General features: G+C 54.8%; 122 protein-coding genes, 1 tRNA gene, 2 pseudogenes and 1 other annotated feature (2 of these 126 running past the window's edge). Of the genes and pseudogenes, 77 read left to right on the top strand and 48 right to left on the bottom strand.

The features are described 5' to 3' along the window. The 4 genes in view from ACGS9J_RS06065 to ACGS9J_RS06080 are tightly spaced (at most 25 nt apart) and all read left to right on the top strand, a layout consistent with a single transcriptional unit that may run on beyond the window. A protein-coding gene (locus tag ACGS9J_RS06065) for a hypothetical protein (RefSeq protein WP_442230111.1) crosses the window boundary here: on the top strand, positions 1-134 show its 3' portion. It extends 52 nt beyond the left edge of the window; the window shows 134 of its 186 coding nt (coding positions 53-186); its start codon lies beyond the left edge, outside the window; the stop codon is at positions 132-134. Beyond that, positions 131-853 carry a metal ABC transporter ATP-binding protein gene (locus ACGS9J_RS06070; protein ID WP_442230112.1) on the top strand — a complete coding sequence of 241 codons (723 nt, stop codon included), beginning with the start codon at positions 131-133 and terminating at the stop codon, positions 851-853. The genes ACGS9J_RS06065 and ACGS9J_RS06070 overlap by 4 nt, the downstream gene beginning before the upstream one ends. Beyond that, the gene (locus tag ACGS9J_RS06075; protein WP_442230113.1) at positions 843-1697 is read left to right on the top strand and encodes a metal ABC transporter permease; all 855 of its coding nucleotides are present in this window, start codon (positions 843-845) and stop codon (positions 1695-1697) included. Before ACGS9J_RS06070 ends, ACGS9J_RS06075 begins: the two co-directional genes overlap by 11 nt. A 25-nt stretch (positions 1698-1722) precedes the next feature. Next, complete coding sequence (locus tag ACGS9J_RS06080) at positions 1723-2601, top strand: metal ABC transporter solute-binding protein, Zn/Mn family (protein ID WP_442230114.1); 879 nt, start codon at positions 1723-1725, stop codon at positions 2599-2601. Positions 2602-2713: 112 nt separating this feature from the next. Here ACGS9J_RS06080 and ykgO read toward each other — a convergent pair whose 3' ends face one another. The 4 genes from ykgO to sdeX form a co-directional block, all read right to left on the bottom strand. Next, a complete protein-coding gene (gene ykgO / locus ACGS9J_RS06085; protein WP_012005563.1) occupies positions 2714-2854 on the bottom strand; it encodes a type B 50S ribosomal protein L36 in 141 nt (46 codons plus the stop codon). Positions 2855-2866: 12 nt separating this feature from the next. Continuing rightward, a complete protein-coding gene (locus ACGS9J_RS06090) occupies positions 2867-3121 on the bottom strand; it encodes a type B 50S ribosomal protein L31 (RefSeq protein ID WP_020825521.1) in 255 nt (84 codons plus the stop codon). Between the two features lie 326 nt (positions 3122-3447). Further along, the gene (sdeY, locus tag ACGS9J_RS06095; RefSeq protein ID WP_442230115.1) at positions 3448-6594 is read right to left on the bottom strand and encodes a multidrug efflux RND transporter permease subunit SdeY; all 3147 of its coding nucleotides are present in this window, start codon (positions 6592-6594) and stop codon (positions 3448-3450) included. Positions 6595-6611: 17 nt separating this feature from the next. Next, on the bottom strand, positions 6612-7799 hold the full coding sequence (gene sdeX / locus ACGS9J_RS06100; protein ID WP_442230116.1) for a multidrug efflux RND transporter periplasmic adaptor subunit SdeX: 1188 nt from the start codon (positions 7797-7799) through the stop codon (positions 6612-6614). 142 nt (positions 7800-7941) lie between these two features. Between sdeX and acrR the strand changes: the two genes are divergently transcribed. From acrR to mscK, 3 genes are all read left to right on the top strand, one after another. Then, positions 7942-8631 (top strand): multidrug efflux transporter transcriptional repressor AcrR, encoded by a 690-nt coding sequence (gene acrR, locus ACGS9J_RS06105; protein ID WP_442230117.1) that lies wholly within the window; start codon positions 7942-7944, stop codon positions 8629-8631. Positions 8632-8642: 11 nt separating this feature from the next. Further along, positions 8643-8996, top strand: coding sequence for a DsrE/DsrF/TusD sulfur relay family protein (locus ACGS9J_RS06110; protein ID WP_442230118.1), 354 nt, complete (start codon positions 8643-8645; stop codon positions 8994-8996). A gap of 101 nt (positions 8997-9097) precedes the next feature. Beyond that, complete coding sequence (gene mscK / locus ACGS9J_RS06115; RefSeq protein WP_442230119.1) at positions 9098-12490, top strand: mechanosensitive channel MscK; 3393 nt, start codon at positions 9098-9100, stop codon at positions 12488-12490. 39 nt (positions 12491-12529) lie between these two features. On the opposite strand, the gene rsmS is transcribed toward mscK, so the two are convergent. After that, entirely contained in the window at positions 12530-12709 is a 180-nt protein-coding gene (gene rsmS, locus ACGS9J_RS06120) for a pleiotropic regulatory protein RsmS (protein ID WP_020825528.1), read from the bottom strand. 104 nt (positions 12710-12813) lie between these two features. Beyond that, the gene (priC, locus tag ACGS9J_RS06125; RefSeq protein ID WP_442230120.1) at positions 12814-13350 is read right to left on the bottom strand and encodes a primosomal replication protein PriC; all 537 of its coding nucleotides are present in this window, start codon (positions 13348-13350) and stop codon (positions 12814-12816) included. Between the two features lie 150 nt (positions 13351-13500). Between priC and ACGS9J_RS06130 the strand changes: the two genes are divergently transcribed. The 19 genes from ACGS9J_RS06130 to ACGS9J_RS06220 all read left to right on the top strand — a co-directional run bounded on the left by ACGS9J_RS06130 (position 13501) and on the right by ACGS9J_RS06220 (position 34129). Further along, positions 13501-13881 (top strand): DUF454 family protein, encoded by a 381-nt coding sequence (locus ACGS9J_RS06130; protein WP_442230121.1) that lies wholly within the window; start codon positions 13501-13503, stop codon positions 13879-13881. 148 nt (positions 13882-14029) lie between these two features. Beyond that, positions 14030-14581 carry an adenine phosphoribosyltransferase gene (gene apt, locus ACGS9J_RS06135; protein WP_044548731.1) on the top strand — a complete coding sequence of 184 codons (552 nt, stop codon included), beginning with the start codon at positions 14030-14032 and terminating at the stop codon, positions 14579-14581. An 83-nt stretch (positions 14582-14664) separates the two neighbouring features. Next, positions 14665-16617 carry a DNA polymerase III subunit gamma/tau gene (gene dnaX, locus ACGS9J_RS06140; RefSeq protein ID WP_442230122.1) on the top strand — a complete coding sequence of 651 codons (1953 nt, stop codon included), beginning with the start codon at positions 14665-14667 and terminating at the stop codon, positions 16615-16617. After that, positions 15950-16014, top strand: a sequence feature (DnaX frameshifting element). Its footprint overlaps the gene before it by 65 nt. Positions 16618-16658: 41 nt before the next feature. Next, positions 16659-16988: a YbaB/EbfC family nucleoid-associated protein gene (locus tag ACGS9J_RS06145; RefSeq protein WP_012005575.1), complete on the top strand. Its 330-nt coding sequence runs from the start codon at positions 16659-16661 to the stop codon at positions 16986-16988. Then, entirely contained in the window at positions 16988-17593 is a 606-nt protein-coding gene (gene recR, locus ACGS9J_RS06150) for a recombination mediator RecR (protein ID WP_061806810.1), read from the top strand. The genes ACGS9J_RS06145 and recR overlap by 1 nt, the downstream gene beginning before the upstream one ends. A gap of 138 nt (positions 17594-17731) precedes the next feature. Beyond that, positions 17732-19597, top strand: a complete 1866-nt coding sequence (gene htpG, locus ACGS9J_RS06155) for a molecular chaperone HtpG (protein ID WP_442230123.1) — start codon at positions 17732-17734, stop codon at positions 19595-19597. Between the two features lie 203 nt (positions 19598-19800). Further along, complete coding sequence (adk, locus tag ACGS9J_RS06160; RefSeq protein ID WP_442230124.1) at positions 19801-20445, top strand: adenylate kinase; 645 nt, start codon at positions 19801-19803, stop codon at positions 20443-20445. A gap of 167 nt (positions 20446-20612) precedes the next feature. After that, complete coding sequence (locus tag ACGS9J_RS06165) at positions 20613-21746, top strand: sugar diacid recognition domain-containing protein (protein ID WP_442230125.1); 1134 nt, start codon at positions 20613-20615, stop codon at positions 21744-21746. A 118-nt stretch (positions 21747-21864) separates the two neighbouring features. Then, the gene (locus ACGS9J_RS06170; protein ID WP_442230126.1) at positions 21865-23130 is read left to right on the top strand and encodes a GntP family permease; all 1266 of its coding nucleotides are present in this window, start codon (positions 21865-21867) and stop codon (positions 23128-23130) included. A gap of 9 nt (positions 23131-23139) precedes the next feature. Then, the gene (locus tag ACGS9J_RS06175) at positions 23140-24288 is read left to right on the top strand and encodes a glycerate kinase (protein WP_442230127.1); all 1149 of its coding nucleotides are present in this window, start codon (positions 23140-23142) and stop codon (positions 24286-24288) included. Positions 24289-24434: 146 nt separating this feature from the next. Continuing rightward, positions 24435-25397: a ferrochelatase gene (gene hemH, locus ACGS9J_RS06180; protein ID WP_442230128.1), complete on the top strand. Its 963-nt coding sequence runs from the start codon at positions 24435-24437 to the stop codon at positions 25395-25397. 90 nt (positions 25398-25487) lie between these two features. Then, positions 25488-26792 (top strand): inosine/guanosine kinase, encoded by a 1305-nt coding sequence (locus tag ACGS9J_RS06185; RefSeq protein ID WP_182821823.1) that lies wholly within the window; start codon positions 25488-25490, stop codon positions 26790-26792. 300 nt (positions 26793-27092) lie between these two features. Then, positions 27093-27725 (top strand): tyrosine-type DNA invertase, encoded by a 633-nt coding sequence (locus ACGS9J_RS06190; protein WP_442230129.1) that lies wholly within the window; start codon positions 27093-27095, stop codon positions 27723-27725. Between the two features lie 420 nt (positions 27726-28145). Next, positions 28146-28697 (top strand): fimbrial protein, encoded by a 552-nt coding sequence (locus ACGS9J_RS06195; protein ID WP_442230130.1) that lies wholly within the window; start codon positions 28146-28148, stop codon positions 28695-28697. A 50-nt stretch (positions 28698-28747) separates the two neighbouring features. Next, entirely contained in the window at positions 28748-29422 is a 675-nt protein-coding gene (locus ACGS9J_RS06200; RefSeq protein WP_442230131.1) for a fimbrial biogenesis chaperone, read from the top strand. Positions 29423-29503: 81 nt separating this feature from the next. Next, positions 29504-32029 carry a fimbria/pilus outer membrane usher protein gene (locus tag ACGS9J_RS06205; RefSeq protein WP_442230309.1) on the top strand — a complete coding sequence of 842 codons (2526 nt, stop codon included), beginning with the start codon at positions 29504-29506 and terminating at the stop codon, positions 32027-32029. A gap of 98 nt (positions 32030-32127) precedes the next feature. Continuing rightward, on the top strand, positions 32128-33048 hold the full coding sequence (locus ACGS9J_RS06210) for a fimbrial protein (RefSeq protein ID WP_442230132.1): 921 nt from the start codon (positions 32128-32130) through the stop codon (positions 33046-33048). A 41-nt stretch (positions 33049-33089) separates the two neighbouring features. Next, entirely contained in the window at positions 33090-33605 is a 516-nt protein-coding gene (locus tag ACGS9J_RS06215) for a fimbrial protein (protein ID WP_442230133.1), read from the top strand. A gap of 23 nt (positions 33606-33628) precedes the next feature. Further along, on the top strand, positions 33629-34129 hold the full coding sequence (locus ACGS9J_RS06220; protein WP_442230134.1) for a fimbrial protein: 501 nt from the start codon (positions 33629-33631) through the stop codon (positions 34127-34129). Positions 34130-34247: 118 nt separating this feature from the next. Here the strand turns inward: ACGS9J_RS06220 and ybaL are convergent, their stop codons facing one another. Together ybaL and ACGS9J_RS06230 are read right to left on the bottom strand one after the other, a co-directional pair. After that, positions 34248-35939 carry a YbaL family putative K(+) efflux transporter gene (gene ybaL, locus ACGS9J_RS06225; protein WP_442230135.1) on the bottom strand — a complete coding sequence of 564 codons (1692 nt, stop codon included), beginning with the start codon at positions 35937-35939 and terminating at the stop codon, positions 34248-34250. Positions 35940-36183: 244 nt separating this feature from the next. Further along, on the bottom strand, positions 36184-37404 hold the full coding sequence (locus ACGS9J_RS06230; protein WP_442230136.1) for an MFS transporter: 1221 nt from the start codon (positions 37402-37404) through the stop codon (positions 36184-36186). A 180-nt stretch (positions 37405-37584) separates the two neighbouring features. On the opposite strand from ACGS9J_RS06230, the gene ushA reads away from it, so the two are divergent. After that, positions 37585-39237 carry a bifunctional UDP-sugar hydrolase/5'-nucleotidase UshA gene (ushA, locus tag ACGS9J_RS06235; protein WP_442230137.1) on the top strand — a complete coding sequence of 551 codons (1653 nt, stop codon included), beginning with the start codon at positions 37585-37587 and terminating at the stop codon, positions 39235-39237. A gap of 34 nt (positions 39238-39271) precedes the next feature. On the opposite strand, the gene ybaK is transcribed toward ushA, so the two are convergent. The 3 genes from ybaK to copA form a co-directional block, all read right to left on the bottom strand. After that, entirely contained in the window at positions 39272-39751 is a 480-nt protein-coding gene (gene ybaK / locus ACGS9J_RS06240; RefSeq protein ID WP_442230138.1) for a Cys-tRNA(Pro)/Cys-tRNA(Cys) deacylase YbaK, read from the bottom strand. Between the two features lie 225 nt (positions 39752-39976). After that, complete coding sequence (locus tag ACGS9J_RS06245) at positions 39977-40780, bottom strand: TraB/GumN family protein (RefSeq protein ID WP_442230139.1); 804 nt, start codon at positions 40778-40780, stop codon at positions 39977-39979. A gap of 154 nt (positions 40781-40934) precedes the next feature. Further along, positions 40935-43655: a copper-exporting P-type ATPase CopA gene (gene copA / locus ACGS9J_RS06250; RefSeq protein WP_442230140.1), complete on the bottom strand. Its 2721-nt coding sequence runs from the start codon at positions 43653-43655 to the stop codon at positions 40935-40937. Between the two features lie 107 nt (positions 43656-43762). Here copA and cueR point away from each other — a divergent pair, with 107 nt between their 5' ends. Next, positions 43763-44164: a Cu(I)-responsive transcriptional regulator gene (gene cueR / locus ACGS9J_RS06255; RefSeq protein ID WP_442230141.1), complete on the top strand. Its 402-nt coding sequence runs from the start codon at positions 43763-43765 to the stop codon at positions 44162-44164. Here the strand turns inward: cueR and ACGS9J_RS06260 are convergent. Both ACGS9J_RS06260 and ACGS9J_RS06265 read right to left on the bottom strand, forming a co-directional pair. Continuing rightward, positions 44161-44622, bottom strand: coding sequence for an NfeD family protein (locus ACGS9J_RS06260; RefSeq protein WP_128864436.1), 462 nt, complete (start codon positions 44620-44622; stop codon positions 44161-44163). The genes cueR and ACGS9J_RS06260 overlap by 4 nt on opposite strands. A 2-nt stretch (positions 44623-44624) precedes the next feature. Further along, positions 44625-45530: an SPFH domain-containing protein gene (locus ACGS9J_RS06265; RefSeq protein ID WP_442230142.1), complete on the bottom strand. Its 906-nt coding sequence runs from the start codon at positions 45528-45530 to the stop codon at positions 44625-44627. A 242-nt stretch (positions 45531-45772) separates the two neighbouring features. Between ACGS9J_RS06265 and cfa the strand changes: the two genes are divergently transcribed. Beyond that, positions 45773-46924: a cyclopropane fatty acyl phospholipid synthase gene (gene cfa / locus ACGS9J_RS06270; protein ID WP_442230143.1), complete on the top strand. Its 1152-nt coding sequence runs from the start codon at positions 45773-45775 to the stop codon at positions 46922-46924. Positions 46925-47003: 79 nt separating this feature from the next. On the opposite strand, the gene ACGS9J_RS06275 is transcribed toward cfa, so the two are convergent. The 3 genes from ACGS9J_RS06275 to tesA form a co-directional block, all read right to left on the bottom strand. Then, positions 47004-47858: a co-chaperone YbbN gene (locus ACGS9J_RS06275; protein WP_442230144.1), complete on the bottom strand. Its 855-nt coding sequence runs from the start codon at positions 47856-47858 to the stop codon at positions 47004-47006. Between the two features lie 79 nt (positions 47859-47937). Further along, positions 47938-48714 carry an SDR family oxidoreductase gene (locus ACGS9J_RS06280; RefSeq protein WP_442230145.1) on the bottom strand — a complete coding sequence of 259 codons (777 nt, stop codon included), beginning with the start codon at positions 48712-48714 and terminating at the stop codon, positions 47938-47940. A gap of 25 nt (positions 48715-48739) precedes the next feature. Continuing rightward, the gene (tesA, locus tag ACGS9J_RS06285; protein WP_442230310.1) at positions 48740-49378 is read right to left on the bottom strand and encodes a multifunctional acyl-CoA thioesterase I/protease I/lysophospholipase L1; all 639 of its coding nucleotides are present in this window, start codon (positions 49376-49378) and stop codon (positions 48740-48742) included. Here tesA and ybbA point away from each other — a divergent pair. The 4 genes from ybbA (at position 49349) to galE (ending at position 55370) form a co-directional block, all read left to right on the top strand. Then, positions 49349-50035 (top strand): putative ABC transporter ATP-binding protein YbbA, encoded by a 687-nt coding sequence (ybbA, locus tag ACGS9J_RS06290; RefSeq protein WP_442230146.1) that lies wholly within the window; start codon positions 49349-49351, stop codon positions 50033-50035. The two genes, tesA and ybbA, sit on opposite strands and share 30 nt — an antisense overlap. Then, the gene (gene ybbP, locus ACGS9J_RS06295) at positions 50032-52464 is read left to right on the top strand and encodes a putative ABC transporter permease subunit YbbP (protein ID WP_442230147.1); all 2433 of its coding nucleotides are present in this window, start codon (positions 50032-50034) and stop codon (positions 52462-52464) included. Before ybbA ends, ybbP begins: the two co-directional genes overlap by 4 nt. A 413-nt stretch (positions 52465-52877) precedes the next feature. Next, positions 52878-54284 (top strand): sugar porter family MFS transporter, encoded by a 1407-nt coding sequence (locus ACGS9J_RS06300; protein ID WP_442230148.1) that lies wholly within the window; start codon positions 52878-52880, stop codon positions 54282-54284. A 69-nt stretch (positions 54285-54353) separates the two neighbouring features. Continuing rightward, positions 54354-55370, top strand: a complete 1017-nt coding sequence (galE, locus tag ACGS9J_RS06305) for a UDP-glucose 4-epimerase GalE (RefSeq protein WP_442230149.1) — start codon at positions 54354-54356, stop codon at positions 55368-55370. A gap of 72 nt (positions 55371-55442) precedes the next feature. Here the strand turns inward: galE and purK are convergent, their stop codons facing one another. The 4 genes from purK to ppiB form a co-directional block, all read right to left on the bottom strand. Next, a complete protein-coding gene (gene purK / locus ACGS9J_RS06310; protein WP_442230150.1) occupies positions 55443-56510 on the bottom strand; it encodes a 5-(carboxyamino)imidazole ribonucleotide synthase in 1068 nt (355 codons plus the stop codon). Next, on the bottom strand, positions 56507-57031 hold the full coding sequence (gene purE / locus ACGS9J_RS06315; RefSeq protein WP_044548770.1) for a 5-(carboxyamino)imidazole ribonucleotide mutase: 525 nt from the start codon (positions 57029-57031) through the stop codon (positions 56507-56509). The genes purK and purE overlap by 4 nt, the downstream gene beginning before the upstream one ends. A 141-nt stretch (positions 57032-57172) precedes the next feature. After that, positions 57173-57919: a UDP-2,3-diacylglucosamine diphosphatase gene (lpxH, locus tag ACGS9J_RS06320; RefSeq protein WP_442230151.1), complete on the bottom strand. Its 747-nt coding sequence runs from the start codon at positions 57917-57919 to the stop codon at positions 57173-57175. 10 nt (positions 57920-57929) lie between these two features. Beyond that, positions 57930-58424, bottom strand: a complete 495-nt coding sequence (gene ppiB / locus ACGS9J_RS06325) for a peptidylprolyl isomerase B (protein WP_442230152.1) — start codon at positions 58422-58424, stop codon at positions 57930-57932. 309 nt (positions 58425-58733) lie between these two features. Here ppiB and cysS point away from each other — a divergent pair, with 309 nt between their 5' ends. Further along, a complete protein-coding gene (cysS, locus tag ACGS9J_RS06330; RefSeq protein WP_442230153.1) occupies positions 58734-60119 on the top strand; it encodes a cysteine--tRNA ligase in 1386 nt (461 codons plus the stop codon). A gap of 68 nt (positions 60120-60187) precedes the next feature. Here cysS and ybcJ read toward each other — a convergent pair whose 3' ends face one another. Both ybcJ and folD read right to left on the bottom strand, forming a co-directional pair. Then, positions 60188-60400, bottom strand: a complete 213-nt coding sequence (gene ybcJ / locus ACGS9J_RS06335; RefSeq protein WP_012005606.1) for a ribosome-associated protein YbcJ — start codon at positions 60398-60400, stop codon at positions 60188-60190. A gap of 10 nt (positions 60401-60410) precedes the next feature. Beyond that, on the bottom strand, positions 60411-61277 hold the full coding sequence (folD, locus tag ACGS9J_RS06340; protein WP_442230154.1) for a bifunctional methylenetetrahydrofolate dehydrogenase/methenyltetrahydrofolate cyclohydrolase FolD: 867 nt from the start codon (positions 61275-61277) through the stop codon (positions 60411-60413). 35 nt (positions 61278-61312) lie between these two features. Between folD and ACGS9J_RS06345 the strand changes: the two genes are divergently transcribed. The 3 genes from ACGS9J_RS06345 (at position 61313) to ACGS9J_RS06355 (ending at position 62211) form a co-directional block, all read left to right on the top strand. After that, complete coding sequence (locus tag ACGS9J_RS06345; protein ID WP_442230155.1) at positions 61313-61696, top strand: hypothetical protein; 384 nt, start codon at positions 61313-61315, stop codon at positions 61694-61696. After that, complete coding sequence (locus ACGS9J_RS06350) at positions 61693-61989, top strand: hypothetical protein (protein WP_442230156.1); 297 nt, start codon at positions 61693-61695, stop codon at positions 61987-61989. The genes ACGS9J_RS06345 and ACGS9J_RS06350 overlap by 4 nt, the downstream gene beginning before the upstream one ends. A 145-nt stretch (positions 61990-62134) precedes the next feature. Then, positions 62135-62211 (top strand) — tRNA-Arg (locus ACGS9J_RS06355). A gap of 24 nt (positions 62212-62235) precedes the next feature. Here ACGS9J_RS06355 and ACGS9J_RS06360 read toward each other — a convergent pair. From ACGS9J_RS06360 to ACGS9J_RS06450, 19 genes and pseudogenes are all read right to left on the bottom strand, one after another. Then, the gene (locus tag ACGS9J_RS06360; RefSeq protein ID WP_442230157.1) at positions 62236-63357 is read right to left on the bottom strand and encodes an integrase; all 1122 of its coding nucleotides are present in this window, start codon (positions 63355-63357) and stop codon (positions 62236-62238) included. A 92-nt stretch (positions 63358-63449) separates the two neighbouring features. Further along, a pseudogene (locus ACGS9J_RS06365) lies at positions 63450-63584 on the bottom strand (helix-turn-helix domain-containing protein); the annotation flags it as partial. 157 nt (positions 63585-63741) lie between these two features. Further along, on the bottom strand, positions 63742-64404 hold the full coding sequence (locus ACGS9J_RS06370; protein WP_442230158.1) for an MT-A70 family methyltransferase: 663 nt from the start codon (positions 64402-64404) through the stop codon (positions 63742-63744). Positions 64405-64406: 2 nt separating this feature from the next. Then, positions 64407-64589: an ANR family transcriptional regulator gene (locus ACGS9J_RS06375; RefSeq protein ID WP_442230159.1), complete on the bottom strand. Its 183-nt coding sequence runs from the start codon at positions 64587-64589 to the stop codon at positions 64407-64409. Between the two features lie 15 nt (positions 64590-64604). Next, positions 64605-64982 (bottom strand): hypothetical protein, encoded by a 378-nt coding sequence (locus ACGS9J_RS06380; protein WP_442230160.1) that lies wholly within the window; start codon positions 64980-64982, stop codon positions 64605-64607. 1 nt (position 64983) lies between these two features. Next, positions 64984-65193 carry a ParE family toxin-like protein gene (locus tag ACGS9J_RS06385; RefSeq protein ID WP_442230161.1) on the bottom strand — a complete coding sequence of 70 codons (210 nt, stop codon included), beginning with the start codon at positions 65191-65193 and terminating at the stop codon, positions 64984-64986. Between the two features lie 19 nt (positions 65194-65212). Then, positions 65213-65431, bottom strand: coding sequence for a hypothetical protein (locus ACGS9J_RS06390; RefSeq protein WP_438934795.1), 219 nt, complete (start codon positions 65429-65431; stop codon positions 65213-65215). Then, entirely contained in the window at positions 65409-66134 is a 726-nt protein-coding gene (locus ACGS9J_RS06395) for a DUF551 domain-containing protein (RefSeq protein WP_442230162.1), read from the bottom strand. The genes ACGS9J_RS06390 and ACGS9J_RS06395 overlap by 23 nt, the downstream gene beginning before the upstream one ends. Then, positions 66131-66400, bottom strand: a complete 270-nt coding sequence (locus ACGS9J_RS06400; RefSeq protein ID WP_442230163.1) for a hypothetical protein — start codon at positions 66398-66400, stop codon at positions 66131-66133. The genes ACGS9J_RS06395 and ACGS9J_RS06400 overlap by 4 nt, the downstream gene beginning before the upstream one ends. Continuing rightward, positions 66397-66918, bottom strand: coding sequence for a hypothetical protein (locus ACGS9J_RS06405; protein WP_442230164.1), 522 nt, complete (start codon positions 66916-66918; stop codon positions 66397-66399). Before ACGS9J_RS06405 ends, ACGS9J_RS06400 begins: the two co-directional genes overlap by 4 nt. Beyond that, positions 66908-67243: a hypothetical protein gene (locus ACGS9J_RS06410; protein ID WP_442230165.1), complete on the bottom strand. Its 336-nt coding sequence runs from the start codon at positions 67241-67243 to the stop codon at positions 66908-66910. Before ACGS9J_RS06410 ends, ACGS9J_RS06405 begins: the two co-directional genes overlap by 11 nt. Continuing rightward, positions 67240-67527: a hypothetical protein gene (locus tag ACGS9J_RS06415; RefSeq protein WP_442230166.1), complete on the bottom strand. Its 288-nt coding sequence runs from the start codon at positions 67525-67527 to the stop codon at positions 67240-67242. The genes ACGS9J_RS06410 and ACGS9J_RS06415 overlap by 4 nt, the downstream gene beginning before the upstream one ends. Then, on the bottom strand, positions 67520-68263 hold the full coding sequence (locus tag ACGS9J_RS06420; protein ID WP_442230167.1) for a Dcm methylase: 744 nt from the start codon (positions 68261-68263) through the stop codon (positions 67520-67522). The genes ACGS9J_RS06415 and ACGS9J_RS06420 overlap by 8 nt, the downstream gene beginning before the upstream one ends. Further along, positions 68260-69006, bottom strand: a complete 747-nt coding sequence (locus ACGS9J_RS06425) for a hypothetical protein (RefSeq protein WP_442230168.1) — start codon at positions 69004-69006, stop codon at positions 68260-68262. Before ACGS9J_RS06425 ends, ACGS9J_RS06420 begins: the two co-directional genes overlap by 4 nt. Beyond that, a complete protein-coding gene (locus ACGS9J_RS06430; RefSeq protein WP_442230169.1) occupies positions 68990-69832 on the bottom strand; it encodes a ParB/RepB/Spo0J family partition protein in 843 nt (280 codons plus the stop codon). Before ACGS9J_RS06430 ends, ACGS9J_RS06425 begins: the two co-directional genes overlap by 17 nt. A gap of 3 nt (positions 69833-69835) precedes the next feature. Further along, positions 69836-70072 (bottom strand): hypothetical protein, encoded by a 237-nt coding sequence (locus tag ACGS9J_RS06435; protein WP_421412615.1) that lies wholly within the window; start codon positions 70070-70072, stop codon positions 69836-69838. Positions 70073-70211: 139 nt separating this feature from the next. Further along, a complete protein-coding gene (locus ACGS9J_RS06440) occupies positions 70212-70424 on the bottom strand; it encodes a hypothetical protein (RefSeq protein ID WP_442230170.1) in 213 nt (70 codons plus the stop codon). Between the two features lie 405 nt (positions 70425-70829). Continuing rightward, positions 70830-71111 carry a hypothetical protein gene (locus ACGS9J_RS06445; RefSeq protein WP_442230171.1) on the bottom strand — a complete coding sequence of 94 codons (282 nt, stop codon included), beginning with the start codon at positions 71109-71111 and terminating at the stop codon, positions 70830-70832. Between the two features lie 397 nt (positions 71112-71508). Then, a complete protein-coding gene (locus tag ACGS9J_RS06450) occupies positions 71509-72249 on the bottom strand; it encodes an XRE family transcriptional regulator (RefSeq protein WP_442230172.1) in 741 nt (246 codons plus the stop codon). 98 nt (positions 72250-72347) lie between these two features. On the opposite strand from ACGS9J_RS06450, the gene ACGS9J_RS06455 reads away from it, so the two are divergent. The 38 genes and pseudogenes from ACGS9J_RS06455 to ACGS9J_RS06640 all read left to right on the top strand — a co-directional run bounded on the left by ACGS9J_RS06455 (position 72348) and on the right by ACGS9J_RS06640 (position 100074). Continuing rightward, positions 72348-72596, top strand: coding sequence for a helix-turn-helix domain-containing protein (locus ACGS9J_RS06455; protein WP_442230173.1), 249 nt, complete (start codon positions 72348-72350; stop codon positions 72594-72596). 17 nt (positions 72597-72613) lie between these two features. Beyond that, a complete protein-coding gene (locus tag ACGS9J_RS06460; RefSeq protein WP_278432079.1) occupies positions 72614-72928 on the top strand; it encodes a hypothetical protein in 315 nt (104 codons plus the stop codon). A 297-nt stretch (positions 72929-73225) separates the two neighbouring features. Continuing rightward, complete coding sequence (locus ACGS9J_RS06465; protein WP_420030055.1) at positions 73226-73936, top strand: phage antirepressor KilAC domain-containing protein; 711 nt, start codon at positions 73226-73228, stop codon at positions 73934-73936. Between the two features lie 3 nt (positions 73937-73939). Further along, positions 73940-74143 (top strand): DUF4222 domain-containing protein, encoded by a 204-nt coding sequence (locus ACGS9J_RS06470; protein WP_261130918.1) that lies wholly within the window; start codon positions 73940-73942, stop codon positions 74141-74143. Next, positions 74140-75207 carry a hypothetical protein gene (locus ACGS9J_RS06475; RefSeq protein ID WP_442230174.1) on the top strand — a complete coding sequence of 356 codons (1068 nt, stop codon included), beginning with the start codon at positions 74140-74142 and terminating at the stop codon, positions 75205-75207. Before ACGS9J_RS06470 ends, ACGS9J_RS06475 begins: the two co-directional genes overlap by 4 nt. After that, positions 75207-76181, top strand: coding sequence for a DUF968 domain-containing protein (locus ACGS9J_RS06480; protein WP_442230175.1), 975 nt, complete (start codon positions 75207-75209; stop codon positions 76179-76181). The genes ACGS9J_RS06475 and ACGS9J_RS06480 overlap by 1 nt, the downstream gene beginning before the upstream one ends. A 35-nt stretch (positions 76182-76216) precedes the next feature. After that, the gene (locus ACGS9J_RS06485; protein ID WP_442230176.1) at positions 76217-76534 is read left to right on the top strand and encodes a RusA family crossover junction endodeoxyribonuclease; all 318 of its coding nucleotides are present in this window, start codon (positions 76217-76219) and stop codon (positions 76532-76534) included. Continuing rightward, positions 76531-77226, top strand: a complete 696-nt coding sequence (locus ACGS9J_RS06490) for an antitermination protein Q (protein WP_442230177.1) — start codon at positions 76531-76533, stop codon at positions 77224-77226. The genes ACGS9J_RS06485 and ACGS9J_RS06490 overlap by 4 nt, the downstream gene beginning before the upstream one ends. 272 nt (positions 77227-77498) lie before the next feature. Next, positions 77499-77762 carry a phage holin gene (locus ACGS9J_RS06495; protein ID WP_442230178.1) on the top strand — a complete coding sequence of 88 codons (264 nt, stop codon included), beginning with the start codon at positions 77499-77501 and terminating at the stop codon, positions 77760-77762. An 8-nt stretch (positions 77763-77770) separates the two neighbouring features. Then, positions 77771-78292 (top strand): lysozyme, encoded by a 522-nt coding sequence (locus tag ACGS9J_RS06500; RefSeq protein WP_442230311.1) that lies wholly within the window; start codon positions 77771-77773, stop codon positions 78290-78292. After that, the gene (locus ACGS9J_RS06505) at positions 78289-78810 is read left to right on the top strand and encodes a hypothetical protein (protein ID WP_442230179.1); all 522 of its coding nucleotides are present in this window, start codon (positions 78289-78291) and stop codon (positions 78808-78810) included. Before ACGS9J_RS06500 ends, ACGS9J_RS06505 begins: the two co-directional genes overlap by 4 nt. 117 nt (positions 78811-78927) lie before the next feature. Beyond that, positions 78928-79211 (top strand): annotated as a pseudogene (locus tag ACGS9J_RS06510) (Acb2/Tad1 domain-containing protein). 73 nt (positions 79212-79284) lie between these two features. Then, positions 79285-79701, top strand: coding sequence for a hypothetical protein (locus tag ACGS9J_RS06515; RefSeq protein ID WP_442230180.1), 417 nt, complete (start codon positions 79285-79287; stop codon positions 79699-79701). A 19-nt stretch (positions 79702-79720) separates the two neighbouring features. Next, positions 79721-80365 carry a hypothetical protein gene (locus ACGS9J_RS06520; protein WP_442230181.1) on the top strand — a complete coding sequence of 215 codons (645 nt, stop codon included), beginning with the start codon at positions 79721-79723 and terminating at the stop codon, positions 80363-80365. Positions 80366-80389: 24 nt separating this feature from the next. Next, positions 80390-80635 (top strand): hypothetical protein, encoded by a 246-nt coding sequence (locus ACGS9J_RS06525; protein WP_442230182.1) that lies wholly within the window; start codon positions 80390-80392, stop codon positions 80633-80635. Positions 80636-80983: 348 nt separating this feature from the next. Next, complete coding sequence (locus tag ACGS9J_RS06530) at positions 80984-81583, top strand: RNA polymerase subunit sigma-70 (RefSeq protein ID WP_442230183.1); 600 nt, start codon at positions 80984-80986, stop codon at positions 81581-81583. Continuing rightward, positions 81555-83534 carry a phage terminase large subunit family protein gene (locus ACGS9J_RS06535; RefSeq protein WP_442230184.1) on the top strand — a complete coding sequence of 660 codons (1980 nt, stop codon included), beginning with the start codon at positions 81555-81557 and terminating at the stop codon, positions 83532-83534. The genes ACGS9J_RS06530 and ACGS9J_RS06535 overlap by 29 nt, the downstream gene beginning before the upstream one ends. An 8-nt stretch (positions 83535-83542) precedes the next feature. Continuing rightward, positions 83543-83806, top strand: coding sequence for a gpW family head-tail joining protein (gene gpW / locus ACGS9J_RS06540; RefSeq protein ID WP_207977164.1), 264 nt, complete (start codon positions 83543-83545; stop codon positions 83804-83806). After that, entirely contained in the window at positions 83806-85452 is a 1647-nt protein-coding gene (locus tag ACGS9J_RS06545; protein ID WP_442230185.1) for a phage portal protein, read from the top strand. The genes gpW and ACGS9J_RS06545 overlap by 1 nt, the downstream gene beginning before the upstream one ends. Next, on the top strand, positions 85449-86309 hold the full coding sequence (locus tag ACGS9J_RS06550) for a S49 family peptidase (protein ID WP_442230186.1): 861 nt from the start codon (positions 85449-85451) through the stop codon (positions 86307-86309). Before ACGS9J_RS06545 ends, ACGS9J_RS06550 begins: the two co-directional genes overlap by 4 nt. Before the next feature lie 3 nt (positions 86310-86312). Beyond that, positions 86313-86906: a hypothetical protein gene (locus ACGS9J_RS06555; RefSeq protein ID WP_442230187.1), complete on the top strand. Its 594-nt coding sequence runs from the start codon at positions 86313-86315 to the stop codon at positions 86904-86906. Next, on the top strand, positions 86906-87307 hold the full coding sequence (locus ACGS9J_RS06560) for a head decoration protein (protein ID WP_442230188.1): 402 nt from the start codon (positions 86906-86908) through the stop codon (positions 87305-87307). The genes ACGS9J_RS06555 and ACGS9J_RS06560 overlap by 1 nt, the downstream gene beginning before the upstream one ends. 101 nt (positions 87308-87408) lie before the next feature. Continuing rightward, positions 87409-88458 carry a major capsid protein gene (locus ACGS9J_RS06565; RefSeq protein ID WP_442230189.1) on the top strand — a complete coding sequence of 350 codons (1050 nt, stop codon included), beginning with the start codon at positions 87409-87411 and terminating at the stop codon, positions 88456-88458. Position 88459: 1 nt separating this feature from the next. Next, on the top strand, positions 88460-88852 hold the full coding sequence (locus tag ACGS9J_RS06570) for a hypothetical protein (protein ID WP_442230190.1): 393 nt from the start codon (positions 88460-88462) through the stop codon (positions 88850-88852). Continuing rightward, a complete protein-coding gene (locus ACGS9J_RS06575) occupies positions 88852-89199 on the top strand; it encodes a head-tail joining protein (protein ID WP_442230191.1) in 348 nt (115 codons plus the stop codon). Before ACGS9J_RS06570 ends, ACGS9J_RS06575 begins: the two co-directional genes overlap by 1 nt. Next, on the top strand, positions 89196-89738 hold the full coding sequence (locus ACGS9J_RS06580) for an ATP-binding protein (protein WP_442230192.1): 543 nt from the start codon (positions 89196-89198) through the stop codon (positions 89736-89738). Before ACGS9J_RS06575 ends, ACGS9J_RS06580 begins: the two co-directional genes overlap by 4 nt. A 4-nt stretch (positions 89739-89742) precedes the next feature. Next, positions 89743-89937, top strand: coding sequence for a DUF2635 domain-containing protein (locus ACGS9J_RS06585; protein WP_442230193.1), 195 nt, complete (start codon positions 89743-89745; stop codon positions 89935-89937). Continuing rightward, entirely contained in the window at positions 89934-91439 is a 1506-nt protein-coding gene (locus ACGS9J_RS06590; protein WP_442230194.1) for a phage tail sheath subtilisin-like domain-containing protein, read from the top strand. Before ACGS9J_RS06585 ends, ACGS9J_RS06590 begins: the two co-directional genes overlap by 4 nt. Before the next feature lie 9 nt (positions 91440-91448). Then, a complete protein-coding gene (locus tag ACGS9J_RS06595) occupies positions 91449-91817 on the top strand; it encodes a phage tail tube protein (protein WP_062790459.1) in 369 nt (122 codons plus the stop codon). A 1-nt stretch (position 91818) separates the two neighbouring features. Next, a complete protein-coding gene (locus ACGS9J_RS06600; protein WP_442230195.1) occupies positions 91819-92109 on the top strand; it encodes a phage tail assembly protein in 291 nt (96 codons plus the stop codon). Between the two features lie 121 nt (positions 92110-92230). Then, entirely contained in the window at positions 92231-94141 is a 1911-nt protein-coding gene (locus ACGS9J_RS06605) for a hypothetical protein (RefSeq protein ID WP_442230196.1), read from the top strand. 36 nt (positions 94142-94177) lie between these two features. Next, on the top strand, positions 94178-95581 hold the full coding sequence (locus ACGS9J_RS06610) for a DNA circularization protein (protein ID WP_442230197.1): 1404 nt from the start codon (positions 94178-94180) through the stop codon (positions 95579-95581). Further along, complete coding sequence (locus tag ACGS9J_RS06615) at positions 95578-96651, top strand: phage baseplate assembly protein (protein WP_442230198.1); 1074 nt, start codon at positions 95578-95580, stop codon at positions 96649-96651. The genes ACGS9J_RS06610 and ACGS9J_RS06615 overlap by 4 nt, the downstream gene beginning before the upstream one ends. After that, positions 96648-97238, top strand: coding sequence for a phage baseplate assembly protein domain-containing protein (locus tag ACGS9J_RS06620; RefSeq protein ID WP_442230199.1), 591 nt, complete (start codon positions 96648-96650; stop codon positions 97236-97238). The genes ACGS9J_RS06615 and ACGS9J_RS06620 overlap by 4 nt, the downstream gene beginning before the upstream one ends. After that, positions 97235-97672, top strand: coding sequence for a phage GP46 family protein (locus ACGS9J_RS06625; protein ID WP_442230200.1), 438 nt, complete (start codon positions 97235-97237; stop codon positions 97670-97672). Before ACGS9J_RS06620 ends, ACGS9J_RS06625 begins: the two co-directional genes overlap by 4 nt. Before the next feature lie 3 nt (positions 97673-97675). Next, positions 97676-98824 carry a baseplate J/gp47 family protein gene (locus tag ACGS9J_RS06630; protein ID WP_442230201.1) on the top strand — a complete coding sequence of 383 codons (1149 nt, stop codon included), beginning with the start codon at positions 97676-97678 and terminating at the stop codon, positions 98822-98824. Next, the gene (locus ACGS9J_RS06635) at positions 98821-99495 is read left to right on the top strand and encodes a YmfQ family protein (RefSeq protein ID WP_442230202.1); all 675 of its coding nucleotides are present in this window, start codon (positions 98821-98823) and stop codon (positions 99493-99495) included. Before ACGS9J_RS06630 ends, ACGS9J_RS06635 begins: the two co-directional genes overlap by 4 nt. Positions 99496-99543: 48 nt before the next feature. Beyond that, on the top strand, positions 99544-100074 hold the full coding sequence (locus ACGS9J_RS06640; protein ID WP_442230203.1) for a gp53-like domain-containing protein: 531 nt from the start codon (positions 99544-99546) through the stop codon (positions 100072-100074). A 23-nt stretch (positions 100075-100097) separates the two neighbouring features. On the opposite strand, the gene ACGS9J_RS06645 is transcribed toward ACGS9J_RS06640, so the two are convergent. The 3 genes from ACGS9J_RS06645 to ACGS9J_RS06655 are packed head-to-tail and all read right to left on the bottom strand — an operon-like array spanning position 100098 to position 101651. Further along, complete coding sequence (locus ACGS9J_RS06645; protein ID WP_442230204.1) at positions 100098-101183, bottom strand: acyltransferase family protein; 1086 nt, start codon at positions 101181-101183, stop codon at positions 100098-100100. After that, entirely contained in the window at positions 101180-101443 is a 264-nt protein-coding gene (locus ACGS9J_RS06650; protein ID WP_442230205.1) for a helix-turn-helix domain-containing protein, read from the bottom strand. The genes ACGS9J_RS06645 and ACGS9J_RS06650 overlap by 4 nt, the downstream gene beginning before the upstream one ends. 37 nt (positions 101444-101480) lie before the next feature. After that, the gene (locus ACGS9J_RS06655; RefSeq protein ID WP_165283071.1) at positions 101481-101651 is read right to left on the bottom strand and encodes a hypothetical protein; all 171 of its coding nucleotides are present in this window, start codon (positions 101649-101651) and stop codon (positions 101481-101483) included. A 123-nt stretch (positions 101652-101774) separates the two neighbouring features. Between ACGS9J_RS06655 and ACGS9J_RS06660 the strand changes: the two genes are divergently transcribed. Both ACGS9J_RS06660 and ACGS9J_RS06665 read left to right on the top strand, forming a co-directional pair. Continuing rightward, positions 101775-104846 carry a hypothetical protein gene (locus ACGS9J_RS06660; RefSeq protein ID WP_442230206.1) on the top strand — a complete coding sequence of 1024 codons (3072 nt, stop codon included), beginning with the start codon at positions 101775-101777 and terminating at the stop codon, positions 104844-104846. Between the two features lie 10 nt (positions 104847-104856). Continuing rightward, positions 104857-105585, top strand: a complete 729-nt coding sequence (locus ACGS9J_RS06665) for a LamG-like jellyroll fold domain-containing protein (protein ID WP_442230207.1) — start codon at positions 104857-104859, stop codon at positions 105583-105585. 917 nt (positions 105586-106502) lie between these two features. Here ACGS9J_RS06665 and ACGS9J_RS06670 read toward each other — a convergent pair. From ACGS9J_RS06670 to ACGS9J_RS06685, 4 genes are all read right to left on the bottom strand, one after another. After that, positions 106503-107642 carry a hypothetical protein gene (locus ACGS9J_RS06670; RefSeq protein WP_442230208.1) on the bottom strand — a complete coding sequence of 380 codons (1140 nt, stop codon included), beginning with the start codon at positions 107640-107642 and terminating at the stop codon, positions 106503-106505. 251 nt (positions 107643-107893) lie between these two features. Continuing rightward, entirely contained in the window at positions 107894-108790 is an 897-nt protein-coding gene (locus ACGS9J_RS06675) for a PhzF family phenazine biosynthesis protein (RefSeq protein ID WP_442230209.1), read from the bottom strand. Between the two features lie 356 nt (positions 108791-109146). After that, on the bottom strand, positions 109147-109947 hold the full coding sequence (locus ACGS9J_RS06680; protein ID WP_442230210.1) for a helix-turn-helix domain-containing protein: 801 nt from the start codon (positions 109945-109947) through the stop codon (positions 109147-109149). 395 nt (positions 109948-110342) lie between these two features. After that, a protein-coding gene (locus ACGS9J_RS06685) for a c-type cytochrome (protein WP_442230312.1) crosses the window boundary here: on the bottom strand, positions 110343-111062 show its 3' portion. It continues 543 nt past the right edge of the window; the window shows 720 of its 1263 coding nt (coding positions 544-1263); its start codon lies off the right edge, out of view; the stop codon is at positions 110343-110345.

Genomic DNA, 111062 nt, shown 5'->3' on the forward strand with positions numbered 1-111062 from the left:
CCACAACACAAGATGGCGCTGCGCCGTCATTGAGTTCATTGTTCACCGCTTCAGCAGGGCTGCGTTGCGGTATTGCCGCTTTGCTGCTGGCCTTGCTTTGGCTGGGGATCCACTGGGCGGTAGCCCTGCCATGATAACCCTGCAAAAAGCCGTAGTCGGCTATGGCGGCGCACCGTTGTTTCCCCCGCTTAGCGGGCATTTCGCCGTGGGATCGCTGACCGCCGTAGTCGGCGTTAACGGTGCCGGTAAATCCACGCTGCTGAAAATATTGGCCGGGCTCTTGCCGCTGCAGGAAGGGAGTCTGCGTTTTAGCGGCAATAAATTACCGCGTATGGCTTATTTACCCCAGCAGGCGGAGTTGGATCGTCAGTTCCCGATCGTGGTGAGCGATTTGGTGGCTATGGGAAGCTGGCCATTGAGCGGCATGTTCGGTGGGCTGAATAAACGCGCTGCGCGACAGATTGCCGAGGCACTGGATACGGTGAATATGGCCTCGATGGCACGCAGCCCCGTCGGCGAACTTTCCGGGGGGCAACTCCAGCGAGTCTTGTTCGCCCGGTTGTTGGTACAGCAGGCGCCGCTTATTTTGCTGGATGAACCTTTCACCGGCATCGACAGCGCCACCATTCAGTTGTTGTTGCAGGTGATCGGTCGTTTGCATCAACAAAAAAAGACGGTGATTGCGGTGCTGCACGATATGTCGATGGTGGCGAATCATTTTCCCCAGGCGTTATTGCTGACCCCGGAGTGTTGCCACTGGGGCGCTGCCGATTGCGTGTTGGAACACATTCCCGCGTTGAATATTGCCAGTGCGCCGCTGTGTAGCAGAGGAGGGCGTAGCGATGTTGCTTGAGGCATTGATCGATCCTTTTGCTTCCTTCGGTTTTATGCGGCGTGCACTGGTGGCCTGTTTTGCCTTGTCGATCAGCGCCGCGCCGTTGGGCGTTTTTCTGTTGTTGCGGCGTATGAGCCTGGTTGGCGATGCGCTGTCTCATGCGGTACTGCCTGGTGCCGCAATAGGGTATTTGATTTCCGGCATGTCGCTGGTGGCGATGGGCGTGGGCGGTTTTATCGCCGGGCTTGCCGTGGCTATGCTCTCAGGCTTGGTCAGCCGCCGAACGCCGCTGAAAGAGGATGCCAGTTTCGCCGGTTTCTATCTGGGTTCGCTGGCATTGGGGGTCACGCTGGTTTCGCTGCGCGGCTCCAGTGTCGATTTGCTGCATGTGTTGTTCGGCTCGATCCTCGCGGTGGATACCCATGCCATTTTTATGGTCGGGGCGATAGCCAGCTTTTCGCTGTTGGCGCTGGCGGCGCTGTACCGCGCTCTGGTGATTGAATCCTTCGACGCGACTTTTTTACGCGTTAGCGCACCGCGCTGGCTGGCACTGATCCACGGGCTGTTCCTGGCGCTGGTGGTGATCAATTTGGTCGCAGGTTTCCAGATCCTCGGCACCTTGATGTCGGTGGGGCTAATGATGCTGCCCGCCGCCAGCGCGCGTTTTTGGGCGAGCAATCTGCCACATACACTGGCAGTGGCAATGGGGATTGGCATGCTTTCGAGCCTGATCGGCCTGGAATGGTCGTATTACGCATCATTGCCTGCCGGCCCGGCGATTGTGCTCAGTGCCAGCGTGATCTTTTTTGGATCGATTCTGTTTGGGACGCGCGGGGGGATCTACTCCCTCGCGCGCCGTTGAGAAGTGCCATGTGCAAGGAGAAAGTATGAAACGTTTACCTATTACGCTGGCGGTCGCTGCTCTGCTGTCCAGCCCGTTGGCGATGGCAAAGACCGTGGATGCCGTCGCCAGTTTTTCTATTCTGGGCGATATCGTCAAGCAGGTGGGGGGAGAGCACGTCAAGGTCACCACGCTGGTGGGCCCGGACGGCGATCCGCACAGCTTTGAGCCTTCGCCGAAGGACAGCAAGGTGCTGTCGCAGGCTGAGGTGGTGTTCGTGAGTGGTCTGGGGCTGGAAGGCTGGATCGACCGGCTGGTGAGCGCCTCGGGTTATAAGGGGCAGGTCATCACCGCATCGCAAGGGATCAGTTCACGCCAGATGGAAGACGACGGTAAAGAGATCACCGATCCTCACGCCTGGAACAGCATGAAGAATGGCGTGCAGTACGCCACCAACGTGATGAATGCGCTGATAGCGGCCGATCCTGAAGACGCCAACTATTTCCGCCAGCGCGGCGCGGAGTACATCCAACAGCTGCAGAAGCTGGATTTATGGGCCAAAACGCAGTTTGCCGCCGTCCCGCAGCAAAAGCGTAAAGTACTGACCAGCCACGATGCTTTTGGTTACTTTGGGCAAGAATATGGCGTCACCTTCCTTGCCCCGGTCGGTTTCTCTACCGAAGCAGAAGCCAGCGCCAGCGACGTGGCCGGTTTGATCAAGCAGATCAAACAGGAAAAGGTGACGGCGTACTTTATTGAAAATCAGACCGACCCGCGGCTGGTGAAGCAGATTGCTGCGGCAACCGGGGCAAAAGCCGGTGGTGAGCTGTACCCAGAGGCGTTATCTCAGCCACAGGGGCCGGCTGCGAATTACGTGCAGGCATTCAAGCACAATGTCGATACCTTGCTGAGCAGTATGAAATAAACCTCCAGCGGCCCCGTTATGCTGCGGGGCTGCTGAGGGCACTTTCGCTTTCTCCATAAAAAAAGCCCCGTTGAGCAGCAACGGGGCTTTACGACAGAGGGCACTACGGAAGTTAACGCTTTTTCTTACGTCCCTGTACCGCTTTAAAACGCGGGTTGGTTTTACAGATCACATAGATACGGCCCTTGCGGCGCACCACTTTGCAATCCGGATGGCGATTTTTCGCCGAACGCAATGAACTCAAAACCTGCATGTTGATTCCCTGTTACTTCTTGCCAAGAAAGCGGCCGAAACGCTGCTGGAAACGGGCAGTGCTGCCCTCTTTAGAGAACTCTTTCTGCTTGCCGGTGTAATACGGATGCGAAGCGGAAGAGACGTCGATAGTGACATACGGCCAGTTTTCACCGTCCAACTCGATGGTGCGGTCGGTGTTGATGGTCGAACCCACTTTAAAGTAGGCATTGGCACTCAGGTCGTGGAACACCACGGTACGATAATTGGGATGGATACCTGCTTTCATGATGCACTCCAATGTAATGTTATACTATAACAATAATTATGCGCCGCACGGCAAAGTGGATCAAGCACAAAATGCATCCGCAGGTGAATTAATGAGAGTGATTTGCATTAAGCAGATGAAGCAAAAGAAAAAGGCCGCATAAGCGGCCTCAGAGTGCTGACAAAATCCTGTGTAGTTAAAAGTCCCGATCCAGGAACTAATAAAAACAAAGGATTATATCTTCTGATTTACCCCAAACATCCGAAAATCCCATTTTTCGGGTGTTTGTCATCAGAAAAAGGCCGCATAAGCGGCCTTTTGTTCAGGAGGAAAACAGCACTGAGTTATCAGTGATGCTCGACCGGATGGCTGTGCTCCAGGTCTTCAGACTTCTTGCCGAAGCGGCGGCGAACCACCACGAAGAACACCGGAACAAAGAACAGGGCCAGCACGGTGGCGGTAATCATCCCGCCCATAACGCCGGTACCTACTGCGTTCTGTGCGCCGGAGCCTGCACCGTTACTGATAACCAACGGCAGTACCCCGAGGATGAAGGCCAGTGAGGTCATCAGGATTGGACGCAGACGCATACGTACCGCATCGAGCGTCGCTTCGATCAGACCCTTGCCTTCTTTCTCCATCAGATCCTTGGCGAATTCCACTATCAGGATGGCGTTCTTCGCCGACAGACCTATGGTGGTCAACAGGCCCACCTGGAAGTAAACGTCGTTGTTCATGCCGCGCATGGTCGCTGCCAGCAGGGCACCGATGACGCCCAGCGGCAGTACCAGCATGACCGAGAACGGAATCGACCAGCTTTCATACAACGCCGCCAGACACAAGAACACCACCAGAATCGAAATGGCGTACAGGGCAGGTGCCTGGTTGCCGGACAGACGTTCCTGGTAGGACATGCCGGTCCAGTCGTAACCAATGCCGTTCGGCAGTTTGGACGCCAGTTCTTCCATCATGTTCATTGCCTCACCGGTACTCTTGCCCGGTGCCGCTTGCCCCAGAATTTCCATGGATGGCAGGCCGTTATAACGTTCCAGACGTGGTGAACCGTATTCCCATTTCGCCGTAGAGAAGGCGGAGAATGGCACCATCTGGCCGGTGTCGCCACGGACAAACCACTTATTGATATCTTCCGGCAGCATACGGAATGGCGCATCAGCCTGCACATAAACCTTCTTCACACGACCGCGGTCGATGAAGTCGTTTACGTAGGTCCCACCCAGTGCGGTTGTCAGCGTACTGTTGATGGTGGTGATGCTCACGCCCAACGCCTTGGCTTTCTCCTGATCGATGATCAGTTTGAACTGTGGGGTATCTTCCAGGCCGTTAGGGCGCATACCCACCAACAGGTCCGGATGCTTGGCAGCCATGCCCAACAACTCGTTACGCGCTTCGGTCAGTTTTTCGTGGCCTAAACCACCCTGATCGATCAGCTCAAAGTCGAAGCCTGTCGCGGTGCCGAGTTCGATAATTGCCGGCAGGTTGAACGGGAACACCAGGCCTTCTTTAATCTGCGAGAACGCACCCATGGCGCGGCCAGCAATAGCAGGCACTTTATTCTGCTCACCGGAACGCTCGGACCAGTCTTTCAGGCTGACGAATGACAGACCGTTGTTCTGGCCGTTACCGTTGAAGCCGAAGCCTGCGACGGTAAACACCGAGACCACGTTGTCCTTTTCCTTGGTCATGAAGTAGTCGGTGACTTCTTCCAGCACTTTAGCGGTACGCGCTTCAGTCGCCCCCGCTGGCAGCTGAACCATGGTTAACAGGATGCCCTGATCTTCTTCCGGCAGGAACGAGGACGGCAGGCGCAGGAACAGCAGGCCCATGCCAACAACGATCAGCAGGTAGATCACCAGATAACGCCCGGTGCTGCGCAGAATGTTGGCTACGCTGTCGGTGTAGTGGTTGGTGCTCTTTTCGAACATGCGGTTAAACCAGCCGAAGAAGCCTGTTTTAATCCCATGATCGCCTTTCGGGACCGGTTTGAGCATGGTGGCGCACAATGCCGGCGTCAGGATCATCGCCACCAGAACCGACAGGGCCATCGCGGAGACGATGGTGATCGAGAACTGGCGATAGATGGCACCGGTTGAACCGCCGAAGAATGCCATAGGTACGAATACCGCTGACAGCACCATGGCGATACCGACCAATGCACCCTGGATTTGGCCCATCGATTTACGGGTGGCTTCTTTCGGCGACAGTCCCTCTTCGGACATGACACGCTCGACGTTTTCCACCACCACGATGGCGTCATCCACCAACAAGCCTATCGCCAGCACCATCCCGAACATCGTTAGGGTGTTGATCGAGAAGCCGAACGCCGCCAGTATCGCAAAGGTCCCCAGCAATACCACCGGTACCGCGATAGTAGGAATCAACGTCGCACGGAAGTTCTGCAGGAACAGATACATAACCAGGAACACCAGCAAGATCGCTTCCATCAGCGTTTTTACTACTTCGTTGATGGAGATTTTAACGAACGGAGTGGTGTCGTATGGGTAAACCACTTTCATCCCCTGCGGGAAGAAGGGTTCCATTTTGGTCAGTGCATCTTTTACGCCTTTGGCAGTATTCAGGGCGTTAGCGCCGGTGGCAAGTTTGATCCCCAAACCTGCGGCCGGTTTACCGTTGTAACGAGCGGTTACTGCGTAGCTTTCTGCACCGCGTTCAATGTGCGCCACATCTCTCAGACGAACCTGAGAACCATCACTGTTCACCTTCAGCAGAATTTTACCGAACTCTTCAGGAGAGGTCAGACGAGTCTGCGCGATGATCGAGGCGTTCAACTGTTGCCCCGGCACCGGTGGCATACCGCCCAACTGCCCTGCGGCGATCTGGTTGTTTTGCTCGGTAATGGATGAGGTGACATCCGTGGTCGTTAGCTGGAAATTATTCAGTTTGTTCGGATCCAGCCAGATACGCATCGCGTACTGGGCACCGAACAGCTGCACTTCACCCACGCCGGATGAACGGCTGATAGGATCCTTGATGTTGGAGGCCACGTAGTCCGCAATGTCATCCTGGGTCATGTTCGGATCGTCAGAAACGAAGCCGGCCACCATCAGGAAGCTGCTGCTGGATTTTTCTACTTTCAGACCCTGCTGCTGCACTTCTTGCGGCAGTAACGGGGTGGCCAGAGACAGTTTGTTCTGGACCTGAACCTGCGCGATGTCAGGGTCGGTACCGGAATCAAACGTCAATGTAATGGTGACGCTACCAGAGGAATCGCTGGTGGAAGACATGTACATCAGATTATCGATACCGTTCATGTTCTGTTCGATAATCTGAGTGACGGTATCTTGCACCGTTTTTGCATCCGCGCCTGGATAGTTAGCGGAAATACTGACCGCTGGTGGTGCAATAGTTGGATACTGCGCAATTGGCAGTTTCATTATTGACAACACACCCGCCAACATGATGATGATGGCGATTACCCAGGCGAAAATAGGGCGATCTATAAAGAACTTAGCCATGTCTTACCGGCTCCTTTTTATGACTTCTGCGCTTCAGACTGCGGCTGCTTTTGCGCCTGAGTGTCAACTTCTTGCACTTTTACCTGAGCGCCCGGACGGACTTTCATCAAGCCGGTGACAATCACGCGGTCGCCGGCTTTCAAACCGTCGGTAACCAGCCATTTGTCGCCGATAGCCTGATCCGCCTTCAGCGTACGCAATTCAACCTTGTCGTCAGCGCCCACCACCAGTGCGGTAGCATCGCCACGCGGGTTACGCGTCACACCCTGCTGTGGCACCAGCAATGCGTCGCTGCGCACGCCTTCGTCCAGACGGGCGCGAACGAACATGCCCGGCAACAGCGTATCGTTCGGGTTAGGGAACACGGCACGAATGGTGATGGAACCGGTGGTTTCATCAACGGTAACGTCAGAGAATTCCAGCGTCCCTTCCTGAGCGTATTGCGCGCCGTTTTCCAGCAGCAGTTTCACTTTGGCTTTGCCGTTCTCTTGTTTCAGCGCACCGCTTGCCAGTTCTTGCTTCAGACGCAGGAAATCGTTGCTCGACTGAGTGACGTCGACGTACATCGGATCAAGCTGTTGCACGGTGGACAGAGCAGTGGTTTGGCCGTTAGTGACCAGCGCGCCTTCGGTCACGGCAGATTTGCCGATGCGGCCGGAGATTGGCGAGGTGACTTTGGTGTAAGCCAGGTTGATGCGTGCGGTTTCCACGGCGGCTTTCGAGGCCACCACTGCGGCTTCTGCCTGCTGCAGGTTGGAGACTGCGGTATCGTAATCCTGCTTACTGATGTAGCTGGTACCCAGCAATGGTTTATAACGGTTTACCGTCACGCGCGCGATCGATGCGCTGGCCTGAGATTTGGCCAGATCGCCTTTGGCGCTGTCGTAGCTTGCCTGATAGGTGGCTGGATCAATCTGATACAGGGAAGAGCCTGCTTTGATATCACTACCTTCAACAAAGTTGCGTTTCAGGATAATACCACTGACCTGAGGGCGAACTTCGGCGATACGATACGCAGCGGTACGACCAGGAAGATCGGTAGTGATGTTGAGAGGTTCGGCCTTCAATGTCACTACACCCACTTCGGGAGCCGGTGCCTGGGCGCCTTGTTGTTGGGTTTCTTTATCGTTACATCCTGTTAGCACTAAGCTGCCTGAAAGCATCAGAACTGCCGCCAGAGGCGTTAACCCTCTGTTTTTGTTCATAGAAAAACCTCAAGTGTCCGATTTCAAAATGATCAATGGATCACAAGCTTTAAAACCCATTGCTGCGTTAATTGTAAGTGCGTGCTATGGTACATACATACACGAATGTATGTAAATCTTACTCCCCCGAAAAAACAACGCCATGGCACGAAAAACCAAACAGCAAGCGCAAGAGACTCGACAGCATATTCTTGACGCTGCGGTGCGAGAATTCTCTGAACGTGGCGTTTCTGCAACGTCCCTGACAGATATCGCCACCGCTGCTGGGGTTACGCGTGGTGCAATTTATTGGCACTTCAAGAATAAGGTAGACCTGTTTAACGAAGTTTGGGAATTATCAGAGTCGAAAATAGGCGATCTCGAACTAGAGTATCAGGCAAAGTACCCAGAGAATCCACTGCGTATTTTACGCGAAATTCTAATTTATATTCTGACAGCTACGGTAGATGATGCCCGCAGACGCGCCTTGATGGAGATTGTGTTCCATAAGTGTGAATTTGTCGGTGAGATGCTGCCGTTGCAGGAAGCGCGTAAAGTGCTGTACCTGGAAGGGTACGAACGCATTGAGTCCGTGCTGCGCAACAGCATACGTCACGGTCAGCTCCCCGCCGATTTACACACCCGCCGCGCGTCGATCATCCTGCGTGCCTACATTACCGGCCTGATGGAAAACTGGCTGTTTATGCCGGAAAGCTTTGATCTGAAAGCCGAGGCGGCGGTGTTGATCGATTCATTTATCGAAATGGCCCAATTCAGCCCGACCTTGCGGATAAAGCCGGAAGAGCGGGGACTGGCGGCGCAGCCGTTCAGCAAAGATTGCCATCCTCTGTAAGGAGAAACACCATGTCATCCGTTGTCTTGATCGCCAATGGCGCCGCTTATGGTCACGAATCGCTGTTTAACGCACTGCGTTTGGCGATTGCGTTGAAAGAGCAACAAACAGACCTCGAGCTGAAACTGTTTTTGATGTCCGATGCGGTGGTCGCGGGTATTGCCGGGCAGCAGCCGCATGAGGGCTACCATTTACAACAAATGCTGGAAATCCTCACCGCTCAACAGGTACCGGTAAAATTGTGCAAAACCTGCGCCGATGCGCGCGGTGTCAGCCGATTGCCGCTGGCGGATGGGGTGGAGATCGGCACGCTGGTGGAGTTGGCACAGTGGACGCTGGCGGCAGAGAAAGTCCTGACTTTCTAAAGTCCGCGACATTTGTACATCACCCGCAACGCTTTTCTTATTCTTAGGCTCTCTGCGATCGTGATAATCTTCAGGCTTCTTTATTGATTCGAAGCCAAATCATGCATCGCAGGTTAGCCAAACGTCTTTTTCTGCCGCTATTCTCGTTCTTCGGTGTGGAGTCCTCCCGCGCCCTGGCCCTGTTTTTGCTGATCGCGGCTTGCGCGGTCTGCCAACCTGCAGCCTATGCGACACTCAACGGCGATTTACCGTCACGCAGTGAAATCCAAAGCCAGCTTGATGCGCTGAATAAGCAAAAGACGCTGACGCCGGTCAATAAACTGACGCAGCAAGACCTCTCCCGTACCCTCGAGCTGCTGGATGCCATCGAACGCACCAAACAGGATGGCGCACAGCTCAAACAGCAGCTGCAGTTGGCACCGGGCAAACTGCGCCAGGTGACCGAGGATCTGGATGCTCTCAAAACGCCGGTCGACAGCGCGGCCGCTAGGGCCGAACTGCTGCCGCTTTCGCTGCGCCAATTGGAAACCCGACTCTACCAAACGCTCGATGACCTGCAGACGGCACAGGAGAACCTGTCCACCTATAACAGCCAGCTGGTTTCTCTGCAGACTCAACCTGAGCGGGTGCAGAGCAGCATGTATACCGCCTCCCAGCGGCTGCAGGAGATCCGCAACCAAATCAACGATCAGACGCCGGGGCAAAACGCCTTGCGCGACAGCCAGTTGGTGATGCTGGCAACCGAACAGACGCTGCTCAATGCGCAGATCGATCTGCAACGCAAAAGTCTGGAAGCCAACACCACCCTGCAAGATCTGCTGCAGAAGCAGCGCGATTACACGACCGGACATATCGATGCGCTCGACCACAACGTGCAATTGCTGCAGGAAGTGGTCAACAGCAAGCGCCTGACGCTGTCGGAAAAAACCGCCAAAGAGGCGCAGAACCCGGAAGACGCCACGGACATTCAGCACGATCAGTTGGTCAGCAAAGAGCTGGATGTCAACCGCCAACTCAGCCAGCGGTTGATCGCCGCTACCGAAGAAAGCAACGTGCTGTTCCAGCAGAATATTCGGGTGAAGAACTGGCTGGATCGCGGTCTGCAGGCGGAGCGTAATCTGAAAGAGCAGATCCAGGTGCTGAAAGGCAGCCTGGTGCTGTCGCGCATTTTGTATCAGCAGCAACAAAGCCTGCCGCAGGGGACGCTGGTGGCGGATATGGGCACGCGCATTGCCGATCTGCGCCTGGAACAGTTTGATATCAACCAACAGCGCGACGACCTGTTCAAGGGCGACGATTACATCAATAAACTGGTCGCCGACAGTAAAGAAAAAGCCAGTGCCGACGTGCTGGATGCCCTGAACGAAATCGTCGATATGCGGCGCGAACTGTTGGATCAGTTGAACAAACAGCTCAGTAATCAGCTGGCGCAGTCGATCAGCCTGCAGATCAACCAACAGCAGCTAACCAGCGTTAACAGCTCACTGCGCGATACCCTGACCCAGCAGATTTTCTGGGTAAACAGCAATAAACCGGTCGATCTGGCGTGGCTGAAAGCCTTGCCGGGCGCGGTGAGAGATCAACTGGCCGCGCTCGACTTCAAATTAGACCTCGGCAAAATGCTGCAGGGCGGGCTGAATTCACTGATTATGCTGATCCCGCTGTTGCTGTTGCTTGGCCTGTTGCGCTGGCGCTACAGGCTGATCGACAACCATTTGCAGAAACTGGCCAATGATGTGGGGCAGTTAAAGCGTGACAGCCAAATGCACACGCCAAAGGCGATTCTGCTGACCTTGCTGAAGGTGGTGCCCGGTTCGGCGCTGCTGCTCGGTGCCGGTTTCTGGTGTTATCGCGCGGAAATCGGCCTCAGTGACTTTCTCTGGGCGCTGTCGCAACAGCTGGCGCTGTTCTGGCTGATTTTCGGTTTCACCTACCGCACGCTGGCGCCAGGTGGCATTTGCGAGCGGCATTTCAACTTCACCGCAGAGCTTTGCGCCCATTACCGTCGCCAGACGATGCGTCTGGGGTTGGCACTGTTGCCGCTGATCTTCTGGTCGGTGTTGGGCGAGAAAGCGCCGCTGCGGCTGGTGGAAGACGTCATTGGCCAGGTCGTGGTGATGCTGACTTTGGCACTGCTGGCGGTGCTGGTGTTCCCGCTGTGTCGCGACAGTTGGCGTGAAAAAGGCTCGCACGCGGTACGGCTGATCATCGTCACCGCCATTGCCGCTACGCCGCTGATCCTGCTTGGGCTGATGTTCGCTGGTTATTTCTACACCACGCTGCGCCTGGCCGGCCGCTGGATCGACAGCCTGTATCTGTTCTTCCTGTGGAACATCGTATATCTGACCGCCATTCGCGGTCTGAGCGTTGCGGCGCGCCGTCTGGCCTACCGCCGCGCGATAGCTCGTCGTCAGAGCCTGGCGAAAGAGAAAGAGGGGGCCGAAGGGGTTGAACCGGTAGAGGAGCCGCCTTTGGCGCTCGATCAGATCAACCAGCAGTCGCTGCGCCTGACCACCATGGTACTGTTTATCATCTTCGCCAGCGCCCTGTATGGCATTTGGTCAGATCTGGTGACGGTGATTTCGTACCTGGACAGCATCACGCTGTGGCATTACACCACCACCATCGCCGGCAGCAGCGTGGCGCAGGCGGTGACGTTGGGCAACATGATGGTGGCGATAGCGGCGGTGATCGTCGCCTATGTGATGACGCGCAACTTGCCCGGTTTGCTGGAGGTGGTGGTGCTGTCGCGGCTGCAACTGCGGCAGGGGGCCTCTTATGCCGTCACCACCATACTGACTTACCTGATTACCACCGTGGGCGCGATAACCGCGCTGGGCTCGCTGGGTGTCTCCTGGGATAAACTGCAATGGCTGGCGGCCGGTTTGACCGTCGGGCTGGGCTTCGGTCTGCAGGAGATCTTCGCCAACTTTGTCTCTGGCCTGATCATCCTGTTCGAACGGCCGATTCGTATCGGCGATACCATCACTATTGGCACCTTCTCCGGCTCGGTCAGCAAAATCCGCATTCGCGCCACCACCATCACCGACTTTGATCGCAAAGAGGTGATCATTCCGAACAAGGCGTTTGTGACCGAACGGCTGATCAACTGGTCGCTGTCAGACACCATCACCCGCGTGTTGATCAAGGTAGGCGTGGCCTACGGCTCCGATCTGGACAAGGTGAAAGCGGTATTGTTGAAGGCGGCGCATGATAACCCGCGGGTGATGACCGATCCGGAACCGCAGGTGTTCTTCCTTAATTTCGGCGCCAGCACGCTGGATCACGAACTGCGCCTTTACGTGCGCGAATTACGTGACCGCAGCTATACCGTCGACGAACTGAATCGCTCGATTGAACGCCTGTGCCGCGAGAACGACATCAATATTGCCTTCAACCAGCTTGAGGTGTATTTGCACAATCAGCAGGGTAACGAGGTGCAGGAAGTCAAACGGACGCTATCGCCGGATGAAGGTGGCCCGTTGGCAGGATAGTGGCGAGGAAGTCAGGGTTCAGCGCAGGCTGAACCCTTTTTACTGCCCGACAGGCAGGTAAGGGGAGGTGACGCCGTTGCGCTGCAGCTTTTCCTGGTAGTCCCGTTTGACAATATCCAGCGCCGCCAGCGCGGTGGCTGGATCGATCTCATTGCATTCCAGCAGGTAAATCAGGTCGACCGCCAGTTGCAATTCTGGTGAGGCATTTTCTAGAGACATAAAATCCACGTTTTAATTGAGATGAATGAGTACTGCTGCTTCGGCTGAGTATAGTGAACAAGATCCATGGAGGGGAATAATCATTAAAATATTGTGATAAATCTTCAAAAACCGTTTTCTTTCCGTTCAATACTGCGCTCAATACGCGCCAGCGCCTGACGGCAACGCATCAATCGGCCTTCCAGCGCCGCCAGTTCGTGTTGCAGTTTTTGCTGCGCCGCCAGCGTGGTCTGTCTGCCCAGCAGGCTTTCCCGATCCTGAATCATCGAAATGATCCGGCGCTCATAATCCTGATGCTCGGCCAGCTTATGATACAAATCGACCGCAGTCGCTTCTTTGGGCTGATTTTTACGGCGTAATGCCTGGGTTGCCAGCTCACGCTGCAGCGCGGTGATCTGCGCCACCAATTTCTCGGCCAGAAAGGCCACCTGAGTGGTGCGGCTGTCGTTGGCCGCGGTCTGCAACTGGGCGAAGTTCTTTTGCACTTCGGTCAGATAATCGCGCAACCGAGTGCCGCGGTTAGAGAATAGCGCAGCGTCAAAGCGCGCCTGAGGGATCGGCGCATCGCCGCGCGGGGTGATTTCACCGGCTAATACCGTGATCTGTTGTTCTAACGCTTGTAAAAGACGCTGAGTGCTCACGTCGGCTCCATTATTATGCTTGTGGGCTCAGCTTGCCCGCGATCACGCCGTGAAACAAGCACCGCGCGCATATTCCCCCGGTTGCGACTGGTGGCGCAGGGGAAGCCGATGATAAAGTAACGCCAGACAGATTGATGGACAAGGACTCGCATGACGCGTTGGTTATTGATTATCCTCGGCTGGTTGGCGGTGGTGCTGGCGACGCTGGGCGTGGTATTGCCGTTGCTGCCGACCACGCCGTTTCTGCTGTTGGCCGCCTGGTGCTTTGCCCGTTCGTCGCCCCGATTCCACAACTGGCTGCTGTACCGTTCCTGGTTCGGGCCCTATCTGCGTCATTGGCAGCAGCACCGCGCATTGCCGCCAGGAGCGAAATGGAAGGCGGTCCTGGTGATGGTGCTGACATTCGCGGTTTCGCTGTGGCTGGTGAAAATCTGGTGGGTGCGTGCCGTGCTGTTATTGATGCTGGCTATTTTGCTGACCTTTATGTGGCGTCTGCCGGTTGTTGACCTGTCGCAACAAAAACAGCGCTGATCGTGCGCCGCCGGTTGCATTTGTCCGCCAGTTTGCATAGATTTGGGCGTTTTCGTGCTCGGGCTGCTTCCCATTCCCTGTTTATGTCGGGATCGGGTTACAGGCGATCCGTGCGCAAGTCATCAGGCAGTTTTATCAGGCAATAATTATGACCGCTACTGCACAGCAGCTTCAGTTTATTAAAGACAGTATCAAAACCATTCCGGATTACCCTAAGCCGGGCATACTGTTCCGTGACGTCACCAGCCTGCTGGAAAATCCGCTGGCCTATGCCGCCAGCATCGAATTGCTGGTTGAGCGCTTCCGCGAAGCGGGCGTGACCAAAGTGGTTGGCACCGAAGCGCGCGGTTTCCTGTTTGGTGCCCCGGTGGCGCTGGCGCTGGGCGTGGGCTTTGTTCCCGTGCGTAAACCGGGCAAGCTGCCACGCGCGACGCTCAGTGAAAGTTATGAGCTGGAATACGGCACTGACCAACTGGAAATCCACACCGATGCTATCAGTGCCGGTGATAAAGTGCTGGTGGTGGACGATCTGCTGGCGACCGGCGGTACTATCGAAGCGACCGCAAAACTGATCCGCCGTTTGGGCGGTGAAGTTAAAGACGCCGCTTTCATTATTAACCTGCCGGATCTCGGCGGCGAAGCGCGTTTAAACTCTCTGGGTATTGAATGCTACAGCCTGGTCAACTTCGCCGGCCACTGATCTGCATTACCACAACGGCCTCGCGGATCGCCGCGGGGCTGTGTTAGCATGACCCTCCAGATTACTCGACTTTTCCGGTATTAATGAGCTATCAGGTTCTTGCCCGTAAGTGGCGCCCTCAAACGTTTGCAGATGTTGTCGGACAGGAACACGTCCTGACTGCGCTGGCTAACGGCCTCTCGCTGGGGCGGATTCATCACGCCTATCTGTTCTCGGGCACGCGCGGCGTGGGTAAAACCACCATTGCGCGCCTGCTGGCCAAAGGCCTGAACTGTGAAACCGGCATCACCGCCACGCCGTGCGGTCAATGCGATAACTGCCGCGAGATTGAGCAGGGCCGCTTTGTTGATCTGATCGAGATCGACGCCGCGTCCAGAACCAAGGTGGAAGATACCCGCGATCTGCTGGATAACGTCCAGTACGCCCCCGCCCGTGGCCGCTTCAAGGTTTACCTGATTGACGAAGTGCACATGCTCTCGCGCCACAGCTTCAATGCGCTGTTGAAAACGCTGGAAGAGCCGCCTTCTCACGTCAAATTCTTGCTGGCGACCACCGATCCGCAAAAGCTGCCGGTCACTATTCTGTCACGTTGTCTGCAATTTCACCTCAAGGCGCTGGATGTCGATCAGATCCGCAACCAGTTGGAAACGGTCCTGCAGGCAGAACAAATCACCAGCGATCAGCGTGCACTGCAGCTGATAGCGCGTGCCGCCGACGGCAGCATGCGTGACGCGCTAAGCCTCACCGACCAGGCCATCGCCATGGGCCAGGGGCAGGTGACCACCACCACCGTCAGCCAAATGCTCGGCACGCTCGACGACGAACAGCCGCTGGCGATCCTCGAAGCTCTGGTGAGCGCCGATGGCGAAAAGGTGATGGCGCAGGTCGCGCAGGCCGCTTCGCGCGGTGTCGACTGGGAAAATCTGCTGGTTGAGACGCTGGCCTTGCTGCACCGGATCGCAATGGTGCAACTGCTGCCGTCGGTACTGGACAATCATTACGCCGCCATTGAACAGCGGCTGCGTGAGTTGGCGCGCACCTTGCCGCCGACTGACGTACAGCTTTATTACCAAACGCTGTTGGTTGGCCGCAAAGAGCTGGCCTTTGCGCCAGATCGCCGCATGGGGGTTGAAATGACCCTGCTGCGCGCACTGGCGTTTCACCCGAAAGCGCTGATCCCGGAGCCAGTGGCGATGGTGCAAACCGCGCCTGCGCAGATGGCGCAGCCACAGGCACAACCGGCTCAGCCGCCGCAATTTCAGGACGCGCCGCCGCCGTTAGGGCAGGTCGCTCCACAGAATAATCAGCAAGCGAATTTACCGGATGCCACCGCGCAATTATTAAAGGCGCGCACCCAGCTGTTGCGGCAGCAGGGAGCATCCACACCAAAAAAGAGTGAACCGGCGGCGCCTGGAAAAGCGCGGCCGGCAAACTCAGCACTGGAGCGGTTGGCTTCCGTGACTGAGCGCAGCCAGCAGCGCCAGGCGGAAAAACTGATCCACGAAAAACCGGCCAAACCGGAAGCTTATCGCTGGCGTGCTCTGACCGAGCCGGAAGCCGAGCCGGAACCGCTGGCGACGCCAAAAGCATTGCGTACTGCGCTCGAACATGAGAAAACGCCCGAACTGTCGGCCAAGCTGGTGGTGGAGTCGCTGGAGCGCGATGCCTGGGCGGCGGAAATCGACCAGCTGAAAATTCCAAAACTGGTGCAGCAGCTGGCGTTAAACGCGGTTAAAGAAGTGCTGGAACCCAATAAAATTTGTCTCCATCTGCGGTCGTCGCAGCGCCATCTGAACTCGCCTTCGGCGCAGAAGGTGCTGACCGATGCGCTCAGCGAGCTGTACGGCAGCCCGGTTGAGTTGACCGTGGTGGAAGACGATAATCCGGCGGAGCGGACTCCGCTGGAGTGGCGCCAAGCCATTTATGAAGAAAAACTGGCGCAGGCGCGCCAGTCGATCGTTGCGGATACCAATATTCAGACGTTGCGCCGGTTCTTCGACGCAGATCTGGATGAAGAAAGTATTCGCCCCATTTAAACGCTGCGTAAAGTGCGCAGCCCTAGCGACGAGAGACGACTATGTTTGGTAAAGGCGGTCTGGGCAACCTGATGAAGCAAGCCCAGCAAATGCAAGAAAAAATGCAGCAGATGCAGGAAGAAGTCGCCAAATTGGAAGTGACTGGCGAATCCGGCGCCGGCCTGGTGAAAGTCACCATCAACGGCGCGCACAACTGCCGTCGTGTGGAGATCGACCCAAGCCTGATGGAAGACGACAAGGATATGCTGGAAGATCTGATCGCCGCTGCGATTAACGACGCTGCGCGCCGTATCGACGAAACCCAGAAAGAGAAGATGGCTTCCGTGTCCAACGGCATGCAACTGCCGCCTGGCTTTAAGATGCCGTTCTAATGCAAACCAGCCCGCTCCTTGAAACATTGATGGAGGCGTTGCGCTGCCTGCCGGGCGTTGGCCCGAAGTCGGCGCAGCGTATGGCGTTCCAGCTGTTGCAGCGCGATCGCAGCGGTGGAATGCGCTTGGCGCAGGCGCTGACCCGTGCCATGTCGGAAATCGGCCACTGTGCCGATTGCCGTACGTTCACCGAGCAGGACATCTGCACCATCTGCGCCAATCCGCGCCGTCAACAAAACGGCCAGATCTGCGTGGTGGAAAGCCCGGCTGATATTCACGCCATCGAGCAGACCGGTCAGTTTGCCGGCCGCTACTTTGTGCTGATGGGCCACCTGTCGCCGATGGACGGCATTGGGCCTGGCGATATCGGTCTGGATCGGCTGGAGCAACGGCTGGAAAAAGAAAGCATCACCGAAGTGATCCTGGCCACCAACCCGACGGTAGAAGGTGAGGCAACCGCCAACTACATCGCCGAGATGTGTGGTCAGTATGGCGTAGTTGCCAGCCGCATTGCCCACGGCGTGCCGGTGGGCGGCGAACTGGAAATGGTCGACGGCACCACGCTGTCGCATTCCCTGGCCGGTCGTCACGTCATCAAGTTCTGATGCATAGCGGGGCCATCGCGGCCCCGTTAGTTTCCTGCAAAAATTTCCCCTCAGCCGCTTGAAAAACAACGCCCTGACCCCCACTTGATCCTCATTGTCCGATTTTGGTCGTTAGTGTATTTGAGGTAATCAATGAGTATGAAAGGTCAAGAAACCCGCGGTTTCCAGTCTGAAGTAAAACAGCTGCTTCATTTGATGATTCATTCGCTGTACTCCAATAAAGAAATTTTCCTGCGCGAGCTGATCTCCAACGCCTCGGATGCTGCCGACAAGCTGCGTTTCCGCGCGCTGTCGACGCCAGAGCTGTATGAAGGGGATGGCGAACTGCGTGTGCGTCTTTCCTTCGATAAAGAGCAGCGTACGCTGACCATTGCCGACAACGGCATTGGCATGAGCCGTGAGGAAGTGATTGAAAACCTGGGCACCATTGCCAAATCGGGCACCAAAGCCTTCCTGGAGTCCATCGGTTCCGATCAGGCTAAAGACAGCCAACTGATTGGTCAGTTCGGCGTGGGCTTCTATTCCGCGTTCATCGTGGCGGATAAAGTCACCGTGCGCACTCGTGCCGCGGGCGCGCCGGCCGATCAAGGCGTGTTCTGGGAATCTGTCGGCGAAGGCGATTACACCATTGCCGACGTCAGCAAAGAAGATCGCGGTACCGAAATTACCCTGCATCTGCGCGAAGGCGAAGATGAGTATCTCGACGCCTGGCGCCTGCGTTCCGTGATCGGCAAATATTCCGACCACATTGCGTTGCCGGTTGAGATTGAAAGCAAAAACGAAGAAGACGGCACTGTCACCTGGGAAAAGATCAACAAGGCGCAGGCCCTGTGGACCCGCAGCAAGGCTGACGTGACCGACGAAGAGTACAAAGAGTTCTACAAGCACATCGCGCACGACTTTACCGATCCGCTGAGCTGGAGCCACAACCGGGTGGAAGGCAAGCAGGAGTACACCAGCCTGCTGTATATCCCGGCCCAGGCGCCATGGGACATGTGGAACCGCGATCACAAACACGGCCTGAAGCTGTACGTGCAGCGCGTGTTCATCATGGACGACGCCGAGCAGTTCATGCCGAACTACCTGCGTTTCGTGCGTGGCCTGATAGATTCCAACGATCTGCCGCTGAACGTCTCGCGTGAGATCCTGCAAGACAGCCGTGTGACGCAGAACCTGCGCGGTGCGCTGACCAAGCGCGTGCTGCAGATGCTGGAAAAACTGGCTAAAGACGATGCGGAAGGCTACCAGAAGTTCTGGCAGCAGTTCGGCCTGGTGTTGAAAGAAGGCCCGGCAGAAGATGGCGGCAACAAAGAAGCCATCGCCAAGCTGCTGCGCTTTGCGTCGACCCAGAATGACAGTTCGGCGCAAACCGTCTCGCTGGAAGAGTACGTGAGCCGCATGGCGGAAGGGCAAGAGAAGATTTATTACATCACGGCCGACAGTTATGCCGCCGCCAAGAGCAGCCCGCACCTGGAGCTGTTCCGCAAGAAAGGCATCGAAGTGCTGCTGCTTTCCGACCGCATCGACGAATGGATGATGAGCTACCTGACCGAGTTCGACGGCAAGCCGTTCCAATCCGTCAGCAAGGCGGACGACGCGCTGGACAAACTGGCGGATGAAACCGAAGAGCAGAAGGCTGCCGAGAAGCAACTGGAGCCTTTCGTTGACCGCGTGAAAACCCTGCTGGGCGATCGTGTGAAGGACGTGCGTCTGACGCACCGCCTGACCGATACGCCGGCTATCGTTATCACCGATGCCGACGAAATGAGCACCCAGATGGCAAAACTGTTTGCCGCTGCGGGCCAGGAAGCGCCGGCCGTGAAATACATTTTCGAATTGAATCCGGAGCATGCGTTGGTCAAACGCGCATCCGATGTGGGCGATAACGAACAATTCGCCGAGTGGATTGACCTGTTATTGGATCAGGCGCTGCTGGCTGAACGCGGTACGCTGGAGGATCCAAATCAGTTTATCCGTCGCATGAATAAACTGTTGTCCGCATAATTCCGAGTATATACGCCCTTAATCCCCGGATTAGGGGCGTATTTTTTTGTTTTTTCTGCCGATTTTCCGCGTTTTATGCTCTACTTTCTCCCCGTGGTCCCGCAATCGATTTCCTCGCGTACCTTGAGCCGGCCCCCCCTGAAATGGTATGGTTGAGCGTTTTCGCAATTTTATAAAAACTACATAGCAAGGGGATTTACGCAATGCGTATCATTCTGCTGGGCGCTCCGGGCGCTGGTAAAGGTACTCAGGCTCAATTCATCATGGAGAAATACGGTATTCCGCAAATCTCTACGGGTGATATGTTGCGCGCAGCCGTGAAGGCCGGCAGTGAACTGGGCAAGCAGGCGAAAGAAATCATGGACGCCGGCAAGCTGGTGACCGATGAGCTGGTAATTGCACTGGTTAAAGAACGCATCACCCAGGAAGATTGCCGTAAAGGTTTTCTGCTGGACGGTTTCCCGCGCACCATTCCACAGGCTGATGCGATGAAAGAAGCCGGCATCAACGTGGATTACGTGCTGGAATTTGACGTGCCGGACGAGCTGATCATCGATCGCATCGTTGGCCGTCGTGTACATGCGCCATCTGGCCGCGTGTACCACGTTAAATTCAATCCGCCGAAGGTGGAAGGCAAAGACGACGCGACCGGTGAAGAACTGACGACTCGTAAAGACGATCAGGAAGAAACCGTGCGTAAACGTCTGGTGGAATACCATCAGATGACGGCACCGCTGATTTCCTACTACAGCAAAGAAGCTGCGGCCGGCAACACCCAATACCGTAAAATCGACGGCACCCGTAAAGTGACCGAAGTGAGCGCTGAACTGGCGACCATCCTCGGCTGATCGGTTTTTCATTGCTGTGCATAGCGTCAGGCCTTATCCGCCTGGCGTTTTTTTTGCCATTTTTCCGCCGAATTGTGATCGCCGTGGCTTGTTGCGCCAGAGCCCTTTAATCCCCTGCGATAAATGGCGTATAACTGCCCCCAACGCAACCCTCGGGGATCCTCCGCATGCTCGGACCAACCAATTTGCTGGCAGAATCGACCGCACGCCAGATTGTGCAACGGGCGATGAGCATCATCAGCCATTCTGTCAACGTGATGGACAACAACGGCGTCATCATTGCCTCCGGTAATCCCTCACGCCTGTTCCAGCGCCATGAAGGTGCGGTGCTGGCGCTGACGGAGAATCGGGTGGTGGAAATCGATGCGGTGACCGCCGCGCACCTGAAAGGCGTGCGCCCCGGCATCAACCTGCCGTTCAGTTTTCATAGCCGGCAAGTGGGGGTGATCGGCATTTCCGGTGAGCCTGCGCAGGTACGTGCCTATGCCGAACTGGTGAAAATGGCGGCCGAAATGATGGTAGAGCAGGCGGCGTTACTGGATCAAAACCAGTGGGAAAAACGCTACCGCGAGGAGTTGGCGAACCAGTTGCTGCAACCGCAGCCGGCATCGGGATCGCTGGAGGCGATGGCCGCCTATCTGGGACTGGACCTGCAACAGCCGCGTATTGTGTGGATCGTGGAATTGCAGGATACCCAGCCACACCTGCTGCGTGAACTGCTGACGGAGCTGGAGCACACCCAGCGCGAAGCGCTGATCGCCATCACCGGTTTCAACGAAATGATCTTGCTGCGTCCCGCCAGTCTGGTGCAGGGGGCGTGGAGTTTGAAACAGGAGCGCAAGCAGGCGCAGCAGCTGCAAAGTCAGCTTCAGTCGCGCTTCAATCTGCGGCTGATTATCGGCGGGTTCTTTGACGGCGAGGCCGGGTTACACCGCTCAAATCTGACGGCGCGTGCCACGCAGGCGATGGCGCAACGGTTGAAACTGCGCCACAAAACGCTGTTCTATCAAGATCACCCGTTGCCGTCATTGTTGTGCGATCTGGGGGAGGATTGGCGCGCGCAGGAGCTTTCTCGTCCCTGGCAGATCTTGAGTGATCACGATGACAAAGGGGTATTACGCAGCACCCTGCGGCACTATTTTTCGCGGAATTGTGATCAGACGCAGACCGCCACCGAGCTTCATATCCACGTCAATACGCTGCGTTACCGCCTGCAGCGAATTGAGGCCATTACCGGATTAAAAATCAATCAGTTAACTGACGCCTTGCAGCTGTATATCGGCATGCTGATGCACGACTGAGTTGTGTAAAACCACAACTTTTCGGCGCACAGACGCGCGGGTTTTTGTGGCTTTCCCTCACGCTAATCACCGACGCTCAGGATATGTTCTCCCCACACCAACAACGGGGAAAATAATAATGACAACGGTATCCACGCTGGGCGCGCTGGTGGCATTGGTCGTCGCTATCGTCCTGATTTTACGTAAGGTCCCGCCCGCTTACGGCATGATAGCCGGTGCGCTGGCGGGCGGGTTATGCGGCGGCGCCGATCTGGTGCAGACCGTGACGCTGATGATTACCGGCGCCCAGGGCATTACCAACGCGGTGATGCGCATTTTGGCGGCGGGGGTGCTGGCCGGAGTGTTGATCGAATCCGGTGCGGCGCACACCATTGCCGAAACCATCGTCCGCAAAGTTGGGGAAACCCGTGCGCTACTGGCGCTGGCGGTAGCTACACTGATCCTGACGGCGGTCGGTGTATTTATCGATGTGGCGGTGATCACCGTGGCGCCAATTGCCCTCTCCATCGCCCAGAAAGCCGGGATCTCGCGCGCGGCGATCCTGCTGGCGATGATCGGCGGCGGCAAGGCCGGTAACGTGATGTCGCCAAACCCTAACACCATTGCGGCGGCCGACAACTTCCACGTACCGCTGACCTCGGTGATGATGGCCGGCATCGTACCTGGCCTGTGCGGGCTGGTCGTGGCCTATTTGCTGGCCCGCCGGTTGAGCGACAAGGGCGACAAGGTGATGGCCGAGGAACTGACGCAGCAAGCCGAAGGTGACCGTCCGGGCTTTGCTGCGGCGATCAGCGCACCCTTGGTCGCCATTGTTCTGCTGTCGCTGAGGCCGATCGCAGGTATCGCCATCGATCCGCTGATAGCGCTGCCGGTGGGCGGGCTGGCGGGGGCGTTGCTGATGGGCCGCATCCGCCAGTGCAATCAGTTTATGGTTTCCGGCCTGGCCCGTATGGCACCGGTGGCGATTATGCTGCTCGGTACCGGCACGTTGGCGGGCATTATCGCCAACTCGGCGCTGAAGGACGTGCTCATTAACGGGCTGACCCACACCGGCATGCCGGCCTGGCTGCTGGCACCGCTCTCTGGGGCGCTGATGTCGATGGCGACCGCGTCGACGACCGCCGGCACTGCCGTGGCATCTGGCGTCTTCAGCAGTACCTTGCTGGAGCTGGGCGTCAGCGGTCTGGCGGGGGCGGCGATGATCCATGCCGGTGCGACGGTGCTGGATCACCTGCCACACGGCAGCTTCTTCCACGCCACCGGCGGCAGCGTCAATATGGCCGTGCACCAACGGTTGAAGCTGCTGCCTTATGAAACACTGATCGGCTTTACCATCGCGGCCGTCTCGGCGCTGATGTTTGGCGTATTTAATCTGGCGGGATAAGGAAGAGTGATGAAAACGCTGAAAAAAGTGGTGATTGCCCCGGATTCGTTTAAAGAGAGCCTGAGTGCGCTGGCGGTGGCTGAGGCCATCGAGCGCGGCTTTCGCCAGATTTTCCCGCAGGTGCAGTATGTAAAGTTGCCGATGGCGGACGGCGGCGAAGGCACGGTGGATTCGATGGTGGCGGCCACCGGCGGGGAAATCGTCAGGGTCGAGGTCACTGGGCCGCTGGGCCAGCCGGTGCAGGCCTTCTACGGTTTACTGGGGGAGGGAGACACCGCCGTGATTGAGATGGCGGCGGCTTCCGGGCTGCATCTGGCGCCAAAGGGGCAGCGAGATCCGCGCATGACCACCAGTTACGGCACCGGTGAGCTGATCCTGGCGGCGCTGGAACGCGGCGTTAAGGCGATTATTCTTGGCATCGGCGGCAGTGCCACCAACGACGGCGGTGCCGGCATGATGCAGGCGCTGGGGGCGAAGCTGCTGGATGACAAGCAGCAACCCCTCTCGCCGGGCGGGGCAGCGCTGGCGCAGTTGGCGCGCATTGATCTTTCCGGGGTGGACCCGCGTCTGCAGCAGGTGAGCGTCACGGCCGCCTGCGACGTGGATAATCCTTTGTGTGGCGCTAACGGGGCCTCGGCGGTGTTTGGCCCGCAGAAGGGCGCTACGCCGGAGATGGTCACGCAACTGGATGCGGCGTTGCGCCATTACGGCACGTTGCTGGAGCAGGCCACCGGTCGTGAGGTGATCAACGCGCCGGGAGCCGGTGCGGCGGGCGGCATGGGGGCCGCACTGCTCGGCATGCTTAACGCCCGGCTGCGGCCGGGAATTGAGATAGTGATTGAAACCTTACGGCTGGAAGACGCGTTACGCGATGCCGATCTGGTGATCACCGGAGAAGGGCGGCTGGATAGCCAGTCCATCCACGGCAAAACGCCGATTGGCGTGGCGCGGGTGGCCAAGCGTTATGGCTTGCCGGTGATCGGTATTGCCGGCAGCCTGGCGAAAGATTACCAGGTGGTGCACCAGCATGGCATTGACGCCGCCTTTTCGGTGCTTGACCGCGTCGTCTCGCTGGAAGAGGCGCTGGCGGAGGCTGCTGATAATCTGGAGGTCACGGCGCGCAACGTGGCAGCAGTTTGGCGGTTGGCGCAGCGCTAAAATCAATCCCCTTCATGATGGGCAATGCCTGTTGCTGATATCGGTTCCGGCGAGGCGCTTTTCCGTTACAATAGGCGCCATTAATCGAGGTTAACCCCCTGACCCAGAACGGGGGGTTAGCTTGCAAGGAATCAAGGGGAACTGAGATGAAGCAAGAGAAACACGGGGTATTGCTGGTGAACCTGGGCACGCCGGATGCTCCGACCTCGTCGGCGGTAAAACGCTATCTGAAGGAATTCCTCAGTGATGACCGCGTAGTGGATACCGCACCTTTGATCTGGTGGCCGATCCTCAACGGGGCGATCCTGCCGATCCGTTCGCCACGGGTTGCCAAGCTGTATCAATCGGTATGGATGGACGAAGGTTCGCCACTGCTGGTCTACAGCCGCCGTCAGCAGCGCGCCTTGGCTGCACGTATGCCGAACACGCCGATAGAATTGGGCATGAGCTACGGCTCCCCGAGCCTGGGGGAAGCGATAGACAAACTGTTGGCGCAGGGCGTGACCAATCTGGTGGTGCTGCCGTTGTACCCGCAATATTCTTGTTCAACCAGTGCTGCGGTCTGGGACGGAGTGGCCCGCATATTGAAAGGCTACCGTCGCCTGCCGTCGATCAGCTTTATCCGCGACTATGCCGAACACCCGGCCTACATTGCCGCATTGCGTCAAAGCGTTGAGCGTTCGTTCGCTGAGCATGGTCAACCGGATCGGCTGGTGTTGTCATTCCACGGCATTCCGAAGCGTTATGCGCGCCTGGGCGACGATTACCCGCAGCGTTGCGAAGATACATTACGTGCCCTGACCGCCACCTTGCCGCTGGCACCGGACCGGGTCATGATGACCTACCAGTCGCGCTTTGGCCGTGAGCCGTGGCTGACGCCTTATACCGATGAAACCCTCAAAGGGTTGCCGGCGCAGGGCATCAAGCATATTCAACTGATCTGCCCCGGCTTCTCGGCGGATTGCCTGGAAACGCTGGAAGAAATCAAAGAACAGAACCGCGAGATTTTCCTCGGGGCCGGTGGCGAGAAGTTCGAGTATATTTCAGCGCTGAACGATGAGCCGGCGCACATTGATATGATGCAGCAACTGGTGGCGCAGCGCTTCTGATCCCAGAGTGCAAAAGAGTGACAGTCATCATCAATCGGGCAGGAATGTGCTAACATTCTCTGCCTGTTAACTGCCACTGCCGCCAATTAAATGAAATTTCCTGGTAAACGTAAGTCCAAACACTATTTTCCGGTGAACGCCCGCGATCCGCTCTTGCAGCAGGCTCAGCCTGAAAATGAAATCAGCACCTCCTATGTCGTCGGTATCGACCAAACGCTGGTGGATATCGAAGCCAAAGTGGATGACGCCTTCGTCCAGCGCTATGGCCTGAGTCTGGGGCACTCCCTGGTGATTGAGGATGACGTCGCCGAGGCGCTGTATCAGGAACTGATCGACAATAATCTGATCACTCACCAATTTGCCGGCGGCACCATCGGCAATACTCTGCACAATTATTCGGTGCTGGCGGATGACCGCTCGGTCCTGCTCGGCGTGATGTGCAGCAATATCAAGATTGGCAGCTACGCCTATCGCTATCTGTGCAACACCTCCAGCCGAACCGACCTCAACCACCTGCAGGCGGTTGATGGCGCTATTGGCCGCTGCTTCACGCTGATCGGCGAAAGCGGTGAACGTACCTTCGCCATCAGCCCTGGGCAGATGAACCAACTGCGGCCGGAAAGCGTGAAGGAAGAGGTGATTGCCGGTGCTTCGGCGCTGGTGCTGACGTCATACCTGGTGCGCTGCAAGGAAGGGGAGCCGATGCCGGCGGCCACCATGCAGGCCATCGAATTTGCCAAAAAGCACGATGTGCCGGTGGTTCTGACCCTGGGCACCAAGTACGTGATCGCCGACAACCCGCAATGGTGGCGCGACTTCCTGAAACAACACGTGTCTATTCTGGCGATGAACGAAGATGAAGCGCTGGAACTGACCGGATTGAGCGATCCCTTGACCGCTTCTGACATGGCCCTCGAATGGGTGGATCTGGTGTTGTGCACCGCCGGGCCAAACGGCCTGTATATGGCGGGTTATACCGAAGAGTCCAACAAGCGGGAAACTCAGCATCCGCTGTTGCCGGGGCATATTGCCGAATTTAACCGCTATGAGTTCAGCCGCGCCATGCGCCGCGAAAGCTGTGAGAACCCGTTCCGCATCTATTCGCATATTGCACCCTACATGGGTGGGCCGGAGAAAATCATGAACACCAACGGCGCCGGTGATGGTGCGCTGTCGGCGCTGCTACATGATATCGCCGCCAACGGTTATCACCGCAATAACGTGCCTAACTCCAGCAAGCACGTCCGCAGCTACCTGACCTACTCCTCGCTGGCGCAGGTGTGTAAATACGCCAACCGCGTCAGCTATCAGGTGCTGAACCAACATTCACCGCGCCTGACGCGCGGCCTGCCGGAGCGGGAAGACAGTCTGGAAGAGTCTTACTGGGAACGGTAAAAAGCAAAAGTGTTGTTTAATGGCAGGGGCGCTGCATGCTGCGCCCAATAGCAAAATCAAGGAATTAGATCGGGTCGAACCTGTTCGACCCCTGGCGCTTTAGCCCTTTCGCGCGGTTGTCAGCCGCCTGAGGTTTACCCTAAACCGCAACCTCGCAATCCCCAGTCACACCTGTTTACGCCCGCAATCTGTCGCTTCCGTTTACCCAACCTGCACTATACTCCCTGCGCGTCATCTGGTATTAACATCCGACGCCCGGGCCTGGCCTCTTGCCGACCCCGGTCTTTTCGAGGAAAAAGCATGCAAAAAAACCACGCCCACCGTAAGCACCTGACCCGCAACGAGGTCACCCGCCTGTTGCAACAGGCCGCCGTCGGCCGCGCACCCGAACGGGACAGTTGCCTGATTTGGATGGGCTTCATCCACGGCTGTCGCGTCAGTGAACTCAACGGCCTGCGCATCAACGACCTGGACATGGAGAGCGGCAGCCTCTACATGAACCGCCTTAAAAACGGCCTCTCCACCATCCACCCGCTGGAAGCCACCGAGAAAGCCCTGCTGGCCCGCTGGCTGGAAAAACGCCAGTCCTGCCGCAACCTGGAAGATGAAGAGTGGCTGTTTCTGTCGCAGAAGGGCTACCGGCTGTCACGCCAGCGCATTTACCGCATGTTGAAAGCCTACGGCAAACAGGCCGGGCTGACGGTCGCCGCCCACCCGCACATGCTGCGTCATGCCTGCGGCTATGCCCTGGCCGATAACGGCGCCGACACGCGGGTAATTCAGGATTATCTGGGGCACCGCAATATTCAGCATACCGTGCTGTACACCGCCGCCAATGCGGGACGTTTTAAACATTTGTGGCAGGAGAAAAAAGAGCCGGTCAGGGACGCGGAAAACGCGCCAGAAAACGAGGATAAAAATGTAACTTTTTGAACCAAACTGACACATAAGCTAATTATCCCCCGAAAAAAAGTCAATACCCGCCTGTCTTTCATTTTAATCCCACCCGCAACTATTAAAATATCAATTGGTTACACGAATATTTGCCGTTCACCCCTTTTCTCCCCTGTATGTCCCGATAACACATAAAGCGACCTCGCTGCCTCTCATTTTCCTCAACGGACAAATAAAAACTGGTCATTCACACCAAATAAACACCGTCCATGGTGTTTTCCTCTGTTTCTGTCATTCCATCGCGTCGTGAGTAGCATGAAATACGAAATGTCACACTTTGGTTCAAAATGTCTCCTTATCTTCCCGGGAAAACCGGCGAGCCAGACGACAAAAAAGGAAACCCTATCAACGGGTTAATGGAAATTTGTGCTGAGTCACAGGCATTAAGGAATTATGCTCATGAAAAAAACATTACTGGCCACCACCCTGGCCGCCACGGCCTTCCTGTCCACCTCCGCGGCCTTCGCCGCTGACGGCGTCATCAACTTCACCGGCTCCATCACCGACACCGCCTGTGTGGTCGACATCGGTGGCGCGGCCCTGACGGTGCCGCTGGGTAAAATCAGCACCAGCGCCTTCGGCGGCGCCGGCACCACCGCCCCGGCCACCAAGTTTACCCTGCTGGTCAAATCCTGCCCGGCGGCCGCCACCGCCGCCGTCAACTTCGACGGCAACCCGGTCGGCGGCGATGACAAGGTGCTGGCGTTAACCGAGGCCGGCGGAGCCGGTGTGGCCACCGGGGTTGGCGTGCAAATCGCCGACAAGGCCGGCAACCCGGTGCCGATGCGTGGCCTGTCCGGCAACTATGACCTGAAGCAGGGCGACAAGACGGACGCCACCAAAGACATCGTCAACAAGCTGGACTTCACCGCCCGCTATATCGCCACCGCGGCCAGCGTGGGGGCCGGTACGGCCAACGCCACCGCCAACTTCACCATCATCTACAACTGATTTTTCCCACCCCGGACGGCGCAGGCCGTCCTTTTTTCGGAGACCGCACCATGAAATACGGGTTTGCCGCGCTGTGCAGCGGCGTGATGATGTTCAGCAGCCTGGCGCAGGCCGGCGTGGTGGTCGGTGCCACCCGGCTGGTGTACGACGGCGACAAGAAAGAATCCTCACTCAGCGTCAACAACCCGGATGCGCTGCCTTACCTCATCCAGTCCTGGGTCGAGCCGCAGGACGGCCACACCGAAAAAGCCCCCTTCATCCTCACCCCGCCGCTGTTTCGGCTGGAGGCGGGTCGCCAGAACGTGCTGCGCGTGGTGCGGGTCGGGGGTGACCTGCCGGCAGACCGCGAAGCGATGTACTGGCTCAACGTCAAGGCCATTCCCTCGGCGGAGCGACGCGACAACACCCTGCAGATTGCGGTCAAGACCCGCATCAAACTGATTTACCGCCCGGCCGGCCTGAAGGGGCTGCCCGAGGACGTGGCCGGCTCACTGACCTGGCGTCGTCAGGGCACGCAGCTGACGGTCAGCAACCCGACGCCGTTCTACATGAATTTCCAGAACGTCACCCTGAACGGCCAGGAGGTGAAAAACGCCACCTATGTCGCCCCGCACGGCACCGCCAGCTTCAGCCTGCCGGCCACGACGGGCACCGCGGTCAGCTGGCGGGTCATCAATGACTTTGGCGGCGCCGGGGCGCTGCAACAGGGCCGGCTGCAGGAGTAAGCCGCCGGCATATCCTCACCCACAGGGCGCGTAACCGCCCGACAACAAGGACGTGACGTGAGAAGACAACCACAGACACAGATACGGACGGCCCGCAGACCGGTGCTCCCCAGCCGGCTGGCGTGGCTGATAGCCCTGGCCCTGACCGGCACGCTGCCGGTGCAGGCGCGGGATTACTTCAACCCGGCGTTGCTGGAGCTGGACGGCCCGCAGCAGGGCGTCGGCAGCCTGGCGACCTTTGAAGAGAACGGCAGCCAGCTGCCGGGGGACTACCAGGTCGATATCCTGATTAACGACCGCCAGGTCGACAGCCGGATGCTGCGCTTTACCGCCGGGGCCGACGGCCAGGGGCTGCAACCCTGCCTGAGCGTGGCCGACCTGGCCGGGTACGGCGTGCGGGTGGCGCAGTTTCCGGCGCTCGGCACCCCGGACGCGGCCTGCGCCGACCTCACCGCCATTCCCCAGGCCGGGGCCCGCCTGCTGTTCGACAGCCAGCAACTGCTGCTGAGCATTCCCCAGGCGGCGCTGGACCGCCAGCCGCGCGGCTATGTCCCGCCGGCACAGTGGGACGAGGGCATCACCGCCCTGATACTCAACTACAGCCTGAGCGGCGACAACAGCACCGCCGACAACGGCGGGCGCGGGGCCGGCAACAGCGACAGCCAGTACGCCAACCTGCGCCCCGGCCTGAATGCCGGCCCCTGGCGGCTGCGCAACTACACCACCTGGCGTCGCAGCAGCGACGGCCAGGACCGGTGGGACACGGTCTACACCTACGCCCAGCGCGACCTGATTGGCCTGCGCAGCCAGCTGACGCTGGGCGACAGCAGCGCCCCGGCGGAGGTGTTTGATGCGGTGCCGTTTCGCGGCCTGCAGCTGGCGTCCGATGACGAGATGCTGCCCGACAGCCTGCGCGGGTACGCCCCGGTGGTGCGCGGTATCGCCCGCACCCAGGCCGAGGTGGTGGTGCGTCAGAACGGCTATGAAATCTACCGCGCCTTTGTCGCCCCGGGGGCCTTTGTCATCAGCGACATGTACCCCACCGGCGGCAGCGGCGACCTGCAGGTGACCGTCAAAGAGGCCGACGGCAGCGAACAGCACCTGGTGGTGCCCTTCGCCTCCCTGCCGGTGCTGCAGCGCGAAGGCCGGCTGAAATACAGCCTGACCGGCGGGCAATACCGCAGTTACGACCGCAACGTCGACAAGAGCTGGCTGATGCAGGGCACGGCGATTTACGGCCTGCCGTGGAACACCACGCTGTATGGCGGGATGCAGGCGGCACAACACTATCAGTCGGCGGCACTGGGGGTCGGCAACAACCTCGGTGACTGGGGCGCGCTCTCGCTGGACGTGACCCAGTCGCGCAGCCAACCCAAAGACCGGGCAAGCGCCACCGGCCAGTCGTGGCGGGCCCGCTACAGCAAGAACCTGGTGCAGACCGGCACCAATTTCGCCATCGCCGGCTACCGCTACTCGACCGCCGGGTTTTATTCCCTGACCGAGGTGCTGGACGGCTGGCGCACCGCCGACGCGCCCTTGTGGCTGAACGAGCGGCGGCGCAACCGGGCCGAGCTGAGCATGAACCAGCAACTGGGGCCAAGCGCCGGCACGCTGTCGTTCAGTGCGGTGCGCGAAGACTACTGGAACAGCGACCGCAGCCTGGCGTCGCTGGGGCTGGGCTACAGCAACAGCTGGCGCGGCATCAGCTACGGCGTCAACTGGAGCTACAACCGCAACACCCAGGGGGCGACCCGCAGCAATGACCAGCAGATTGCCCTGAACATCAATGTGCCGCTCAACCTGTGGGATACCAACAGCGCCTGGGTCAACTACAGCCTGAACAACACCCAAGGTGGCGCGACCAGCCACAACCTGGGGCTGAGCGGCGTGGCGCTGCGGGACAACAGCCTGAACTGGGGCGTGCAGCAGACCTACGCCACCCGCGGGCAGGGTTACGGCGGCAACGCCAACCTCAATTATCGCGGCACCTACGGCGAGGTGGCCACCGGCTATGCGTATGACCGCAACACCCGGCGGCTGAATTACGGGCTGAACGGCAGCGTGGTGGCGCACCGCAACGGCGTCACCTTCGGCCAGCCGCTGGGCGAGACCGCGGTCCTGGTGGCCGCCCCGGGTGCCGCAGGGGCCAGCATCGCCAACCAGACCGGGGTGCGTACCGACTGGCGCGGCTACGCGCTGGTGCCGTACCTGTCGCCGTACCGGCGCAGCGAAGTGGCGCTGAACGCCGGCACGCTGGCGGACGACGTGGACCTGCCGCAGAGCAGCCAGCGGGTGACACCGACGCGTGGGGCGATTGTGCGGGCCGACTTCCGGCCGCGGATTGGCGCACGCATGCTGATGACGCTGACCCAGGCCAACGGGCAGCCGGTGCCGTTCGGGGCCACGGTGAGCGACGCCGACCCGCAGGCGATGCAGGGCAGCATTGTCGGCGACGGCGGCCAGGTGTACCTGAGCGGGGTGGCCCAACGCGGCAGCCTGCGGGTGAAATGGGGCAACGGCCGTGGCGGCCGCTGCCGGGTCAATTATCAATTACCGGGCACCCCGCCGCCGGGCGGCGTGGTGCAGATGAATGGGGTGTGTCAGTGAAAGAGCAAATGAAAGCGTTAGCGGAGAAAAACGAGGCAAGCCCAAAAAAGCGGCCAGTTCCGCCCCTGTTACTCCTCTGCATACTGGGGCTGGGGGCAATGTACAGCACCCAGGTGATAGCCTGCTACCCGTATAATGACTGGCTGAACAAGCAACAAACCGTCAGTTTTGGCGATGTGATTATTCAACGAGACACGCCTTTAGGCACCGTGCTCGCCAGTAAGTTGGTGACCATCAATAATTCATATGAAACTATAGCGAATGATTGTGTAGGGTCATTCGTATCACTCAACTACACCAATGGCTGGAGTCCGATCAATGGCATTGCCGCCACCAATGTTGCGGGTATCGGAGTCCGGGTTACTTTTCGGCAAACGCCGTCCCTCACTGACTATGTATATATCGCCAACCAAAGAGGTAACCCTAATATTAAGGGTTCTTGGTACATGGAGCAGGCCGTTTGGCTGGTTGAATTAATTAAAACCGGGCCAGTATCATCCGGTGATTTAGCCACCGGAACCTGGGCGAGCGTGAGCGTAATCCCCACCGTCGAGGCCCCCTGGGTTACCACCAACCTGGTAGCAACAGGAACCAATAATATCACCGCCATCGCTTGCAGCCTCAGCAGCACCAGCATCAACGTCCCGCTGGGCGACGTTCTTGACATCAAATTCACCGGTATCGGTACCACCGTCGGCGACAAAGGCTTTGATGTCGGCCTGACCTGCGATAAAGAGGCCAAAATCAACGTCGCCCTGGCCGGTACCCAGAACACCGAAACCAGCGAAACCAGCGTGCTGGCCCTGACCAACACCGGGCAGACCGGCACCGCCAGCGGCCTGGGCGTACAGCTGCTGTACGGCGGCACTCCACTGAAAATCAATAACAACATCCTGCTGAAAACCTCCCCCGGCGGTCAGGAAACCTTGCCGTTCACCGCCCGCTATTACCAGACCAAGACGTCGGTGACGCCCGGCAAGGCCAACAGCAGCGCCACCCTGAATATTACCTATCAGTAATGATGCGTTTATCGCATGAACCCCAATCCAAGGAGAGGAAAATGTACAAAATCAGCAGTAACGCCCTGTTCTGGCTGGGATTGACCGGCCTGTTTATCTCCCCGCTGACACAGGCCGATTCAGTGGCGGTGAATATCAGCGGCAACGTCGTTGCCAGCTCCTGTACCGTTAAAGGCAGTAACCCACTCAACGTGGTGTTACCGGACATTGATATGCTCAAGTTATCAAAAAATGGGGACAGCAGCCCCTTTGTGAATTTTGATCTGGAGCTGGAAGGTTGCTCGGCCGGTATCGCCAAGGTCACTGCCAGCTATGGCGGTACAGCTTCCCCCCTGTCGCCAAACAGTTTTGCCAATACCGGCACCGCCACGCAGGTGGTCCTTTACATGCTGGATGGCACAGATATCGAGATTAAACCCAACGCCACCCGGCAAGTGGCCGTCGACAGCCTGACCCACACTGCCAAATTTTCCCAAAAGGTGCAGATTTACGCAAAAGGCGCGGCAACGCCCGGTACTGTCAGCGGCAATATCATCGTGTCCTTCACCTACCAATGATCCCGTTTCAAGGAGCTATCAGGATGAAAACCTGCATTATCGCGCTGGCTGTTTTCAGCGTCGTCTGGGGGCAACCGGTGTGGGCCGCCGCGGTGACCATCAGCGGCAGAGTCACCGCCACGCCCTGCACGGTGGATGCCAGCTTTAATCAGTCTCTGGAATTGGGCAAGCTGCAACGGCGGGATCTACAGCAGGCCGGAACCGGCGGCCCCTGGAAGGCCTTCAGCCTGACGCTGAGCAGTTGCCCGCCCAGCACCAGCAAGGTCACCCTGATCTTCACCGGCACGCCGGCCCCCGATGACAGCAAAGCCTATGCCAGCAGCGGCACCGCCACCGGCGTGGCATTGCAGCTGAGCAATGCCGACAGCAGCCTGATGCTGGCCAATAACGCCAGCCTGTCAGTGGACATCGATAAGGCACGCAAAGCGGAGTTTCCCCTGACCGCGCGCATCTACAGCCCCAAGGGCCTGAGCGGCAGCGGTACCTTCGTCAGCGTGGTGCAAGTCAATCTGAGTTATCAGTGATCCGCTCGTCAAAACTCGGCAGGGCTGCAGAAAGTGGCATAAAAAAACGGCTCCCTGTTATGGCAGCCGTTCTGTTATTGCAGATTAAAAAGCGGGTTAGCGGATCTGGTTTCGTTGATCAGATCGGGCAGCCGCCCAGTTTCTCTTCTTCGCTCAGCGTATCTAGCTTAAGGATATTCAGCATGCTGTTGGCGATTTCTCGTTCGCCCATTACCACCTGATTCGCGCCGCGATCGGAGATATACGACACCTCGTCATCGTAGTGCGCACGGGCGATAATCTCGATGTTCGGCCGCTTGGTGCGTGCCGAAGCCACGATCTCACCGGCCTCGTAACCATTGGGGATGGTCAGCAGCAACCAGCGGGCGCAGTCGAGTCGCGCCAGATCCATGACTTCAGGATTGGCGGCGTTGCCCAGCACCGTTTTGATGCCTTGTTCGCGTAGGGCTTCCACCCGCGGGCGGGAGTTTTCGATCACCACCAGCGGAATGCCGGCCTCGGCCAGTTTGGCCCCCAGCAGGCTGCCGACGCGGCCATAACCGACCACCAGCGCGTGGTTGCACATATCGACCGGGATCTGCTTCTCTTCTTCGACTGCCTCTTCCATTATCTGGTCTTCCATGGTTTCGGTTTTGGCCAGATAACGCTCGAGCAGGGTGAACAGCAGCGGATTCAACATAATCGACAAGATGGCCCCGGCCAGCACCAGATTGCGGCCGTGCTCCGACATCATGCCCAGCGTGATCCCAAGGCCGGCCAGAATGAAGGCGAACTCGCCGATCTGCGCCAGGCTGGCGGAAATGGTCAAGGCGGTGCGTTTCGAGTGACCGAACATTTTCACCAGCAGGAAGGCCGCTGCCGATTTGCCGAACACGATAATCGCCAGCGTCGCCAGCACCGCCAACGGCTCGTTGATCAGGATCATCGGATCAAACAGCATGCCGACCGACACAAAGAACAGCACGGCAAAGGCATCGCGCAGCGGCAAGGTGTCGTGGGCGGCGCGATGGCTCAGCTCCGACTCATTTAGTACCATGCCGGCGAAGAATGCCCCGAGAGCAAAGGAAACGTCGAACAGCTTCACCGCGCCATAGGCAATACCGAGCGCCAAGGCCAATACCGCCAGGGTAAACAGCTCGCGCGAGCCGGTGCTGGCCGTTTTCGCCAGGATCCACGGCACCAGGCGGCGGCCAACCACAATCATCAGCGCGATAAAGGCGATGACTTTACCAATGGTCATCGCCAGCTCAATCAGCAGCTGGCTGCTGCTGGCGTTGTCATTGCCCATCATGTTGCCGAATGCCGGCAGCAGCACCAGCGTCAGCACCATCGCCAGATCTTCTACGATCAGCCAGCCGATGGCGATTTGCCCGCGCTGACTGTCGATCAGTTGCCGTTCTTCCAGTGCCCGCAGCAGCACCACGGTACTGGCGGTGGACAGACAGAGCCCGAACACCAGACCGGAAATCAAATCCCAGCCGAGCAGCTTCGACAGCCCCATGCCAAGCAGGGTGGCGACGGCAATCTGCGCCACGGCGCCGGGAATGGCGATATGTTTTACTGCGAGGAGGTCTTTAAGAGAGAAATGGAGGCCAACACCGAACATCAACAGGATCACGCCGATTTCCGCCAGTTCCGGAGCCAACGAGGTGTCGGCAACAAAACCTGGGGTAAAAGGGCCGGCCAGCACGCCTGCGGCAAGGTACCCCACCAGCGGTGAGATGCGCAGGCGATTAGCCAGCATACCGAGGAGGAAGGCGAGTACTAACCCTCCGACAATGGTGGTGATTAGCGGTGTTGAATTATGCATCCAGACTCCTTCTAGCTATGCATGGCAGCAGAGGGGAAACGCAACAAAGTTACGAAAAGATACATTTAGTTTATTGCATTTGTTCGCGTCTTGCTTAGCTAAATTGGGCTTTTGTGAGAAAAAGCAGAGGATTCCGCTTTGGGTAGGGCAGTAAGGGGATTTAACACTAAATAAGTCAAATAACGTGGGTTTATGCGGAAGATAACCCGACTGAGCGCGATGTTTCAGCCGGGTTCCAGCGGGGTTACTGCGAGTTATGGTCCATATTAGGCAGTAATGCGGTGATAATGCCGATCAGTGGCAAGAAAGCACAGATTTGGTAGACCAATTCGATACTGGTCAAATCTGCGACATAACCAAGAACGGCTGCGCCTAATCCCCCCATACCAAAAGCAAAACCGAAGAATAAGCCGGAAACCATGCCCACTTTCCCCGGGATCAGCTCCTGAGCGTAAACCAGAATGGCCGAAAACGCCGAGGCGAGAATTACCCCTATAATGACGGTCAAAATGCCGGTCCAGTAGAGAGATGCGTAGGGTAAAGCAAGCGTAAATGGGGCTGCACCAAGAATAGAGCCCCAAATAACATACTTACGCCCTATCTTGTCGCCAAGAGGCCCGCCAATAATGGTTCCTGCGGCCACGGCGAACAGGAAGGCGAACAGGTGAAGCTGCGCATTCTGTACCGAAACGCCGAACTTATGTATCAAATAAAAGGTGTAATAGCTGCTGATGCTGGCCAGATAGAAGTATTTGGAGAAAATCAGCACCAGCAGGATGCCCAGAGCATAGATAACGGTACGTTTTGGCAGCGGTTTCACCGTAGAGGCGGCTTTTGGCTGACCTTTTGTTGCCCGGTGCTGTTGTTGATACCACTTGCTGACTTGCAGCAGCACCACGATAGCCAGCAGCGCGGCCAGCGAGAACCAGGCCACGTTGCCCTTGCCGTAAGGCGCAATAATCAGCGCCGCCAGCAGTGGCCCGAGCGAGCTGCCAAAGTTGCCGCCGACCTGGAACAACGACTGCGCCAGGCCGTGTCGGCCACCGGAGGCCATGCGCGCGACGCGGGAGGATTCCGGGTGGAACACCGAAGAGCCGGTCCCGACCAGCGCCGCCGCCAGCAGCACCAGCGGGAAGGTATTGGCTACGGACAGCAGCAGCAGCCCACACAGGGTAAAGCCCATGCCGATCGGCAGCGAATAGGGCTGCGGGTGTTTATCCGTATAGTGACCAATGATCGGCTGTAATAAGGATGCCGTTAGCTGATAGGTCAGCGTAATCATGCCGATCTGCACGAAGCTGAGGCTGAAGTCAGCCTGCAGGATCGGGTAAATCGCCAGGATCAGCGATTGAATCATGTCGTTGAGCAGGTGAGAGACGCTGATGGCACCAAGGATCGAGAATGCAGTCCCTTTAACCGCGCTGCCTTTGGCCGGTGGCAGGGCAGTATCGCTACGGTCGGTCATTTTATTATTAGCCTGGTAAGTTTTAGAGGACAGAGCAGACATCTTAGCAAGTTGTTCGTTTTTTGCCATATCCGACATAATTTGACGCACATCGCAAAAATTTGAAATCAAAGGCGTTTGTTTCGCGCTACAATTTCGACCACCTCAAAAAAGCCGTTAATGATCATATGGAGTTCCGCCATGCGCTTTTCGTTAAAAACCACCGCATGCGCACTGGCCGTATCCCTGACTTTCCTGTCGGGAGCCGCCAGCGCCTGGGAAAAGGATAAGACCTACGACATCACCATTTTGCACACCAACGATCACCACGGCCATTTCTGGCAGAACGATCACGGCGAATATGGCTTGGGTGCGCAGAAAACACTGGTGGACAGCATCCGTCAGGAAGTTGCGGCGCAGGGCGGCAGCCTGCTGCTGCTGTCGGGCGGGGACATCAATACCGGCGTGCCGGAATCCGATCTGCAAGATGCCGAGCCGGATTTTCGCGGCATGAATCTGGTGGGTTACGACGCGATGGCGATCGGCAACCATGAATTCGACAACCCGCTCAGCGTGTTGCGTCAGCAAGAAAAATGGGCCACTTTCCCGCTGCTGTCGGCCAATATCTATCAGAAAAGCACCCAGCAGCGTCTGTTCAAGCCCTATGCCTTATTTGACAAGCAGGGGATCAAAATTGCGGTGATCGGCCTGACCACCGATGACACGGCCAAGATTGGCAACCCGGAATATTTTACCGATATCGAATTCCGTATCCCGGCTCAGGAAGCCAAACAGGTGGTGGAGCAATTGCGTAAGGACGAAAAGCCGGACGTGATTATCGCCGCGACGCACATGGGCCATTACGATGACGGCAACCACGGCTCTAACGCGCCTGGCGACGTAGAAATGGCGCGCAGCCTGCCTGCCGGCTATCTGGACATGATCGTCGGCGGCCATTCGCAGGATCCGGTCTGCATGGCCGGCGAGAACCACAAGCAGGTGGATTATGTGCCGGGCACGCCGTGCTCGCCGGATCGTCAGAACGGGACCTGGATCGTGCAGGCGCACGAGTGGGGCAAGTACGTGGGCCGCGCCGATTTCCAGTTCCGCAACGGTGAACTGAAGCTGGTGCATTATCAACTGATCCCGATCAATCTGAAGAAGAAGGTGGAGAAAGCCGACGGCACCAGCGAGCGCGTGTATTACACCCAGCAGATCGCGGAAGATCCTTCGATGATGAAGCTGCTGACGCCGTTCCAGGAAAAGGGCAAGGCGCAGCTGGACGTGAAAATTGGCAGCGTCAACGGCAAGCTGGAAGGCGATCGCAGCAAGGTGCGCTTTGTTCAAACCAACCTGGCGCGCGTGTTGCTGGCGGCGCAGATGGAGCGTGCCGAGGCCGACTTTGCGGTGATGAGCGGTGGCGGGGTGCGCGACTCGATTGAAGGCGGCGACATCACTTACAAGAACGTGCTCAAAGTGCAGCCGTTCGGCAATACGCTGGTCTACGTCGAGATGAAAGGCAGCGAGGTGGAAAAATATCTGGCGGTGGTGGCTAACATGAAGGTGGATTCCGGGGCCTATGCGCAGTTTGCCAACGTCAGCCTAACGGCGGACGGTCAGGGCGTCAGCAATGTCAAAATCAACGGTGAGCCGTTGCAGGCGGATAAAACCTACCGCATGGCGACGCTGAACTTCAACGCATTGGGTGGTGACGGCTATCCGAAGTTGGATACCCTGCCAAGCTACGTCAATACCGGCTTTATCGATGCCGAAGTCTTGAAGCAATACATCGAGAAGCATTCACCGCTGGACGCGGCGGCCTATGAGCCGAAAGGCGAGATCGTTTATCAGTAGGCGGTAATTGGGGGGCCGCACGGCTCCCCGATTTTTAGTCGCGCTTGCCGATATCGGCGAAGCTGCCGGCCAACAGCCGACAAAGATCTTCCGCCGCCAGTTCGATATCCAGCCCGCGCTTGCCGCCGGAGACGTAAATCGTCGCGAACTGCTGCGCCGGGCTGTCGATCACCGTTGGCAGGCGCTTTTTTTGCCCCAGCGGGCTGATGCCGCCCACTAGATAACCGGTTACGCGCTGCGCCAGCAGTGGATCGGCCATCTCTGCCTTTTTCGCCCCCAGCGCGCGGGCAACCTTTTTCAGATCCAACTGAGTGGCTACCGGTGTGACCGCCACCGCCAGATGTTTGGCGTCGCCGTTCAGCGCCACCAGCAGCGTTTTATAGACGCGGTCGGCATCCAGTCCGAGTTTTTTCACCGCTTCATCGCCAAAGTTGGTTTCAGCGCTGTCGTGATGATAAGGGTGAAGGGTAAAGGCGACTTTTTGTTTCTCAAGCAGGATCACTGCGGGCGTCATGTGTTTTCCTATTTCCCGTTGAGCGGGAGGTTGCAACCGGATGCAACAAAATTACAAAAATATAACGGTAACAGCAACCTGAGTGACAGTCGCGTAAAGCGGGTTGCCAAGTTGTTCACTGGGTTGCTACCCTGTCCGCTGTAACCGTTAACAGGGTTACAATGCGTATAACTAAAATACAAGAAATTCCTCTTTGACTGGCCAGTAGCGATATTGGCCACTTTTTTATTGTGCCTGCAACATCGCCGGCAGATTATCCTCGCCGTACAGATGCAGCGCACCGACCGCCACCACATAATTCCCTGCCGGTAATGCCTCCAGCTTTTGTTGCCAGTCGCGGTTGCGCCGGTGCATCAGTACGTCGTACAGATCGGCGCTGAAAGTGGCGGGCAGAGTTTCCAGCATGCCGCTGGGTTTCGCGTCCAGCCACCAGCTCACCATGGTTTGCAGCAGTCGTGCATTGGTGTGCCAATGCTCTAATGTATCGCGCAGCAGCGCCATGCCCCCTTCCGGCAACTGCTCCAGCATGCTCATCTGCTGTTCGGCACCTTCCAGCTCGATCACTTTCTTATGCTGAACTCTGGCCGCCTGCAACAACTGATAATCCACGCCGTATTCGGCCCGTAGCCCCAGTCGCTGGGCCTGGTGTGCCTGCATCATCAAGGCTATCTGCCAGCCGGGCAGGGTGGAAAAGCTTGCGGCCTCGGTCCCCAGCTCCTGGCACAGCGTCAGCAATTGCTGAAACTCTGACTCGGAGAGCCGCTGCTCAAGTTCCGGCTGCTGCTCGATATGATCAAAGGGCGACGCGGAGCCGGTGATGTCGGCTTCAACAATCAAAGCATCCGCCTGCTTCAACCGTGCCGCCAGTTTGGCCGGCAGCGGCGACATATCCACCGTGCCCATGTGGATGCTGCCCACCAGATGGAGCTGACGATCGCCGGGCAGCAGAATATCCAGCGCCGGGTAGGCGTAGGTCATCGGGGAAATCAGGCCGAGAAAGGCGGCGATACGGCGTAGCAGTTGACCCATACAACGTGGCTCCTGAATAACGTGTTCACCTGTTCGGTAAGGTGAGGGGCGTAACCTTTCCCCATGCTAAACGCTATCCGGTGGACAAGAAAGCCTGAACAGTGAAGGAATTATCCCAAAGGAAACGAGGCGCATGTTTTGCGCCCCTGGGCATTCAGCGTTTGGGTTTAAAACGCAGCAGCCGGTTGGCGTTACTGACCACGGTAATGGAGGACAGCGCCATCGCAGCGCCCGCTACCACTGGGCTGAGCAAGGTGCCGGTCAACGGATACAGCACCCCGGCGGCAATAGGAATGCCCAGCGTGTTGTAAACAAAGGCCCCCAGCAGGTTCTGCTTCATATTGCGCAGCGTGGCTTTCGACAGCTCCAGCGCGTCGGCGACGCCGTTCAGGCTATGGCGCATCAGGGTGATCGCGGCGGTTTCGATAGCGATATCGCTGCCTCCCCCCATCGCGATGCCGACATCGGCCTGCGCCAGCGCCGGGGCGTCGTTGATCCCGTCGCCAACCATGGCTACACGGTGCCCCTGTGCCTGCAGCTGTTTGATCGCCTCGGCCTTGCCCTCCGGCAGCACGCCGGCAATCACCCGGTCGATACCGGCCTCTTTGGCAATGGCGTTGGCGGTCACCGGGTTATCGCCGGTTAACATCACCAGTTGATAGCCCTGACGATGCAAACGCTGTAGCGCCTCAATGCTGTCGCCACGCAGCGGATCGCGGATAGCGAACAGCGCGGCGGCTTTACCGTCGACGGCCAGCAACACCGGGGTAATGCCACGTTCTGCCTGTTGCTGCATCTGTGCGTCTAACTCTGCGGTGGCCACCTGATGCTGTTGCAGCAGGGCGGCATTGCCCAGCAAGAGCTTCACGCCGTCCACTTCGCCGCTGACGCCGGCGCCGCGCAGGGTACGGAACTGCTCCACCTGCGGCAGAACTTGTCCGTCTGCGTGATCAACGATGGCACGGGCCAGCGGGTGGCTGGCACCCTGTTCCAGTGCGGCAGCCCAGCGCAGCGCCTGTTGCTCGTTCACCTGGCCAAAGGTGAGGATCTCCACCACCCGCGGCTGGCCTTCGGTCAGGGTGCCGGTTTTATCAAACACCAGGGTGTCCAACTGGCTTGCCTGCTGCAGGGCATCGGCATCACGCACCAGCACGCCAAACTCGGCGGCGCGACCGACGCCGGAGATGATCGACATCGGCGTTGCCAAACCCAGCGCGCAAGGGCAGGCGATGATCAGGACCGTCGTCGCGATAACCAGTGTGTAAACCAGCTGCGGCTGCGGGCCGAAGAAATACCAGATTGCGGCGCTGAACAGGGCGATGGCCACTACCGTCGGAACGAACACCGCAGAAATACGGTCCGCCAACTTGCCGATCTCGGGCTTGCTGCTCTGCGCCTGACGCACCAGCTTGATGATCCGCGCCAGCGTGGTTTTGCTGCCGATAGCACCTGCACGGAACAGCACGCTGCCGTCGTCCACTACCGTACCGGCATGCAAGGTATCGCCAATGCCTTTCTGTTGCGGCACCGCTTCGCCGGTCAGCATCGCTTCATCGAGCCAAACTTCGCCCTGAACTATCTCGCCGTCTACCGGAATGCGATCGCCGGTCGTCAGCCGCAGCGTCATACCGAGCTGCACCTGCGCCAACGGAATGTTTTTCTCACCCTCGTCGGTCACCAGCCGCGCCGTCGGCGGCGTCAGATCCAACAGCCGCTCCAGCGCCTGCGATGAACGCTGGCGAGCGCGTTGTTCCAGCGCATGGCCAAGGTTAATCAGACCGATGATCATTGCGCTGGCTTCGTAGTACAGATGCCGCGCTGCCATCGGGAAGAAATCCGGCCACAGGTTGACGCTGATCGAATACAGCCAGGCGGCACCGGTGCCCAACGCGACCAAGGTGTCCATGGTGGCACTGCCGTTCATCAGCGCGCGCCAGGCGTTACGGTAAAAATGCCCGCCGGCGAACACCATGACGGCCAGCGTGATCAGGCCAACCAGCAGCCACGGACGCTGGGTTTCCGGCGTTAGCGACATGCTGCCGCCGAACAGACCCCAGGCCATCAGCGGAATGCCCAGCGCCAGGCCCAGCGCGGCCTGCCAGCGGAAACGCTTCATATTGGCTTGGGCGGTCTGCTGTTGGCGCTCGCGGCGTTCGGTTTCGTCCTGGATCATTTCCGCGCCGTAACCGGCTTTTTCGACCGCGGCGACCAGCGCTTGTGGATCGGCGCTCCCGGTGATCAACGCGCTGCGCTCTGCCAGATTGACGCGCGCCTGTTCGACACCGGTTACGCTTTGCAGCGCGTTTTGTACTTTACTGACGCAGCTGGCGCAGCTCATGCCACTGAGCAAAAGCTGAACGCTGTCATCATCCTCGTCGTGATTGGCTGCCGGAAGGGAAGGTGCGGCCGTTGCCTGGGTTTCCGGCAATACAGGGACTGATTCAGTCAACGGCTCAGTTTTTGGGGCGTTGGCGGCTCCGGCAAGGCTGGCGTGATAACCCGCTTCTTCTACCGCAGCGATCAATGCCTCGGGAGCGGCGTCGCCGTAAACCTTGGCACTGTCAATGCTGACGTCGGCGGCCATCACCCCTGGCACCGCTTCCAGCGCTTTGCGGGTGCTGGCGGCACAGTGCATGCAGCTCAGGCCGTTCAATTGCAGCTCGGTGTCCGCCTGTTGCGCCACGGCGGCATGATAGCCGGCAGCGATCACGCTGTCGATCAATGCCTGGCTCGGCGCCTCGCCTGTGACCTTGGCATAGTGGACGTTGACCTCTGCCTGTTCGACATCGCTGCGGCTTTCCAGGGCTTTTTTCACCCGTTGCGCGCAGTTCATGCAGGTTAGCCCCTGCAACACCAGCACGGTGGTATGTGACATGATTCGGTTCCTCGCTCAAGTGCGGTGCTTAAAGGTTGACCGCTTGGCCTGTTTTCACTAAGAATGAAGTCTAAACCTTCCAGCAAGGTGAAGGTCAAGGGGGATAAATGAATATCAGCGACGTGGCGAAAAAAACCGGTTTAACCAGCAAGGCAATCCGCTTTTATGAAGAGAAAGGGCTGGTGACCGCGCCGATCCGCACCGATAACGGTTATCGCAGCTACAGCCCAAAGCACATTGAGGAACTGACGCTGCTGCGCCAGGCGCGACAGGTGGGGTTTAACCTGGACGAATGCGGCGAACTGGTGGCGTTGTTCAACGATCCGGCCCGTCACAGCGCCGATGTAAAAGCGCGCACGTTGCAAAAGGTGGCGGACATTGAAAAGCACATCGCCGAATTGGGTGAAATGCGCCAGCGTTTACTGGCGCTGGCGGATCAGTGCCCGGGCGATGACGGGGCAGAGTGCCCAATCATCAATAACCTGGCCGGATGTTGCCACGACCATTAACGGATAACGGCGCGGATCACCAGCGTTATGCCTTCGACGGCGATCACTTCCACCTCGGTGCCCACCGCCAGATCTTCACTGGCCTGGGCGCGCCAACTGCTGTCGCCGATGTTAATGCGCCCCATGCCGTTGTGCATCGGTTCCGTCAGCGTGGCGCGGGTGCCAATCAGCTGGCGGTTGCGCTGGTTCAGCACCTGCGAACCGCTGGAAGCCGCCGCCGGACGTTGACGCAGCCAGTACCACCACAGGTAGGCCACCACCACGGTCAGCACGGCAAAAATCACCCCCTGCCATTCCCAGGCCAATTGCGGCAACAGCCAGACGATTGCGCCGACCACCACCGCCGAGACGCCGCTCCACAACAGGTAACCGCTGGCGCCGAGCATTTCCGCCGCCAGCAGCAGCCCGCCAAGGGAGAGCCAGAACCAGTGCGGGTTTGCTGCAATTTGTTCGAGCATGATTACTTGCCTTTGCTGTCTTTCAACAGCTCGGTAATGCCACCAATGGAACCGAGCAGGCTGCTGGCGTCCAGCGGCATCATGATGACTTTGCTGTTGTTGGCGGAGCCGATTTTTTGCAGCGCATCGGTGTATTTCTGCGCCACAAAGTAGTTCACCGCCTGGATATTGCCGCTGGCGATAGCATCGGAAACCAGCTGAGTTGCACGGGCTTCGGCTTCAGCGGCACGTTCGCGCGCTTCCGCCTGCAGGAACGCCGACTGACGTTCGCCTTCCGCCTTGAGGATTTGCGACTGTTTTTCCCCTTCGGCTCGCAGGATAGCGGCCTGACGCACGCCTTCGGCCTCAAGAATATCCGCACGCTTGGTTCGTTCGGCCTTCATCTGGGCGTTCATTGCCGAGATCAGCTCTGCCGGTGGACGTACATCGCGGATCTCGATACGGGTGATTTTGATGCCCCAGGGATTGGTGGCTTCGTCGACGATGTGCAGCAGGCGGCTGTTGATGCTATCACGCTGCGAGAGGATTTCGTCCAGCTCCATCGAGCCGAGCACGGTACGGAAGTTGGTCATGGTCAGGTTGACGATGGCCAGCTCAAGATTACTCACTTCATAAGCGGCGCGCGCCGGATCCACCACCTGAATAAAGCAGACGGCATCGATGGCCACATTGGCGTTATCGCGCGAGATGATCTCCTGTGAAGGAATATCCAGCACCTGTTCCATCATATTGATTTTTCTGCCGATACGGTCCATGAAGGGCACCACCAGGTTTAAACCCGGCATCAGCGTTTTGGTGTAGCGGCCGAAGCGTTCCACCGTCCATTGGAACCCTTGCGGAACAATTTTGACGCCGGCAAAAACGATGATTAGCGCGACGACAATCACAATGGGAATTAGGGTAAACATGGCAAACCTCCTGTCAGACATATGTAAACAGATATTACGCCAGCTACAGTGCAAAGACTAATAAATCAGGCTCGCCGACCCCTTAACATTCCAAATTGGCATGTTTCCAATAATTTTAATTCATTTCATGACGTTATCTGTCTTGGCTACAGTAAACAGCATCGTCATTTTTCACTTCAAATATTTGTCATTTATATTTGCGACTATGCTTTTTGAAATGACATCTTGCGCCAAGGATTGTTATGGACTCAATCAGTGTTGATGAACTCGCCCCGAAAAAAGATCGTTGGTATCGCATTGTGGAAGAATTGTTGTCCGCAGCCGATGTGGCCATCAACGGTAACCGTGCCTGCGATATCAAGGTGCATAACCCGGCGTTGTTTAAACGCATTTTGCAGGAAGGATCGCTCGGGTTCGGCGAAAGCTATATGGACGGCTGGTGGGACTGCGAGCGACTGGATACTTTATTTACCCGCATTCTGCAGGCGGGCGTTGATGAACGCTTGCCCAAAAATCTGAGCGACATTGCGCGTATCGCCTATGCCCGGCTGTTTAACCGTCAGTCGCGCAAACGCGCCTGGCAGGTTGGTAAAGAGCATTACGATATCGGCAACGATCTGTTCCGTGCGATGCTCGATCCTTATATGCAATATTCCTGCGGTTATTGGAAAGAGGCCGAAACGCTGGAGCAGGCGCAGTTGGCCAAGCTGAAAATGATCTGCGAGAAGCTGCAGCTGAAACCGGGCATGTCGCTGTTGGATATTGGCTGCGGCTGGGGCGGGTTGGCGCAGTATGCGGCGCAAAACTACGGGGTATCGGTGTACGGCGTAACGATTTCCGCCGAGCAGCAAAAGCTGGCGCAGGAACGTTGCCAGGGTTTGGACGTGGAGATCCAGCTGCAGGATTACCGCGACCTTGACCGTCAGTTTGATCGCATTGTCTCCGTAGGCATGTTCGAACACGTGGGGCCGAAGAACTACGACACTTATTTCCGCGTGGCGGCACGCAATCTTAAACCCGAGGGGCTGTTCCTGCTGCACACCATTGGCGCCAACCAAACCAATCTTCACGTCGACGCCTGGATAGACAAATACATCTTCCCCAATGGCTGCCTGCCTTCGGTACGCCATATTTCCGAAGCCAGCGAAGGGCGTTTTGTGATGGAGGATTGGCACAATATCGGCGCCGATTACGATCGCACGCTGATGGCCTGGTATGAGAATTTCAAACGGGCATGGCCGTTGCTGGCTGAGGGGTATTCCGAGCGGTTCGAGCGGATGTTTACCTATTATCTGAATGCCTGCGCTGGTGCATTCCGTTCACGAGAGATTCAACTCTGGCAGGTGTTGTTAAGCCCGAAAGGGGTTGAAGGCGGAGTGCGGGTGTACCGCTAAGAAGTGAAGGGGGCGCAGCAGTGAATGAACTGCGCCCTCAAATATCAGTACAGCAGTGAATGAACTGCGCCCTCAAATATCAGTACAGCAGTGAATAGAGCTGACGACGGTACTTGGCTGCTAACGCGTCGCCGGTGCCCAGCGCGGCCAGAATATCCATCAGCGTCTTGCGCGCGTTGCCGTTGGCGGCGGCGAGATCTTTCTTCAGATGCCCCATCAGCAGTTCCAGCGCTTCTTCATTACGCCCCACCTGATGCAGTTGCAGCGCCAGTTGCACGGCTAAATCGACGTTCTCCGGCTGCTGCTCCACCTGCTGTTGCAACTGTTGAATTTCCGGCGTGTCGGCGGCCTGTTTCAGCAGTTCAATCTGCGCCACCAGACCCTGATAGCGGGTATCCCGATCCTGCAACGGAATGGTCGCCAGCACGGTTTCGGCGTCTTCGGTGCGGTTCAGCTCGATCTGGGTTTCTGCCAGCGTCAGGCCGATATCGCTGCGTTGCTGGCTGGCTTGCCAGGCGTCTTTCAGCAGCGGCAGCGCTTCTGCGGCCTTGCCTTCGCCCAGCAATTCGGTCGCCTGCGCCAGCTTCAGATCTTCTTCTTTCGGCAGGAAACGTTGCAGGAACTCGCGGATCATCTCTTCCGGCTGCGGGCCCTGGAATCCGTCGACCGGCTGACCGTCTTTGAACAGGTACACCGTCGGCAGCGAGCGCAAGCCAAACTGGGCGGCGATGGCCTGTTCGGCGTCGCAATCCACTTTTGCCAGCACGAACTGACCGGCATATTCCGCCGCCAGCTTGTCCAGTATCGGGGTGAGTTGCAGACAGTGTTGGCTGCGATCCGACCAGAAGTAGAACACCACCGGCATGGACATTGACTGTTCCAGCGTCTGGTGCAGGTTAGTTTCGTTAATATCAACAACAGCTTGAGCTAGCATGTAATTTTCTCTCTGATCTTGCGGAGCCATTGGCTTTTAGATGGGGGCGGTGCGGCATTCTTCAACCCCGTCGGCCAAATTAACCGTTGCTGCGTAACAGCCAGTCCAGGCAGCGGCCAGGCAGGATGCGGCGCAATACGCTGAGCGCGTGCGCCAGCAGGGTCACCGGGTAGCGCAGTTTGGCCCTTGGGCTTTCCAGCGCGTGGCGTAATTTGGGTAAAATGGCTTCCGGCGGCAGCGTCAGGCGCTTGGCGATACCGGGGTTATGCACCGGTTTATCGCTCTGCGCCTGATTGACGTTCTGGGTAAAGTGAGTGGAGATGGGGCCGGGCTCAATCAGGCTGACCTGAATACCGGTGCCGTGCAGCTCCATACGCAGGGCATCGGACCAGGCTTCCAGCGCAAATTTGCTGGCGGCATAGGCCCCCCGGCTGGCGCTGGAAACCAGTCCCATCACCGAACTGGTCTGAATAATGCGCCCTTCGCCGTGCGGCAGCATCGCCGGTAGCAGCAATTGGGTGAGCTGATGGGTACCAAACAGGTTGGTGGCGAATTGGCGTTCCAACTGCTGGCGCGAAATACTGCTCAGCGGCCCGTAAACACCAAAGCCGCCGTTGTTGAACAGGCCGTACAGTCGGCCGCCGGTCAGTTCGATCACCTGTGCCGCGGCACGTTCGACGCTGGCGCTGTCGTCCAGATCCAGCTCAATGCCTTCCAGCCCAAGCTGGCGCATGTTTTCCACGTCCTGCGGCTTGCGGCAGGCAGCCAGTACCCGGTAACCACGGTTGCGCAGATCCTGCGCCGCAATCAATCCAATTCCGCTGGAACAGCCGGTTATCAACACTGCTTTTTGCATAACTTTACCTAGTGTACAACCCTATTTAGTTAGACTCATGTTTTACTAGAGGTTCCAGGCGTTCCGCCATCCAGGTGGCGATAAACGGCTGGGCATCCTTATTGGGATGCAATCCGTCATCCTGCATCCATTCCGCTTTGATCACCACCTGTTCCATGTAGAACGGCAGCAGCGGAATGTTGAATTGCTTGGCAAGCTGAGGGTAAATCGCGCTAAAGGCTTCGGTATAACGGCGGCCATAGTTGGGGGGAATACGGATCTGCATCAGCAGTGGCTGAGCACCGGCCTGCTGCACCAGGGTGATGATTTGGCTGAGATCGCGCTGCAGATCCTGCGCCGGGAAACCGCGCAGGCCGTCGTTGGCACCCAATTCAATCAGTACCCAGCGCGGCTGGTGTTGTTTTAGCAATTCGGGCAGACGCGCCAGCCCCTGTGCGGCGGTGTCGCCGCTGATGCTGGCGTTGACCAGTTGCGGATCACCCGGTTTTTTCTGCCATTGGTCGGCCAGCAGCGTTGGCCAGGCCTGCGCCACCGGCAAACGGTAACCGGCGCTTAAACTGTCGCCTAAAATCAATAAGGTATCGGCGGCGACAGCGCGTAAACTGAATAATCCCAACAGCAAAAGGAAGGGAAGATGCCAGCGGAAAACGTTCTTGAAGTTCATCATCTTAGTAAACACGTTGGTCAGGGTGAGCATCAGCTCTCCATCCTTACCGGAGTCGAGCTGGTTGTCAAACCCGCACAGACAATTGCTCTGATCGGCGAATCCGGCTCGGGCAAGTCAACGCTGCTGGGGATCCTCGCCGGGCTGGACGACGGCAGTGAAGGGGAGGTGCATTTGCTGGGCGAATCACTGACCGCGCTGGATGAAGAGGGCCGTGCCGCGCTGCGTGCCAAAAATGTCGGCTTTGTGTTTCAGTCATTTATGCTGGTGCCGACGCTCAATGCGCTGGAAAACGTGCAATTGCCGGCGCTGCTGCGGGGCGAAAGCGACCGCCAAAGCCGGGATCAGGCGGTGCAGTTGCTGGAACAGCTTGGGCTGGGCAAACGGCTTGGCCACTTGCCGGCGCAGCTTTCCGGTGGCGAACAGCAGCGGGTGGCGCTGGCGCGGGCGTTCAGTGGCCGACCACGGGTGCTGTTTGCCGACGAGCCGACCGGAAACCTCGATCGTCAGACTGGCGAGCGCATCGCCGATTTGCTGTTCTCGCTCAACCGCGATTTCTCCACCACTTTAATTCTGGTCACCCATGACGAAACCCTGGCGGCGCGCTGCCAGCGGCGGCTGCGCCTGCGTGAAGGCAAGCTGTGGGAGGAAGCATGATCTGGCGCTGGTTTTGGCGCGAGTGGCGCTCACCGTCGCTGCTGATCGTCTGGCTGGCGCTGACGCTGTCGATGGCCTGCGTGCTGGCATTGGGCAGCATAAGCGATCGCATGGACAAAGGCCTGAGCCAGCAGAGCCGTGATTTTATCGCCGGTGACCGTGTGCTGCGCAGCGCACGACCGGTGCCGGAAGGCTGGCTGCTGGATGCGCAGCAACAGGGGTTGAAAGTCAGCCGTCAGCTGTCGTTCACGACCATGACCTACGCCGGGGATCGGCCGCAGCTGGCAGACGTCAAGGCCACCGATTTGGCCTATCCGCTGTACGGCAAGCTGGAGACCCGCCCCGCCAATGTCAAACTGACGCCGGGCAGCGTTTTGGTTGCTCCGCGCTTATTGGCGCTGCTGAACGTGAAGGTGGGGGATACGCTGGATGTCGGCGATACCCAACTGCGTATTGTCGGGGAAATCATTCAGGAGCCGGATTCCGGCTTTAACCCGTTCCAGACTGCGCCGCGTATCATGATCAATCTGGCGGATGTGGATAAAACCGGGGCTGTGCAGCCGGGCAGCCGCTTAACCTACCGTTATATGTTCGCTGGGGCTGCGGAGAATATTCAGCGTTACGAAGATCGCCTGATGCCGCAGCTCGGTCCCGATCAGCGCTGGTTTGGGCTGCAGGAGTCCGGCAGCGCGTTGGGTAAATCGCTGCAACGTTCGCAGCAGTTCCTGTTGTTGTCGGCGCTGCTGACCCTGCTGCTGTCGATTGCCGCCGTGGCGGTGGCTATGAGCCACTATTGCCGTAGCCGTTACGACCTGATTGCGGTGCTGAAAACCCTGGGTGCCGGCCGCAGCGCATTGCGCAAGTTGATCGTCGGCCAGTGGCTGGCGGTGATCCTGCTGGCTGCGGTATGCGGTGGGATTATTGGGCTGGGGTTTGAAGCGGTGTTGATCCGGCTGCTGGCACCGGTGCTGCCGGGGGAACTGCCTGCTGCCGGTAGCTGGCCGTGGCTGTGGGCGATCGGTGCGCTGCTGCTGATTTCGCTGCTGGTGGGGTTGCGGCCCTACCGGCAGTTATTGGCGACTCAGCCGTTGCGGGTACTGCGCCGCGACGTGGTGGCTAATGTCTGGCCGCTGCGTTACTTTCTGCCGGTGACGGCGGTGATTGTGGTGGCGTTACTGACGGCGCTGATGGGGGCCAGCACGCTGCTGTGGTCGATCCTGGCCGGCATTCTGGTGCTGGCGCTGTTGTTGGGCGCCATCGGCTGGGGCAGCCTGCTGCTGTTGCGGCGCATTCGGCTTAAAAACCTGGCGCTGCGGCTGGCGGTGAATCGCCTGTTGCATCAGCCCTGGGTCACGGTCAGCCAACTGGCGGCCTTTTCGTTGTCGTTTATGCTGCTGGCGTTATTGCTGGTGCTGCGTGGCGATCTGCTTGATCGCTGGCAGCAGCAACTGCCGCCGGACAGCCCGAACTACTTCCTGTTGAACCTGACCGAAGCGCAGGTGCCGCAGGTGAAAACCTTCCTGCAACAGCATCAGATCGCGCCGGAGACTTATTACCCGATTGTCCGCGTACGTTTGACCGAGATTAATCAGCAGGTGGCGACCGAGCGGGTGCATGAGGACGATCCGGGGGGCGAAGCGGTGAATCGCGAGCTGAACCTGACCTGGCTGGCGGATTTGCCGGCGCACAATCCTTTGCTGGCGGGCAGTTGGCCGCCGAAGACCGGCGAAGTGTCGATGGATCAGGGCATCGCCGGGCGGCTCAAAATCAAACTGGGCGACACGCTGACCTTCAGCGGCGATACCCAGTCGTTCAGCGCCAGGGTCACCAGCCTGCGGCAGGTGGATTGGGAAAGTTTGAAACCGAACTTTTACTTCATCTTCCCGCCGGGTGCGCTGGACGGTCAGCCGCAAACCTGGCTCACCAGTTTCCGCTATGACGGAGACGGCCAGATGCTGACCCAGCTTAATCGGCAGTTCCCGACGCTCAGCCTGCTGGATATAGGCTCGATCCTCAAACAGGTGGGCGGCGTGTTGCAGCAGGTCAGCCGCGCTCTGGAGGTGATGGTGGTGCTGGTGGTGGTCTGCGGTGGCTTGTTGCTGATGGCCCAGGTGCAGGTGGGTATGCGTCAACGGCGTCAGGAGCTGGTGGTGTATCGCACGTTGGGGGCCGGCAAGCGCCTGTTGCGCAGTACGCTGTGGTGCGAGTTTGCCCTGCTGGGGCTGGTGGCGGGCATCGCCGCTGCGGTGGGTGCGGAAGCGGCGCTGTGGTTGCTGCAAAGCCAGGTGTTTGACTTCCCATGGGCACCAACGCCGGTTCTCTGGTGGGCGTTGCCGTTACTCAGTGCGCTGCTGCTGTCGCTGTGCGGCGGTTGGCTGGGCGTGCGTTTGCTGCGTGGCCAGGCGTTGTTCCGCGGCTACGACGGCTAACCCGCCGTGATTTATCGACCGGCCCCGGTGACCCTGGGCCGGTCGAATTTGCCATCTGCCCAAAGCTGTTCCTCGCTAAAATGCCTGCATTCACTCCCGGTTCCTCTTTGTCGGCATTATCATCTTTTGGCTGTTATGGTGTGAAATCGGTTACATGTTGTCTCTGGCTTACTCAAGCCGATGGTGGGCATTATGGTAAAATGATGTTAACAGCATGACTCTTCTAAACCGATTATGATTGAAATTATCTTTTTAAATCATACTATTTAATTGTAATTGGGGTTTTGGTACTGATTTTATACAGATACACAAATAATGTAATCGTTTCCACTAATGTGATCGCACTCACTTCTCTCTGACGAATTGCCTCTTATCATACTGGCAACTTAAGCACGTTATCGTTTGGAGGCTGTATGAGTACTACCGTCAAAGTGTCGGCGGCTGAGAAAAGCCAGAGCAATGCAGGGATGACTTTTTTCGTCTGTTTTTTGGCCGCACTGGCTGGGCTGCTGTTTGGTCTGGATATCGGTGTCATTGCAGGTGCTCTGCCGTTTATCACCGATTCGTTTAACATCACCAGCTCTCAGCAGGAGTGGGTGGTCAGCTCAATGATGTTTGGGGCTGCGGTCGGTGCCGTGGGCAGTGGCTGGATGAACTTCCGTATCGGGCGCAAATACAGCCTGATGATAGGCGCAGTGCTGTTCGTCGTGGGCTCGCTGTGTTCGGCCGCGGCACCCAATGTGGAAATCTTGCTGATTTCTCGCGTGCTGCTTGGGCTGGCGGTGGGGGTGGCTTCTTATACCGCACCGATTTACCTGTCTGAAATCGCCCCGGAAAAAATTCGTGGCAGCATGATCTCGATGTATCAGTTGATGATTACCATCGGGATCCTGGCGGCCTACCTGTCTGATACCGCATTCAGTTACACCGGTGCCTGGCGCTGGATGTTGGGCGTGATCACCATTCCTGCGGTATTGCTGTTGATCGGCGTGTTCTTCTTGCCGGACAGTCCACGCTGGCTGGCTTCGCGCAATCGCCATGAGCAGGCGCGCCAGGTATTGGAAAAACTGCGTGACAGCAGCGCCCAGGCACAACACGAACTGAATGAAATTCGCGAAAGCCTCAAGCTGAAACAAAGCGGTTGGGCGTTGTTTAAAGACAACAAAAACTTCCGCCGCGCGGTGTTCCTCGGCGTGCTGCTGCAGGTGATGCAACAGTTCACCGGGATGAACGTCATCATGTATTACGCGCCGAAGATTTTTGGCCTGGCGGGCTTTGCCAGCACCGCACAACAGATGTGGGGGACGGTGATTGTCGGCCTGGTGAACGTGCTGGCCACCTTTATCGCCATCGGGCTGGTTGACCGCTGGGGACGCAAACCGACGCTGACGCTGGGCTTTATCGTCATGGCGGCGGGCATGGGCGCGCTGGGAACGATGATGAATGTGGGGATGACCTCGCCGGCCGAGCAATACTTTGCCATCATCATGTTGCTGATGTTTATTGTCGGTTTCGCCATGAGCGCCGGTCCGCTGATTTGGGTGCTGTGTTCAGAGATCCAACCGCTGAAAGGCCGCGATTTTGGTATTACCTGTTCGACTGCCACCAACTGGATCGCCAACATGATCGTTGGGGCGACGTTCCTGACCATGCTGAATTCGCTGGGCAGCGCGCACACCTTCTGGGTCTATGCGGCGCTTAACCTGGTGTTTATCTTCATCACGCTGGCGCTGATCCCGGAAACCAAGAATATTTCGCTGGAGCATATCGAACGCAATCTGATGGCGGGTAAACCGTTACGTAAAATTGGCTCGCGCTAGTCGGCAGGCAGCGCGTACATCCGTTTATGCATCGGCTTTGATGGCAGATGCGGCTTACAGGGGGAAATTATGGCGATTCTGGTGACGGGCGGTGCCGGATATATTGGTTCGCACACCGTATTGGCGCTGCTGGAACGGGGTGAAGACGTGGTGGTGCTGGACAATTTGATCAATGCGTCCGAAGAATCCTTGCGCCGTGTGGCGCAGCTGACGGGCAAAGCCGCCAGATTCTATCAGGGAGATATACGGGACGCCGGCTGCCTGCAACGGATCTTTGAGGCGCATAAGATTGCTTCGGTGATCCATTTTGCCGGCCTGAAGGCGGTAGGGGAGTCAACCCAAAAACCCCTGGAGTACTATCAGAACAATGTGACGGGGACGCTGGTATTGCTGGAGGCGATGCGTCAGGCAGGCGTTCATCAGTTTATTTTCAGTTCCTCCGCCACGGTGTACGGCGAACATGCCCCGGTGCCTTATCGCGAGGATATGCCGATCGGCGGCACCACCAGCCCTTACGGCACCTCCAAGTGGATGGTGGAGCAGATCCTGCAGGATTTTGCCAAGGCCGAACCGGCATTTTCCATTATTGCACTGCGCTACTTCAATCCGGTGGGCGCCCATGAGTCGGGCTTGATTGGCGAAGATCCCAGCGGTATTCCCAATAACCTGTTGCCTTACATCGCGCAGGTTGCCATTGGCCAACGGAAAAGCTTGAGCGTGTTCGGCGGCGATTACCCGACGAAAGACGGTACTGGCGTACGTGATTACATCCACGTGATGGATGTGGCGCAGGGCCACCTGGCGGCGATGGATCATCTCAGGCAGATCGCCGGTTTTAAAGCTTATAATCTGGGATCTGGAGTGGGGTATTCGGTGTTGGAAATGGTGCAGGCGTTTGAAAAAGCCTCGGGCGTCACTATTCCCTATCAGATTTTACCGCGTCGTGCGGGCGATTTGCCGGCCTTCTGGGCCGATGCCGGGTTGGCGAAACAGGAACTGGGCTGGCAGGTGCAGCGCGGGCTTGACGTGATGATGCGCGATACCTGGAACTGGCAAAGCAAAAATCCGCAGGGTTATCGCCAATAGTTTTTTCATCGGTAATAAAAAAAGGGTTCAGCTCATCGAGTTGAACCCTTTGTTTTTGGTGCAGTGTAGCGCTTAAGCCAGCTTTTGCTGCGCCCAGGCCAGACCGCTTTGGTATTCGGCCGGTAGCAGCGGCGCCAGGGCTTGCAACGCCTGTTGCAGCGTGGCGGCGTCAGGATCGTTCAGATTCAGATGCCCGACCTTGCGGCCTTCGCGCACCTCTTTCTCGTACCAGTGCAGATGCACCAGCGGTAACGCCAGCCATTGCGGGTTCACCGCGGTACCGATCAGATTGACCATTACCGACGGGGTGCTGACGACCGGCTTGGGCAGCGGCAGGGCGAGGATCGCGCGCAGGTGCAGTTCGAACTGGCTGATAGACGCGCCGTTCTGCGTCCAGTGGCCGCTGTTATGCACCCGTGGCGCCAGTTCGTTAATCAACAGACGATCGCCGACGATAAAGCACTCCATCGCCATCACGCCGACGTAGTTCAGCTCGTCGAGGATCGCCGCCAGCATCTGCTCAGCCTGCTGTTGCAGCGCAGGGTTGGGCTGCGGCAACGCCACGCTGGTACGCAGAATACCTTCTTCGTGCAGGTTATGGGTCAGCGGGTAGAACACCGAGTTGCCGTCGTGTCCGCGTGCGCCGACCAACGAAACCTCACCGGAGAAATTAATCCCCTGTTCGACGATGCATTCGCCGTAGGCATCGGCCGGCAGTTCGGCTTCCTGCCCTGGGCGCAGACGCCACTGGCCGCGGCCGTCGTAACCCCCAACGCGACGTTTGACTATCGCCAGTTCGCCAAGGGTGGCGAACACCTGTGGCCATTCGGCGGCGTCGGCCAGCAATTGCCAGGGAGCGGTAGCCAGGCCGAGCTGATCGAGCAACTGTTTTTGCGTCAGGCGATCGGCCAGACGTGGGAAGATATCGCGGTTAACGAAGTTGTTGTGGGTTGCCAGTTCGCGCGTCAACGCGGTTTCGGGCCAACGCTCGATTTCGGCGGTGATCACGCTGTTTTGATAGGGCACGGCTTCCGGCTCGGCGTCGAGGCCGACCGGATAAACGGCGATGCCCAGCGGTTCACCGGCCTGGCGCAGCATGCGCCCCAACTGACCGTTACCCAGTACGCAAACCGGCTTCATGCTTCCTCCCGCGGATCCGGGTTATTCAGCACCTCGTCGGTCTGCGCCTGACGCCAATCGGCCAGGCGTTGCGCCAACGCGGCGTCGTGCAACGCCAGAATTTGCGCGGCCAGCAGTGCGGCATTGGCGGCACCGGCCTTGCCGATCGCCAGAGTGCCGACCGGGATACCGCGCGGCATTTGCACGATGGAATACAGGCTGTCCACGCCGCTCAATGCGGCGCTTTGAACCGGCACACCCAGCACCGGAACCAGGGTTTTCGCCGCCAGCATACCCGGCAGATGCGCAGCACCGCCCGCACCGGCAATGATCACGTCAATGCCCTTGGCGCTAGCCTGTTCGGCGAAGCTGAACAGCTTGTCCGGCGTGCGATGAGCGGAAACGACTTCGACATGGAACGGGACATCGAGCGAGGTCAGGACTTCGGCGGCAAACTGCATGGTGGCCCAGTCACTTTTCGATCCCATTACAATTGCGATTTTAACCTCAGCGTGAGTGGCTGAAGCGGCGTTGGCTCCCATGGGTGTAAGGCTCCTGTGATTGTACAAACGACGGCCGGTTGCCTGCGGCGGGAGGCCGAATGAGGGCGTAGAGCATACCATGAGCGAACGGCGAGGAAAACGGTTGCGTCGCCGGTTTTGATCGGCAAAAGCGCGAATTTTTTACCCGCGCGTTAAGTCAGAAGCCTGGAAAGGGAATTGGATCAGTTCGACGGCGTCGGCGCTGACTTTGATCATGGAGCCTTCTTCATGCCAGGCCCCCAGTACCACACGATGGGCCTTGCCGTTGCTCAGCGTCAGTTCGTGCACTGCCGGACGATGAGTGTGGCCGTGGATCATCCAGTGAACCTGGTGGTTCAGCATCGCCTGTTCAACCGCTTGCGGGTTGACGTCCATGATGGCGTCCGATTTGTATTGGTTGCTTTGCCGGCTGCGGGCACGCATTTTAGCGGCGATTTTAAGACGCCAGCGCAACGGCATCGCCAGGAACAGTTTCTGGATCAGCGGGTTGTGCACTTTGCGGCGGAACTGTTGGTAGGCCTGATCGTCGGTACACAGCGTGTCGCCGTGCAGGATCAGGATTTTACGGCCGTACAGGTCCAGCACCTTCTCTTCCGGCAGCAGTTGCATGCCGCTGGCGCGGGCAAAGCGTTTGCCCACCAGAAAATCACGGTTGCCGTGGATAAAGTAGCAGGGCACGCCGGCCCGTTGCAGCGTCTTCAGCGCCGCGGCGATTTCAGCATGCAGCGGTTCGGGATCGTCATCGCCGATCCAGGCTTCGAACAGATCACCGAGAATGTACAAGGCTTCGGCGTGGATGGCATCTTGCCGCAAAAAACGCAGAAAACCGGCAGTGATTGCCGGTTCCTGTGCGCTTAAGTGCAGATCTGCAATGAACAGCGTGTTCATTCAGCTGCGATTACTCGCTGACGGTAACGCTGGTGACGATCACGTCTTCTACCGGTACGTCCTGGTGCATGCCGCTGCGGCCAGTTTTCACGGCTTTGATCTTGTTAACCACGTCCATGCCTTCAACCACTTCAGCAAACACGCAGTAGCCCCAACCCTGGGCGTTTTCGCCGCGGAAGTTCAGGAAGTCGTTGTCTGCTACGTTGATGAAGAACTGTGCGGTCGCGGAATGTGGATCGTTGGTGCGCGCCATTGCCAGGGTGCCGATGGTGTTTTTCAGACCGTTGTTGGCTTCGTTCTTGATAGTGGCTTTGGTGTCTTTCTGAGTCATACCTGGCTCAAAACCGCCGCCCTGAACCATAAAACCGTTGATAACACGGTGGAAAATGGTGTTGTTGTAGAAACCGTCACGGCAGTAGCTCAGGAAGTTTTCAACGGTAACCGGTGCTTTGTCCGCGAAGGTGTTGATAACGATGTCGCCGTGATTAGTGTGGAAAGTAACCATAGTTTTAGTCCTAACAAGATGAAGTGAGATGTCACATGGAGCGAGTGAACTATCAGACCGCCGTTATAACATATCTCCTTTAATGAGTCAGCAGCAGCTAAACCGCGCGCAGCCTGTGGTAAAACCCACTTTGTTATATTATAACACTGGTGGCGATCGCTGATTTATCACCGTTTTCCACCTCAGAACTCAGCAAAGCGCGGCCTTAACCTTGCATTAGATCAGGCTTCGGGTTTCAATACGCTGCTGGGTGAACAACCTTAACCCTGGTTATCATTTTTGTTATCACGCACACCACGGAATGTCCCGATGCTAAAGATTTTTAATACCCTGAGTCGTCAAAAAGAGGAATTTAAACCCATTCATGCCGGTAAAGTGGGCATGTACGTGTGCGGGGTAACCATCTATGACCTGTGTCATATCGGACACGGGCGTACCTTCGTTGCTTTCGATGTGGTGGCGCGTTATCTGCGCTATCTCGGCTATTCGCTGAACTACGTGCGTAACGTCACCGACGTTGACGACAAAATCATCCGCCGCGCGACTGAAAACGGCGAAAGCTGCGATCAACTGACTACGCGCATGCTGGCGGAGATGCACGCCGACTTCGATTCCCTGCTGATCGAACGTCCGGACATTGAACCGCGCGCGACTCAGCACATTGCCGAGATCATCGAGATCACCCAACGCCTGATCGATCGCGATCACGCGTATGTCGCCAGCAACGGCGACGTGATGTTCTCCATCGACAGCGATCCGCAATATGGTTTGCTGTCACGTCAGGATCTGGATCAACTGCAGGCCGGTGCGCGCGTAGAAATCGACGACGTAAAACGCAACCCGATGGACTTCGTGCTGTGGAAGATGTCCAAGCCGGGCGAACCGAGCTGGGAATCGCCATGGGGCGCGGGCCGTCCGGGCTGGCACATTGAATGTTCAGCCATGAACGGCAAACAGCTCGGTACCCATTTCGACATCCACGGTGGGGGTTCTGATCTGATGTTCCCGCATCACGAGAACGAAATTGCCCAGTCGAGTTGTGCCCATGACGGCCCGTACGTCAACTACTGGATGCACTCCGGCATGGTGATGATCGACAAAGAAAAAATGTCGAAATCGCTGGATAACTTCTTCACTATCCGCGACGTGCTGGGCTATTACGACGCGGAAACCGTGCGTTACTTCCTGATGTCCGGCCACTACCGCAGTCAACTGAACTACAGCGAAGAGAACCTCAAGCAGGCGCGCACCGCACTGGAACGTCTGTATACCGCCCTGCGCGGTACCGATGTTCATGCCCAACCGGCCGGTGGCGAAGTGTTCGAAGCCCGCTTCCGTGAAGCCATGGACGACGACTTCAACACGCCGGAAGCCTACTCGGCGCTGTTTGATTTGGCGCGTGAGGTTAACCGCCTGAAAGCGGAAGACATGACGGCGGCTAACGGCATGGCGGCGGAGCTGCGCAAGCTGGCGAAGGTGCTTGGTCTGTTGCAGCAGGAGCCTGAACAGTTCTTGCAGAGCGGGGCGCAGGCAGATGACGGTGAAGTGGCTGAGATCGAAGCCTTGATCAAGCAACGCAACGATGCGCGTAAAGCCAAAGACTGGGCGCTGGCCGATGCCGCGCGCGATCGCTTGAACGAGATGAACATCGTGCTGGAAGATGGCCCGCAGGGGACGACCTGGCGCCGTAAGTAATTCGCTTTAGGTCACAAACAAAAAAGGCGCTGAGTTAACCTTCAGCGCCTTTTTCTATGGTGTGGAGTTTACGGCTTAACGACCACTTTGCCGCCGTTAAATTCCACAACCTGATCGGCAACGATTTTGCAGCGTTTGCGCGTTTCGACCTTGCCGTTCACTTTCACCTGCCCATCGGCGATGACTTCTTTGGCGGCACCGCCGCTTTCACACCAGCCCTGAAACTTGAGCAGGTCGCACAGTTCAACGTGCGGGTGATTATCCAGATTAAAAGTTTCCATACTGCCTTACTTATTTAGGTTGAACGTCGTGATATTCCTCGCAGGCCTGCAAGGTATTTTGGATCAGTGTAGCAACGGTCATTGGGCCAACGCCACCCGGAACCGGAGTAATGTAGGCGGCGCGCTCGCTTGCGGCGGCAAAATCTACGTCGCCGACCACTTTACCACTTTCCAGACGGTTAATGCCGACATCGACCACGATGGCGCCAGGTTTGATCCAGTCACCGGGAATAAAGCCCGGTTTGCCGACCGCCACCACCAGCAGATCCGCGTTTTCAACATGATGACGCAGGTTCTTGGTGAAACGGTGGGTCACGGTGGTGGTGCAACCGGCCAGCAGCAGCTCCATGCTCATCGGGCGGCCGACGATGTTGGATGCGCCGACCACTACGGCATTCAGGCCATAGGTATCGATGTTGTAACGCTCGAGCAGGGTGACGATACCGCGTGGGGTGCATGGGCGCAGTTTTGGCGCGCGCTGGCACAGGCGACCGACATTGTACGGATGGAAGCCGTCGACGTCTTTATCCGGATGAATACGTTCCAGCACCTTGACGTTGTCGATGCCGGCCGGCAGCGGCAGTTGCACTAAAATGCCGTCGATTTCGCCATCGGCATTCAGCCGATCGATCAGTGCCAGCAGTTCAGCCTCACTGGTGGTGGCAGGCAAATCGTAGGAGCGGGAGAGGAAGCCCACTTCATCACAGGCGCGACGCTTGCTGGCGACGTAAATCTGTGAGGCCGGGTTCTCGCCAACCAGCACGACCGCCAGACCCGGTGCGCGTTTTCCTGCGGCCAGACGTTGTTTAACTTGCTCAGCCACTTCGTTTCTAACCTGCTGCGCAATCGTTTTACCATCAATAATCTTTGCTGACATCAGTGAGGAAATCCATCAATTAAGAAAAGCGGGGGATGCTGCTATTTTGTCAGAAGCGGAGCGCGCTGTCAGGCGCTGAATCGCGATCGACGCTGTTTGCCGGACGCGATTTACGCTTTTTTTATACCAACAGAATGATCCTCTACGCCTTTTTTACCATCCACTGCGTAAGCTGTGACGATTCACACTGCGGTTCGGGAGTAAAAATCATGATGGTCATCACCCGGTTGCACTCTTTGCATCTTCCTATTGATAGCCAGACCCGCCAGCCGAGACACGTGGGGGAGACGGTGTTCGATTCGTCTTTGCATCCGGCGGACGTCGCACAGCTGATCGCGTTGCACCAGCTTGCCGCACACCAAACGCCGCCCTCATGGAAGACGCGCCTGAGTGCGCTGTGCCGGAGGCTGCGCGCATGAGAAACATCAAAGGGATGGGGTTTCTGCTGCTGGCCTGGGCGCCAATGGGCCAGGCTTCGTTAAATGCCGCGCCGGTGAGTGCTGCGTTAAATCAGCCGTTGGCGGCTGTCTGCAACCTTTTGACGGCGCAGCAGGCCGACTGGGGGAATATCAATGCGGTGGTGCGTTCGGCCCGCGTTTGCCTGCAACGTCCTGCAGAGCAGCGACAATCAGATCGCATTTCCGAACCGGCCGATTCAGGCCTGGCGCAGCGTAGCACTAACCCGCAACCGGATTTAATTCAAAGCAAATGATGACCTTACTCCAACGTTCGGCGACAGCAATGGCGGAAAAATCGCCATAAAGCACGGCTGCCGCCGTAACCTCATGAAAAGGCATTGACTCAATGATCTCTGACCGTATAATCCAACCCGCAACTCCCGGTTGCCGCATCCCCATGCGCCCTTAGCTCAGTTGGATAGAGCAACGGCCTTCTAAGCCGTAGGTCACAGGTTCGAGCCCTGTAGGGCGTACCATTAAGAAACAAAGACTTACAGCATTCACCCAAGCTTCTCAATTTCAACATGGGACAGATTTGGGACTAAGCCTCCAAAAATCGCATCAATCTGCCGTGCATGTTCAGTTAAATGATTCGGTGCCAGGTGTGCATAACGCTGTACCATTTCTATGCTCTCCCAACTGCCCATTTCCTGTAATGCAGATAACGGTACACCGGCTTGAATTAACCAGCTCGCCCAGGTGTGCCGCAGATCGTGAAAACGGAAGTCTTCTATGCCTGCTCGTTTCAATGCTGCCCGCCAGGCATTATTGGAATCCACACGCATTTTCCTAACTGGATCTTTATGGACAAACACCCAACGATGATGATTTCCGATCTGGCGTTTTAGCACTGCGCATGAGGTGTCGTTGAGAGCGACACCTATTGCGCGTCCAGATTTGCTATCCTCTGGGTAAATCCATGCGACCTTACGCTGCATATCGATCTGCGACCAGGCAAGTTCAATAATGTTTGACCGGCGCAAACCAGTGGTTAGAGCAAACTCTACAGTGGATTTCAGTGGTTCAGGACATTCTTCAATTAACCGCTGCGCTTGGGCGGGTTCGAGCCACCGAACCCGCCTATTTCTTTCTTGTGGTACTTTGATAACTGGTGACTTCTCGATCCACTTCCAGTCCCTTTCAGCCGCTCGCATGAGAGCCTTCATCAATGCAAGGTGCTTTGCTTTGGTTGATGTGGAAACGGACTCCGCCTTCCTCGGCGGTATCGAAACGCCTTTCTTAGCCATGGCATCCATGCGCATCTGCCAACGCTCTTCGGCCTTTCTGTTAACCATTCTGCTAACAGCGGTGTAAATTTTTGCCTCTGTTATATCCTTCAGTAAAACCCCCTCAAAATGCATGAGCCAGAATCCAATCCGGCCCTTGTCAGCATCGAGTGATTTCTTGTGCGCCTTTTCTTCTAACCAACGCAAGCAAGCCTCTTCAAATGTTACATTCGGGAAGTCCCCCAAACGCTCTATTCTCCAAAGTTCAGCTTTTCTACGGTCGTGCAGCTCCTGCGCCTGGCGTCTGTCCGAAGTCCCAAGCGATTCCTTAATTCGCTTGCCGCTTGGCGACGTGTAACTGCCGTACCAGATTTCTCCACGGCGGAATAATGACATGGTGCTTTCTCCTCATGTGCATCACCCGCGCTCACCGGCATAGTGTGGATCGGAATGCTAAGCGCGGCAATACAGGCTTGTCGGGTTATTAGGTAAGGGGATTTTGATTTGGTCGGATCTTTGCGGGTGGCTGATAGCCTTCCTGATCTAATCCACGCGGTTAATGTTGGCGCGGACACTCCCAGGAAAGCGCAAGCCTCATCCCTCGTAAGGCTGTATTTATCCATCTATGCCTCTTCTATTTTCCTTCCCGCACTCGGTGAACCTCACAGTTAAGCCGAAGCCATGCCGGTGGACGTTTCGGCCAGTAGGGCGCGATTTTCACTGCGTGTTTATCGAGTAGCTGTCGAAAGGTGAATTTGTTGGTGGGGGATTCGAATTCGTTCAGTAGTTCTCTTGCTGTGCTACGGAGAAGGTTTTTCTGAATGCTGCCGGTATCAGCGACAGGTTGTTTACTGGGCATTCATTCCCCCAATGATCCCAACCAGGCGCATCGCCCCGGCTGAATAGTTCTATTCTGGTTACGTCTCCATAAAGCAGCTCAAGACGGCGACGCACTTCCCACGGCTTTTGGCTGTGCTCACCAAGACAACTGAAGACGACCTGTTTTATTGATGCACTGGCGCGTTCCAGACCCTGGCCCCGAACCGCGATCAGCACGTCTTCTGAATTGGCCCGCGTATAGTTGCCGCCATTCATCCGAGTTTCGGCATTCAGCATGTCCAACAATTCGGTGAAGTCGAAGATGGTCTGCTGCTTCAGGGCCTTGTTAAACCGTAGTTCTGCCTGCTGGTTCAGCTTTACCCAGGTGAAGGCCTTCATCGTCCTGACGCTGAACCCCCAAGCTTCAGCCAGCGCTATCGCTTCCTGGCTGTGATTGCCGGTGTACCACATTGCAAGAACGCTATCCGGTGCCGAAATGGCCCATACCGGCAGGCGTTTTAAATCGGCTATGGTCATCGTGCTGTAGTGATTACCTGCTGCGCCATTGCTGATTGTGTTGCCGTAACTCCAGGGTGGATCTGCATAGATAAGTTGATAGGTCATCGTTATCTACCCCAGTTGCGCGACGCGGCGTTGACGCAAAAATCGATGCGGATTTGTACCCATATCACATCGACCGCCCGAGCGACTTCGAATGCCTTAAGCCAAATACTGGCCGCGTCGGAATAATGGGCACGACGTTCTGCCTCAGCGGCTTGGTGCGCTAAGTTTTTATATCCAAATGTCATGATGGTGCTCCGGTGTTAGTAGGTGCGCTGGTGGGTTACTGGGGAAAGAAGTTGGTTGAACCATTGGACGCGTTTAATGCAATCAACAACGCTCCTGGGTTCGTCGTTCAACCACACTCGGGGGACAACTTCAGATTCCCGATTACGTATGCGTGAATAGCGTTTGTATTCAGGGTCTACGGAAAGAACCTTTACTAACCGGCCACTGTTTTTTGTTGGTATAACATCGACCCTTACAAAGCGTGACGTGGTCATGGACTGGCGAATCGCTGTTACTTTCGTCTCAGTGATTTCAACATCAGGGAAATTCATCCGCAGTAAAGAAATATGTTGATCCCGAGTGTAGTGACCACCGTCTTTAATCAGCCATTCAATTATTTCAAAGTTGCTCATTTCAGATCCTTATCTGGTTGTTGTAGCGCTCATGGCTCATTACTTCCCATGAGTTACCGTTATCTTTTGAAAGCAGTCGCCAGCAGCGGGTCACTGGCGGCGTTAAGTGCTTATGCTGATAGGTTCGTGTGGGTGTCTTTTTGCCCTCCATGAAGGCGCATAGAACCCCCTCAGCTTTGATGCTGATTCGTTGCGGAATTCGAGGTTTCATTTTGTCCGGTGGGAAAGTGTTATTTTGTGGTGGGTGCCCAGCAGATTTTTTTGATGTCTGGGCGGCGAACGCGTTCGACAGCTTTTTCTTTTTCCAATTTCTGCAATCGCCTGCGAATGGCTATTCCGGTCATACCTTTGTAACCTGCGCAGCGGAGGAGGTTTGCAACTGAATCAGGGGTGGAGCCAGTAGCGCTGAGCCGTTCGAGGATTTCGTTATCGTCGGGTGTCAGGATCATTGCCGCCCTCCGGTGCTGCTGGTAGTGGCATCCAGTGTGTTACTGGGTGATGTAGAAGGTCGATAAACTCGTTATGTTCATCCTGCCAACGTTCGTCATCCTCAAAATGCTCTGCATCGTTATACATTCCAATGCCAACCCAAACGCCGTTGCTGACCTGAACGTATTTATTTGGCTCCGGCATCCGCTCGCTGCACGCTATCCAGTTGCACCCCTGGCTAACAGGTTGAGCCAGCATTGCGGCGAGGCAGGCGTTCCAGCCCTTAGCCGCGGCATGTACCCCTTTGATAACAGGCGGCACTCCGTCATGCGTTAGAGCGTATTGGCGGCAGTCATTCCAGCCAGTGGCAAAGTCAGTCTGACTCAGGTTGTTATCCAGCGGGCAAAGCTGGTTGATGTTGGTCAGCGTTGCGGCTTCTGGAATTACAGTCACGTGCGGCACTGCTGGCGGGGCGGTGAAAAGCTTCGTATCGTAGGGGATTTTTTGCAGGTCAGCGTCAGCCAGCACCCGAATTTCCCGCTCGCCAAATGCTTCTGGGTCGCCATATTTAGACACGACTTCGGCCACCGGCTGCGCCTCCCGGTTAGCCAGAAGTTCGCGGGCCGCAAGGTACCCATAATTAATCGGTACGCTCATTCCGTAGCCTTTTTCGTGGCTGTCAACGATTTGGCGCAGTTCGTCAGTCGTTAGTGTCTTTGTCATGCATCCTTCCCAATTTTAAAAGTGGCGGCCCATGGCGCACCGTTTGGTGAACAGTAAAAATAGAGTGGCCACCATTTACCAAAGCAGCGCACCGGCAGACGGAAACACACGTAACCCCATCGCTTGGTGCGGATGTTTACCGCCCAGTGCATTGCGTTTTCACCGTAGATAGTGATCGGCCCGATGCTGACATGGCCACCCATAAAGTTTTTCCACCACGACAGGGCCGGGTATTTCTTCCGGTTTAAAATAGCGTTCTTGATCACTGTTCATCCCCCTCTACGGTGAAGCCAGCGGCGCGGGTATCCTTGGCGCAATAATCAACGCCTGCATTAAAGCCGTCACCGGCAAATGGCACGTTGCTGGAATCGACCTTTTTCAACTGCACCGGCGTAGCCAGCTTCTGCTCTGCCGCTTTAGCCCGCTCTATGTTGTGCTCTAGCCAGTGTGACAGCTCGGCGATGCGCTTATCCTTCGCTTCCAGCTCTGCCAGCAGGGCGATGATTTTGGCTTGCTGAACATTCCACGCTAACCCGACGTTTTCACACTCTTCGGGGCCTTCCTCACCACAGTGAGGGCAAATTGCGTCATTGTAATCGCCCGTGTCTGCAATCTGGCCGCCGCCGTCTGCATGTTGGCTTGGGTAAACCGCGCCGCATTCCTGACACTCAATGACGAAATAGCCCCCGGAGTTGTTATCAGTGACATACCCAGCAGCTACAGATTCACGACTTTTCTTGTCTGCGGGAATTGTGACTTTCAGTTCTCTCAGCTTATTGTTCACAAGAAATTACCCCTTCATGGCTGATGCGGTAGACTCGCTTTGGTAAGCCAACTGATTCACGATTTCTGCTGATAAAACCTGACCACACCTTCAACTCAAGCAAAAATCCGCACATGCCTTTACCAGTTTTTCTGCCGCCAATCTTGTTGCTTTTTCCGATGTTGCGACGTGACTTGCGCGTCTGGTTTCGGTTGTACGCATTGCAGACTTCAAGCCAGCGGTCATTGCCTTTGTCTTTGTATGGCGAGAACGTGCGAATGCGACGAGCCCGTAGTTCATTGAGGTATGCATGTTGCAAATCTTCGATGTAGGTTTGCTTGCTCATAATGCTTTCTCCTGGGCTTCAGCAGCCTTGGTGTAATTGGCGATTACCGCGCCGGTCTTGTCGAAATACTTCACCTCGCAGAATGGGTGACAGTTATCTGGGTGCTTGCCGTATTTCAGTTGGTTGGTGAACACAACATCTAGGTTGGCACTACCATTCATGCCAATAATCGTTCCAAGGTCGCCGTAAACCTCAACCATCATCCCGATGCGGGCAAAGTCGATACCCCGACAGCGGATCATGTCGTCAATGAATTGCTGGTCTTTGCTCTTACGCTTAGCCATGCTTGGCCTCCTTCAAATTAGCCTCAAACACCGCCTGAGCAAACCCCCTAGGAGTTGCACTGCGAATGTTCTTGGTTCGTGTTGACTTGCCTCCACACAGACGCCAGCCTGGGTTATCTTTCTGTGCCGGTTCGATATATCGGTCATTCGGCTTCTTGAATCCGTTGCCGAACCAGATATTTGTTGTCTTGTTGTATCGGTCGCGCCCAGGGTAAACCTCCGGGTAAAGCGGGTGCTCATCACCTTCAGGCAGATACCCAGCGTAATGGCACGGGTGGAATGCGAAATCAGGCTTGCGATAGATGCTCGACAAAACTCCAACCGGATTTTCGAAGGCCCACGGCGCGCCGGTGATAATGCCCACGATGCGTACTAGGTCGGCAAGCTCTGCCGCTTCAATCTGGAACATCGGGTTAGCCTGGCGCTTAGCCTCGAAATGGCGGGCCCCAGCAACGGTCAGGTCGGTACACTCCGGGAACCCGAACACCATCACCACGCCGTCACCTACCAACTCAGAAATTTGTTTCGCTTGCGTAATCTTCTTCTCTGCCTCAAACCACATCCCAACCTTCACCAAATTACCCTCGCGATTGATGCCTGGTTCATGCTGTCCATCGAAACACCAGCACTCATAGCCTGCATCAAGCCAAGGTTTTGCCATCAGACCGGTGAAGTCGTAGAGGAAGATTGCCTTTATCTTCAGTTCATTTGCTGGCATCACTGGGCGCTCTTTCATTTTGCCTCCCGCAGCTCGATGGCGAACTTTTGGGCGTCTTCAATCGTAAGGTCATAATCGAAACCGGATGATGCAGTGGACCAAACGATAAACTTCTCCACTCCCCGCGCTTCGATAGCTGCAAGGGCGAAGGAGGTGGCTGGGGTTTCAGGCATCTGCATGATGAATTTCCGCACTGTCTGGTATTCATCGTTGCGATAGCTTCCAAAGGCGTAAATGAACGGCTTGTTGAGGTTGTGACCATTTTTATTGATGTAGTCTTTGCAACCTTGCTCGGTAAAACAGCCGGTCACAAACACATCAATCTCCTTCATGGCGTGCCTATACCAACCGTCTCTAACCTCATATTTGGCCTGATAAATAGCCTCCAAGCGCCGATACTGTGTCTCTGTCGCCTCGACATAATCACCGCTCTGGTTCTCAATCCAGCAAATCCGGTCACAGTCATGGTCTTCAGAGCCTATGATTTCGCGCTTGGTCATTACGGCGAAAAATGGTTGGTCAGTTATGCGGTTGTTCTGTGTGCGGATTAGCTCACCGATAGCAGTAATTTCAGAGCGCTCGTACTTCAACCCCGCATTCTCCACAGCCAGCGCATCGCGATCAGCCTTCACCGATTCCAGTTCAGAAAACAACGTTGCATAGTCGCCGTGTGCCACGTAGCCGCCCTCCGGGGTTTCACGCATATAAGCGAGTTCATGGGAAATGCTCAGCGAAAAGTCAGGGTTAAATCGCTTGATCATCGATGGCCTCCTGGGCTGGGTTCTGCTGCCGGTACTCGTTGAGGATTTTGTTTATTTCCTCCCTGGTTCCCGGCAAGAGCAGCAGAACGTCACCCTCTTCGCGGAGCATTGGCGAGGCGTCATAGAGCAGTTCGCATAATCTGCGTGCGCGGGTTGCGCTGAATAAGGGGGTGATAAAGGACTTGGTGACCTTCTTTTTGCCTGCTTTCTTTGCCTTTGCGACGTCACCGGCAAGCACTTTCCCCGCTGCTTCACCGTGCTCTTTCACACGGTCTACAGCGGCGTCAACGGCAACAGAACCTTCTCTAACAAGCGTCTGAACGTCGTGATTGGCCTGGCTGAATGCCAGCAGCTTATCGACCGTTGAGCGGCTCTTGCCGACCAGGGCGGCAATCTCGTCCGGCGACAGATTAAAACCTGCCAGCTCCCTTACTACCTGCGATTGCTCGTATGGGGTGAGGGCTAACTGGCTGTTGCTGTTCATGATGCGGGCTATGCGCTCGACATCGCTGCCAGTGAAAGGAAGAATGGCTATCCACTCGACGGGCTTACCAGTGTCACGACAGCGTGAATAGGCGCGGTGGCGTCGGTGTCCCTCTACAATCCACACACCACCATCATCGCGGGGTCTAACTTCCAGTGGCGGAACCGGCTTACCGTGCGAAAGGTGATTAAATAAATCATCGTCCGCCGCCTGAGTGCGTTCATCATCTACGCGCTTATTGAAGCCATCCTGAACGTGAATATCGTCCAGCCTGATGAACATACCCGAGTCGGTGCGCTTAAGCGTGCCGTTGTTCTTCATCTGCTTAAATGAGTTAGCCATCGGTTATTCAACCTCTCCGTGGATTGTGCTTTCGCTGTGGTGCTGTAGGCGGCCGCCAGAAGGGTGGGTGATGCCATAAGTCAGGACATAGGCGGAACCGTCTTTAAAACCAGTCCAACGTGCGCAGGCGCTGACTATTTGGCCCTGAACATCCTTACCCCGGTGATCGGAGTAATTAACAATGGTGCCAATGTGGTAACGCGGTTCGCACAGGCTCGGCGGAAGAGGTTTCTTTTCCATGATTAACTCCAAACAGCGCCAGCAGTTAGCAGGCACAGGGTAAAAATAAGTAGGTAGAAGAGGTGTTTGCCGTGGTGACGCTTAGGGGCGAAATCGCCCCCGTTGAGGTCATGTTTATGCTGGATGCGAGCATTGAGGGTTACCATGATGGCCTCCGCTGCTGAGCATGCAGGCGGCGCTGCAGGGTTTTGATAGCCTGGCGGGTGATGTAATAGCCTGAGCATGTATCGGCGCAGACGAGCATTCTCACGCTCTTATATCTGCCGTCTTCGTAGCGTTGAATGCTTACGCCCTTTTTCTCTACGTCGCGCGTTTTACCGCAGTGCTCACAGCATTTTGTGGTGGTTTGCATAGCATGTCCTCTCAAAGAAAATTACATGGATAAAGGCACTGCCTGAGTTGATGCACGCGCTCGGTTTCCCTACGGTTCCAGCACTCTGGAGCAGGGCAGTGGCCTTTATTGATGTAAAAAAGAGCCCCGGCTAGCGGGGCAAAGGATGGCAAGGGAAGTGGTACTGAGCAGGCTTGTGATTTCTCACGCACCTGGTGGCACATCGAACCGGGGCTTTATACTGTGTAGGTTAAAAGGATGTACCGGAATGATGTGCCACCAGATAAGTGAGTAACGCCGGAATTACCCGGCGAAATGGAAACCCACTGCTGACCAGAACGCGACGCAGATGACAACCACGCCCAGCCAGACGATTTGATTAAAAGTCATGATTGCCTCAGTGCGCCCCGTAGGGCGCGGTGGGTGTTAGTTGAGTAGGTGGCGGTTAGTACCGATGAACTCGACCATTTCGCGGAGCTTCTTCTCGGTAGTGATCAGCGCTGGTAACTCTTCTTTAAGATCATCTGGTAGGTAAACGTTCCCCCTCCATTGCAGGCCTGCACCGGTCAATGTGTAGCTGAACAGCCATTCCATATCGTTGTTGGATTCCCAAACGCAGAGGCAATGCTCGTTATCCAGTTTTTCCACGGTCAGCGTTAACCCGCGTTTCTGTGCCATGTTGAAAGTGGTTTTTGCAATGTCGAACATCGTTTAGCTCCTCAGTGGTCTTAATGAAGCGCCCCGCAGGACGCTTTATAAGTTCACTCTTTGCGTTTCATACCCAACACATCAGCACCTGGTCGCCGTCACAGCCGGATCGCGGCTGGTCTTCGTTCTGCGCCAGAATTACCAGTGAGTCCGGTAGTTCATCCGACTTTCTGAATTGTTAAAGAGCAAGCCCGGTGGTTTGGGGTGACGTTGTTGCTGTCGATGGATGTAATTTATGCGTATGACGCAAATGCGTCAAGCGCATTAAATGATAAATATTTGCAAATTTGCGCATATTCTTGAATTGATTGGTTAAATAGTTTTGCGTGGATTTATGCGGTGTGATTTTTGGGCACAAAAAAACCGGCCTAAGCCGGTTTGATTAGAATAGGTTGATTTACCAGGTAGATGACGACCAGAAAACACGGCCAAGAACAACAAGTTGCTCTCTTCTTTGCTGGTAAGTAAGATTCTCGTCCTTAAACTCTTCTCGGTTCATAGAGCGGATAATAACGCCGCCATCTGGTTGTTCTATCAAGTATTTAACGCGAAGAAGGTCGCCATGACGGATGCCGTAAGCCTTTCCATCTCTGATTCTTGTGTCATCTGTGTTAATACCGACAACATCCCCATCAGATAGGCGAGGTTCCATACTGTTTCCAATTACACGGACGAGCTTAGCTGCTGCAATAGACACGCCTAGCTTATGGAGATAGTAACGCCTAAAAATCAGGGCAAACTCTTCTTTCTCAATAATTTCAACACTACCGCTTCCTGCGGAAAAATGAACGTCGATCAGTGGTATCTCCACAAATTCCTCGCTGTCTTGCGAACCGTCTTCCCACACCTTGGCTTTAAGCCTGGTCGGTTGAGCGTCTGAATCTGCAGATAAGTTTTCGAAAGGTAGATCGGGCTTAAATAGGTCGCTGACAGGGCACTCAAAGAAGTCAGCAATCTTTCTGATCATCTCATCGCTGTAACCCTGCTTAGCCCGTTCAAGGCGTGAAATATTCCCGACATCGCTATCAACAGCATTCGCGAGGTCAGCAATGTTAAGCCCCTTCTTAACGCGAAGGTGCCGGATATTACGACCTACAGTAGGGTCGATTTCTTTAGGTAGCTTCTTTTCGGTTTCCATGTCGCGATTTTTTCACTTATGTGCGTCGCACGCAAAGCGTCTTGCGCAAATTTAAAATGCGCATTAATATGCGTGTAGCGCAATTAAAAGGGGCCGCTATGCAAACACCACTTAGGAATATGCGTGTAAAGAAAGAACTCAAGATCACTGATGTAGCCAATGCGGTGAGTTGTGACCCTGGATACCTCAGCCGAGTGGAACGAGGGGTTCATACGGCCTCGCCCGAGTTAGCAGAAAGGCTATCCCGGTTTTACCACGGTGAAATCACTGAGCTTCAGATTCTTTACCCAAAACGCTATGAGCGTGCTGGTGATAACCAGCAGCAAATTGTTCAACCATCACTGTAAGACAACGGAAATTGTAAATGGAATCAGTCGCAACAAGTCGCAATTCAGTTCGTATCAACTGCAAACCTGAGTTGTTGGAGAGCTTCTTTCACAAAGAGGCAATTTTGCGCGGTAACAAGCCGCTGGCACTCGATATGGGTATTCATCCATCAGGGCTGAGCAGGGAGAAGGTAAGGCTGGTGGGTTTGGCCTGCCGCATGATCTCCCAGCTTGGACTGCCTGCTGGCTGTGTTGCTCAAACAGGATGCGAACAGAACGTAGTGCTGACCGGCGAGGTAGCCAAAAAGCTGATCTCAATGCTGGAAGGCATCCGGGAACCAAAGACGGAATAGGGGGCTTTATGGCCTGGGACACTTTTGTTTACGACAACGTCAGAAAGCAGCTGATGGCTGAGGGATTCAGTGAGGCCTTGGCTGTAGGGGGGGCAGTACGCAGCGGATCTGTATCGCCGGAAGTCACAGGCGAGCAAGAAAGGTGCGATGTATGACGACTGTCTTGCTATGGCTCGGCGGTATGTGTTGGGGAGTTGCACGAAGGACGAGAAGCCTGTGGCAGGGAAGAAAAAAAGCCGAGCAGCTGCAACTGGTCGGCCATCACTTTTCTAATCACTAACAATAAGAGGCGAGTTCATTATGGCAAACGTAGCGATCTGTGGCAACAGCCTGAAAATGACCAGCCGTGAAATTGCCGAACTTACTGGCAAGCAGCACGGCCACGTCATGCGCGATATTGAAACCATGCTTGAGCAGCTTGGTGAAAACGCTGAGGGGTATATCCAGCTTTGGCTACACCCCCAGAACGGACAGTATTACCGGGAATATGCCCTCGACAGAGAGCACACCGAATGTCTGGTTACTGGGTATAGCGCCAGCTTGCGCATGAAGGTCATTAAGCGTCTGCATGAACTGGAAAGCAACCAGTCACCGACGTTGCCACGGACTCTCCCCGAAGCCCTACGCCTTGCCGCTGACCTGGCTGAGCAAAACCAGCACATGGAAACCCGGTTAGCCATTGCCGCCCCAAAGGTCGAGTTCGCTGATCGTGTGGGTGAGGCAAAAGGTGTGCTGATCGGCAACTTCGCCAAGGCGATTGGCGTGGGACAAAACAAACTCTTTGCATGGATGCGTGATTCTGGGGTGCTGATAGCCACTGGCGCACGCCGCAACGTACCCCGACAGGAATACATGGATCGCGGTTACTTCACCGTCAAAGAGACGCCGGTACTGACCAATCACGGCATTCAGATTTCATTCACAGCGCACATCACCGGCAAGGGCCAGCAATGGCTCACACGCAAGCTGAAAGAGTCTGGTGAGCTGCCTGACTTGCTGGCGGGCTAACTGATGGAAGAAGAGCACATCGAGGCTTTGGACATGTACTTCCGAGACAGCTATGGGGTTGTGGTGCACGTCATTGGCGTGGACACGAATAACCAGCGAGTGATTTTCAATCGCCCGAGCTTCTTCGGTCGGCCCGGTTATGAGCATGGTCTGTGTGTCTGCCCGCGAAGAGATTTTAAGAAAAAATTCAATAAGGTTGAAGTATGAAGCCATCAGATCTAGTGCGCGAATTTGGCAACCCGGTTGCGTATTACCCAGGGCTGGTGAAGCACTTGGGTACCGTCAACGCGGTTGTCCTGTTCTGCCAGTTCTTCTACTGGACTGGCAAAGAGACGTCCGAATTAGGGATATACAAGACCACTGAGGAGATCGAAGTGGAGACTGGGCTTACCTATGAAGAGCAGTTGAACGCGCGCAAAAAGTTGAAGCGAAAAGGCGTGCTGATAGAAACAAATAAGCGCCTTGAGCACAAAATATACTATCGCATTGATACTGACAAATTGGACGCAATCCTAACGCAAGCTATTGATATTTCCCCAAATGGGCAAAACCCATCTCGGGAAACCGGGAAAGCCCATTTCGCGAACACGGGAAACCCTGATTCGCCAACACGGGAAAGCCTCGTTGGCGGGGACGGGAAAGCCCATTTCGATCCTACAGAGAATACAACAAAGAATACTACAGAGATTACTACAGAGAAAAAGACTGTACGTCAGTCGGCTGCGCCAACCGACCAGTCGCCAGAGGACTCTCTGAAAATCGATTACACCGCTGTGCTGGAGGCATTTCACACCACGCTGCCAGAGCTGCCTGTTGTGCTCAAGATGACTGATGGACGCCGTAAGGGGCTGCGTAAGCTCTGGAAGGAGTACGACCTGAACCAGGATAAGTGGGGGGCTTACCTGCGCTACATCGCGAAGAAATGCCGCTGGATGCTGGAAGACCGCGCAGACACCCACACGGGCAAGACCTGGCGGAAAAAGGATTTTGATTACCTGATTACTGAGGCGTGTTACCTGAGTGTGAAAGAGGAACGGGCTAACGACAGGCCGAAGGTTCAGCGCTTGGACAATGCGGCACGTGATGAGGCTTACACCCGGCTGGTATCCCAGAAGCAACAGCCCCGCAACGAAGTAGAGCGACTGGCGAAAGAAATGGTTGGCTCACTGAGCAGAACCATCACGGAATACGATGCCCGCCGCGCATTTGTAGGTATTTGGGCTGAAGCAGTAACCAGAGCCAGTGAGAACGATTTAGCGAGGATTGCCTGATGAGAATGATTCTTAAGTCCAGCGTACAGCGCGATATGGGTATTGCTCTGATTAAGGCTGATCAAACCATGCTGCCGTACCTGACAGGCCGTGTGATGATTTCAACCGTACCTGAAGAATACAAGGAATCACCAGACGGGATTTTGCCGAAGGTCGAGCATGAGATAGCGAACGATCCGCGCCTGCAGTCATTCTTTAAACACAAGCGAGTTATTGACGCCGCTGGTGGAATTAACGCAATGGAAGCCTGGGCAACGCGCTTCATGGAGTGCCAGTACTGCGGAGATGACAAACCGCGTCAACTGAACACTCGCCGCTATGACAATGGGGCAATGCGTATCTGCTGGGGCTGCGACAACAAGACTGACGGGCACTTATCGCCAAAGCTTGATGCAATAGCAAACGTGAACATGGCCCGCTGGGTGGTTGAGACGGCGAAATGGCGTCTTAAGTCGGAAGGCCAGTTAACTATCCCTGAGCTTGTACTGTGGGCGGCCATTTCCGATGTTGTTGACCTGATCCCCAATGACGTATCAGCGCAAATACTTGGCTTGCCGAAACCAATTTTCGTATCAGGCCCGAAAAAGGAATCTGACATGCAGGTTGGCCCTTCGCCTACAGAGATTCTGACCAAGGCCGCGATGAAAGCTTTCAAGGTGGATCCTGAACCTCCGAAGGCTTTCATGCTGCGACCAAAACTGACACGTGTCGAAGACAGCAAATATACACGCTGGGTGAAAACCCAACCGTGCTGCAGTTGTGGTGCGCGTGCTGATGACCCTCACCACATCATCGGCCATGGGCTGGGTGGCATGGGTACTAAGCCAAGTGATTATCTGACAATCCCATTATGCCGAACCTGTCACCGCAACCTACATGACAACCCAACAGCGTGGGAAGCGGAAAATGGTAGCCAAACGGACCTGTTTGCGCAGTTCTTTGACTACTCGGTTGGCATAGGGGCTATCTCGTGAAGAGTTATCCCATCACGCCAATACCAAAACCACGCATGACACAAAAAGACCGGTGGGCCAAGCGCCCGCCAGTTCTCCGCTATCGGGCATTCTGCGACGAGGTGAGATTGCACCGTATATCGCTGCCTGAGAGCGGCTATCACGTGACGTTTGTATTACCCATGCCAGATAGCTGGAGCAAGAAGAAACGCGCTGAGATGGCCGGTAAACCGCATCAGCAGAAGCCAGATAAAGACAATCTGGAAAAGGCGTTGTTGGATGCCATTTTTGAGGACGACTGCCGGATCTGGGACGGTCGAGTAACAAAGGTTTGGGGCGAAGTAGGCCAAATAATTATCGGAGAAATAGCATGAGAATAGAGCACGCACTTTTAGCCAGCAGCCCGAAGTCTCCTTCGATTATGAGCATGGCACCGGAAACCAAGGCCCAATCAAAATTAACGACTGACCAGGACGGCGTACAGCAGGAACGGAGGGTGGTTCGTGCCTCACAATGCCAAGGCGGTGGGCAGGGTGGCTATACCGATGTCATGGTTGCATTGGGAATCACTCAGTCCAGAGAGGCACAGGGGCTCAGTCTTCTCTATGCAAAATATAATAAAGATAAATCAGAGAGGGAGAAGGCCATAGAGAGGTTGGCTCAGTACGCAATTAAGCAGGCACCAAAGCTGGTGGGTAAAGCCGCTGGCAGGCAAATGGCACGGTGTATGGTGTTGCTTTCGAAACTGGCAGTGGATGACTTCTGCAGAACGGCAGATATAGAGCGGGCTCGCTGTAGATGCGGCGGCAGTGGGAAGACCTACGACATAGCAGCCACAAAAGCTGGTGGGCAGACTGTTGAGAAAACCTGCATTAGATGTCATGGGACAGGCTTAAAGCCAACAACAACAGCGCCAGCTCACAAGGTAGTGAAGGGGCTTATACCTAACCTGAGCCAGCAAACGTGGAATAGAAACTGGCAGCGCTTTTATCAGATGCTGATCAGTAAGTGTTACCAGGACGCAGAAGCCGCAGAGAGAGTGCTTAGCAGAGTGACGTCAAATTAACGGGATTGTGCAGTATGGCGACAATTTTATAAATTTTATCAACCAAGTCTTGCATTATTGCGTAATTTTGGCTATATTTTGTCTTAATGATGGGATTTCAATGCCTACGGGCTGACAAATCACCACTGCCACATTAAAAGAACCCGCCTCCGTGCGGGTTTTTCCGTTCTTAGCGCCCAATGCCTCACTCAATGACGTATGTCGACTCGCATTCGCGGCGCTAACCCTTATCTATCACCCGGAGCCGGGACTAATCCCCGGAAGGGGGAGGTATGAGAACCATGCCGGAAAAAATTGCAGATAGCGCCACGCATGGGGGCTGGCTGATTGGCCTACTGCTCGGGGCGATAAATTATTTTTCGCCCAGTGAATGGATGGTGATCGGCATTTTCGTCGGCATTCTCTGCTCTGTGATCGGGTGCGTCGTCGGCGTCTGGTTTAGATGTCGTAGAGAAAAACTGCTCAAAATGTACCTGATTGACCGATCAAACAAAAACATCAGTACTCAGGACATTGACCTGATAGGGGGCGAGTAGTGGCTACGATGAAAAGCAAACTCAGTGCCGCCATGCTGGCGTTGATTGCTGCCGGCGCATCAGCCCCGGTGATGATGTCGCAGTTTCAGGATGAGAAAGAAGGACAGCGGTTAACGGCGTATCAGGATGAGGGCGGGATCTGGACAGTCTGCGGTGGTGTGACAATGGTCAACGGCCGGAAGGTTGTGAAGGGCCAGCGCCTGACTGCCGAGCAGTGTAAACAGATTGACGCAGCCGAACAGAAAAAGGCGCTGGACTGGGTCGACCGCAACGTCAAGGTGACGCTGAGCGAACCTCAGAAGGTAGGTATTGCGTCATTCTGCCCGTGGAACATTGGCCCCAGCAAATGCTTCACTTCGACGTTCTACAAAAAGCTGAATGCCGGTGATCGCCCTGGTGCATGCCGAGAGATCCGCCGCTGGATATTCGACGGTGGACGGGATTGCCGCATTCGCTCCAATAACTGTTTCGGTCAGGTGCTACGACGCGACCAAGAGGCTGAGCTCGCTTGCTGGGGGCTGGACAAATGAAGCCTTTACTCATTCTTGGCGCAGCATCAATCGTCTTGGTTTCTCTGCTTTGCACCGTGGTCAACTACTACCACGATAAATCGGAGAGACTGGGGAACTCGGTTAAGCAGCTTCAGAGCGATAACAGCCTACAGGCGACGACAATCGCCACTCAGGCGTTTCAGTTCCAGCGCGCCAACGAAATCAGCAACGCGGCGAACCAATACGGCATCACCACTGACGCAGCCACCCAGGGGAAAGAAATTGAATACCGGACGATCCTCAAGAATCAGCCGACGTGTGATCTGGCTGTTCCCGCTGCTATTGCTGGTGGGCTGCTCAACTACACGCACCGTTTACGTTCCCGCGCAATGCCAGCCGATACCGGCGACGCTGACGCAACCGGTGCTGGCACCACTGCCTCCAGTCCGCTGACATACTGCCAGGCGGTGCTGTGGATTGACCCGCTGCTTGCGGCGCTCGATAAGGCGAACAACCAGCTGCTGGCGATACGTGAATTAGATGCAGACAAAAAATAGAAAATTCTGCAAAAGGCATTCACTGAGTGCCTTTGACAGAATAAACACACTGAATTCCCATGCAGCAGTCAACGGCCGCTCCGGGGTTATATCCAACGAACCAGCAGGAAGTTCTATATGAGTGAAGCTAAACCGCAAGATGGCAGCACCGTGAAGGGATACCGCACCTTGACCGCCGACGACATCGCGCAAATGAATGATCTGAAAGAAATCAGTCGTAATTTTGCGAACAACTCGACATCGAACGCACACACATCTCGCTGGAGACGGTAGAGGCGGGCTCTCCGGAAGACGTCAATCGCGGGGAGGCTGTGCGCTGCCTGGCTATCGCCCGCACCAAGGTGCAGGAGGCCTGCATGTGGGCTTGCCGTGCAGTGGCTCGTCCGGATGCGGATTGTTAATAGGCATTCCAGGTGGCCATTGCGAGTACCTGCTTCTGGCGATACGTCATCATGAATTAGAAAGGAAAACTCCGTGAAGAAATTTATGATTAAGGTCATCAGCTCGGTTGTTTCATATGGGCTGTTGGCATTGCTGATTTATGGCTCACTTACCGACACAGCTTCGTTAGTGGGCGTAGCTGCCGCTGCGTACTGGGTAATTGTTATTCTCGGCTTGCTCGTAGGAATACTGATTTTGGCTGTCAGTTATGTGATACCTGGCGAGAAAGACGAGCAGAAAAAACAGAAGCTACTAACGGTAATCCAGGGCGCTGTAAAAAAAAGAAACCCATTTCTGCGCGGTATCGGCTGGATTTTTTTCATCGCTATCACCTTACTACTGGCTTACTCAGGGTGGGTGTTTACAGCCGTAAGCTACGCGCTGTCGGTGTTGATGGTTAAATTCATGATATCGATAGCGCGCGACAACGTTAAAGGTATGGCGGTTTAGTTTGTATTAAGGGGGTTGCATGGCAGGTTTAAAAGAGCTGTCGGCTCAACTCCAGAGCGTACGCAAGCAAATCCCGTTTGCTACTGCACAGGCGCTTACCAGTGTGGCAAGAAAGATAGAGGCGGCGGAGAAAACCGCGTTTAAACGCCATCTGGAGAACCCCACGCCGTTTACCGTCAACTCGGTCAAATCGTTCGGTGCCCGGAAAAGCAACCTGAAGGCCAAGGTATTTGTGATGGATACCGCCGCCAGTTATCTGGAGCCATTCGAGTTCGGCGGGCAGCATAAGCTGAACAGCCAAGCGCTGCTTAACCCTAAGAACATCAAATTGAACAAATACGGCAACCTGACACGAAGCAAGATGACTCAGCTAAAGGCTAAGTCGGATGTGTTCATTGGTGATGTTGACGGCACCAACGGCGTCTGGCAGCGACGCAAGGCCAAGAAAGGGAAGAAGGGTAAGAAGCGGCGTAAACGTTCTTCCAATGGCACACGGCAACCACGCATGAAGATGCCGGCGCCGAAACTGCTGATTCAGTTCGGTGATGCGCTGCCCGTTAAGCCGACGTTGGGTTACTTCGATCGGGCGCAGGCGATGGCCAATGCGCTGATGCCTACAGAGCTAAGCCGGGCGATGGCAGAGGCGATGAAAACGGCGAAGTAGCTACATACACAGTGAGAGGTAAGCATGAACATTATTGGTACCGAACATAAACGGCGGCTTAAGTTGTTGTCATTGCAAGCGGCAGCATCGCTTAAGCACGCAGAAGCCTTCGAAGCAGTTCGCGAACACGGTAAGTCGGAAGAGGTTGCCGAAAAGGATTTGTTATCACTCCTCTCGTTTCATGCTGAGAAGATGGGCTATACACTGGTAGAAAAGACCGCGTGCGATGAGGAGTCAGAGCGCATGGGAAGCGATGGCGAGCATGGGTAATTATGGGAAGAAAAGCACCAACACCGTGCCCGTATACGTACGAGGAGATGATCCAGCGGCGGCCAGCAGCACCACCGACGCCGCCGAAGGCATACGCAGCAGGCAACCCAACACCAAGCTCTGACCCGACCACGGCACACTGCTACTGTCATGACCTCATTCATCCGGGTGATGAGGTAACCTGCCTGGTGCGGTTCAAAAAAGTTTGAGCCGGTGCCCCTCCCCGGAGCCTCCAGAAAAAAATGGGTCCTTCCCAGCACTTTTGTAAAGCACGGGCATTGCGCGCCGCGTTCTGCGTCTAGCTATCAACTTTTGAAATTTGGGTAACAGGTAACACTGAGGTAACAGATGAACCAGTCAGATTTTGCCAAACTTCACGGCGTCAGCCGAAAGACGGTAACGAGCTGGAAGGCCCGCGGTTGGCTGGTTCTGGCCGGAGACGATATTGATGTCGAGGCGTCGAACGCCAATATTGCTCGATTCCGAAAAACTGTTACCCGTCCGGAAAAAAAAGCGGCAGGTAACAAACAGGGTAACAGAACAGGTAACAGATCCTCGGGTAACAAGTCAGGTAACAAAAACGATAAGGATCTTCCCGAGTCTGCGACTGAAACCGTCAAGCGAATGATTGCAGAACACGGCGTCACAATGACGCTTGATGAAGCGCGCCAGATGAAAGAAAACTTCCTCGCGTTGCTTACCCAGCTCGAGTACGACATTAAATCCGGGCAGGTGCTGCCGTACAAAGACATGATTGAGGCCGTAGGTAATGAATACGCCCGCATGCGCACCCGCCTCATTGCGATTGCTCCTGAACATGGCCCCCGGTTGCGGGTGCTGGCTTCTACCACCAACGACGCGGAGTTTGTCCAGGCACTGCAGGAGGTGGTTTACGAGGCGATGGAGGAATTGAGCCTTGATGCAGATAACAACCGAGGAGAGAACTAACGCTGCAGCCTGGCAGAATTTCACCGGGGAGCTGCGCCAGCGTCGCTCCGATGTTCGCCCCCCAGAGCCGCTTTCACTGAGTGAATGGGCTAACAAATACGCAGTATTGTCGAAAGAGACCAGCGCTCAAACAGGGCGGTTCCGCTCTTTTGCTTATCAGGACGGCATCATGGATGCCATTACTGATCCCACGGTGACGCAGGTATCAGTGATGAAGTCGGCGCGTGTCGGCTATACCAAGATCCTTGACCACGTTGTGGGCTATTACCTGGCTCATGACCCGTCACCGATCTTAATTGTTCAGCCACGCGTAGAAGATGCCGAGGACTACAGTAAAACCGAGATTGCGCCAATGCTGCGCGATACACCTGTGCTGGCGGAAATTTGTGGTGACCCAAAAGCAAAGGACAGTAACCAGACCATCCTCAAAAAGACGTTTGCCAACGGTGCCAATTTAACGCTGGTGGGGGCAAATAGTCCGGGTGGTTTCCGGCGTATAACTTGCCGCGTCATTTTGTTTGATGAGGTTGATGGTTACCCGTCTGGTGGCGCCGGTATGGAAGGGGACCAGATAGCGCTGGGTATTAAGCGGTCGGAAACGTTCTGGAACCGCAAAATTGCCCTGGGTTCAACACCGACAGTAAAAGGGACCAGTCGTATTGAGAAGGCGTATGACGAAAGCGATCAGCGCCGTTATTACGTGCCGTGTCCGCATTGTGGTGAACATCAGGTATTGGAGTGGGGCGGCCCGGACACCCCTTATGGCATCAAATGGGACAAGGATGAACACGGTGAGGGCATCCCAGAAACAGCTTATTACGTGTGCCGCCATAATGGCTGCGTGATCCACCATAACGAAAAATCCTCAATGGTGAAACACGGAGAGTGGCGGGCAAGCAAACCGTTCAAAGGGCATGCCGGCTTTCACATCTGGGCAGGGTACAGTCTGTTCCCCAACGCCGCATGGAAATACCTGGTTGCCGAATGGCTGCGGGTTAAAAATGATCCGCTGATGCGGCAGACATTCATTAACCTGGTGCTGGGCGAGCCGTATGAGGATCGCGGCGAAAAAGCGCTGAGTGAAAAACGGTTGCTGGAACGCTGTGAAGTTTATGCAGCTGAAGTGCCTGATGGGGTGGCCGTGCTGACCGCTGGTATTGATACCCAGGATGGGCGCTTTGAAATTGAAGTCACAGGCTGGGGCCGCAACGAGGAAAGCTGGTCTGTTGCTTTTGACGTTATAGAGGGTGACCTGGAAACCGATGAACCATGGAAACGGCTTGATGCATACCTAAAACAGATCTGGCGCCGGGCCGATGGGCGCGGTTTTACCATCATGGCAGCTTGCATGGACTCCGGTGGCCACCATACCCAAAAGGTGTACGAGTTTGCCAAAGAGCGTCTTGGTCGTCGTATTTGGGCTATCAAGGGCGAATCCGCACGCGGTGGCAAACGTTCGCCGGTTTGGCCGACGAAAAAGCCGACATCTCGCTCTAAGGCCAGTTTTAAGCCGATCATTATCGGCGTGAATGCGGCCAAGGATACCGTTCGAGGGCGTTTGCATATTGAGCCCCCCGCGCCTGGGGAACCCTCCGCAAGCTATATGCATTTTCCTGCCGATCGTGATTTGAATTACTTCAGTCAGCTGTTGGCGGAGCGTTCTGTTCTTAAAGTGTCCGGTGGCCAGCGTTTTCGGGTTTGGGAACAAATACCCGGGCGGGCTAACGAAGCGCTGGACTGCCGGGTGTACAGTTATGCGGCGTTGTGCGGGCTGTTTTATCTCGGACTGAAACTGAACCAACTGGCAGACAATATCGTGGTAAATCCCGATCGTCTGTTGCCAGCGCCACAGCAACCCGAAGAAAAACCCAATCTTCGTCTGCCTGGCGTCATCATCGAAGAGACAGAAAAGCCGAAGCGTAAGCGCCTGTCACAACTTTTGCCCTCTTAAGGATCCCTATGTTTAACCGTAACACTAGCCTGCTGGCCGGTGCGATGACGCCTGCGCAATTGCAGGACGCATTGGCGAAGGCGCAGCAGGCCTATATTGACCTTGCTGCCGGATCCCGAGGTGTCTCGTTTTCGTATACGCAGGGAGATGGCACACGTTCTGTTTCCTACCAGCAATCCTCCCTGGCTGATTTGATGGCGTTGATCCAGTTGCTGCAGGCTCAGTTAGGTATTGTTCCCCGCCCACGCCGGCCGATGAGGTTTAGATTCTGATGAGTGACATCAAAATTTTAGGCCCGAATGGGCAACCGCTATCCCCAACGCGGTCAAAGGCATCCATGTTGGTAGGGGGGAGCCGCGTGCCCTACGATGCGGCGGATTCCTTCAGTGACCAGTTGGCAAACTGGCAACCGGCGCTGTGGTCGCCCGACAATGAGATCAATATTTATCGTGATCGCATTGTCTCCCGTGTTCGGGATTTGGCTCGCAATGATGGGTGGGCAAGCGGCAGCATTACCCGGGTGTTGGATAACGCCATTGGCGCGAACTTTCGCCCCATACTCAAGCCTGACTACCGGATGTTGGCTCTGATGACGGGGAACAAGTCGTTTGATGCAACCTGGGCGGATGAGTACGGTAAGGTCATCGAGGCACACTGGCGGTCGTGGGCCCAGGATGATCCGGGACGTTATTGTGACGTTGAGAGGAAACAGACGGTCTCGCAAATGCTGCGGCTGGGTTTCCGACATAAATTGATTGATGGCGATGCGCTGGCGGTACTTCAGTATCGCCCTGATCGGCTTGGGCGAGGTCGAGGGCGCTACGCTACTACGGTGCAGATTGTTGACCCTGATCGCCTGAGCAACCCGCAGCAAAATTTTGATATGCCGAATATTCGTGGCGGTGTCGAAATTGATGGTGATGGTGCGCCAGTGGCTTACCACATCCGTGAAGCACATATCGGCGACTGGTGGAGCGGTGCCAAAACGATGACCTGGCAGCGCATTCCACGGGAAACCGATTGGGGCCGACCGCATGTGGTGCATGATTATGACCATGAGCGTGGCGCCCAACACCGGGGAAATGGGATCTTAACGCCGGTCGTCCAGCGTTTGAAAATGCTGATTAAGTATGACCAGTCGGAGTTAGAAGCGGCAATACTTAACGCAGTATTCGGCGCTTATGTTACCTCGCCGTATGATCCGCAAATGGTTGAGTCGGCAATGGGGGAAAGCCTCGACGAGACCAGCATTGGGGTTTACCAAGAAGGACGCGTCGATTTTCACAACGATCGGCGCATATCACTACAAAATGGGTCAAGAATGCCTATTTTGTACCCCGGTGAAAAAATAGAAACGGTTAACGCTTCGCGTCCGCACAGTAATTTTGAGGTGTTTGAGAGCGCTGCGTTACGTAACATCGCCGCTGCTACCGGGCTGTCTACCCAACAAGTAACACAGGATTGGTCAGACGTTAACTACAGCTCGGCGCGCTCTGCAATGCTGGAGGCATGGAAAACGCTGACCCGGCGGCGTGATGATTTTTCTGCAGGATTTGCCCAGCCGATCCTCTCCGCGTTTATCGAAGAAATCCACGACACGGAAGATTTACCGCTGCCGAATGGTGCGCCGCATTTTCTGGACGCACGGGCGGCTTATTGCCGTGCGCGCTGGATGGGGCCTGGACGTGGCTGGGTGGACCCGGTAGCAGAGAAGAAAGGTGCCATTCTCGGTATGGATGCTGGGCTTTCAACACTGGAAATGGAAGCTGCGGAAAACGCGGGTGAAGACTGGGAAGAAATGCTGGACCAGCGGAAACGCGAAATTGACGCATTTAAAGAGCGTGGGCTCCCATTACCAACCTGGGCTCAGGCCGAAATATTCGCACCAGAAACGATAAGAGATCCGGAGGCAGAGTGAATTTACCGCACCTGGCGCAGCGGCTGTTTAACACGCCGTTGGCGCTGCACCCCCAAAAAGCCGAAGTCGTCATGGCTGCCATGATGGACCGCTTCGGGATAACGCGCATCAATACCTTGGCCTCCGACTGGCTGGGAGAAGACGACAGTTTTACCCGTAAAGCACGAAAGCAGGATGCCGGCTATGACGTGGTAGGTGGTATCGCAGTTATCCCTGTTCAGGGAACCCTGGTTCAGAAACTCGGCACGTTGCGCCCCTACAGCGGTATGAGCGGGTACGACGGAATACGCCAATCATTCCTTACGGCGATGAATGATCCAGAGGTGGCTGGCATCTGTCTGGATATCGATTCACCGGGTGGAGAGGTTGCTGGGTGTTTTGACCTGGTGGATGAGATTTATCACGCCCGCGGGTCAAAACCAATCCACGCCATTCTGACTGAAAATGCCTATTCCGCCGCATACGCCATTGCCAGTGCCGCCGACCGGATCCACGTACCGCGCACCGGCGGTGTCGGGTCTGTCGGTGTCATCGTTATTCACTGTGATTGGTCACAGCGAATTAAGGAGGACGGACTGGCAGTGACCATTATCACCTATGGCGATCGCAAGGCTGAAAGCAATCCTTACGTCAAACTGACCGATCAGGCCCGCGCCGCGATACAGGATGATGTGGATACGATGGGTAGGCTTTTTGTCAGCACGGTAGCCCGAAATCGGGGGATCTCTGAGAAAACTATCCGTAATACCCAGGCTGCCTGTTTCCTGGCGGCTGATGGCGTACAACTGGGGCTGGCTGACGCAGTCATGACCCCTGACGCCGCATTCCGAAAATTATTCACCGAAGCAGGAGCTTAACGTATGTCTTACTCAAAGTTTGCCCACCTGATGGGTTTTAAGAAAAAAGCCTCTGAAGATGAGGATGACGACAAAGAAAAAGGTAAAAAGGCGAAATCCCGCCGCGCGGAAGAAGAGCGCGATGACGAGGAGGATGCTGAAGAGGAGGATGATCGCGAAGACATGGAAGACGATGATGACAGCGATCCTGATGCCGAAGAGGACGACGACAAAGAAAAGGGCAAAAAGGCGAAGTCTCGTCGTGCGGAAGAAGACGATGATGCTGAAGAGGACGATGAAAACAGCGATGTGAAAAAAGGTCGCCGGGCTGAGCGTAAACGTTGTGCTGCCATCTTTGGCAGTAAGCATGCCGCCGGACGCCCTGATATGGCGGCGCACTTAGCGTTCAGCACCCGCATGAGTGCAAGTGAAGCTATTGGCACGCTGGCAACGATGGGGGCTGTTACTCCGATGAAAGCAACGCGTGTATCGCTTGATTCGCGTATGCAAGCCGAACAGGTACGGCTGGGCCCGGATGGCGATAAGCCTTCAACGGGTAAAAAAGCGCTGGCAAGTAAGATGACCAGCCTCTATGACTCTGCACGAGGTATCAAGTAATGGACCAGTTTGGACAAAATCAATTCGCACCGAGCATGGAAAGTTCGCTGTTCGTACCCGATCAGCTGGTTTCCGGCCCGTTACAGCTGGTCACTGACTCGGTCACGATCGGTGTTTCAGGTGCGCTTAAACGTGGGACGGTACTCGGCATGGTCACCGCGACCGGCGCGTACATCATGAGCAAAAAAGACGCTACCGACGGCAGTGAAAAGCCGTCCGCCATTTTGGTCGATAACGTAGACACCACCACTACAGCACAAACTGGCGGTGTGTATCTGATGGGTGAGTTTAACCAGCATCGCCTGATCTTCGATGCGACCTGGACCATTACTGAACTGAAAGCGCAATTCCGCCCTCTGGCCATCTTCCTGCGCGATAGCATCCAGTCGCCAGTATCCTGATCTAACCCTTTTGAAACGTAACTGATGCCAGTGCTTTGGCAGGGTTGCACTCGTCCTGAATTCTGGCCGGCTACGATGCCGGCATCATAAAGAGACTGAATATGGAAAACATTTTTGATACCAGCGTGCTGGTGCAGGTCGTCCCTAACCTGAAAACCAGCCAGAACTGGCTTCTGGATCGCTTCTTCCCAAACGTTGTGACGTACGAAACGGAAGAAGTAGCCATTGATGTGGACGTGGGTCTGCGTCGTATGGCGCCATTCGTATCGCCACTGGTGGAAGGCAAACTGGTCGAGAGTCGTAAATACCAGACCAATACCTTCAAGCCGGCTTATATCAAAGACAAGCGCGCGCCTGATTTGCGTAAACCTATTCGCCGTCAAATCGGGGAGCGTATCGGCGGCGAGTTTACTGCCGCTGAACGTGAAATGCTGAACCTGCAATTCGAGATGGCCGATCAGATTGACATGATCAACCGCCGCCTTGAATGGATGGCGAGCAGCGCCATGGTGTCAGGAAAAGTCACCGTGGCAGGGGACGGTTATGAAACTAAGGTGGTCGATTTTGGCCGCTCCTCAGACCTGACCATCACGCTGAGCGGTTCGGATAAGTGGCCGTTAACCGTCGCAGCGGGCGCGACCAATACCCAGCCATCGGATGATATTGAGGTATGGCAGACGCTGATCCTTAAGAATTCCGGTGCTGTACCGACCGACCTGGTGTTTACCAGCAAGGCGTGGAGAGCGTTCCGACTGGATACCACCATCAAGGATAACGCCATCACCTTCCCGGCGCTGAGCCCGTTCGGTAACCAGGTCAATGCTGGTCCACAGGCTCAAAAAGGGGCTGTTTATAAAGGGCGTTGGGGTAACTTTGACCTGTGGCTGTATAACGACTGGTTCATCGATCCGCTGGACAACGTTGAGAAACCGATGATCCCCGATGGTGCTGTCATTATGTCGGGCGCTGACCTGATGGGCACTCGTGCGTTTGGCGTGATCCTTGATCCTGCATTCAATTATGGCCCCCTGGCCTACGCCCCTAAGACCTGGGTGAAAGAAGACCCGGCACAGCGCCTGCTTATGATGCAATCTGCTCCGCTGGTCATTCCAAGCCGGGTTAACGCCGCGCTTTGCGCTACGGTGGTGTGATATGGCTAAAAAATCGCAGGATAACGAACTGGGCGGTTTGCCGCCCGAGTTGCTGGTGGGTGACCAAGAAATCCCGGAAACGTTGAAGGTTGACGATCAGGACCACGATAATTCTGCCGACACCGACACCGACACCGACACCGACACTGGCGATGATTCGGATGACGATGAGGACGGTGAAAAGCTGCCGGACGGCATGGCTTCAGTAGTTGTCACCAAAGGTAATACGGTGCGCCATGATGGCTGTGACTATTCAGAAAACCGGGCATTCACGTTGCCGGTAGCTGATGCGCAACGGCTGATCGGCCTGGGTGTGGTTGCTGATGTTGAACAACTCCGTAAGCTGGCGTTGCTTCGCAGTGCGCCGGGCGTATCTGTGCAATCGGGGGAGTAATGGGTATCGACTGGGATCAGCATTTGCTTGCACCGTTGCACGGCGTTTTTGGTGACCCGGTTGAATACCGTCCTGGCGGCGGCGCTGAGCCTTACACCGTTAGCGGTATATTCGACCGGGCCTATACGCAAGAGGTCGAGCCGCTGGACGATGGCAGCACTATCAACACCACCAAGCCTGTGCTGGGTGTGCGTGATAGCCAGTTCAGGGCGCCACCTAAACAGGGGGATAGGGTATTTGTCGGCATCGTCGGTGGGGTGCCGGTCAATACGCTGTTTGCCGTTGCGGATGTTCAACCTGATAGCCATGGGGGGACGAAGCTTATTCTCAATAAGGTGAAAGTATGAACCCCAGAGGGATAAGGCTGCTGGTCATTGAGGCGCTGAAGAATAAAACCGATGCAGGCGATCGGGTTTATTCGCCACGGGACTGGCCGACTACAGCGGATATGTACCCTGTTATTCTGGTGCAAACGCCGATCGACGTTAAGAGCTCACTGGGCCGTAATGTTCCCCAGTTCACCACTGTGACCACTGTTCGCCTCACGGGCCGTTTGCAGGAGCTGGACGATGCAGCGAAAGACAATGGGGCAGAGAAGGCCGAAGAGGCGCTGGAGGCATTACGCGAGCAGATAGAACGCGCGGTGATCAACAGTTATGACCTGACTCGCAAGATTCAGCAGTTTTTGCAGGTACGCTCCGCCATTGGTGTTGATGCTGACGGTGAAGGGCACACAGCCCAATTGCTGATGGAACTGGACATTGAATATTACCAGGGCCCTGAAGAGTTCTATGAAATCGATACGGAACCTCTTGAGGGAATGGACGTGACGCTCTCCATGCCTGATGGCACCCCCGAACCACTCTTAAAAATCGATCTGGAGTAACCCTATGTTTGTGAAACCCGTACCGGGGCGCATTGTGCGCGATCCGGTCAAGGGCACCTTTTTGCCTGAATCCGGCGAACAGGTGCCTGATGATATTTTTTGGGGGCGCCGCCTGAAGGATGGCGATGTTGAGAAATTCGACCCGAACGCGACAGCAAAACCAGCTGCAGGGAAGAAAAACCAGGAGAATGATCAATGACCGTTCCATTTAATCGCCTTCCCTCCAATCAGCGCGCGCCATTTTTCTATGCCGAGTTTGATAACTCGATGGCCAACACGGCGACCGCAGTTCAGCGCACGCTGCTGATCGGGCAAATGCTGCCTACAGCAACTGCAACGCCTGGTATCCCGCAAAAAGTATCGTCTGATTCGGCGGTCGCCGGCATCTGCGGCAGCGGTTCAATGCTGCACAACATGATGACCGCGTATCTGGCCAATGACATTTCAGCTGAGCTTTGGATCCTACCTCTGGCTGATGGCTCCACGGGAACCACGGCAGCGACCGGAAAATTACAGGTAGTCACAGCTGCAGCCGCTACCGGGGTGCTGTCTCTCTACATTGCTGGCGTGCGTGTGCAACTGACGGTGGTCAGCACTGATGACAAAGTTGCTGTGGCGGCCGCCATTGCAGTGTTGATCAACGGTCAAAGCAAGCTGCCGGTTACTGCTGTCGTGGATGTCACAGCAACGGATACGGTGAACCTGACGGCGAAAAACAAAGGTGCGCACGGTAACAGCATCGATATTCGTCTGAATTATCTGGAGGCGGCCGGCGGAGAAGAAACTCCGCAAGGTATGGAACTGAAAATTACACCAATGGCCTCGGGGGCTGGCGCACCTGAACTGACGGATGCGTTGGGTAACCTGCAGGATCGGGCCTTTGACTTTATCGTCAATCCGTACACGGACACCGTGTCACTGGATGCCATGAAAGAGTTCCTTTCCGATGCCACTGGCCGCTGGTCCTACGCTCAACAGCTTTATGGGCATTCTTTCGGCGCTCTGGCGGGTACCTACGGTTCCCTTTCTGCTGCCGGTGAAGCCCGCAATAACCAACATGAAACCTTGCTGGGTATCAAAGGATCACCGACACCTGCTTATCTGTGGGCTCCCGCATTAACCGGTGCCATTGCGCCTAGCCTGCGTAATGATCCGGGTCGCCCGACACAAACGCTGACCATCAACGGTGTTCTGGCGCCGCCGCTGGAAGATCGTTTTGCGCTCACGGAACGCAACAACCTGCTCTACAGCGGCATTTCGACTTTCACTGTGGCTGATGACGGCTCTGTGCAGGTTGAAAAGACGATCACCACCTACCAGAAAAACAAGTTTGGCGACGCGGACGATAGCTATCTGAATATCGAGACGCTGTTCCTGTTGATGTTTGTGACACGTTTCCTGCGCACTCAGATCACCTCCAAGTTCAGCCGCATGAAGCTGGCCAATGATGGCACGCGATTTGCGCCGGGTTCGGCCATTGTTACGCCGAATGTGATCCGCGCAGAACTGATTGCCCAGTATCGCACGCTGGAATACAACGGTTATGTGCAGGACTCAGCGGCATTCGCCAAGACGTTACTGGTGGAACGGAACAGCAGTAACACCAAGCGCATCGATGTGTTGTGGACCGGCACGCTGATCGACCAGCTGGAAATTTTCGCACTACTCAATCAATGGCGTCGCGCGCAGACCGCAGCCTAAGGGGGATTTATGGGAGATACAACTAACCGCCTGGCCGGTACCGCTTACGTCACCATCGATGGGCTAACGGTCATGGTCGCTGGCCAGTTCAAGTACAGCCCCGGTAAAGTGGAACGTACCACGTTGACGGGGATGGATACTGTCCATGGTTATAAGGAAAAACCACGGGCACCGTTCATTTCTTACCAGGCGCGTGACAGTGGCGGCACGTCTATCGCGCAGATCAACGACTCAACCAATGTTTCTGTTGTCGTTGAGCTGGCGAACGGGAAAACCATCATTGGCGAAAATATGTGGTCCGTGAATACGCAAGATGTCGATAGCGAAGAAGCGGTGTTTGATGTTCGCTGGGAAGGCGGCTCGGTAACGGAGTATTGATATGGCGGTACTTGATAAAACCAAAACGATTGTGCTCTGCCAGGCGCTGACAGTTGGCGATACCCGTTATGAGCACCTGGATCTGAAAGAACCCGCGCTGGCAGAGGTGGAACAGTTCTATGATCTGCAGCGTGCCAAAAACAGTATGGCCGCAATGAAACTATTAATCGCGCTGAACTCGGGGGTGACTGAAAAAGCGTTAGGCGCCATGGCATTTACCGATTACCGGAAATGTGAGGACTTCCTGATGTCTTTTTTAACCTTCGATCCCTCGACGGATGGCAACAGTTAGCCGCTGAGGTGACGAAGTATTACGGATGGGGGCCACGCGATGCGTGGTCTCTGACCCGTACCCGGCTGGATTTTTGGGCTGACCAGGCCCGTCGTATCAACAAAGCGAAGGCGGGCAAGTAATGGCCAACTCATTCGATTTTGAGCTGAAGGCTAATGACGAGGCGTCGGCCGCGATATTGCGTATTGAAGAGGTGGTAAAAAACCTCAACCCGCTCCTAGATAAAACACGCGATGCATTGGCTCTGGGTGGTCAGGATTCGAGAGATAATCTGGACGGCCTTGGGAGTAGCTTTGACGTCCTGGCAAAAAATGCCCGCAGTGGTGTTCAGTTCATCGGTGATCTGGTTCCTCCACTAAAAATGGTGGGAGGGCTCACCCTGGGGCTGGGGGGCGCGGCGGCTGTCGTCAATGTCGTCAAAAACAACCTGACAAACTTTGCCAACACCGGTTACCGCATCGATACCATCGCCAAAAACGTCAATATGACGGCTGATGCCTTTCAGGAACTGACTGGAGCCATGATTGAGAACGGTAGCGCACGAGAAGCTGCCGAGGGTTCAGTTGGCGATCTATTTGAAAAGGCGAACGATGCAGCACATGGTCGTAATGACGGATTTTTGGCACTCCTGAAGCAGCGTGGAGTGGGCATTAGCCTAACCAAGGATGGGTTGGCTGACGTTGGCAAGCTGGTTAACGATCTCAATCGCTCCATGCAGTCGCTGCCATCCGGCCAGCAAGCGTTGTTTGCCAATAAGCTGGGGCTTTCGCCTGAACTGCTCAGCTATTTGCGCAACACCACCAGTGAAGTGCAGCGCCTGAAAGACCAGGCCCGCCGTGACGGTCTTATTTTTAGCGATAAGGATCTGCAGAACGCCCTGGCGTTTAAGCAGCAACTGAACCAGATCGGGGCAGCCTATGATGGGATGTTGCTGAAAGGGCAGGCGTGGTTGGGGCAATCTGAGACGCTGGCGGCATCGGTAGACCAGATAAAGCAGGTGATGTCTAACGGGCTGGACAGTACGGCGGTCGGGTCGATCCTGACCTTTAACCGTGGAGGAAAACAGGCCGATATTATACGCAATGCGCAGGGCGACGATAAATTTAAAGACACGCTTTCATGGAAAGAGAAGCTGGATTTAAAACTGGGTTACGCATCAGAAGACCTGATCAAAAAGCTCGATGGGTATTACAAGCCGGTGTGGCGTGCTGATCGGTTGAAAGGAGATTTGGAAAAGGCCACCACACCGCTGGCTGGAAATATCAATACCGAAACTGGCCAAACTCCCTACGGGCAACAGGGCAATAATGCGCTTGGTTTACGGAATAATAACCCGGGTAATTTGCGAGCGGCACCCAATGCCACAGGAAAAAATGGGGGCTTCTCTACCTTTTCATCCCCTCAAGACGGACTTGCGGCCCTATCGCGTCAACTCCAGCTTTATGGAGATCGTGGGAACAATACACTGAATGGGATTATTCACACTTATGCGCCCAGGTCGGAAAATAAAACTCAGGCATATATTGATGCTGTTTCAAAGCAAACTGGTTTTAATCCAAGTGATCGCATAAATCTTCATTCACCCGAAGTGCTTGAGAAGCTAATTCCCGCCATCATCAAGCATGAAAATGGTGTTCAGCCGTACACACGGGATGATATTTCGAAAGGGATCAATGATTCTGTGAATGATGTGCGGTGGAGCGGCCTACGTGACCAGAACAATTTGTTCGATCAGCGTCAGTCTGGCGCGTTTGACTTTTGGCAACAGAACCCGAGAAACAATCCGGTCTTTCCTGCGTCAACGGCACCAGGTCAGGTACAGGACACGTCATCGAATCAGCCTTCATTGTTTTCGCCGGAAGAGCACACAGACCAGGCTGTAGGCCAAATAACTGAGGCTATGACTAAGGCTATTGATGAGAATAAGTTCCAGTTGGAAATTACGCTGGTGAATCCTCAGACCGGGGAACGCCGAAAAGTGCAAACGGATGGTGGAGGGCGTGTAGCGCTTTCCATGCAATCACTCAGTTAGGCCCGCTTCGGCGGTTTTTTTATTTCAGGAGGGATGATGGCTCTGATCACTGATGCGCTTTCTTCACTATTGGGCAGTGGCGAAAGTTGGGACTGGTTTGAGCATATTCACCCTGCGTCGTTTCGTGGCATACCTTTTGCTGTTGTCAGCGCTGAAGGGGTGTTTGGCCGCCGACAGGCGGTGCATGAATATCCCTACCGTAATACTGCCTGGGTGGAAGATCTGGGCCGCGGCACCCGAAAAATGACCATTCGCGGTTTCATTGTGCATAACAGCCTGGCGTATGACGCGCCTGATGTTATCACTCAGCGAAATTCGCTGGTGGCCGCCTGTGAAATGGAGGGGGCTGGCACGCTGATCCATCCGACGCTGGGTGAACTCACGGTCAGCGTTCCTGATGGTGGCCTGCGCGTGCTGGAAAGTGTGGATAACGGGAGATCGTTCGAATTCACACTCACCCTCATTGAGTCCGGCCTGAAGGTTTTCGCCATTACCGGCAGCACACAGGCTGCTTCCCTGGTTCAAACCAATTGGCTACGCACCGGCTTGATGGCAGCCACCAAATTTATCGCAACGGTGAAGGGCGAGATCAGGAGCGTCACCCAAACCATCAAGACACTGCGAAACACGGCAGCGTTTTGGGGAAACATGGTGAAAGGCACGGCCAACGAAGTGACGAACCTCAGCAATGTTCTGAAGTCCACCTTCGGCAGCGCCCGCTATGGCAGGTATAGCAAAGGGAGTGTGGGCGGTGGGGTCTCCGGCTCTACCGGTGCGATTAACCGGGCAGAGGACACCGAGGATTACGCTGGGCTGGTTCATCAAAAAATGGCGGCGGCGGTGACTGGCCGTGCAAAGTTGCTGACCCTCACTGCAACCTTCGAGAGTGTGACCGCAGTCGATACTTTTCCTGTCGATGCGAGGGCGATCATTGATGAGGTGATTTCGGTAAGTGGCAGCGTTGAGGAAAAGATCCGCATGCTGGAATCCTTGGCCTCATACCGAAACGCGACGTTTTACGCGACAGATTCTGAAAATGCCATTGCTCAAAGTGCCACGATCCTGCTCTGCGTTTTATCCGCCGGCGCCCTGGCTGTGGTGGCGGCAGACTATGAGCCCTCAAGCTATGACGATGCTATTTTGATGTTAAACCGCGTCTGCGGCACGCTGGATGACGTTTTACTGATGGCGGCCGATGCCGGCGACGATGATGACTATCTCAATTTGCTGGAAACCCGAAACGCCCTCGTCAATGCATACGGGCAGAAGGGTGCGGAACTGAGCTCGCTTACCCAAGTTGTTATGTCCGCTTCATTGCCAGCGTTGACGCTTGCCAATCGCCTTTACCAGGATGCTGCACGCGGGGATGAGTTGGTTCAGTCGGTTCAGCCGCGGCACCCAGCCTTTATGCCGGTGAAATTCAGGGCACTGCGAAAATGAAAGACGAGCTGATATTGAAGGTGGGAAACAAAATCATTCAGGGGTGGGATGAGGTCAGGGTGACGCGGGGTATCGAACGCTTACCTTCTGATTTTGATCTGTCACTGATGGACTACTACCCAGGCACAAACGAAAAGCAACTGGTTAAAAAAGGCGACGCGTGCCAGGTCATGTTGGGCAATGATTTGGTGATAACGGGCTACATCGATCGGTGGTCTCCGACGCTATCTAAATCGCGGCATGAAGTGAGGGCAACCGGCCGGAACAAATGCCAGGACCTGGTCGATTGCTCTGCAGAGTGGCCCAATAACGTCATCAGCCAAGCCAACGCACTGGAAATAGCTCAGCGTCTGGCGGCGCCCTACGGCATAAAGGTGAGTTCTGACGTGACTGATCTGGTGACGGTGCCGCAATTCACATTGAACTGGGGGGAATCGTCACAAGAAATCATCGACAGGATCAGTCGGTGGGCGGCGTTGCTCTATTTCGATACCCCTGATGGCGATCTGCGGTTAACCCGGGTCGGCACCCGCAAGGCAGCCAGTGGCGTGGCACAGGGTGAGAATATCGAAAACGCATCACTGATGGACTCGATGGACGAGCGATTCTCCGACTATGTCGGCGTATCGATGTCGATGACCCCCGCGATGGAACTGTCGCCTGACAGTGGGTATTCAGCGGTAACTCTGGCCAAAGCGCGAGATCCTGAAGCGGCCAAAATGCGGTATCGCAACCGGATCATCATTGTTGAAAGCACAATGAATTCCCATGGCCAGGCACAAAACTGCATCGACTGGGAAATGAACCGACGCTATGGCCGTTCCCGGCAACTGCAGGTGACGGTGGATAGCTGGCGCGACAAGGACGGCAAGCTGTGGGAACCCAATACCCTCATCCCCATCAAGATCCCTAAGTTCGAACTCCCTGATGAGCTGTGGCTCCTATCTGAAGTGACCTTTATTCGTAATGGTTGGGAGGGGACAACGGCGAGGATGGTACTCATGCCGCCTGAGGCGTTCGCGGTTCAACCTTATCAATTTTACAGCCAAGTGCAGGAGCTTAATAGATGAGTGGCGATATTTTGAGACAGCTCGGCCGCCGCGTTTCCATGATGCTCGGCATTGGCCGGATCACTGCGCACAGCGACGCCGGCGGCATTCAAAAGCTTCAGTATCAGACGCCGCTGGAAGTGCGTGGCGGAACGCCACGAATGGCCGAATTCGGCTTTTCTTCAGGCCTGCCGGTGGGTACTGATGTTGTGCTCGCTTATCTGGGCGGGGATCGCTCCAGCGCCGTGATTGTGGCCAGCAACAACCAGCAATACCGGCAGTCTGGTTTAAAGTCCGGTGAGACGGTCATTTATAACCAGTGGGGCATGTTCATAAAGCTGACCGAGAACGGCATTGAAGTTGAAGCGAATGACAAACCGGTGACCGTTAGAAACGCAACAACGGTTACGGTCACGGCAACAGAGAAAATTCGACTCGAAACGCCACGTCTTGAGGTGACAGGTGACGTTATCGATAACTGCGAAAGTAATACCGCCACGCTGAAACAGCTGCGTGATGGCCACAATGATCATGATCACGTCGTGAAAAATGTCCAGGGCGGCAACGAAGAGAAAACCAGCGAGAAACCCGGGGAGCCTGTTGTATGAGTGATATCAGTTCTTTCTGGGACGTTGAACGGCTGGCGGCGGATTGGCGTGAGGGCCACGGCGATCTGATGAATGGTGATGATCTGCAGACCTCGATCATTATCAGCCTTTTTACCGATCGCGTTGCTCGTGATGATGACGATATTGATGGTGATGATCGCCGGGGCTGGTGGGGGGATGCGGACGAGGAGCATGATATTGGCTCCCGCCTCTGGTTGCTGAGGCGGCAGAAACTGACGCAGTCGGTCGCGCAAAAGGCAGAAGAATACTCCCGAGAGGCCCTGCAATGGCTGGTGACTGATGGCGTGGTGTCGTCGTTCTCTGTCGCTACTCAAATCGTTTATCCCCGCCGTCTTAACATGGTGATCCGCTATCAGAGGCCGGGGAGTAGTGACGATACGGATATGCGATTCTTTTGGGTTTGGGAGCAATAAATTATGCCATTCAAGCGGCCTACATTAACTGAGCTGCGTGAGAAGAACCGCACACAGCTCCAATCAGAACTCCGTAAGACCGGATCACTTTTGCGCTATTCCAATATGCGGGTGCTGGCGGATGCCGATGCCGGCTTGGCGCATCTGCATTACGGTTATCTGGATTATATCGCGCTGCAGGCCACCCCCTTTAACGCAACGGACGAATGGTTGTCCGGCTGGGCCGGGTTGAAAAGTGTTTACCAGAATGCCGCAAACCCGGCATCAACCCCATCGTATCAGTTCAGCGGCACAGTGGCAGCGCCGGTAAGCAAAGGCGCAGTGTTACGCCGTGGTGACGGTTACCGCTATCGGTTGGATGATGACGTGGTTATCGGTGCCGCCGGGAAAGGGTACGGTAAACTGACGGCTTTACTTCCCGACATCATCGACGACCCAACGGGCGGCGGTATTGACGGAAATGCCGATGCCGGAACCACTCTGACGCTTGATATCTCCTTGCCTGGCATCGACGCCAGCGGCGTAATGATGGATCCGGCAACAGGTGGTGCTGATATTGAAACGCAGGAAAGTTTGCGCGCCCGGATGTTGCTGGCATACCAAAATCCGCCGCAGGGCGGCAGTGACACGGATTACGAGCAATGGGCGCTGGCTGTGCCTGGTGTTACGCGCTGCTGGCCTAAACGGCGGCTGATGGGCGCTGGCACCGTTGGGGTCTACATCATGTGCGACGGCAACGATGAAACCAACCATGGATTTCCTGTTGGGACTGACGGCATATCCCAGTTTGACAGCTGGGGGGCGCAAAAGGCGACCGGGGACCAGGGGCGCGTAGCGGATTATATCTACCCGCTGGCACCGGTGACCGCCCTGGTTTATGTCTGTTCTCCCGTGGCCAAATCAGTCAATTTTGAAATCAGTGGGATCAGTAATGTTGGCAGCGCTATCACCGCGGCCATTGCGGCTGCGATCGACAACGTTTTTTTTGAAGGAGGCACGCCGGACGGTACCGGTAAGATTTTTCTTTCAGATCTGAACAGGGCGATCGGGGACATTGATGGTACCGCCGGCTTTATCCTGGTTTCGCCGACGGCGAATATTGAGCTTGGCGTGGGGGAATTGCCAGTACGCGGTGAGGTGAATTATACATGAGCCAGTTTACCGCTGAAAATTACCAGCAAGCGCTGCAGGCGTTGATACCAACCGGTTTGGCGTGGCCACGTGATCCAGACAGTGTCCAGGCGGCAGTGATCCGGGCATTAGCAAATGCCTTCCTGCACAGTGACAATGATGCGATAGCGCTTTTAGTCGGCGCTTTTCCTGAAACTGCTACGATCCTATTGACCGAGTGGGAGAAAACTCTCGGCCTGCCAGATGATTGTTCTATTGGTGAGGTAGACACGATTGCCAAACGGCAGGCGGCAGTTGTGTCAAAATTCATCAGTACGGGCGGCCAGTCCAGGACGTACTTTGTCAGTATCGCTCGGGCGCTGGGTTACAACATCACGATCAACGAATACCGCCAGGCGCGTGCGGGTCTTTCTGTCTGTGGGGATGGGCTTAACGGCGATGACTGGCCATTTGTATGGCTTGTTGAGGCTGAGGAAACCACAATTACCTACGCGCGTGCGGGAATGAGTTATTGTGGTGATCCGCTGCGTTCTTGGGGGAATCGGCAGCTTGAATGTCGCATGAACGCCCTAGCACCGTCGCACACCATCGTGAAATTCGGTTACATTAATTTCGGTTTTAACGACGAAGGTGTTTATAACGTGACCTCTGAGTTTGCCGAAATATTCGATATAGCCTCAGGAAATATTTAAAACCCATTTAATCATCATTATTAATCGTTTCATTAGCGAGGATTTGTCATGCAAAAAGTTGGTAGTGTTACAGAAACAGCAGACCAAAATTCAGAGTTTACGAATGGTAATGTGGCTCAAGGGGTACCACCGACCATTCTTGAAGCGGCTATTTTCAATACGTGGCAAAGAGAAATGTGTAATGTAGTGGAGGGCAGTGGGATTGCTCTCGAACCTACAGACGATGGGCAGTTGCTAAAAGCCATAAAGAAAACGAACAAAGATCAAACTCCTGCTTTGCTAGCTGCAAACGGCCATCAGGAATTACCTTCTGGATTAATTATTCAGTGGGGTAATGGGATTGCTGGAATCGACGGTAGTAAACGTGTTTTATTTCCAACTCCATATAAAATTATGGTATTTAGTGTGATAGTAACACCAACAAACAGATTTAATGCTAATACAATGATCGGGGCAAATGTGGATAACACTAACTACCAGCTGACCGGGTTCGACATGATAAGTTACTCACTTGATTTGGATGATAGCAAGGTGGTTAGAGGATCGAATGGTTTTACATGGATGTCCTTTGGCTACTAGCAGGTACACCCATGCTGTATTTATCATGCTAAGACACGTTTTGCGGATAAACTATTACGAATGTATTTCTGGGCCGGCATTTCATAAAATTTATGAGTGGCTATGCTTGTGAGTATAAGGGTGGCCATGAATAAAGTTAAACTAATTGGTGTGTAAAATACGCTTCGCTCAAAGCCAAGGAAGTCGCTTGATAATGAGAAAATAATTTGCAGTGGGAAATGGATAAGATAGGATGAATAACTTAAATTACCAATCCAATTAATTTTTTTAAATAAGCCCTCACTTTCACAACTAATGCACACTAAAAAACAAATTAAACTAGTAAATCCTAAAGCGGTCACAATGAATGCATTATTAGTTTGAAAGTAAAAAATATAGGCCCATCCAATAAACATGCAACATCCGCTAATGACTGCGGAAAACTTGCTGCCTATATTCTTAATTAAATATGCAATAATAGTGTATGCTGCAGCACCGCAAAAAAATGCGTACAGCCCTATGCCAATTTTATAATTAAACTGGAAGATGTAAAACCCAGAAAGCATGAAGAATGGAATAAGATAGTATCGACATTTACCCATAAGACAAGTTATAAAGAAAATTGCATAAAGCATGATCTCTACTGAAACTGACCATACGGGAGCGTTGAATGACCAGCCGGACTCCAACCCCCAAGCGGGAATCATAAGAATGTTTAATATAGCATGGTATATGTCATTTAATTGATAAACAAAAAAAGAGTTATGTGACTTGATGTAAAAAAATTGTAGTATTGCAACTAAAATAAAGGTAAGTATATATAATGGATATAAACGACTTAGTCTATTTATGGTGAATTCTACAACGCCAATTTCTTTTTTCGAGATTTTTTTAGAGTAGAGCCAGTAAAAAATAAATCCAGAAATGCAGAAAAAAAGTTCAACAGCAAGATCTCCGTGGAGATAAAAAATGGATAGGTAATTATAGAGTGGTTGTTTTTCCACGATAAAATTACTTGGCTTATCACCAATATAAAAGAAGTGCTGCCAGTGCCAAAAAACAACGGAAATGGCTGCCAATCCTCGCAATACGTCAAGGGAGTATATTTTTTCAGGAAGGCTTCTGCTCATGCTATGTCAGCGCCAATTTGTTTCATTTTCATTACGATAGCGTCTAGCTCTTCTGCGCTCAAGGCCAGTTGTGCAGCGATAAAAAACAATATGTGTGGGGACATTGCTCGCGGCTCAGCACCGCCGGTGTACTTGCGCCACTGGCTATTGCTGGCTACACCAGCGAGATCAGCCATTTGTGTTCCAGTATACCCCAACTCTGATTTTAATTTTTCCAGATCCTCTGGAGCAGGAGCTATGTATTCTTTAATTAATCGCATTTTGCACCTGTCAAAAAGCCCCTTTCGGGGCTCCTTGTTAAATAAATTTGATAATGATGGTTGTCACTGTTGCCACCGCACCGATTAACCCTGTGGCGACTGCAACCGGATACCACATTGTTTCTCTGTTAATTTTTGCTGTTTCAGCCATTAGCTTTGCAATTTCAGCGTGAATCTTTTCCAGCTCGGCGGTGGTCATATCGGTCATCTCGTTCTTCCTTTCGGGTCGGGCTGCGGACTTTCCGCTACCTCATGTAATAAATAATAGCCCCATTGGTGCTAATTGTCAACAGTCAATCTAAGCCGTTTATACGGCCCTATGGAACTAACTATGGCCCAACGACATAATACCGGGAATCCTCGTCCTTCTAATAGCATGAAGGATCTAAATGATAACGCTCTTGCTTACGATGATTTTCTGAATGGTGAGCAAGAGGTTGCATACGATCGTTTCCAACAACCATTTCCAACCGTGCGCAAACAAGTATCAGAACGTATTAATGAAATCATAGGCGCTCAGCAAGATGCAGAGATTTATGCAGCAAAGGCGAGCCAGGCCGCCGATAACGCTCAGAACATCGCTGACGCCAATACTTATTACATTACACCGGAAGACCCAGACGGGACGATTGCTGGCTTGGCTGGAACGCCAGATGGGGAATCATTCCGCGTTGCTATTCCTGATGCCACTGGCGGTACGGTTGCTTTCAATTATTATAAAAACAACGGCGGTGTTGCTGAGTATATAAACTCGCAACCAAATAAAAGATATATAGACGAAATATATGAAGTCGCTGAATCCACAGATAAACGTACGGAGTCATTGCAAGAGTCACCTGACTCTCTGTTTGATGTGGTGTCAGCTAATGGCATTCGTAAATTACGTATCAGGAATACCGACGGGGGTATCGAACTAAACGGAGTAATCGATCGCCTTTTAACTGGCGATTCTGGTTTGAATTTCTCGGGCAGTACTATTGATAACAATGCCCCTCCAGGGTGGCTGTTTATCATTCACTCTATTAATGGCGTGGTGATTGCGGGCGTCAAAGAGGATGGGACAAAGGTTGGCTGGGGCGGCGACGGTGGTGGGCAGGCTGGCGGGATTACCCCCGGTGATACGGCGGTGGGTTATGACGATATTCGTAACTACACTGGCGACGCCACCGTGCGTGACGTTGTGGGCGAGCGCATCAATGGTCGGTTCGTTGTTGATGCCTCCGATTCGACTTCACCAGATGATGGCGGTGGAGTACTGGTCGGGGTTGATGGCCGCCGCTGGGTACGACAAGCTGATTATGTATCATACGATATGTTTGGAGCACCACGCATCCCAGAAGCTACCTATCAGCAATACGAAAAGCTTTCTCGCACGGGAAGCGAAAACTCCGCACAGGCATTACTGGCACCCCAGGCGGCTGCCGATCAGGCGATGGTTCGCTGTCACGCATTCGCCAACAAGTACAGTCTGCCAGTAGTGCAGAACACCGGGCGATTCCTGTGGATTGCTGACGAAATTATCGTTCGTACCCCATGTGATTTAACTGGGTGCACGGTGGTGACGAGTAACCGAAGCGGCACCGACGAGGCGCACTGGGGCAACGTCGATGGCGTTTACGACAATTCCGTCCAGCCAATGTATATGTATCGTATTCAGGGCAAGGCCCGTATTGATTTCACCGCCGACGAGCTGGCAGAGCTGAATACTACCTATTCGACATACCTGCGAAAAGGCAGCGCTTTCCTGCCAATGCCGAAACTTTCCGAGTATCGCGGTGGCATGGTGGCCTTTATTTCTTCAACCGTCGAGCTCTATCGCTCAGGCGAACGGAGCAGCCCTCGCTATGAAGTTCACTTGCGAGATTTTTCGCGCATTGGGCGCAATGGCTCGCTGAGCGACCAGTTGGTGAAAAACATCCCGAATGGTACCGTTGTTGAAGTGTGGGTCCAGCCGAAGGAAGACGCCTGGCTGACGTTTAACCCACCAACCTTCTTTGAAGCTGGCAATGGGCGAAAATTCGTCAACATCCAGATCGAGCGCTCGATGGTGAACCTCAACGACCTGGTGATGCATAACTGGTCTACCGGCGTTGTCGAATCCCGCGTAGCAGTGGGTTCATATGGTGTGTTCGATATTCGCTGCCGCAATGCAACAGCTGAGTGCATTCCGTCGGCTGCTGGTGGCGCTTATGTCATCAGCTTCCGCAACAGCATCGATATTCACGTGGAAGGGTACTATGGACTGTATGGCTGGGGCTTCCAGGGCCACCACGGATTGAAGCGCGTCATCATCGATAGCTCTGTCATGAACCGCTTCGATTTCCACTCGTTCGGCTACGACGTGAATATCAGTCGCACTGCCTTCAAAGGCAAGCAGGTCTACCTCCAGGGTGGCGGGAAGTACACGTTTGAAGATAACTCTTACATGGTCACTCAACACAAGGCTACCCAGGCTGAGGCGTTGGAATATCGGTTAGATTACTTCATTAACATGCGTGAGGATTACGCTGGTGACTGTGACTGTACGCTGACCGTGCGTGATTTAGTTGTGCGCTTCGACAGAAATATCACCGCAGCTTGGGCTGCCGGTATTCTTTCTTTCGACGTTGTGCGCATGAACAGTGGCACAGTAGCGAATTATGGGGTGAACACCAAGACACCACACACGATTATTGGCGAAAACATCGTATTCGATCTAGAAGGAATGTCTGCCTCACTCCCTGATAACTTTGCTTTTACGTTCTGCCGCGCCTACAGAAACATTTACAGTACGTTCAACCGCACGTTCCTGCCGTCGCTGGTGAGCATCAAGGATATGACTGCGATCAACGTACCAACGGATAAGAATGCCGCTATGGCTATTTTCCGCTGTGGTTCAGATATGGCTCAGAACCCGTTCGGTAGCCGAAATAAAATGCGCCCTAACGGCACTAGCGTCGATATTTTCGGGCAGAACGTCGTGAGCGTTATCAATAACCCGGAGATCGAAAACAACTATTGTCCAATGGTCTATTTGCCGGGGAATACATCCGGCTGGGATACACCGGTTAGTGGGGCGACATATCGTACTAGTGCATACTCATGGGTGCCGAAGGTGACGCTGATCAACTGCTCGCCTATGCTTATCCATGCGCCTGGCGTTAAAGCCGAATTCGATATTCACGGTGGTGTTCTGGCCCGATTTACCGTTGGCACGACAGAAAATAACTGCCGTGTCACTGGTGCAGATATCCAGCTTTACCCAGATGCCGCTGGTAATCTGTACTTTGATGCCGATCGCGTGCGGACAGCCAACTGCGACTGGTTCGATCCTGCCAACGGCGCGACGTACTCCGGTACTTTGACCGGCATCGGCAATGGAAACCGTGGCACCATTGCCCACTCACCAAACATCCCGACCTAAGGAAATAAATATGGCAGGCACTCGAATTTTCTGTAACGCGATCATCCCAACAGCCGATTGGAATAACGATTATGTTCCGGTGAAGGGGAAGCTGATTACCCGCGCACCGCTGCCGGTTCTCGCGAGCTTCGATCTGCTGAATCCACTGGATAACAGCGGTAACGGCTACGAAGTCTCAGCGGGCGGCGCAAAAGTTCAGCCATGGGGTCTTCACTATGACAATGGTGCGGCACCCTCACAGACTAACTTTGTAAAAACAGGTCACGGCGCGGTTTCGTTCGTGACGGCTTTTCGCCTCAATGCGGTGAACCGCTACATCAACATTTTCAGCAACCGCAGTACCGGCAACGGCTTTAACCTGTACTACAGCGGCCAGCTTCTGATGGGGTACATTTTCCCATCGGGTACTACTGGCAACATTGCAGTTGGTACCGTCGCGCAGCCGGTGGTAGGAGAATGGTACGTGGCTGCCGGGGTGTTTGATCCGGTGAATAAGAAAGCCAACGTGCAATTCAGTGAATTGGGCCTTCGATATGGCGATATTGGGGCATCTTTCCCTGTGGATACTACGCTAAACACCCCTATGAGCATCGGCGGCGATCCAAATGGTAGTACCACATCTTCGATGAACGGTGATATTGCGTTTAGCGCGGTTTACGATGGCGTATTTACGGTAGACCAGCGCGACAGCATGATGAGTGTTGGCATGGAAGTACTTACCGATCGCGGTCTGATTTAAACCATAGTGCCGGGATGGACCCCGGCTATTTAACTTTGATTGTGGGATGCTGCCATTGTGTCACTCCGGGGATGGTCATGGAGTAATGGTCACTGGGGTGGGACAAACTTGGGACAGGGATGTTTTCACATCTGTTGATATGGTTTTCTAAGTTTTTGCATCTTGGGACGTGTGAGCGCGGTCTGATGCGGTAACTGACTGTATTAAAAGGTGGTTCTAGGAACTTCTAAGCCGTAGGTCACAGGTTCGAGCCCTGTAGGGCGTACCATTTAGATCCAATCAGTTACGCTTATTCTCCAACAGCTACACTTTCCAAAAGTGCCAGATTAGTGACATTGCCCGCCAAGACTTCGTCAATTTTTCTCGCATGTTCGGTTAACAGAGGACGTCTCCAAGAGTGAATGGCCAACAGATTAACGTTTATGTCCTGCACTACATGCCCGAAGAGAAACAAGCTGAAGAGTAATATCTCACGTACGTAGTAAGTGCATTGGTTCAGCAGTTCAGTTGCTTCGATATATAAAATCTGTTGTTTTATAAGAGATTTGTTTTCCGTATTGAACCAACAAATGCCTATTTTGAACCAACGTTTTCATGATTCCCTCCCCCAGATTATGATTTTGACCTCTGTTTCTATTGTTTTTTTCTGGTGAGATCCCACTTGATTTGACAACTAATCACTGTTGAGAGGTCAGTCCAGTATCCACTCAGCAGGAAGATGCTTTGCAAAAAGTTGTGCAGAAGGTGGCGGCATGAGGGTATGGTCACTGAAATCGAGCAAGTCATTGAGAAGTGGCATAAGAAAACGGCTCCCTGTAGTGGAAGCCGTTATAGTGCCGTAGTTTAAGGATCGGTTGACCGACCCTTAACTGCTCGGCATTGCACCATAGAGTGGTTGGTTTTAAATTAGCAAGTCGCTATAGCGAACTACTTTTTTGTTTCTCTTCTTCTTTTCTACATGCATCAATGTTTTTAAAATTGTATTTAAGGTAAACCCGTCCAGTATCACCACTTGCAGCCATCGCTTGGATTACAATCGACTGTAGATCGCTCTTTAATGGCTGGGCTTTAGTTCCTTTCCATTCAGAGCCGAAAAATCTCTCTTCTTTAAGTAATCCCATCATCCAGTCACGTGGATCCTTCCATATGGATCCTGGCAACAAAACATCATTAATCTTTCTATTACCATAAATAGAAGTAAGCGACTCTGAAATTTCTTCAACCTTAGACTTTAACACAAGCCCATGACTGTCTGTATTCAGGTCTTTACTAATGGCTCGAATCTGACACAAACCAACTTCAGGAGATATCACTAAACCATAATTTTCGAAATAAGCATTTTTTTTAGGAACAAAGCCAGTTGCGTAAATATTAAAGCTATTTGGCACTTTCTTTAACTCAACGCCAGTCATATCTTCGATATTCTTTTTAGTTAATCCAATTTGTAGCCCTAACGGACCTGAGCCTGGAGGAAGTAAGGCTTCTTTTGCCTCATGATCTTGAGCAACAACTGACTTTTGGGATGTAGATGTTGATGCAGGAGTTACTGAGTTGATAGCCGAAGGTAGTGATAACCCATATTTTGCCGACAATAACCTCTGCTGTAACATCGCCTGACTTTGCTCTTGAGTGGCGATAGTTGCCATTTTTAATGACCCAATGAGCCCTCCATTATATTGTTCTGCATCTTTTTTCGCTGCTGATATCTCATGAGAAAGATTTTCTAATTCAGTTGCTAATTCTCCCGCAAGTTTTGCGTCAGGAGCAACAGCGTTTGTGACGACCTCAACTTTTGCACCTGATTCAATCGCATTTATTCTCTGTTGAATCAGGGCCTTGTTGGTTCGGAGAATTTCAAGTCTTGTGTGTACTAGGTTTTTTATCAGTCCACCATTTAACATTTCATCCTGTTTAGTGGCATTCTTAATATCGTCATCTGTCTTAATTAATTCTGTCTTTAAGCTCGTGACTTGTTGCAGCTGCTCAGGCGAAAGTTCTTTTTGACCACACCCAGAAATCAAAACACTCAGTAATGTAGCAATTATTACCTTTTTCATTCAGTCCAAATCCTATAGACAAGTAACAAGTCGTTACATGGTAGCAGAGGGCGCAGCGGTGGCAATGACAAAGCTGTTTTTGTCCGCGTTTTGTCGGCCTTTATCCTGGAGTCAAGTGTAGGGCGCGTGACAACATGGCTTAAAAGGTGGTTATAGGAACTTCTAAGCCGTAGGTCACAGGTTCGAGCCCTGTAGGGCGCAGTTCCCATTCTCGGTCACAATGTTTGGTAATCAATGAGCTATTGCCACCGTTAAATGTGCAACCAGCCATTAATCAGCGTACAACTCTGCCCACCAATCCAGGGTTCATCGTGAATAAAACGGACATTAACCCGGCCCTCTCGACGCAATTGGGTACCTTGTCGAACTTGATACCCCTGTGCCGTCAAGCCACCGTCGGGGAAATTATTGGCCTTCAACAAACGGGCCAGGCACGCATTAGCACTGCCAGTCACTGGATCTTCAACTAACTTATCCTGTTCAACCAGAAACGCCCGCATTTCGTAATCAGCTGGATCACTCGATGAATAGGCACCATAAATCACCACGCCATCAACATGATAAGCCAGTTGCAGCTTTTTAATCATGGGTTGATCCGGTGTGACGGTCAGACAGGATTGGGCGTTTGGCATACGAACCATAAGCCAGCGAATGCCCATGTCGGCAATCACCGGCATCGTAACTGTTTCAATCACCGCAGGCTGAAAATCGGCCATCAGCCATTCCCTTTCCTCAACAGACAGCGTTCGAAACGTGACCGCTGGTGCGGCAAACGCCAGGGTACCTTCCGGTAAGATATTGACCGCAACCAGACCCACTCCACATTCTTGCATAACCACCCCCGGCTGTTTGGTCACTAACCCAGCCTCCAATAATGCATGGGCCGTACCCAATGTCGGATGTCCGGCAAAGGGTAACTCTTTTTCGGGGGTAAAAATGCGCACCTGGTAATCGGCAATCGGATTAGTCGGTTTGAAAACAAACGTCGTTTCCGAAAGGTTGGTCCAGCGAGCTAATGAAAGCATCTGTATTTCATTCAGCCCATCGGCCTCCAGAACCACTGCCAGGGGATTCCCCTGCAATGGCGAGGTGGTGAATACATCCACCTGTTTGTAGGCGCGTGGTATCACATTATCTGTTCTGAACATTGGCCATAATCCGTTATATACAAAGCTTGATGATAGCTCTATTCAATGACTTACATCAATTTATCAATCTGCAGCCAGGGTATCCCTTAATGTCTCACCTTATTCAAATAACAAATTGTTGATCTGGTTTTCAATGGCCGGCAGCGTTAGGTGGGTCCATACCCACCTAACGAGAACCTTGCTCGCTCACCATAAAAGATGACGGGAATTTTTCAGTCTTATACCGTCATGCGACTCTCTTTTTATCGGTTTATTAAATATACGAAAAATGTAAAATAATAAATAAGGCAATGAACACCAAAATGAAATTCAATGTGCTATTACTCATGGCTTACCCCAGCCGTAAACTTCCATAATTATATTATCGGAACCAATATCTCTACGTTGAGAATCTGCTCTTCACTATAATTATCTGGATATAATTCGACAACAAATTCATCTTTCATTTTCACATTGAGAAAGGGGAGGTGTTTGTCATACATGTTTTTGTAAAAGGTGACGTATTCGTCTTTTTTTCCACGAAAGGGCAGGATTAGGTATTTACCTGCGGGGAAGTAAAGGCAGTTTAAAGAGCAAAAAACATCTGATGTCAGCATGACACGAAAAGAGGAATAACATTGATTAAGCGCGCAACAGTGAATGTCAAAAATACCCTGCATTCCCTTTTTATGACTGTTAGAAATGTCTTTTATTGAGATGTCTTTACCCGTTGAGTGATAAATAAATGCATGACACGTTTTAACCACCCCTAAGTCTTGCGGGAGAGAGATATAATAGTGGTCTAACTCCCCATTATTTATGTACGGGGGATATTGTTTAGAAAAGTCCCATTCCGGCTTTAATCGGAATTTTTTGGGTGTCTCACCAAAGAATCTTTTGAATGCGCGGGTAAAGCATTGTTGAGAACTGAACCCTGACGCTACAGCAACAGTTAAAATATTCCCCTGTGATTGCTTGAGTAAAATCGCAGACTTACTCAATCGTCGATGTCTTATATAAGTGCCAATTTTTATTCCAATGTGTCTTTTGAACAGTCGCTGCAAATGCCATTTTGAATATCCAGAAATGGCTGCCAGTCTATCAATTGATAACTCTTCAATGATGTTGTTTTCTATGAACTCAACGACTTGAGAAACTATTTCTTTTCGATAATCCATTAAACCTCCGTGTTTCTGATAAGAAAATCGTGACACATTCGAGGCTGACGGGGCATTGAGATTCATCCTAAAAAACGCTCTCATTCAAATGGAATTACCAATTGAAATGCGTATTTATTGCTTGATTTGTTAACCGGAATTATTAGTTTCATAGGGTATTATTTACCCCAAAAATGATAACATTTGATTTTGGTTTCTTTATTTTTTGTTGAATCAACTATTTTCTTTTCCTTTGTCCAGGCTTGCGAAGTGTTAACGACAAAATAAGGCTGTTACTGGGGTGATGTGAAAGTAGCAACATGCTTAATACGCAAGCTAAAAATGGCGTGAGCCTATGCCCACGACCGTAAGCCTGAATTAAAAATTAAATATTTTTTAAATAGGGATCTGCGGGATCACTTCCCGCGAAGATCTGCCACATCCTGGTCTTTCACATTCAATGCAGGCTGTGCCCCAAACTCTTTCAGAATATAGGTGCTTAGCGTTGCAATCTGTTTGTCACTCAGCGTGTCGGCAAATCCTGGCATAAACACCTCACTTTCATTGGTTTTGCGCGATACACCGTGCAGGATGACGTTGAGCAGATTGTTCGGCATTTCTGCACCAACCACGCTATTTTTCATCAATGAGGGGTAGTATCCATCTTCGCTGCCCTGACCACTGAAGCTGTGGCAACTGGCACAGTTACCGAGGAACAAACGCGCACCGTCGGTCTCCGGGGTATCTTTGAACGGTACGCCACGCAGGTTATCGACGTTGGTCGCTTCATTGCCCCAGTCGGAACGGCTCTTCGTCACATCAGAATCTGCCTGTGGCTCCAGTGTCTGTATGTAAATCGCCATTGCATTCAGATCGCTATCGGTGAGATGTCGCGTACTGTTTTCTATCACCTCAGCCATTGGGCCGGCCGCCTGCGCTTTGCCATTCACATGGCCGGAACGCAGATACTGCACGATGTCGTCCTTACTCCAACTGCCGATACCGGCTTTTTTGTCGGAGGAAATATTAAATGCGGTCCAGCCGTCCACTTCTGTTCCGGCATAGGGTTTGCTGTCTTTCATCCCCATGGTGATATTGCGCGGAGTATGGCATTCGCCACAGTGCCCCAGCCCTTC

This window comes from Serratia quinivorans, assembly GCF_052113645.1.
Taxonomy (GTDB): Bacteria; Pseudomonadota; Gammaproteobacteria; order Enterobacterales; family Enterobacteriaceae; genus Serratia; species Serratia quinivorans_B.

Coding starts and splice junctions, on each gene's coding strand:
- gpW (WP_207977164.1), top strand. CDS start 83,543: ATGTTTAACCGTAACACTAGCCTGCTGGCCGGTGCGATGACGCCTGCG.
- ACGS9J_RS06635 (WP_442230202.1), top strand. CDS start 98,821: ATGAGCCAGTTTACCGCTGAAAATTACCAGCAAGCGCTGCAGGCGTTG.
- ybaL (WP_442230135.1), bottom strand. CDS start 35,939: ATGCATAATTCAACACCGCTAATCACCACCATTGTCGGAGGGTTAGTA.
- ACGS9J_RS06645 (WP_442230204.1), bottom strand. CDS start 101,183: ATGAGCAGAAGCCTTCCTGAAAAAATATACTCCCTTGACGTATTGCGA.
- ACGS9J_RS06630 (WP_442230201.1), top strand. CDS start 97,676: ATGCCATTCAAGCGGCCTACATTAACTGAGCTGCGTGAGAAGAACCGC.
- cfa (WP_442230143.1), top strand. CDS start 45,773: ATGGACTCAATCAGTGTTGATGAACTCGCCCCGAAAAAAGATCGTTGG.
- ACGS9J_RS06490 (WP_442230177.1), top strand. CDS start 76,531: ATGAGAATAGAGCACGCACTTTTAGCCAGCAGCCCGAAGTCTCCTTCG.
- ACGS9J_RS06345 (WP_442230155.1), top strand. CDS start 61,313: ATGCTGCTATTTTGTCAGAAGCGGAGCGCGCTGTCAGGCGCTGAATCG.
- ACGS9J_RS06460 (WP_278432079.1), top strand. CDS start 72,614: ATGGAATCAGTCGCAACAAGTCGCAATTCAGTTCGTATCAACTGCAAA.
- ACGS9J_RS06575 (WP_442230191.1), top strand. CDS start 88,852: ATGGGTATCGACTGGGATCAGCATTTGCTTGCACCGTTGCACGGCGTT.
- acrR (WP_442230117.1), top strand. CDS start 7,942: ATGGCACGAAAAACCAAACAGCAAGCGCAAGAGACTCGACAGCATATT.
- ACGS9J_RS06665 (WP_442230207.1), top strand. CDS start 104,857: ATGGCAGGCACTCGAATTTTCTGTAACGCGATCATCCCAACAGCCGAT.
- ACGS9J_RS06300 (WP_442230148.1), top strand. CDS start 52,878: ATGAGTACTACCGTCAAAGTGTCGGCGGCTGAGAAAAGCCAGAGCAAT.
- ACGS9J_RS06395 (WP_442230162.1), bottom strand. CDS start 66,134: ATGACAAAGACACTAACGACTGACGAACTGCGCCAAATCGTTGACAGC.
- sdeY (WP_442230115.1), bottom strand. CDS start 6,594: ATGGCTAAGTTCTTTATAGATCGCCCTATTTTCGCCTGGGTAATCGCC.
- ACGS9J_RS06185 (WP_182821823.1), top strand. CDS start 25,488: ATGAAATTTCCTGGTAAACGTAAGTCCAAACACTATTTTCCGGTGAAC.
- ACGS9J_RS06445 (WP_442230171.1), bottom strand. CDS start 71,111: ATGTTCGACATTGCAAAAACCACTTTCAACATGGCACAGAAACGCGGG.
- ACGS9J_RS06090 (WP_020825521.1), bottom strand. CDS start 3,121: ATGAAAGCAGGTATCCATCCCAATTATCGTACCGTGGTGTTCCACGAC.
- ACGS9J_RS06375 (WP_442230159.1), bottom strand. CDS start 64,589: ATGACATTTGGATATAAAAACTTAGCGCACCAAGCCGCTGAGGCAGAA.
- rsmS (WP_020825528.1), bottom strand. CDS start 12,709: ATGTCTCTAGAAAATGCCTCACCAGAATTGCAACTGGCGGTCGACCTG.
- ACGS9J_RS06175 (WP_442230127.1), top strand. CDS start 23,140: ATGAAAACGCTGAAAAAAGTGGTGATTGCCCCGGATTCGTTTAAAGAG.
- ACGS9J_RS06420 (WP_442230167.1), bottom strand. CDS start 68,263: ATGAAAGAGCGCCCAGTGATGCCAGCAAATGAACTGAAGATAAAGGCA.
- ACGS9J_RS06165 (WP_442230125.1), top strand. CDS start 20,613: ATGCTCGGACCAACCAATTTGCTGGCAGAATCGACCGCACGCCAGATT.
- galE (WP_442230149.1), top strand. CDS start 54,354: ATGGCGATTCTGGTGACGGGCGGTGCCGGATATATTGGTTCGCACACC.
- lpxH (WP_442230151.1), bottom strand. CDS start 57,919: ATGAACACGCTGTTCATTGCAGATCTGCACTTAAGCGCACAGGAACCG.
- ACGS9J_RS06660 (WP_442230206.1), top strand. CDS start 101,775: ATGGCCCAACGACATAATACCGGGAATCCTCGTCCTTCTAATAGCATG.
- cysS (WP_442230153.1), top strand. CDS start 58,734: ATGCTAAAGATTTTTAATACCCTGAGTCGTCAAAAAGAGGAATTTAAA.
- ACGS9J_RS06215 (WP_442230133.1), top strand. CDS start 33,090: ATGTACAAAATCAGCAGTAACGCCCTGTTCTGGCTGGGATTGACCGGC.
- ACGS9J_RS06080 (WP_442230114.1), top strand. CDS start 1,723: ATGAAACGTTTACCTATTACGCTGGCGGTCGCTGCTCTGCTGTCCAGC.
- adk (WP_442230124.1), top strand. CDS start 19,801: ATGCGTATCATTCTGCTGGGCGCTCCGGGCGCTGGTAAAGGTACTCAG.
- ACGS9J_RS06195 (WP_442230130.1), top strand. CDS start 28,146: ATGAAAAAAACATTACTGGCCACCACCCTGGCCGCCACGGCCTTCCTG.
- ACGS9J_RS06350 (WP_442230156.1), top strand. CDS start 61,693: ATGAGAAACATCAAAGGGATGGGGTTTCTGCTGCTGGCCTGGGCGCCA.
- ACGS9J_RS06610 (WP_442230197.1), top strand. CDS start 94,178: ATGGCTCTGATCACTGATGCGCTTTCTTCACTATTGGGCAGTGGCGAA.
- ACGS9J_RS06620 (WP_442230199.1), top strand. CDS start 96,648: ATGAGTGGCGATATTTTGAGACAGCTCGGCCGCCGCGTTTCCATGATG.
- ushA (WP_442230137.1), top strand. CDS start 37,585: ATGCGCTTTTCGTTAAAAACCACCGCATGCGCACTGGCCGTATCCCTG.
- ACGS9J_RS06260 (WP_128864436.1), bottom strand. CDS start 44,622: ATGCTCGAACAAATTGCAGCAAACCCGCACTGGTTCTGGCTCTCCCTT.
- ppiB (WP_442230152.1), bottom strand. CDS start 58,424: ATGGTTACTTTCCACACTAATCACGGCGACATCGTTATCAACACCTTC.
- ACGS9J_RS06675 (WP_442230209.1), bottom strand. CDS start 108,790: ATGTTCAGAACAGATAATGTGATACCACGCGCCTACAAACAGGTGGAT.
- ACGS9J_RS06380 (WP_442230160.1), bottom strand. CDS start 64,982: ATGAGCAACTTTGAAATAATTGAATGGCTGATTAAAGACGGTGGTCAC.
- ACGS9J_RS06590 (WP_442230194.1), top strand. CDS start 89,934: ATGACCGTTCCATTTAATCGCCTTCCCTCCAATCAGCGCGCGCCATTT.
- hemH (WP_442230128.1), top strand. CDS start 24,435: ATGAAGCAAGAGAAACACGGGGTATTGCTGGTGAACCTGGGCACGCCG.
- ACGS9J_RS06130 (WP_442230121.1), top strand. CDS start 13,501: ATGACGCGTTGGTTATTGATTATCCTCGGCTGGTTGGCGGTGGTGCTG.
- ACGS9J_RS06265 (WP_442230142.1), bottom strand. CDS start 45,530: ATGTTTACCCTAATTCCCATTGTGATTGTCGTCGCGCTAATCATCGTT.
- ACGS9J_RS06430 (WP_442230169.1), bottom strand. CDS start 69,832: ATGGCTAACTCATTTAAGCAGATGAAGAACAACGGCACGCTTAAGCGC.
- ykgO (WP_012005563.1), bottom strand. CDS start 2,854: ATGCAGGTTTTGAGTTCATTGCGTTCGGCGAAAAATCGCCATCCGGAT.
- folD (WP_442230154.1), bottom strand. CDS start 61,277: ATGTCAGCAAAGATTATTGATGGTAAAACGATTGCGCAGCAGGTTAGA.
- ACGS9J_RS06650 (WP_442230205.1), bottom strand. CDS start 101,443: ATGCGATTAATTAAAGAATACATAGCTCCTGCTCCAGAGGATCTGGAA.
- ACGS9J_RS06230 (WP_442230136.1), bottom strand. CDS start 37,404: ATGACCGACCGTAGCGATACTGCCCTGCCACCGGCCAAAGGCAGCGCG.
- ACGS9J_RS06565 (WP_442230189.1), top strand. CDS start 87,409: ATGGAAAACATTTTTGATACCAGCGTGCTGGTGCAGGTCGTCCCTAAC.
- ACGS9J_RS06070 (WP_442230112.1), top strand. CDS start 131: ATGATAACCCTGCAAAAAGCCGTAGTCGGCTATGGCGGCGCACCGTTG.
- htpG (WP_442230123.1), top strand. CDS start 17,732: ATGAAAGGTCAAGAAACCCGCGGTTTCCAGTCTGAAGTAAAACAGCTG.
- ACGS9J_RS06505 (WP_442230179.1), top strand. CDS start 78,289: ATGAAGCCTTTACTCATTCTTGGCGCAGCATCAATCGTCTTGGTTTCT.
- tesA (WP_442230310.1), bottom strand. CDS start 49,378: ATGAACTTCAAGAACGTTTTCCGCTGGCATCTTCCCTTCCTTTTGCTG.
- ACGS9J_RS06245 (WP_442230139.1), bottom strand. CDS start 40,780: ATGGGTCAACTGCTACGCCGTATCGCCGCCTTTCTCGGCCTGATTTCC.
- ACGS9J_RS06545 (WP_442230185.1), top strand. CDS start 83,806: ATGAGTGACATCAAAATTTTAGGCCCGAATGGGCAACCGCTATCCCCA.
- ACGS9J_RS06680 (WP_442230210.1), bottom strand. CDS start 109,947: ATGGATTATCGAAAAGAAATAGTTTCTCAAGTCGTTGAGTTCATAGAA.
- ACGS9J_RS06595 (WP_062790459.1), top strand. CDS start 91,449: ATGGGAGATACAACTAACCGCCTGGCCGGTACCGCTTACGTCACCATC.
- cueR (WP_442230141.1), top strand. CDS start 43,763: ATGAATATCAGCGACGTGGCGAAAAAAACCGGTTTAACCAGCAAGGCA.
- ACGS9J_RS06600 (WP_442230195.1), top strand. CDS start 91,819: ATGGCGGTACTTGATAAAACCAAAACGATTGTGCTCTGCCAGGCGCTG.
- ACGS9J_RS06555 (WP_442230187.1), top strand. CDS start 86,313: ATGTCTTACTCAAAGTTTGCCCACCTGATGGGTTTTAAGAAAAAAGCC.
- ACGS9J_RS06110 (WP_442230118.1), top strand. CDS start 8,643: ATGTCATCCGTTGTCTTGATCGCCAATGGCGCCGCTTATGGTCACGAA.
- ACGS9J_RS06535 (WP_442230184.1), top strand. CDS start 81,555: ATGCAGATAACAACCGAGGAGAGAACTAACGCTGCAGCCTGGCAGAAT.
- ybbP (WP_442230147.1), top strand. CDS start 50,032: ATGATCTGGCGCTGGTTTTGGCGCGAGTGGCGCTCACCGTCGCTGCTG.
- ACGS9J_RS06615 (WP_442230198.1), top strand. CDS start 95,578: ATGAAAGACGAGCTGATATTGAAGGTGGGAAACAAAATCATTCAGGGG.
- ACGS9J_RS06485 (WP_442230176.1), top strand. CDS start 76,217: ATGACACAAAAAGACCGGTGGGCCAAGCGCCCGCCAGTTCTCCGCTAT.
- ACGS9J_RS06190 (WP_442230129.1), top strand. CDS start 27,093: ATGCAAAAAAACCACGCCCACCGTAAGCACCTGACCCGCAACGAGGTC.
- mscK (WP_442230119.1), top strand. CDS start 9,098: ATGCATCGCAGGTTAGCCAAACGTCTTTTTCTGCCGCTATTCTCGTTC.
- ACGS9J_RS06280 (WP_442230145.1), bottom strand. CDS start 48,714: ATGCAAAAAGCAGTGTTGATAACCGGCTGTTCCAGCGGAATTGGATTG.
- ybbA (WP_442230146.1), top strand. CDS start 49,349: ATGCCAGCGGAAAACGTTCTTGAAGTTCATCATCTTAGTAAACACGTT.
- ACGS9J_RS06480 (WP_442230175.1), top strand. CDS start 75,207: ATGAGAATGATTCTTAAGTCCAGCGTACAGCGCGATATGGGTATTGCT.
- ACGS9J_RS06410 (WP_442230165.1), bottom strand. CDS start 67,243: ATGAGCAAGCAAACCTACATCGAAGATTTGCAACATGCATACCTCAAT.
- dnaX (WP_442230122.1), top strand. CDS start 14,665: ATGAGCTATCAGGTTCTTGCCCGTAAGTGGCGCCCTCAAACGTTTGCA.
- ACGS9J_RS06470 (WP_261130918.1), top strand. CDS start 73,940: ATGGAAGAAGAGCACATCGAGGCTTTGGACATGTACTTCCGAGACAGC.
- sdeX (WP_442230116.1), bottom strand. CDS start 7,799: ATGAACAAAAACAGAGGGTTAACGCCTCTGGCGGCAGTTCTGATGCTT.
- ACGS9J_RS06450 (WP_442230172.1), bottom strand. CDS start 72,249: ATGGAAACCGAAAAGAAGCTACCTAAAGAAATCGACCCTACTGTAGGT.
- ACGS9J_RS06455 (WP_442230173.1), top strand. CDS start 72,348: ATGCAAACACCACTTAGGAATATGCGTGTAAAGAAAGAACTCAAGATC.
- ACGS9J_RS06435 (WP_421412615.1), bottom strand. CDS start 70,072: ATGGAAAAGAAACCTCTTCCGCCGAGCCTGTGCGAACCGCGTTACCAC.
- ACGS9J_RS06475 (WP_442230174.1), top strand. CDS start 74,140: ATGAAGCCATCAGATCTAGTGCGCGAATTTGGCAACCCGGTTGCGTAT.
- ACGS9J_RS06530 (WP_442230183.1), top strand. CDS start 80,984: ATGAACCAGTCAGATTTTGCCAAACTTCACGGCGTCAGCCGAAAGACG.
- ACGS9J_RS06500 (WP_442230311.1), top strand. CDS start 77,771: ATGAAAAGCAAACTCAGTGCCGCCATGCTGGCGTTGATTGCTGCCGGC.
- ACGS9J_RS06580 (WP_442230192.1), top strand. CDS start 89,196: ATGAACCCCAGAGGGATAAGGCTGCTGGTCATTGAGGCGCTGAAGAAT.
- ACGS9J_RS06670 (WP_442230208.1), bottom strand. CDS start 107,642: ATGAAAAAGGTAATAATTGCTACATTACTGAGTGTTTTGATTTCTGGG.
- ACGS9J_RS06560 (WP_442230188.1), top strand. CDS start 86,906: ATGGACCAGTTTGGACAAAATCAATTCGCACCGAGCATGGAAAGTTCG.
- ACGS9J_RS06495 (WP_442230178.1), top strand. CDS start 77,499: ATGAGAACCATGCCGGAAAAAATTGCAGATAGCGCCACGCATGGGGGC.
- ACGS9J_RS06170 (WP_442230126.1), top strand. CDS start 21,865: ATGACAACGGTATCCACGCTGGGCGCGCTGGTGGCATTGGTCGTCGCT.
- ACGS9J_RS06200 (WP_442230131.1), top strand. CDS start 28,748: ATGAAATACGGGTTTGCCGCGCTGTGCAGCGGCGTGATGATGTTCAGC.
- ACGS9J_RS06370 (WP_442230158.1), bottom strand. CDS start 64,404: ATGACCTATCAACTTATCTATGCAGATCCACCCTGGAGTTACGGCAAC.
- recR (WP_061806810.1), top strand. CDS start 16,988: ATGCAAACCAGCCCGCTCCTTGAAACATTGATGGAGGCGTTGCGCTGC.
- ACGS9J_RS06640 (WP_442230203.1), top strand. CDS start 99,544: ATGCAAAAAGTTGGTAGTGTTACAGAAACAGCAGACCAAAATTCAGAG.
- ACGS9J_RS06145 (WP_012005575.1), top strand. CDS start 16,659: ATGTTTGGTAAAGGCGGTCTGGGCAACCTGATGAAGCAAGCCCAGCAA.
- ybaK (WP_442230138.1), bottom strand. CDS start 39,751: ATGACGCCCGCAGTGATCCTGCTTGAGAAACAAAAAGTCGCCTTTACC.
- ACGS9J_RS06385 (WP_442230161.1), bottom strand. CDS start 65,193: ATGAAACCTCGAATTCCGCAACGAATCAGCATCAAAGCTGAGGGGGTT.
- ybcJ (WP_012005606.1), bottom strand. CDS start 60,400: ATGGAAACTTTTAATCTGGATAATCACCCGCACGTTGAACTGTGCGAC.
- ACGS9J_RS06075 (WP_442230113.1), top strand. CDS start 843: ATGTTGCTTGAGGCATTGATCGATCCTTTTGCTTCCTTCGGTTTTATG.
- ACGS9J_RS06655 (WP_165283071.1), bottom strand. CDS start 101,651: ATGACCGATATGACCACCGCCGAGCTGGAAAAGATTCACGCTGAAATT.
- ACGS9J_RS06390 (WP_438934795.1), bottom strand. CDS start 65,431: ATGATCCTGACACCCGACGATAACGAAATCCTCGAACGGCTCAGCGCT.
- ACGS9J_RS06570 (WP_442230190.1), top strand. CDS start 88,460: ATGGCTAAAAAATCGCAGGATAACGAACTGGGCGGTTTGCCGCCCGAG.
- ACGS9J_RS06360 (WP_442230157.1), bottom strand. CDS start 63,357: ATGTCATTATTCCGCCGTGGAGAAATCTGGTACGGCAGTTACACGTCG.
- ACGS9J_RS06605 (WP_442230196.1), top strand. CDS start 92,231: ATGGCCAACTCATTCGATTTTGAGCTGAAGGCTAATGACGAGGCGTCG.
- copA (WP_442230140.1), bottom strand. CDS start 43,655: ATGTCACATACCACCGTGCTGGTGTTGCAGGGGCTAACCTGCATGAAC.
- ACGS9J_RS06440 (WP_442230170.1), bottom strand. CDS start 70,424: ATGCAAACCACCACAAAATGCTGTGAGCACTGCGGTAAAACGCGCGAC.
- ACGS9J_RS06625 (WP_442230200.1), top strand. CDS start 97,235: ATGAGTGATATCAGTTCTTTCTGGGACGTTGAACGGCTGGCGGCGGAT.
- ACGS9J_RS06415 (WP_442230166.1), bottom strand. CDS start 67,527: ATGGCTAAGCGTAAGAGCAAAGACCAGCAATTCATTGACGACATGATC.
- purE (WP_044548770.1), bottom strand. CDS start 57,031: ATGGGAGCCAACGCCGCTTCAGCCACTCACGCTGAGGTTAAAATCGCA.
- ACGS9J_RS06425 (WP_442230168.1), bottom strand. CDS start 69,006: ATGATCAAGCGATTTAACCCTGACTTTTCGCTGAGCATTTCCCATGAA.
- ACGS9J_RS06585 (WP_442230193.1), top strand. CDS start 89,743: ATGTTTGTGAAACCCGTACCGGGGCGCATTGTGCGCGATCCGGTCAAG.
- ACGS9J_RS06525 (WP_442230182.1), top strand. CDS start 80,390: ATGAACATTATTGGTACCGAACATAAACGGCGGCTTAAGTTGTTGTCA.
- ACGS9J_RS06520 (WP_442230181.1), top strand. CDS start 79,721: ATGGCAGGTTTAAAAGAGCTGTCGGCTCAACTCCAGAGCGTACGCAAG.
- ACGS9J_RS06275 (WP_442230144.1), bottom strand. CDS start 47,858: ATGCTAGCTCAAGCTGTTGTTGATATTAACGAAACTAACCTGCACCAG.
- purK (WP_442230150.1), bottom strand. CDS start 56,510: ATGAAGCCGGTTTGCGTACTGGGTAACGGTCAGTTGGGGCGCATGCTG.
- apt (WP_044548731.1), top strand. CDS start 14,030: ATGACCGCTACTGCACAGCAGCTTCAGTTTATTAAAGACAGTATCAAA.
- ACGS9J_RS06210 (WP_442230132.1), top strand. CDS start 32,128: ATGTACAGCACCCAGGTGATAGCCTGCTACCCGTATAATGACTGGCTG.
- ACGS9J_RS06220 (WP_442230134.1), top strand. CDS start 33,629: ATGAAAACCTGCATTATCGCGCTGGCTGTTTTCAGCGTCGTCTGGGGG.